Origin of the sequence: Streptococcus sp. SP1 (assembly GCF_030440005.1) — a bacterium.
Lineage (GTDB): Bacteria > Bacillota > Bacilli > Lactobacillales > Streptococcaceae > Streptococcus > Streptococcus parasanguinis.
Genome location: NZ_JAQFJJ010000011.1, coordinates 1 through 92,112 on the forward strand (window position 1 = coordinate 1; position 92,112 = coordinate 92,112).

The following is a 92,112-nucleotide window of genomic DNA, read 5'->3' on the forward strand; positions in this document are numbered from 1 at the left end:
TGTATTAGGCACGCCGCCAGCGTTCATCCTGAGCCAGGATCAAACTCTCATTAAAATAATTGTTTGTCTTAAACTCATTCTGTCACTGACAGATTTATTGTTTTTTATTGTTCAGTTACTACAACTTCAGTTGTAGTGCCCTGCACATTGGTTCGTCTTGTTCAGTTTTCAAAGGTCTTTGTCGCTCTCTCGCGACAACTATATTAGTATATCATGACCTCTCCTTACTGTCAACACTTTTTTTAATTTTTTTTTATTTTTTTGAAAGTTTTTTTACTTTTTTTGTTTACATAAAAAATCAGGAGCAAAGATGCCCCCGATTCCTCTATATTTAATTGATGTTTTCAATCTCTTATTTGATCTCTATTCTTTTACTTCCAATAGACCGATGTCTCCATCTTCTCTACGGTAGATGACATTTGTTGTGTTGTCTTCTGCATCACGATAAATGAAGAAGTCGTGTGCCAATAGATCCATTTGAAGGATCGCTTCATCTATATCCATCGGTTCTAGATCAATTGTTTTTGAGCGAACAACTTTTTCTGTGGTGGTTGCTTCTTCTACAACTGCATCGGTAAACAATTTACCTGCACCAGATTTAACACGATTTTTCTTTTCGATTTTTGTTTTATTCTTACGAATTTGACGTTCAATTTTATCTACAACCAGATCAATTGAACCGTACATATCTTGAGAAACATCTTCTGCACGAAGCGTGATAGATCCAAGCGGAATGGTTACTTCTACTTTTGCGGTCTTTTCACGGTAAACTTTTAAGTTTACTCGAGCATCCAGCTCTTGATCTGCCTGAAAATATTTTTCAATCTTTTCGAGTTTAGAAACGACATAGTCGCGAATGGCTTCTGTTACTTCTAGGTTTTCACCACGGATACTATATTTAATCATATTAGTACCTACTTTCTAAACATTATGTTTTTATTTATATGCATATTATAACGCTTTCATAAAGTTTTTGCAAATCTTTTTTTACCTTGCGATTGAAAATGTCTTTATTTCTTTCACACCTTTTTCAATTAGTAGGCGCTTCATTAATTCGATTGTTTTGCCCGTTGTGTAGATATCATCCAAGATAAGATATTTCTGCTTTTCTGAAACTTCTCCTTTTAATTGAAAGTGTTGAGAGGTTTTTAATCTTTCTTCTCTTGTTTTTTTTGATTGGGCTAAGCTGTCTTCTTTTTGGAAAAGACTGTTGTACTTTATTTCTGCAAAATCTAATATAGTTGATACTTGATTGAATCCTCTCTCCTGCTTTTTTTCATGGCTAATTGGAGTCGGTATTATCGTATAGCTTTTATACTTTTTCAAGGCTTTTTTGATGTCACATGCAAATACCATTCCTAATAAACGATCTCCTTCAAATTTATATCGCTTGAAATAGTCCTTCATTGCTGCATTATATCTATATAATGCTTCATGTTCGACCATATTCCCCTTTTGTATCCAGTATTCGCAATCTTTACATACTTTCTCCTCCTTATCTTTATAACATCTAGGACAATGGATTTCTCCAATTTGTTCGAAGTCTTCTTTGCATTCTTTACAAATCCATTCTTCTTGTTGATTCATAAAAATAAGGTCTGTGAAATGTTCACCAGTTTTCAACTCTTTAGTACAAAGCAAACATTCTTTCAAAATCCAGCCTCCTGATTCATTTCCTTTATTTCTTTGATCGCTTTTTTCATTTCTCGTGTTATGCCATCTGATAGAAAAAGTAGTTTACCTGTTGGTCTTTCTTTACTTCGACCGACCCTTCCTGAAATTTGTACGAGTGCACTTTTAGTAAATAATTTGTGATTACTTTCTAAAACAAAGACATCTACAAACGGAAAGGTCACTCCTCTTTCTAAAATTGTTGTCGAGACTAGCATGGTTATGGCTCTGTTTCTAAACTCTTCTACCATTCGTAGGCGGTCTGTTGTCTGTGAGGATACAAAACCTACTGTTTCTTTGGGAAAGTATTTTTTTAAGTTCTCAGTAAATTGTTGTCCTAATTCTATTTCAGATACAAAGATTAACAATGGGTAGTGAGTCTGTCTTTGTTTCTTGATCAGTTGCAATAGTTCGTAAGGGATTCTTCCTTTTTCTATTTTTTCTCTAATTTTCGGCACCCATTTTATTTCAGGGACCACTAGTGGGTTCCCATGGAATCGTCTTGGAAGGCTATAACGAATGATTTCTTTTTTCTTGACCTTTTTATCTAACTCATCTGTAGAGGTTGCTGTTAAATATAGCGTATTCCCCCCTTTTTTTATCGCATTCTGAGCTGCTTTATATAAGATTGAATTGTCCACATAGGGAAAAGCATCTACCTCATCTATAATAAGGAGATCAAAGGCCTGAAAAAATTTTAGCAATTGGTGGGTTGTTGCGATTACCAAAGGCGTTCTAAAATAGGGTTCCGATTTCCCATGAAGCAAAGAGATGGGGCAGGAAAAATCGTCCTTCATCCTTCCGTACAGTTCGATACAGACATCGATTCTTGGGGTAGCAATACAGACTGCTTGTCCACTCTTGATTGCTGTTGCTACAACCTGGTACATCATTTCCGTTTTCCCAGCTCCTGTCACAGCATGTACCAAGGCATTTCCCCCTTCCTTAACTGCTTGGATGAGACCATCGGATACCTCTTGTTGATAGGAAGTCAAGGTTCCTTTCCAGTTTAACACCTCCTGTCCTTCAAAGTCATGCTGTGCAATAGCATAAAGTTTTTGATCACTCCGGATCCTTCCCAATTGGATACAGGCTCTACAATACAGCACCTCCTTACTCAACTTCCAAAGTTTCTGATCAATCAAACTGCCACATCGAAAGCAATAGTACCTTCCATTCTCTTTTTCTATAGCTGGAAGTTCTTGGGCAATTTCTTTTAGATCATTTGTCATTTGACTCTCTGTTAAGAGTCTTCCATAAGAATCTTCTATCTTCATACTTATTAATTCGCAAAAGTTGGAGAAAATCATTCTTTTTTGTAAAATAAGAATATGGAATATGTTACATTTAAAGAGAACGGTACTGTTCAAGAAGAAATCAAAAAGTCAAAATTCATTTGTCATGTCAAGCGAGTCTCCTCTGAAGAGGAAGCTAGAGATTTTATCAATGCCATCAAAAAAGAACACTATAAGGCTACACATAACTGCTCTGCTTTCATCATTGGAGAACAAAGTAATATCAAACGAACCAGTGACGATGGAGAGCCTAGTGGAACAGCTGGGATACCGATGTTAGGAGTTCTGGAAAATCATCGCATCACTAATAGTTGTGTCGTGGTTACTCGCTATTTCGGAGGTATTAAATTAGGTGCTGGCGGTCTGATTCGTGCTTATGCTGGAAGTGTTGCACAAGCAGTTCGAGAGATTGGACTGGTAGAAATCAAAGAGCAAGTGGTTCTTGGGATCACACTTTCTTATTCCCAATACCAAGAATTTGCTAATTTCTTAAAAGACCATCAATTGGCGGAACAAGATCCAATGTTTACAGATCAGGTGGCGACAACTATTTTTGTGGATAAAGATAACACAAGCTCTATCACAGCAGCTTTAGTCGAATTTTACAATGGCAAAGTCCTTATAGAAGATCAAGGAATTCGTGAGGTTGAAGTACCCCTACTTTCTGTAGAAAATTAATCAAAAATACTATCGGCAACGATAGTTTTTTTTTATCACACCCATAAAATTTCTATATTTTACATTCTTCCCACAAGGGACTATACTTGTTAGTATCAAGAAAACCTAGAACTGAGGTATATTATGGCTATTTATGAAAATATTACAGAATTGATTGGGAACACTCCGATTGTCAAATTGAACCGTCTTGTTCCTGAAGGAGCTGCAGATGTCTATGTCAAACTCGAAGCTTTCAATCCTGGATCATCTGTTAAAGACCGGATTGCATTGAGCATGATTGAAAAAGCTGAAGCGGATGGTTTGATCAAACCAGGTGATACCATTGTCGAAGCAACTAGTGGGAACACAGGAATTGGCTTGTCATGGGTTGGTGCAGCTAAAGGCTATAAAGTTGTGATTGTCATGCCTGAAACCATGAGTGTGGAACGTCGTAAAATCATCCAAGCCTATGGAGCTGAACTCGTTTTGACTCCTGGAAGTGAAGGAATGAAAGGTGCTATCGCTAAAGCTGAAGCAATCGCTGCAGAAAGAAACGGCTTCCTTCCTCTTCAATTTGAAAACCCTGCTAACCCAGAGGTACATGAAAGAACAACAGGACAAGAAATCGTTGATGCCTTTGGAAAAGATGGTTTAGATGCTTTCGTCGCAGGTGTTGGTACTGGTGGTACTGTTTCTGGTATTTCTCATACTTTGAAAAAGAATAATCCTGCTGTCAAAGTCTATGCCGTTGAGGCCAATGAATCTGCTGTCCTTTCTGGCGAAAAACCTGGACCACATAAAATCCAAGGGATTTCAGCAGGCTTTATCCCAAATACCTTAGATACTAACGCATATGATGGTGTTCGTCGCGTATCTTCAGAAGAAGCTTTCGAACTTGCACGAGCTATTGGTGGGGCCGAAGGGTTCTTAGTAGGCATTTCAAGTGCTGCTGCTATCTATGCTGCGATTGAGGTAGCCAAAGAATTAGGAAGTGGTAAAAAAGTTCTTGCTCTTGCACCAGATAATGGGGAACGTTATCTTTCAACTACTCTTTACGAATTTGAATAATTCTTTATATAAAAAACTTCGATAGGGTTTATAAACCTATCGAAGTTTTTTATTTTTTCTCTTGCTTGCTAAAAAATACTTTTCCTTCTTTGACCCAGGTTGACATTTGTTGAGCTAATGGAGCAAAACCACTCTTATGGCGGTCATTTGAAAAACGATGATGCCGAACAGTTCGCTGTGGTGTCTCTTCTAGCGTTCTCAAAGAAAGGCTGGCTTTCTTTGAATATTCATCAACATCGATAACTTGTACAAAGACCTTCTCCCCAATCGAAAGAATGTCATGAATATTACTAACATAGCCACTTCGAATCTCTGAAATATGAATCAAGCTCGTGACACCCGATTCTAATTCAACAAAGGCTCCATAAGGTTGAATGCCTGTAATGGTCCCTTCTAACTTGTCTCCAATTTTCATATCAATCCTCAATCTCGACGGTTTCAATCACGACATCTTCTACCGGCTTATCCATCATACCTGTTTCAACAGCCGCGATCTCATCCAATACGGCAAAAGAAGATTCATCCATCAATTGACCAAATACTGTATGACGTTGATCTAAGTGAGGAGTTCCCCCTTCTGTCGTATAGATTTCAGCAATTTTTTCAGGCCAGCCACCGCGAACCAATTCCTTTTTCGAATATGGAAGATGCTGATTTTGTACAATAAAGAATTGACTTCCGTTCGTATTTGGTCCAGCATTTGCCATTGAAAGGGCTCCACGAATATTGTACAATTCTTTTGAAAATTCGTCTTCGAAGCTGTCACCATAGATGGATTCTCCCCCCATACCTGTACCAGTTGGATCTCCTCCTTGGATCATAAAATCTTTGATAATGCGGTGAAAAATGATGCCATCGTAATAGCCAGATTTGGCAAGAGCTACAAAGTTTGCAACAGTTTTTGGTGCTTGATCCGGGAACAATTTAATTTTCATCTCACCATAATTAGTTTTGATCACAGCGATAGGACCTTCAATCGTAGCAAGTTCTAACTGTGGTAACGTCAATTCTTTTTCAACCATATTTAACTCCTCTAAGGCATAGAATATGCCATTTTCTTCTAAATTCTTGGTGATATAATCAGCTTTTTCTCGTAGCTCTGGAGCAGACTTCCCCATTGCGATACTAATTCCAGCATAATCAAAAAGTTCTAAATCATTCAAACCATCACCGAATACTAGAACATTTTCTGGCTTCAAGTCCAAATGATGGACAACTTGAGAGACTCCCGAAGCCTTTGATCGATCAAAACGAACAACATCAGATGAATGCGGGTGCCATGGAACTAGACGTAACTCCTCTTGTAAGGAAGGCGATAATTCTAAACCATCATTATCTTCATCAAAGGTCCACATTTGGAAAATTTGTTCTTTCAAATGCAGATCCGGATCTACTGGTAAATTCGGATAAATGATATCAATAGCATCACTGATCAAAGGTGTCCGATTGGACAGGGTAGCTTGATGGCTAGCGACCAACCCATAATCAATCTCAGATTCTTTAGCCCAATCCACAAAAGAAGAAACGATTGCTTCATTAATTGGTGATTGGTAGATCACATTTCCTTTGGCATCTTCAATATAAGCTCCATTTAAAGTGACTAAAAAATCCGGCTTCAAATCCATTAGTTCAGGAACAACCCCAAAAATCCCTCTGCCGGTTGCAATCCCTGTTAAAATTCCCTTCTTTTTCAACTGATGAAAAACATCTTTTACAGATTCAGGAATCAAGCCTGTTTCTTTTGCACGTAATGTATCATCAATATCAAAAAAGACGATTTTTACTTTTTTGGCTTTATAACGTAATTTTGCGTCCACTTATCTCCCCCTCTTTTACTTGCTCTATTATAGCATTTTTTGACTTAAAAATCTTCCTGATTCACCAGATGATGACGGAAAGCATAGACGACAGCTTGCGTCCGATCGCTGACTTCTAGTTTCGATAAGATGTTGGAGACATGGGTCTTTACCGTTTTTAAAGAAATAAAGAGTTCATCTGCTATCCGCTGATTTTCATAGCCTTTTGTTAATAGAGCCAGAATATCTCGTTCTCTAGCGGTCAGATCATCATGCAATTCAGCATGGTTCTTTCGTAACTCAACTTTTTGACTGACTTCAGTCTCAATCGCAAACTCTCCCTTTGCAACCTTCCTGATAGCTTGTAAGATCTCAGTTGCTGATGAGGTCTTTAAAATATAACCTTTAGCACCTGCATCTAAGACAGGGTAAATCTTTTCGTTATCTAAATAAGACGTTAAAATGACAATTTTAGCTTCCGGCCACTCTTTTAGGATGGCTAGAGTCGCATCGATTCCATTTAACTCCGGCATCACAATATCCATGATGATGACATCTGGTCTTTCTTTCAGCGCCAACTCCACTCCTTCTTGCCCATTTTGCGCCTCTAAGACTTGCTCAATATCGGTTTGCATGGACAAAAAGCTTTTCAATCCCAATCGGACCATTTCATGGTCGTCTACTAATAATATTTTCATACTGTTTCCTTTTCATTTTTATCTTTTACAAGGAGGGGAACGCGAATATCTATAGCCACTCCCTTTTGAGGACTCGTTCTTATTTTAATGGTTCCCGCCATGTCTTCTACACGTTCTTGAATATTTTTCAACCCATAACTCAATCGTTCTAATTTTTCCTGCTCAAAGCCGATTCCATCATCTACCATCCGTAAATGAAGTTGTTTTCCTTCCTGGTGCAAAAAGACATCCATTTGTTGAGCTCTAGCGTGTTTTAAGGTATTGCTAACAATTTCTTGGACAATCCGAAACAGATGTTCTTCCATATCTTTTGGAATGCTCACGTCATTATGATGGAAGACAACTGTTAGGTTACTCTTTTCCTTCAATTCTCTAAAAATCATCTCCATACCTTCTACCAAACTTTTTCCTTCCAATTCTGTAGGACGAAGATGTAGGAGCAAGACGCGTAAATCATTTTGGGCTGTACCTAGAATATCCGATACACCATTTAGTTGCTGCTGGATCTGACTTTTCTCTAACTCAAGGGCCTGTGCTACCACGCCAGACAAAATCATATTGGCTGCAAACAATTCTTGACTAACCGTATCATGTAGATCACGCGCAATTCTCTTACGCTCGATTTCCACAATTTCTTCCTCATTTCGCATCACACGATTTTCACTTTTTTGTAAATTTTCTTCTAGTCGAAGCAATTTGCTGTCCAATAAATCTAACTGTTGATTCAATTCTTTGGGGGCAATTTGTTTTCGCTGTGAAGCAGTTAGGATCGCTTCTACCTTTTGTTGTACTGCATGAACCGTTACAAATTGCGTGATTTTAATAATTAAGACAACCAAAGCTGTCAATGCAAGCGTCAGACTAAAAACCAAAAATAGGAATGATTGAAGCAAGGAAAGATCTGAGAGAAGTTTGCCCCACCGAAAACCAACAAAATGGAAAATGGTATGACAAATGACCGCAACCACCATTAGGGAATAGAAATACAATAGGAGATAGTCTAATTTCTTCATGCGCGAATCACCTCAACATCCCCAACAATTCCAACTAACACAATTTTTATAGAACGGTGCGATCTCCGATAATGTATCGTTTCAATATCTATGGTTTCATTCCTCATTTTACGGACAGGAAGATCCAAAAACTTTAGATCTCCATAAAGGGTGTTAATTTGTAAATGCAACTCCAAATCAATAGGTAAGATAATTTTTGTATTTCCAAAACCTTTCCGGATGATCACCACATTGTCCCAATTGCAAATGGCTACCTCCTCTAAATGGAGGGTGTCATTCCCAAAGACTCGGATCACATTCAGATCTCGATACCCTCGACTTTGCCTTGAAAAATGTTGTAAATCACCAATCCATCGAGTTTTTTCTTGACGAATTTCCGTATCCTCTTCAACATCAAATACAACTGCTCCATTTTCCTTATACATATAGGGGTAAGCGATCAATAAACCATAAACCACTGCAAATAAAATGGCTGCAATCACAAAAGGATTCAGCATCACGATAAAAAACAAGAGCACACTTAGCGCGATTAATAGAAAATTCGCTTTTTGTTTGCCAAAATAGTAATACAAAAGAAGCAAAAAGAGAACCATCAAGACAACAAATCTGTAAAAATCAATTGATAAAATGGTGATCGCTGCTAATGTTAACAAAATGGCTTCAACGAAAATAAAAATTTGTATTTTCCACATAGTCTACCTCATCTTTTTTATTTTATCAAAATTTTTATCATTTGACTTCCGTCTAGAGTTGGATAATACGGAGAAAGAAAAAACACCCAAAAGATAGAAATCCTTTGGGTGTCCTTGGTATCGGAATGAATGGTTATTAAATAAGTTCTTTCCGATAACGGTTGTCTAGAGGCATTATTTATACATGAATGCCCAATAATAGTTACCGTTGCCATTGATGACTGCTGCTACCGCACCTTCTGTGGCATTTGGATCGAGCATTAATTCTCTCAATCCACTATTATACCATTTCGTTGCAACCGTTGTTGCATTGTCTTCGCGACGAGCTACAAACCCTGTGCTATCGTACTGACGTGAAATAGTATGGGCTTTTGGCAAGGCACGTGAGTTGTAGACATCATCTGACCAAGTCAATTCTTTTAAGCCTTGTGCCTTTCGTAATTCGTTAATCTTAGCAAAAGCTTCTTTCGCTTTATCTAACTCGATATAGTTTGTATTGTCTGTCGCTTCTACACGATAAACGAATTTTACATATCCAAACTCAACATCTTTGTAGTCCTTGTCATCTACTCCACTCTTCAAGTTAGCGATTAAAACATAGTCTTTAGCCCATGGGTTTTCTTTAGATTGCTCAAAGAGTTCTGGGTCCTCGATTTCCCATTCTACTTTGGCATCCCAGCCAGCATTGTCAATAAATTTAGGATTCATTTTCTTAATGACATAGTCCTTAAATTCATCCACATTCTTAAATGGAAGAGCTTGACCCGCTTTAGCTGTTTCTACAAGATTTGTAGAGTAGAGCTTCACGCTTGAGTCACGATCGCTATAAGCATATTCATCATCTTTGGCATCTTCGTGGAATTTTGGATCGATCTCAGGATCTTTCGGATCTGTCATTCCATAAAGTTTCCATTTGTCTCCGTTCCATTTCCAATAAGCAGAGTAACCAGTTGCTTCTGTATCAGATGGAACATAGTAATAGTGAGTCGAACCGTCAAAGTAGTAGTTCTTATCACGACGCAAAGCTGCTGATCCAGGTTTACCAGGAGGATAGACTATCTTAGGTGCTCGTCCATTCGGAGCCCATGGAAGATGTTCTAATCCTTCTGCTGGTGTCTCAACATATGGAGGAATTTGGTTTTCACTAGGCTGATCTGATGATACCAAACCATCATTTCCTGGTACTTCAGGTTGCACCGGTTCTTCTGGTTTTGGTTCACTTGGATTTTCTGGGGTTGGTGCGAAAGGATCAAACTCTCCATCTGCTCCTACAAATGGAGGATTTTCTGGGAAGATCAAGTTCCCGTGATCTTCTGGTGTAGATGGTTCTGATGGGTTGACTGGTTGATCGGGTTTATCGCTTGGATCTGGCTCGTCAGGTGTTGGAGTTGGATCAGGAGTCGGTGTAGGAACTGGATCAGGAGTATCAGGATTTTCCGTCGAATTCTTCACAAATACCCATTTACCATTTTTATAGTAATAATAATCCCCATTATCTAATACATAATAATGGTAGCCATTTTCATATACATAATGAGGGTCATTGGCAAGGTTATTAGTAGAGTTATTCCGATTAGTTAGAGGCTTCCACTCACCATTGCGGTAGATCCGGTAAGTTCCATCACTCATCCGATAATAATGATTACCATTCCAATAAATGTAGTTTTTGTCACGAACTAGATTGTTATAACCATAGTAATTATTCCAGTTATTATAATTGTAGTTATAGTCATTATAGCCATAATAATAGTTCCAACTTGGATATCCATAGCCATAACCATAGGTCCATGAATTATAACCATTATAGCCGTCCCAATTATTGTAACCATAGCCATAATAGTTTGTATTGTAGAAGTTGGTATTCCACCCTCTATTATCTGCAGCTACTTTTGTTGCTATAAATGCTGGAGCAATCACAGCCATTGCTAAAATCGATCGGCTCAGCATTCTATAATTTCTGTCCATTTTAATAATCTCCATTTGGAAGTATATATGAAAGTTACATCAAGCATATGTACATATTCAATAGTCGTTCTTTCCAATTCTATCTTAGCGAGTACTATTTCTTTCCACTAGTTGGTAAGGCCTATTCAAATAATGGATAGAAATTTTCTGAAGAAATAACTCTCTATTAAATTAGTTCCGACCGGCTTTTCAATCTTTGATTTCCTCTCATGCAGATTGTAGCATAGATTCATAATAAAAAGCGAATGATTTGATATTCAATTATTTTTATTCTCAAATTAAATTACATTCACTAGCTTAACTCCATGAAAAAATTGTTTAAATGCTGTATTATTAAGATTTTTATAAAAATCCATATTACCTTTCTGAAAAATCAATATTATAAAACTCAAATATTTTCCCTCTTAGGTGAAATATAAAAATCACGACGTAAAAATAAAAACAGGTAAGAATAGAAGGGCAAACAAAATGTGTTTGAAACTATAAAACGCATAATATCAGGTATCTATATATACTGATATTATGCGTTTTATTATGGAAATATTTATGGACTTATTTTCTCAGATTGAGTTTTTACCTAACTTTTTCTTGCAATCAATTTCCTAATCATCATCTGCTGCACTACTACTTGAACTATCGGTATCCTTTCGATCTGATGAAGACGAACTAGACGTTTCTGAACTTGAAGAAGCTTTCGTACTTGAAGAAGAAGTCACTTTAGGCTCATACACTGTCAATATAATTCTGGTCCGATTAATATCCACTGTATTAGATGCCTCAGGAGTTTGACTCACAATTTGTCCTGCAGAAACAACAACCCCATCAGGAAGATGGTCCGTTTTTCTTAATTCAATATTGGCTTCCTTGATGTCATATATTTCAATCAAATTGCTACGTGCAAAATCATAGGTTGATCCAATATAGTTTGGCATCTCAATAGAGGTCGTTTCTTTCGCCACTTTCAAAACAATCTTGGTCTTTGAATTCAGAGAATATTGTTCTCCTGGTGCTGGCGTTTGTTCAAGAACAGTACCAGCATCATAGTCAAAAGTTTCAACTTCCTCTATACTGATCATCTTACTTGACACTTTATAAGTATTTTTCAGATCATCCTCTGCTTTTGCCCTCGTTTCTCCTACATAATTTGGCATTTCAAAGCTATTTGGTCCCTTTGAAACAATCAAATCAATTCGACTTTGTTCCCTCTTTTGAGCTCCCGCATTTGGATTAGTTCGAATGACATAGCCTTCCGCAACAGTATCACTATATTCTTCCTTTTCTTCACCAACTTGAAGATCTTGACCTTCGATAATCGCTCTGGCCTCAGCAATAGTCTTACCAGAAACATCCGGAACTGTTTTATTGGCTGGACTCATATACAACAAGAAGGTAAAGGCAGCAAGAACTAGCGCGATTGCAACAAACAATACTTTATAACGTGCACGTAAGCGTCTTCTTGGCTTTTTATTTGGTGCCACGACCTGCTGGTTGGATAATGGCCGTTTTGGATCCACCGAACTGATTTCACTGCGCACCTCAGAGATTGGAACTGGAGCGGTCTTTGGAGTCGGACTCACTTTCGGAAGAGTTTTTGTATCAGCCTTTGTTTGATCTTCAAAAACCAGCTTTTTCTCATTTCTCCTCTCATAAGACAGGCAGCTTGAAAGATCTACATACATCTCTGCTACTGACTTATAACGGTCCGTCAGCTTCTTAGCCGTCGCTTTGATCACAACATTTTCTAAAGCTTGCGGAACATTCTTATTTTCTTCACGAATAGAGGGAAGAGGTTTTTGGAAATGTTGCAGTGCAATCGTAACCGCACTATCCCCATCATAAGGAATGTGTCCAGTCAACATCTCATAGAAAATAATTCCCATAGCGTAAATGTCACTTTGAACCGTAGCTTTCGATCCCCGTGCCTGCTCAGGTGACAAATAATGGACTGATCCTAACATAGAGTTGGTCTGGGTCAAGCTTGTCTCTGCAAAGGCCACTGCAATCCCAAAGTCTGAAACTTTTGCAGTCCCATCCGGAGTCAAGAGGACATTCTGTGGTTTTAAATCTCTATGGATAATGCCACGCGTATGGGCTAGACGCATAGCAAGGAGAATCTGTCCCATCAAACGAACCGCTTCTTCATTTGATAAAGGTGCATTTTCTTTGATATAGCGTTTCAAGTCTAAACCTGCAACATATTCCATTGCAAGGTATTGTTGCCCTTCTTCTTCGCCAATGTCTGTAATCCGAACGATATTTGGATGGTCCAGTTCCGCCATTGCTTTTGCTTCCCGCTGAAAACGAGCAACTGCAATGGGATCCGTCTGGTAATTCGTACGCAGTACCTTGACTGCAACTTCTTCACCATCTAAAATCAAATCACGCGCAAGATAAACATCTGCCATCCCGCCGCGCCCAATTTGTTGGATGATTTTATATCGCCCGGCAAAAATTTTGCCGATTTGAATCATGCTGCGTCCTCCTCATTAAAGTGGAGCAATACAACAGTAATATTATCCAAACCTCCAGCATTATTGGCAAAACGAATCAAGGTTTTAGCCTTTTCTTCCAGTGAAACATCACTCAAAACAATATCTCTGATTTCATCTGGACCAAGCATATTGGTTAATCCATCACTATTGATCAAAATATAATCATCTGCTTCAACTGTGACCAAGCCATAATCTGGCTCAAGCTCATCCTTTTGACCAATAGACTGAGTGATGATATTTCGCTGAGGATGATGAGCAGCCTCTTCCTCTGTAATTTGACCAGCACGTAAAAGAGCATTTACAAGAGAATGATCACTTGTCAATTGCCGGTATTCACCGTGGCGAATAAGGCCAATTCGAGAGTCTCCAACATGAGCATAAATCACTTGTCCTTCCACGAAAGCCAAGGCCTCTAGTGTGGTTCCCATACCTTTGTGTTCGTCATCTTGACCTGCTAAATGAATCCGACGATTCACATCCTCTAAATGATTTGCAAACCATTCACGTACTTGATTCACTGTTTCAATTTCAGAAGAAACCCAAGCAGCACCCAGATCTGTGACTGCCATTTCACTAGCAATATTACCGGCACGGTGTCCTCCCATACCGTCAGCGAGAAAAATCATAGATTTCCCAGCCTTATTTTTATATTGATTTGCATAGTCTTGGTTATTTGTCCGTCTTTGACCTACATCGGTTAAGATAGAAATATCCATACTGTCAGTTCCCTCCTGATGTTATAAAATTCTCTTAAAACAACTGATAAAGAAGCCATCACTTTCATACAATTCAGGTGTAATCAGAATACAGTTATTTTCGAGAATATCTTTTCTTTTGTGATCCAATGGGACTTGTTCAAAATTTGGGTGACTTTTTAAAAAACGATCAACCACTTCAAAATTTTCTTTCCCTATAATTGTACACGTACTGTACACTATTATACCACCTTTACGCACACTTTGACAAACACTATCCAGAATTGCTAATTGAATGGCTTGTAAAGAGACAAAATCTACACTCTCTTTATTGTACTTGATATCCGGCTTTCTCCGTATCAGTCCAATCCCAGAACAGGGTGCATCCACCAATACTTTATCGAATGCATCTGGTCCAAATGTTTCAAAAACTCTTGTCGCATCTAACTTCTTTGTCAAAATTTTATCTGCAACATGAAGCCGATTGGCATTTTCTTGAATTAATTTCAGTTTATGATCATACAGATCTAAGGCTGTAACTTTCCCAGTTGTAAGAAAAGAAGCGATGTGAGTCGTCTTTCCACCTGGTGCCGCACAGGCATCTAAAACCCATTCATCGCCTTGTAAATCCAAGGCCGGTGCCACCAATTGACTAGATTCATCTTGAATGGTGATCCGGCCCTCTTTAAACAAGGAGTGCGCCGCAAAATGTCCCTGATCTTTCACGAGGGCAGAAGAAGCAATGAGGGATGCACTTGCTTCTAACTCCTGAGCGAGTTTTTCTTTTTCACTCAGATCAACGACACGAATACTGGATTTATTACGCTGATAGAGACTTTTAAAAATAGCACAAGCACGTTCTTCACCATATTCTTCGATCAATTCTTTAACCAACCATACAGGTAGGGAATACTGCACCGAATAACGTTTGTTCTTTCGCTTGATCGTATCAACAGCTGGTAGCCCCTCGCGGAGAAGCTTTCTAAGAATAGCATTGACAAACTTCTCACTGCCTTCTTTACGGCTTTTTGCTATCCGAACGGCTTCATTGACGATGGCATGATCGGGAATTCGGTCTAAATAGACGAGTTGATACAAACTCATCATTAAGAGATAATAGACCCATGGATCCAATTTTGTCCGATCTTCGATCACGTGAGAGAGATACCATTCGAGCGTTATTTTCCGTGCTACTGTACCGTAAACAACTTCCGTAACAAAGCTTCTATCCTTATCCGAAAGCTGGGAATGTTCTAGCGTTTTTTTCAAGGCAATATTGGAATAAGCCCCGTGTTCAAAGACTTCTTCCAAGACTCGAACGATCTGTTCACGCGCATTCATTTGTTTAACTTCCAAAGCGATCTCCTAATTTCAATTGACGACCCGCGCCATTCAAAAAGTCTGTGATGGACATTTTGGGTTTTCCTGCCGGTTGCACAACTTTGAGGGACAGCGCTCCTTCTCCTGCAGCTACCAGCAACTCTTTTTTGGTCAAACCAATCACTTCTCCAGGATTTCCATTTCCCTCGCATAGCTCTGCTTCGTAGACTTTAAAACGTTGACCATTTAATAACGTATGAGCCACCGGCCAAGGATTCATCCCTCGAATTTGGTTAAAGACTTGGCGGTTGGTTTTGGTCCAGTCCAAAACCTCTTCTTCCGGTAAAATATTCGGTGAAAATGTGACCAAACTTGGATCTTGTGGACTTGGCTTGATCTCCCCTCCCAGGTAAGCTGGCAAAGTATCTAGGAGTAAGTCACGTCCAAGGACAGCCAATTTTTCAAACAAGGTTCCCACATTGTCCTCATCTAAAATTGGTAGAGAACGAGCTACAATCATGTCTCCAGCATCCATTTCCTTGACCATTTCCATAATTGTAACCCCAGCTTCTTCATCACCATTGATAAGAGCATAGTGAATGGGAGCTCCACCTCTATATTTAGGCAATAAAGACGCGTGGACATTCACCGCAAATTGGAAGTTCTCCAACAATTTTGTCGGTAAAAATTGTCCAAAAGCAGCGGTCACAATTCCATCTGCATCTAGGGATAAGAGAGTTTCCATTTCTGGACTACCCGATAATTTCTCCGGCTGAAGAACCGGTAGTTGATGTTCCAAAGCTACCTGCTTCACCGGGGTCATTCGAATCTCCTTTTTGCGACCTACTTTGCGGTCTGGTTGCGTCACAACTGCTAGAATTTCATAACGCGAATCTGCTAACAAGCCCTTTAAAACGGTCGCTGAAAAATCAGGTGTTCCCATAAAAATTAATTTTGTCATTTTTTCTTCCTTACATGAAACTTTGAGGTTCATTATCAATACTCAGACGCAGATCTTTATTCCCTTTTTCTTGGGTAAATTCTAAGATTTGATTCAATACCTGTGTCATACCTTCTTCGAAACGATACTTCACAATAATTTGATAATGATACAAATTATGTGTACGTGCAATTGGTTTAGGAGTTGGTCCTAAGATTTGGACCTGATCGGATAAGCCAGATCGGAGGATTTCCATAACCTGATGTGACTTCTCCATCACAATTTCCTCACTCTTATGCGACAGGGTTAACCCAACTGTGAAGTAATACGGTGTATAGCCCAACTGCCGGCGAATCTGCATTTCATAGGCAAAAAAGCCTTCATAATCTTGGTCTTTAGCAAACCGGATTGCATAATGATTGGGGTTGTAGCTCTGAATGATGACTTCTCCTTCTTTCTCTGCTCGTCCGGCCCTTCCTGCTACCTGAGTCAAAAGCTGAAAGGTTCGCTCTGAGGATCGATAATCCGGTAAATTTAAAGAAGTATCCGCATTCAAAACACCCACTAACGTCACATTTGGAAAATCCAGCCCCTTAGCAATCATTTGCGTCCCTAACAAAATATCCGCTTCTCCATTCCCGAAAGCATCTAATATTGCTGCGTGGCTCCCTTTTTTTCGGGTGGTATCCACATCCATGCGCAAAATTTTAGCCTCAGGAAAGATCTCTTGTAATTCATCATAGGCTTTTTGCGTTCCTGTTCCGTAATAACGAATGGAAGGACTTTGGCAATTTGGACAGTGTCGAGGAATTGCCTTACTATAACCACAATAATGGCAATTCATAGTTTTGGTATCCATATGGAGGGTCAAAGAGATGTCACAATTAGGACAAGTATCCACAGTCCCACACTCGCGACACATAACAAAGCTGGAATAACCACGGCGGTTCAACATCAAGACAATCTGCTCTTTTTTCTGCAAGCGTTCAGCAATAGCTTCCACTAGAACAGGAGTGAAGTTACCAGCTTCATTTTGGCCAATATAATCACGGAAATCAACAACTTTAACTTCTGGAATTTTGGCTGCCGGATTGGCCCGCTGGGTTAGACGAATTAATTCATAAACCCCTTTTGTTGCACGAGCTCGCGATTCTAAACTTGGTGTAGCAGATCCAAGAAGCAAGACTGCTTGATTGTACTGAGCCCTTAAGACTGCGACATCCCTTGCGTGGTAGCGTGGGTTACTATCTTGTTTGTAGGATGCCTCATGCTCCTCATCAATGATGATGGCTCCTATATTTTTTAAAGGAGCAAAAATTGCTGAGCGTGCTCCAACGACTACCTTGGCCTCCCCACGTTCAACTTTCCGCCATTGATCGTACTTTTCACCATTTGATAAGCCCGAGTGTAGAATGGCTACTTCCTGACCAAACCGCGAGATAAAACGGTCTGTCATCTGTGGTGTCAGGGAAATCTCAGGGACCAACATGATAGCCGTTTTCCCCTTATTTAGAACTTCCTGAATAATCTGCAAATAAACTTCCGTTTTCCCACTTCCAGTCACTCCTTCTAATAAAAAAGGATTTGATGTTTTTCCAAACTGAGAAACAACTGTTTCCACAGCTTTTGACTGCTCTGTATTTAAAAGCAGGGCTTGGGACTGTTCTTTTCCTTCATAATAAGCAGCCGCCCGATTCACTTCTCGCTCAGTAATTTCTAACACACCCTGATCAATAAAATAAGCCACTACTTCTCGTGAAAAATCCTGATACAGTCCTGCTAAAGGTTGCTCCTCTTGCTCTAGTAACAGGTGCTCTTTCAATGCTAGCCTTTTTTTAGCTCTCGCTGAAGGTTGAAGTTCTTTTAATCGTTCCTGGTTAATGCGATACCATTTTTCTGTTTTAATTTGTTTCTTATCCTTGGCCTTGTATTCTAATACCAAATCGCCTTTTCTAACCAAGCGCATAACTAGAGCTTGATCAGCTACATCCAAAGAAGAAAAAGCGACTTCATTTTTTTTACCAAAAAGCTTCACTTTGGTTGCTAGATCCAATGACGACTGAGGATACAAAATCTTGTCGTAACTGGAATTGAGGAGAGAGGGAAGCATGGTTTTTAAAATTGTTATCTTATATGAAAAAACACTTTTTCGCAATTGATCTGCCAACCAGAACTGTTCTTTGTTTAAGACAGGTGTGTAGTCTAAGACTTCTACAATCGCCTTCAATTCCTCTGTAGTATCGATAACTTCTAATACTTCGATCACAATTCCTTGAATCAATCGATTGGCTTTACCAAAGGGCACATGGACCCGTATTCCCGCCTCTATCATATCCTCAAACTCTGATGGAATCTGGTAAGAATAGGGTTTATCCGTCTGCATCAATGGGACATCTACGATTACTTTTGCGATCACTTTTTCACCTCCAGCCTCTATTATATGTGCTTTACTTTATCACGGAACCCTTTAAATAGCAAAAAATAAGATTGAGAAGCTCCCAACCTTAAATTTTTTCACCATCTTCTTTTTCTTTGGCAATTTGTTCCTTAATTTTGCGCTCCTCTTCTTCTTTACGAATCCGCTCAGCTTCACTACGTCGGCGAAGAGCTTCACGTTTTGCTTCTGGGTCAGGGTGAACAACCACATTGCCCGACTCGATTTCTTCAAGCGCTTGTAATGTTGATTTCACTGATTTAAATTCTTGAGTTGGAACTGCACCACTTTCCAATTCATGTGCCCGTTTCGCCTCAAGAATGACCAATGAATATTTGGATGGTACTTTGTCAAGCAACGTATCAATAGAAGGTTTTAACATCATATTCCTACACCTATTTTCTAATTATTTATCTCGTCACAATTGTCTGTGTTTTAGGTAACATATCCAGATAATGACCAATAACACGATCTACACGGAAGTGCTCAGCTTCGATCACACGCTTCACACGCTCAGCTGCAAGAGGAACTTCATCATTAACAATCGCGTAGTCATATTCACGCATCATAGCGATTTCTTCTTTGGCTTTCTCAATCCGTTGCGCAATCACTTCTGCACTATCTGTTCCACGTCCCACCAATCGATCTTGCAATTCATCCAAATCAGGTGGCGTTAAGAAGATAAAAACTGCATCGGGTACTTTCTTCTTCACTTGGAGCGCACCTTGAACTTCAATTTCAAGGAATACATCAATTCCTTTGTCCAAGGTTTCATTCACATAAGTCAGAGGAGTTCCATAGTAATTCCCAACGTACTCAGCATATTCTAACATTTGTCCTTGACGGATTAAATCTTCAAATTCTTCACGTGTACGGAAAAAATAGTCGACACCATCCACTTCACCTGGACGTTGCGCACGCGTTGTCATCGATACAGAGTATTGAAACTGATTATCTGAGTTTTCAAAAATTTCTCGTCTGACCGTACCTTTTCCAACCCCCGAAGGGCCAGAAAATACGATTAATAAGCCACGATCCGCCATGATATCTCCTTCAATGTCTTTCTATCTAGTGTAACAAAAATTGACCTAATTTTCAACTGATTTTTTTAAAACAAAAAGCTCGAGATGCTCAATCTCAAGCTTTCTAATTATTTTGCATAATCAACTGCGCGCAATTCTCGAATAACCGTAACTTTAATGTTTCCAGGATATTCAAGATTGGATTCGATCTTCTCACGAATATCATGAGCTAAGATCGTCACTTTATCATCCTTAATTGCCTCAGGACTAACCATAATGCGGATTTCACGACCCGCTTGAAGGGCAAAACTTGTCTTAACTCCTTCAAAACTATTTGCAATTTCTTCAAGATCTTGCAAACGTTTGATGTAACTTTCAAGTGACTCACTTCGTGCTCCAGGTCGGGCTGCACTCAAGGCATCCGCTGCAGCGACAATGACTGCGATAACACTTTCAGGTTCCACATCTCCATGGTGACTGGCAATAGTATTGACAACCACTGGGTGTTCTTTATACTTACGTGCCAATTCTGTCCCAATCTCAACGTGACTTCCTTCCACTTCACGGTCAATCGCTTTACCGATATCATGCAAGAACCCTGCACGTCGTGCCAAAGTAGCATTTTCACCCAACTCACTGGCAATAATACCAGAAAGTTTGGCAACTTCAATGGAGTGACGCAAAACGTTTTGACCATAAGATGTACGGAATTGCAACCGTCCCATGATTTTCATCAAATCTGGATGGAGGTTTGGCGCACCAATTTCATAGGCAGCCGCCTCACCGTATTCACGAATCCGGTTGTCAATTTCCTGACGATTCTTCTCAACCAGCTCTTCAATACGAGCTGGATGGATCCTACCATCTTTGAGAAGGCTCTCCATTGTCATACGGGCAATTTCACGACGAATCGGATCAAACCCTGACAAGGTCACCACCTCTGGCGTATCATCGATAATCACATCGACACCCGTCAAGCTCTCAAAGGTACGAATATTGCGCCCTTCACGACCGATAATCCGACCCTTCATACTATCGTCTGGCAAATGAACCGTTGAATTTGTTTGCTCAGCAACAAAATCACCCGCCATTCGCTGCATGGCTTGGACAAGAATGTCTTTTGCGATTTTATCAGAACGTTCTTTCACTTCCAATTCAGCATCACGAATCCGTGAGGCAATTTCTTTTGAAAGTTGCTCTTCCGTCTGATTCAAAATAATGTCACGCGCTTCTCCTTGACTTAGAGCAGCGACACGTTCCAGTTCCTCTACTTTCTTGTGTTCAAGCTCTTCCAGCTGTTGTTCACGCGTATCAATGTGTTTAGTTCTATCTGTAAGACTTTGCTCTTTGTGTTCAAGAGACTGTTCTTTGCTTGTTAAAATGTCGTCTTTACGATCAAGATTGCTAGCACGTTCTGCCAAACGGCTTTCTAATTGCTTCAATTCTTGTCGTTCTGACTTAAACTCAGCATCGACCTCTTCACGATATTTTCTGGCTTCTTCCTTTGCCTCCAAAAGTGCTTCTTTTTTAAGTGAACTTGACTCATGCTTCGCCTCTTTTAAAATTAAATCGGCTTCACGTTCAGCCTGTCCACGTAAATTCGTTGCTTCTTGTTCAGCATTCAAAAGGGTGAGTTCCGCAGCTTCTTTTGAAGCTTTCATTTTAAGTGCAGTTCCCACATATCCAATGACTAAACCAATGACCGCGGCAAAAACACCTGTAATAACAAAATTCATGCTTTTACCCCAAATCTATTTAATTAGTTGAATTAAAAATTCTTTTACATTTTACCATAAATTACTAAATTTAACAATCTAAAAAAACAAGATTAACCTATTATATTTTTGCTAAATTCTGGTTTCTTTCTTCTAATTCCAACCCTCTTATTCTTTAAAAACTGCTCAGAAAAATTCATCTATTTCTACTTTGTTGAAATTGCTTTTTATGCTATAATCAAGAAAAACAAAGAAGGAATAGAGTATGACAAAAGAAGTAATTGTTGAAAGTTTTGAATTGGACCACACAGCTGTGAAGGCTCCCTATGTACGCTTGATTGGTGAGGAAACTGGACCCAAAGGAGACATCATCTCCAACTTTGATATTCGCTTAGTGCAACCCAATGAAAATGCGATTCCAACTGCAGGGCTCCACACGATCGAGCACCTCCTTGCAATGCTTATTCGCAAACGCATCGATGGTATGATTGATTGTTCACCATTTGGTTGTCGCACCGGTTTTCATATGATCATGTGGGGGCAACATTCTAGTACTGAAATTGCTAAAGTGATCAAAGATTCTTTAGAAGAAATTGCATCTGTCAGTACTTGGGAGAACGTTCCAGGTACAACCATTGAGTCTTGTGGAAATTACAAGGATCACAGTCTCTTCTCAGCTAAAGAATGGTGTCGCTTGATTCTAGATCAAGGAATCTCTGATGATCCATTTGAACGCCATCTTGTTTAATACTCAGAAAAGAGGCTGGGACAAAAGTCCTAGCCTCTCAATTATTTTTGGATTGTCGAGCAAGACGCAGTGGTTGAGTGGGCTCTACTACACTGATTTCATTAGCTTTTACAGCCCTACTCAACTGTGCGGAGGTGGGACAGAAATCGAATTCTAACGAATTACCGATTTCTGTCCCACTCTCTTTTCTATTGTAATCTTTCCCCAAAATGGTATATCTACTCATACATTAATAATCCAGAGCATCTGAATGACCTTTCCCGTTCCCTACAAAATAACCAGTCTTAGCATTGATACTAAAGAGATAGGTTCCATCTGGTTTAAAGAGGTTGTAATAGCCATTACCGTTAATGATATTGACACGCTCTAAAATGTATTGATTGCCAGTGATATGTCCACGTTTACGAGCAATGTTCAATACTTTTTCAAGGATACCATCACCAAATACCCAAGCCGGATTATTGACATCATTGATAGCTGCTTGGTTATACGGCACACGACTCAAGTTCCGCTGTAGTGGAACACCATCGCTTGGAAGACCATAGCCTGAATAACCTGGACTTGCAGTTCCTGCACCACTTGTAGTAGCATTTACAGCTGGAGCTGGAGTTGCATTCGAAGCTTCTGTACCACCTGTTCCTGTCACTGGGGCTGGTGTCGCAACCTGTTGTGAACGTCCCTGCGCTACTGCCTCATTCAATAAGCTATCTAATTTTTCATTGCCTGTCTTTGTTTCTGCAAAGGTCGCATCACTTTTTGCTTTGGCATTTGCATCAAGAACTCCATCTTTGATGACAGGGGAACTAAATTGAGAATTCACTTTTTGAATGGCAGAAACTTGCTTCACAAGGTCTTCATATTTTGTTTTAGCCGTATTATAATCACTGCTTCCTTCTAATTTGTCCAGCAGTTTCTTCAGATTTTCCAAGTCTCCGAATTTATCATTTTTAAGACCACTTTTTGATTTATCTACAAAAAAGGCATCATAGGCTTTGGTAAACTCTTCTAGTTTTTGAGCTTGTGTTTCACTGCTACTTGATTTAGAAGTAGAAGATGACTTGCTAGATGAAGACGATACAACTGTAGTACCACCAGATGTTCCACGACTATGCATCCAGTTATAGGTCACAAAAATGGCCGAACCGACAATCGCAAGACCTAATACAGAGTATAGAACCGTTTTGATTCGTTTACCCGCATTGCTTGGAATTTCCTCAGGAAGCTCCTCTGCTTCTTCAATTGGTTCGGTTGATGTAGGGCCAAATTTAATCTTAGCTGGTAACTCTGTTGAGATAGCATCCATTTCAGGTCTTTGTTCCAAGACCGTTTCCGTTACTTCCGGTGCCTCCACTGCTTCAGCCACTTCCGCAACTGTTTCTGAAGCTGCCAACTCTTCAGCTTTCTCCAATTCTTCTTTGGCCAACATCTTTGTATCATATTTATCCGCTTCGATTTCCGCTCGGTGTTGTTTGATGTATTTATCTAAGACATTATCACCTTCTGTCACACCTGCTTCGATTTCTTCTGCCTTTCGATTGGCCTGCCCGATCGTCATCTCTTTGGCATCTTCAAAATCTAAAATCGATTCCGTTTCTTGCTCTAATGCTTTCTTGTCCTTCTCTGTCATAAGAATCCTTTCTATGCCTTTATCTGCCGTTTTACACGTTCTCCAAAATATTGGTAGAGATCAACTTTCAGAGTCCCATTATAAAGTTTTCTTTTTTTATCTGCTTTACTACCGTATTTAGATTCAAAACTTTCATCACTGGTTAGGATAAATTTACTCCAGGTTTTGAGAGGAGCAAATACTTGTCCCATTTCAGCATACAACTTAGTCACACCTACATCATCGGATAATCGCTCCCCATATGGAGGATTAGAAATAATGACCCCATTGATCTTGTCCGAACGAAGATCCTGAACACGCATTTGTTTAAAAGTGATATCACTGCTAACACCTGCTTTTCGTGCGTTCTCTTTAGCAATATCAATCATTCGCGCATCAATATCTGTCCCCATAATATCCAAAACCAGGTCTCGATTGATTTTTTTACTGGCTTCTGTACGAACTTCTTGTATCAGACGATCGTCAACCCAATTCCACTCCTCAAAAGAGAAGGTACGTCTTAAACCTGGCGCCATGTTGCGTGCAATCATCGCTGCCTCAATACAAAAAGTACCCGAACCACATGTTGGATCAATTAAAGGCTTATCTGGGTACCAGTTTGACAACTGAAGGATAGCAGCTGCCATATTTTCCTTGATTGGTGCACCACCTTTTTCAGTCCGATAACCACGCTTGAAGAGGCTACTGCCTGTAGTATCAATCAAAACGGTAGCTTGATCTTTGAGAATCGATACTTCGATCTTGAACTCTGCCCCATTTTCTATCAAGGGAACCCCTTCTGGTCGAGCATAATGTCTTTGTAACTTTTTAACAACTGCTTTTTTCGAGATTGCCTGAACGCTAGGTTCATTATGAAGTTTTGATTTAACACATTTAGCCTTTGAAATAGGAAAACGTGCACCCAAAGGCAAATAATTTTCCCAATCCAAAGCAAAGACACCTTGAAAGAGTTCTTCAAAAGTTTTAGCTGGAAAACTACCAACAACTATCTTTACTCTATCAGCCGCACGCAACCAGAGATTCGTCTCAATGATTGTCCGAGAATCACCTTGAAACCGTACCCGTCCATTTTCAACCTGGCAATCGTAACCAAGATTTCTTAATTCCCGTCCTACTACTGCTTCTAAACCAGCAGCTGCTGTTGCGATCAATTCAAAATGTTTTTTCATATTATTCCTATCACTTTAAAAAAGGAGGTTGAGATCTCTCTCCACCTCACCAACCTATATGCAATTTTCTATAAGCCATGTTTTGTTCCAGAAATGACTAGGTACCATTTCCTTCGATAATCATCTGTCTACTGTTTCCAGTCAGAATACTATGTTCGTTTCCACGTATTCCATGCCCCGACCAAAGTTTGGGTTGCTAGCTTGAGGGGTTTACCGCGTTCCACTTTTTAGGTTTCCCTAAAAACTACGTCACTGTGGCACTTTCAGAGTTACTAGAACCTATCCAAAGACTTAGCTCTTTCACCCGCCGTAACTTGAACATCAAGTCCCTAGGCTTATGTATTCACCTAGCACAAACACTACAGGCATCACAGCCTGTGCTAGCATGGACTTTCCTCATGAGGGAAGAATCTCTCACGCGATTATCCAAAAATTGCATGATTTCAAAAATTAGAAATCTCGATCTACGATTTGTTTCCCAAAAACTTCTTTTTCTAAACGATTTAGTCGTTTCAAAATATCAAAGTTTGTAGCTGTTGTCACCTGTGGAAATTCTTGTGTTGCTGTGCTAGCAATTGGAGTCTCTTGTGGTGCAGCCTGTGATTTCTTAGCAATTTCTTCACGAAGGCGAGTATTTTCTTCACGTAATTCCTTCACTAGTGCCGCATATGTCTCGTAGTCTTTTATGACATCATCTAAAAATTCATTTACTTCATCTTTACTGTATCCGCGGACTTCTCTTTTAAAATCTTGATCAAAAATATCTTTCGCGGTAAAAATAATACTTGCCATCACTCTCTCCAATCTAGTTTATCAATTCAATTATATAAAAAAATGGTGAGAAAAATCAAGGTATAACACTTAGTTTTCGTAAAAATTTTCAGCAAAATCATTCAAGTCATCAAAACTCAATCTTTTGACATAAAATGTTTCTTTCTCTAACATCATTCTATAAAGATAGTTTAATTTTGTTTCGTTTTCAGGATCATAAAAAATATAAGCTCCTTCTACATTCCCCAACAAAAATTGATTGTATTCCTTCAATTGTCCAGTACTAACATAATGAGGATAGGCATATTTCACAAAATCTACCTGTTTGAAACGTGCTAAAATTTCCTGATTGGCTTCATTCCAATTTTCACCAACATTCTCAAACAAGAAGATCGTCGCCATTTGAAAATCGTAATCCTTTTTTAATTGAAAGGCAACTTCTAGTACCCAAGCCTCAAATCCCAAATTACCAGAAAAAACCAGCCATTTCACTCCTTCTTCAAACAAACGTCGAAGGTCCCTTTCAATGGCTTTTTTAATAATGGTCAACCGAGGGTCTTTGTTAGAAAAGACTCCCACATCAAAATTTTTATAACCCGCAACAAGTATGGTATTCATTTTTTCCTCATTATTCTAATTTATGATATAATAGAGTGATGTAATTGTACCAATAAGGAGAACTATGGTCAACTATCCACATAAAGTAGCCCCCAAAAACACGGTCTCTACTCAAAGGAAGCATCCGATCGATTTTGCGAATCGTGGTATGACATTTGAAAAAATGATCAACGAAAGTAATCAATATTATCTTTCTCGAGGCCTGGCGGTCATTCACAAGAAACCAACTCCAATTCAAATCGTGAAAGTGGATTATCCACGACGCAGTCGTGCAAAGATTGTTGAAGCATACTTTAGACAAGCCTCAACGACGGACTATTCTGGAGTATACAAGGGACGCTATATCGATTTTGAAGCTAAGGAGACACAGCAAAAGCAGTCTATGCCGATGAAAAATTTCCATCAACATCAGATCGATCATATGGAAGCGGTTGTCCTGCAAGGCGGTATCTGTTTCGTTCTATTACATTTTGCAAAACTTAACGATACCTACTTACTCCCTGCTCCTGCATTAATTCGCTTTTACAACATTGATCACGGCAGTAAGTCTATGCCCATCTCCTATATTCAGGAGCATGGCTTTCTAGTGGATAAGAATCGACTACCAAGCGTTCCTTATCTTGATATTATCGAACAGAAACTTCTAGGCGGTATTTAAATGAATAAACAAACAGTCATTCAGTGGTTGAAATATGTTGCCATCGCAGCCATTTCATTCTTTTTACTTTTATTCGTCCTTGGTGGACTGATATTTGGATATTATGCAATGAAGGCCCCAACCTTATCTGAAAAAGATTTGGTTGCAACAACATCAAGTAAGATCTATGACAACCAAAATAACTTAATTGCAGACTTGGGAGCTGAGAAACGAATCAATGTTTCCACTAATGAAATCCCTACTGATTTGGTCAATGCTATCGTAGCGATTGAAGACCACCGTTTCTTCAATCACCGTGGGGTCGATATTATTCGGATCGGCGGTTCCTTCCTTCACAACTTGCGAGGAGGAAGTCAAGGTGGTTCAACCTTGACGCAACAATTGATTAAATTAACTTATTTCTCCACATCGGCCTCTGACCGTACCCTCTCTCGTAAGATCCAAGAAGCTTGGTTGGCAACTCAACTGGAAAAGAAAGCAACCAAACAAGAAATCTTGACCTATTACGTCAATAAAGTATTTATGGCGAATGGGAACTACGGAATGCAGACCGCTGCAAAAAGTTACTACGGGAAAGATCTAAAAGATCTTTCGCTCCCTCAATTGGCACTCCTTGCGGGGATGCCCCAAGCACCAAATCAATACGATCCATACTCCCACCCTGAAGCAGCACAACAACGCCGAAACTTAGTATTAAAAGAAATGCTTGAGATGAAGACCATTTCTAACAAACAATACGAAGCGGCAGTCAATACACCTGTTACAGATGGTCTGCAAAGTCTTAGTTCTTCAAGCAGTTACCCAGCCTATATGGATAACTATCTGAAAGAAGTTATTGAGCAAGTTGAAGAAGAAACAGGTTACAATTTGCTCACAACTGGGATGGATGTTTATACAAATGTTGACACCGAAGCGCAAAAGAAACTTTGGGATATCTACAACACAGATGAATATGTCAACTACCCGGATGATGAATTACAAGTAGCTTCAACAGTTATCGATGTCAATACTGGTAAAGTTGTTGCCCAACTCGGTTCTCGTCACCAATCTAGCAATGTTTCCTTTGGTACCAACCAAGCGGTTGAAACTAATCGCGATTGGGGATCAACTATGAAGCCGATTTCAGACTATGCACCTGCTCTCGAGCATGAGGAATACACTTCTACTGCCGCTACGATCACAGATGCGCCATACAATTTCCCTCATTCATCAACACCGGTTTACAACTGGGACCGTTCTTACTATGGTAGCATTACCATGACCTATGCGATCCAACAATCTCGTAACGTTCCTGCGGTCAAAGCACTTGAAAAAGTTGGCCTTAAAAAAGCTAAGAAATTCCTCAATGGATTAGGGATCGATTACCCAGAAATGGTTTACGCCAACGCTATCTCGAGTAACACTAGCGATTCTAGCAACAAATACGGAGCCAGCAGTGAGAAAATGGCAGCTGCCTATGCTGCTTTTGCCAATGGCGGTACCTATTACAAACCATCCTATGTTAGTCGGGTTGTCTTTAGTGATGGCACAACCAAGGAATTTGAGTCCGAAGGAACTCGTGCAATGAAAGCAACAACTGCCTACATGATGACAGATATGATGAAGACAGTTCTCTTGTCTGGTTCCGGTACAAATGCTGCCATTTCGGGAATCTACCAAGCTGGTAAGACAGGTACATCAAACTATGCTGATAACGAAATCGGTAAATTGACAAAAAATGCTTATTCAAATATTGTAACACCGGATGAATTGTTTGTAGGCTACACTCCTGAATATGCCATGGCAGTATGGACAGGTTATTCCAATCGCTTTACACCAGTATTGGATAATGGAATACAGGTCGCAACGGATGTCTACCGTCAAATGATGCTCTATCTTGCTAATAATAATAACTCTGGTCATACGGATTGGACGCAACCAAGTGGACTGTATCGAAGTGGTTCTTATCTCTACTTAAACAATGGTAAGAACAACTACAATAACTACTACTATGAGCCAAGTTATTCCACTGATCAGTATTCGTATGAAGAACCATCGTCTAGCTCTTCGAACGAAGAAAATCAATCTAAACCATCTGAGCCTTCTTCGCAAGACTCTAACAATCATAACGAATAATAGAATGGAGAAGTCGGGCTTTTGCCCGGCTTTTTTTAAAACAATGGTTAAAAAACCAGAACGAATAAAATCTGATTTATTTAGTTAGACTTCCCAGCTTTTTTATTTTTGAGTATATAAAAAAAAGAGCCTTTCGGCTCTTATTAGAATGTAGACAAACTATTTTAAAGCAAAATAAGTTAAGTGATTCTGCAAAAAACAAAATTGAGTTCCAATATTTAAATCGATTTAAGAAAATACTGAAACTTTCCGCTGTGAGAAAAGTGCTTGAAACGTTATTGTTTCAGGCACTCGGAATTATTGAGACCTTAGACTCAATAATTAGTCATGGAACTTTAAAGAAGTTCGCTGACGTCCGTACTCACCTAAGGAAAGTTTTTAAGATATTTTGTCTTCAATCTGAAAAGAGCCTTTCGGCTCTTTTCTATATCATTATTTTGCTAAAGCTCCCATTGGATCCCACGGTGCTAGGACAATTGGTTCTGCTTCATAGGCTGCTAATTCGTCTGCTGTTAGGAATTCTTTACGAACCACGATTTGATAGGTATATTCATCCATCCAAGCATCAGAAGCCACAAAGTAACCATCTGTACCGACCTTGTCTCCCCATGAATTTTCAACCTTCCATTTACGAGGCTGACCTGCTTCGTCTAAATCAACCCCTGTCAAGACCATAGCGTGTGTCATGAGACTTTCTGCATAGTCCAAGCGACCCGCCTTGTCTTGTGTCAAATGAATGTCCATGCCTGCTTCAAAATCGTAGACATCTGTTGCCAGGATTCCGGCTTTACGGTTGCTGACTTGGCCTACATCTGAACCAAACCAGACAGTTTCTCCTGCTTTCATTTGAGCAATAGCTAATTCTTTCAATCGATCCATTGGAACATTTAGGTAGCGGACTGGACGGCTACCAACCACATTGCCCAGCATATCTACGGTGTAAGATTTTCCATATGGCTTATCTGTAGTTGGGGCATTGATAATGGAGACGTAATCGTCTAATTGAAGGTCTACATATTTTTTGTAGAAGCTTTGTGGAGTTAAGCCACTTTCGGTATGGAATTGGTTGTCCTTATCACGGTATGAAAAGTCAAATTCACGCGGAGGCAATCCTAAAGACATAGCCAAGAAGTTAAAGATTTCTTGCAACAACGCTTGTTTCTTGCTCGCAACTGCCTCACTATCTGCGCCTGAGTGAATCAAGTCACGCAAGATTTGCGCATCTTGACGCAAGAGTTTATTGAGGTAGGTGTTCAATTCCCGGCTATTACTTGAAGAAATCGATTCCGGATAAACTGATTTTGGAACCACTCCGTATTTCTCAAAGAGGGATACCACCATATCCCATTGACCACCATCTTGTTGTGGGGTTTGTAGGAGAAAAGCCACCTTACGGCTGGTCAATTCTTGATCTGCTGTAGCAATCACTTGCTCCAAAAACCAGTTTGATTTTTCATACTTATCCCAAAAGAAAGTATGTGCTTGAGACAATTCAAAATCCTCCAATTGGAAGCTTGAAATCATCTTGTGACGGAAGGTATTTAAAGCCGCAAACATCCAACAACGTCCAGATGCTTTTTGGTTTGTCACCTTATCCTTGGTCAAATCAAGTGAAAAAACTGGTGTATTTTCTACTGCACTCTTGCGCGTTTCAAGCGATGCATGGATCCCATTGTGGGTAACAGCATTTTCAAGAGCCGCATATTTCACATTTGCTTCATAATTAGCATAAAGCTGGTCTGTAAATTCTTTCGTTAATTCTGACATAGCAATCTCCTTTTTTCATTATTTACTATTATAATCCTTTGAGCAGAATCTTCAAGTAAAAATCACCCTATAGAGAGGGATTCTGTTTAGAATAGATGATTTTATCCCCGCAATATCCTTTGCGTTGAATGGCATGAGGGATGGTTTCTACATACTGCATTCCTGCCTTTTCCATGACTTTCCCTGAAGCAGGATTTAAACTGACATAAGTGGCTTTGATTTCTTTAAATCCGACTTTGTTCAATAAGAAATCCAAAACAGCTATGACGGCTTCTGTCATGAATCCCCGCCCCCAGAATTTCTTGCCAAGGATATAACCTAGCTCGCATGATTGACTTTCCTGGTCTTGAGAAACCACACTAATATCTCCAATTACCTGATCCAGTGATGTTTTCAAACAAAGCGCCCATTTATAAGTATCTGGTTTAAGATACTGTTCGATCCATCTTTTGATCGATTCTCTGGTTCTCTCAGTAGATGCATGGGCATCCCAGGTGACATAGTTCAGGGTTTCAGGATCAGAAGCCCAATTTTCAAACATCGCTGGTGCATCCTCCAAAACGAAAGGCCTCAAGTATAAATGCTCTGTCTCTATGACAAGACTTCCAAGATGATTCATAGATTGTCTCCCTTCATTTTTTTATGCAACTTGAACTTTGCAAGTTGGTTACTTTAATCTAGAAGAAAAGGACGGATGAAACCGCCCTTCTTTTTGATGCTTTTCACAATATTGTATGGTGAGAAGACTACGAAATTGAATTCTACGAGTTACCGATTTCTACCTCGTTTTCCTATTTTAAGACTCGGGCTAAAAAGGTCCACTGGACCTTTTTACTCCCAGAAATGATCAAATACTGTGATTGGCAAGTGGCGTTTGTGTTGGCCTTTGTACCACCATTTTTCAATAGTGGCTTGAGCTTCTGGGCTCACTTGTTTGCCTTCTAGGTAATCATCGATTTCATTATAGGTGACACCCAGCGCTACTTCATCTGCTATTCCTGGTTTTTCTTCTTCCAAATCTGCTGTTGGGATTTTCTCATAAAGAGCAGGATCGGCTCCTAAGGCCTTAAGCAATTGTTTTCCTTGGCGTTTATTCAAACGGAAAAGGGGCAAAATATCTGCACCACCATCTCCAAATTTTGTGAAGAAACCAGTAATATTTTCTGCAGCATGGTCCGTCCCAATCACCGCACCGCTACGTGCTCCAGCTAGAACATATTGAGCAATCATACGACTGCGAGCCTTAATATTGCCTTTGTTAAAATCAGAAACCTCTGTTCCAGTCGCTTCTACTGCTCGTACCATTTCGTCAGCAGACTCCTTGATATTCACAACCAGGCTAACATCCGGCTGGATAAAGGCCAATGCTTTTTGTGCATCTGCTTCATCTGCCTGTACCCCATAAGGAAGACGAACGGCAATAAATTGATAGGAGGCATCTCCTGTTTCTGCGCGCATTTCTTCCATGGCCAATTGAGCTAATCGTCCAGCAAGAGTTGAATCTTGTCCTCCTGAGATCCCTAATACAAATGTTTTCAAGAAGGGATGCTTCTTTAGATATCTTTTTAAGAAATCAACCGAGCGGCGAATCTCTTCCTGAGGATCAATGCTAGGCTTGACACCCAATTGTTGGATAATCTCTTCTTGCAAACTCATTTTGCTTCTCCTTCTCCATTGGCCTTATTACGCATTTCCTCGATCAGATCCATCTTATCCTGCCAAATATCTTTGGCCAAGTCAACTGGGTAATGCTGTGGATTGAGGACACGCTTGTATTCATCCCATAATTGATCGTAATTTTTACGAGCATATTCTTGAATTTCTGATAATGTTGGCAATTGATAAACCAATTGACCCTCTTTAAAAATATCCACTAAAAGAGGAATGGCCTCAAAGTTTCGAACTGTTTTATTAATGTAGGTATAAGTTGGATGGAACATTTTAAGTTCTGTCAGTTGTGAAACATCTACTCCATCATAAGTGATGTAGTCTCCTTCTGACTTACCTTTTTCACGGCTCGTAATCCGCCAGACTTGCTTTTTACCTGGAGTAGAAACTTTCTCGGCATTATTGGAAAGCTTGATGGTATTGATCATCTCTCCTTTATCATTTTCAACAGAAACAATTTTGTATACCGCTCCAAGCGCTGGTTGATCGTAAGCTGTAATTAACTTGGTTCCTACACCCCAAACATCAATTTTTGCTTTTTGCATTTTTAAGTTGAGGATGGTATTTTCATCCAAGTCATTAGAAGCGTAGATTTTAGCATTTGTAAACCCAGCCTCATCTAATTGCTGGCGGACCTTTTTAGAAATATAGGCAATATCTCCTGAGTCAATCCGGACGCCTAGGAAATTGATTTTATCTCCCATTTCACGCGCTACCTGAATAGCAGCAGGGACCCCAATACGCAGGGTATCATAAGTATCGACGAGGAAAACACAATCTTTATGGGTTTCCGCATAAGCCCTAAAGGCCTGGTAGTCATTTCCATAAACCTGTACAAGAGAATGGGCATGAGTTCCTAAAACTGGGATTCCAAAGAGCTTACCTGCACGTACATTACTAGTTCCATTGGCACCTCCGATGACTGCCGCACGAGTTCCCCAAATGGCCGCATCCATTTCTTGCGCACGACGGGTTCCAAATTCCATCAAAGGCTCATCTTCAATGACTGAACGAATACGAGCAGCTTTTGTGGCAATCAAGGTTTGAAAGTTGACGATATTCAAGAGAGCTGTTTCCACCAATTGACACTGGGCTAGAGGGCCCTCTACCTGAACAATTGGTTCGTTGGCAAAGACTAAGTCTCCTTCTTGAGCCGAGCGTACCGTCAGTTCCAGCTTGAGATCACGGAGATATTCCAAGAAGGCCCCATGATAACCAAGTGACTCTAAATAGGCAATATCGCTCTCAGAAAAACTCAAGTTTTCCAAGTATCTCACAATTCTCTCTAAGCCAGCAAATACTGCGTAGCCGTTTTTAAAAGGCTGTTGACGAAAATAGACTTCAAATACGGCATGTTTATTGTGGATACCTTGATCAAAATAGACCTGCATCATATTGATTTGGTATAAATCAGTATGCAAAGTTAAACTGTCATCTGGATACATATGTATACCTCTTTTTTATAGATTTGTTCTATGAATTCCTACCATAAAATTAGTACCATTATAGCATATTTCAGCCCTATTGAATACTGAAAGGAAAGCATGAAAAAAATCTGAGACAGGAAGCTCAGATTTTTTTGGATTAAAAGTTTTCTGTGATATATTTATAAACTTCTTGGCCAGCAATCGCACCGTCTCCGACGGCTGTCGTCACTTGACGTAGATCTTTTTGACGAACATCGCCAACCGCAAAAATACCTGGGACTGTGGTTCTCATATGATCATCCGTGATCACCCAGCCATTTTCATCTAAAATACCAAGTTCTGTCGCAAAATCACTGACAGGATCTAAACCGACATAGATAAAGACACCACCGAAGGCTTGCTCTCTAACCTCTCCTGTCTTCACATCTTTTAAAAGGACAGACGTTACTTTTTGTTCACCCTTAATTTCTTCAACAACCGTATTCCAAGCAAAGTGAATTTTATCATTAGCAAAGGCACGATCTTGAAGAACTTTTTGGGCACGAAGCTGGTCTCTTCGGTGAGCAATCGTCACTGTTTTTGCAAACTGAGTCAAAAAGACAGCTTCTTCTACCGCAGAATCGCCGCCACCAACGACCAAGAGATCCTCATCTCTAAAGAAAGCTCCATCACAAACAGCACAGTAGGAAACCCCTCTACTATTCAGCTCCTCTTCACCAGGGACATTCAATGAACGGTGGTTAGACCCTGTTGCAATCACCACGGTTTTAGCTTCAAATTCCCCATCATCTGTGACAATCTTTTTGGTTACTCCGAGGTCTTCGACGCGCTCTACCTGACCAAACAAATGTTCCACGCCAAGATTTTCTAAAGGCTCAAACATTTTTTCAGCCAAATCTGGGCCACTAATATTCGCATAGCCAGGATAGTTTTCGATGTCAGACGTATTGTTCATTTGACCACCTGGAATTCCTCTCTCAATCAATGCGACCTTTAAATTGCTTCGTGCTGCATAAAGGGCAGCAGTCATCCCTGCAGGACCTGCTCCAATAATCACTGTATCAAACATACTAAACCTCTTTCTGTTTTGTTGTAACCATTATAATTCTAACACGGTCTTTTTGCAATTATCGTGCTTGAAAGATAAACAAAATCCCTATGACCGCAAAGGTTAAAATAGGAATCGTCATGATATCAATTAAGAGGATATCATACAAATGGGCTTGTCGTTGCTTGGCTGTTTTATCTTTCTTCTTAAGGGCACGGTAGCCAATCCAAATACAAGAAGCGATCCCAACTAAAATCGTTGTCGTCACTAAACTTTGTAAATATAAGGACAATAATTTATTTAACATCACGACTCCAAATATTTTTACATTTTCAGAAAACAAACCCAGCTAGCATCGCCAGCTGAGTCTTACCTCTCCTCTATTATATCAAACATAGGTCCGTTTGTAACTAGCAAAGAATTCTTTTGTCCGTTCTTCTTTTGGATGTTGCATGATTTCCTCTGGTGTTCCAGATTCAATAATCCGTCCTTTATCCAAAAATAGGACCTTATCTGCTACTTGCGCTACAAAAGACATATCATGGCTGACCAGTACCATGGTTTGTCCTGATTTTGCAGCATTGGCAATGGATTTTTCAACTTCTCCAACCAATTCTGGATCCAAGGCTGAAGTCGGTTCATCCAGCAAAAGAACTTCTGGTTTCATGGCCAAAGCACGGGCCAAAGCCACCCGTTGTTTTTGTCCACCTGAGAGGTGACGAGGATAGTGATTTTCACGATCCGATAAACCGACTTTTGCTAGTTCTTCTCGAGCAATTTTCGTTGCTTCTTGATCGGATAAGCCCTTCACAACAATGAGCCCTTCTTTCACATTTTCGAGAGCTGTTTTTCTACCAAACAAATTAAACTGCTGGAACACCATGGCCAATTTTCTTCTTAAGGTTAAGATTTGATCTTGGCTAATGTGTTCAAAATCAACTTCGAAATCCTCAATCTTAATTCTACCGCTATCTGGTGCTTCCAAATAGTTTAAACTGCGTAAGAAGGTAGATTTACCAGCTCCTGAAGACCCGATTAGGGCCACGACTTCCCCTTTTTGAATTTCCAAACTTAGATTATTTAAAACCTTTTGACCTGAAAATGTCTTTGATAATTCTGAAATATAAATCATTAGATACGGACCTCCTGATCTGGTAAATCAATTGCTACGGGAGTCTCAATATCCAGTCGACGTTCAATGTGACGGCCTAGTATTTCAATGAGAATGTTCACAATCCAGTAAACAATCGATACCGTGATAAAGCGTTCAAAGTACTTCAAATCGCTCCCCCCAATAATCCGTGCTTGGGCAAAAATTTCAACCACACTGGCACTAAAGGCTAGCGAGGTTCCCTTGGTTAAGCCGATGAGAGAGTTGATTAAAGTAGGAGTTGCAACGACTGCTGCATTGGGAATAATAATCCGGCGATAAACTTGACGGTTGGTCATCCCAAGACTACGCGCTGCCTCAATTTCACCAGGATCCACTGATAAAATGGCTGCTCGGATGGTCTCACTCGCATAAGCCGCCTCATTAAAGGCAAGAGCCACAATTGCAAATAACTCAGCTGGAATGGCATTAATATTAAAAGCTGTTCCATAAGACTGATTGATCGCTTTTAAAATAAGAGGAATCCCATAATAGGTCAACATCAACTGAACCAACAAAGGAGTCCCCCGTAAAAAACTGACAAAAACAGCTTGAATCGGGTAAAGAATTCGTACACGATTAATTTTGACCAGAGCAAAAATCATGGCAAAAATAATCCCAAAAAATGCGCCTCCTAGGGCTAATAAAATCGTCACAGGCAATTTCCCTATGACAGCCGGAAATGCATCCAATACGGCTCTCAAACTAAACAGCTTGCTATCTGGAACGTGTTTTAAAAAGTCAGCATACCAGTTGGCAGTTAAAAGATTAGTTGTAAACATTTTTGTTACTTCCTTTCTCGAACATAAACATTCTATCACATTCACTATCGGAATTCCAAAAATTGCTACAGAAATAGAAAAATGATAGACTACTCAAATTTAGTCTATCATAATTTTAGACAAGTTCCTAATAGTTTTTCTTTATGGAGTTCATAAAGAAAATCTATGTTTTCTTCTGAACATTTGAAAGAAGGGGTTAGAAAGTTTGACGTTTGGCCTTTCGTTCGGCCCGACCACGCGCACGGTTTTCAGCTCGCTTAGCTTTTCTCCGCTTTTCATCAACTGCCCATTTGATTTTTTTCTTGTAGCCTGGTTTGATTTTTTTCTTTTTCTTCTTCACCAGACCAATCATTTCGATGTCGAGTTTCTCTTGCTTTTTCTCACGATTGGCCCGTCTGTCCCGATCATAAGTATCTTCAATAACCCCATTTTTCAAGACTTTAGGTACGAAACGAATTCCCATTTTTTCTAGTTCACGGATATCTGAATCATCACTCGGTTGATAAAGAGTAATAGCGACACCTGGTAGACCATTGCGCCCTGTCCGGCCAACACGGTGAACAAAGAAGGAAAGATCTTGTGGAATAGCATCGTTGATGACATGACTCACCCCTTCGATATCAATTCCACGAGCCGCTAAATCTGTGGCCACAATATACTCAAAATCTAGATTTTTAACCTGATTCATGATCCGTTTCCGTTCACGTGGTGGGATATCTCCGTGAATCTTCGCCACTTTCAATCCCTGAGCCACTAAATAGGCATGGAGATCATCTGCTCTCGTTTTGGTATTAACGAAAATCATGGCCAAATAAGGTTGCAAGGTCTTGGTCAATTGGTAAATTTGCTCATTTTTATCCCGACCCTTGGTGGAAACCAGCCAATTATCGATGGTATCTGAAATCACCGTCTTAGTCTTAATTTGCTCCATGACTGGGTTTGAGAGATATTTTTTCAAGAAAGGCTGCAATTTTTGCGGAATGGTGGCTGAAAAAACTAAAAATTGCAGTTGTTGCGGAAGACTTGAAGCAATCTTATCCACAGTAGACAAGAATCCCATGTCCAGTGTCATATCTGCCTCATCCACCACAAAAGTATGGGCCTTATGAATAGCCAGATCACCCGATGCAACCAGATCATAAATCCGGCCTGGAGTTCCAATCACGATATGTGGTTGTTTGACCTGCAGTTTTTCAATCTGACGGCTTTTATCCGTTCCTCCAACATAATTTACAATCCGAATCTCTTTTTCAGAATGACTAGCGATTTGACGAGCAGCTTGGTAAATTTGCGTCGCCAACTCCCGACTAGGAGCCGTGATGACCGCTTCTACTTGTTGGCTGTCTTCATTTAAGGTTTGAAAAATCGGCAAGAGGAAAGTATGGGTTTTCCCAGAACCTGTCTTTGACTCTCCTACCAAATCATTTCCAGCTAGGACAATCGGAATTAGTTTTTCCTGTACTTCGGTTGCTTCTCTAAAATTGATTTCTTTCAGTGCCTCTTGAATATAGGGCTTAAAATTAAACTCTGTAAATTTCATTTTCTCAGTTCCTTTCATGATCTCTATTATTATATCAGAAAAGCTGTCTTCTTGCCTCTCTTATGGGTCATTTTTCCTAACCAGCGAAGTCTCTCTGAGTCAGCAAAAAAACGATGGGCAAGCCCACCGTCGTTTTATAGGTAGAGAAGGACTAGAGTCACGACACTTGTCACCAAGGCAATGCTCCACATAAAGGCATCCACTTTCCATTCTGACCAGTTTTGCCCATTGCCAGAAAGGCCACCCAGTTCTAAATGATGGTGGAAAGGAGTCATTCGGAAAATCCGACGTCCTTCCCCGTAACGTTTCTTGGTCCATTTGAAATAGGTCACTTGTAGCATCACAGAACCTGTTTCAATGACATAGACCAGACCAATCAGGAGCAGCGTCCACTCGACATGCAAAGCCATTGACAAGGCTGCAAGCATCCCTCCAAGAGCTAGACTACCGACATCTCCCATAAAGATTTTAGCCGGCTTGTGGTTGAAGACAAAGAATCCTAGCAAGGCCCCAATCATACTCAAGGTGACAAAGAGAATGTCCCATTTCCCTTGCATATAGGCAATAAAGGAATAGGCACTCAGGCTAATGGCAACGGAGATGCTGGCTAATCCATCGATCCCATCTGTCAAATTGACAGCATTTGAGAAACCAACCAACCAAAATAAAGCAAAGAGAATGTAGAAATGGCCCAAGTAAAGTTCATATCCGAAAACATTCAAAAGGCTTCCTGCACCGTGGCGTTCAGAAAAAATATAGAAGATGATTCCACCAACAAGTTGAAGGGCCAATTTTTGTTTTGGGTTAAGACCTTCATTAATCTTACGAAAAACTTTTAAAAAGTCATCCAAAAATCCAACAATTCCATAAAGAATCAAGATAAATAGAATCAGTTGAACAGGGCGCGTGAAATTTCCAGTCAATACGGTAACGACAAAACTAACTAGAACGGCTGTAATGAGAAATACAACTCCACCCATTGTCGGAGTGCCAGCTTTCGCTTTGTGTTGTTTCACATCTTCGTGCATTTGTTGCCCAGAAATATGAGCACGATGGTAAAATCGAATAAAGGCTGGAATAGCAGCCACTGTTAATAGAAACGATACAAGGATCGTAGCAATATACATCTTAGTCTCCTAATGTTAACGTAATCTTTTTAGTTTTATTGAGTGAGGTGTTCATTTTGACACTTTGTTTAGTTACTTTCTTTCCACTACCTTTATAGGTAATCTCAATTCCAGTCCATTCTCCAAAGATGTCTGCATTTTTCTTAGTCCAACCATACATATCTGGAACCGCATCAAAGTCTTCTGTCAATAACAATACTTGCTGATTGGCTTTGACTTTAGAGCCTACATCCACAGACATCTTGCGGATATTTTTCCCAGTTCCTAGGACAATTGGTTGCACCAAATTGCGACGCAATTCCTCTGAATAAGCACCTGGGCTCAGATTTTGTTTCAGATTCAACTCCTTAGAGAGAGTTTCTACTGAAGGGATTTTGTAGGTCGTTTCTTTGGTCACATCATCCAACGTTGGTGCCTCTGAGGTTAGATGCAAATCGTCTTTTAAAGCAACTGCATCTTCCAAAATAGGATTGACCAGCTCTTCCCAGCTGGTCGCTGAGAATTTCACTTCTGGTTGTTGGACCGTCACATACATAATGAATTCAGGATCTTCTGCAGGTGTCATGGCTACAACCGAGTTGATATAATCATTTTCTCCTTGCAAGTATCCTTGATCTGTCGCCATTTGGGCAGTCCCTGATTTCACCGCAACGATTTGACCTGGTACCTGAATGATGGGTCCATCGCTGTACAAGGTTCCATACTCTGGATCTGTTCCGACGGTGATCATATAGTTCCGTGTCTGTTGTGCAGCTGATCCTGAAACTGGTTTTCCAACAACTTCTTTTTTTGATTTGCGGGCTGTGTCTGATTTTTTATCGTAAATAGCACTAATAAACTTCGGCTCCAACATTTGTCCATCATTAGCGATGGCACTAAAGGCCCGTAACATTTGAGTTTGACTGACGGAAATCCCTTGACCAAAGGCAGACATAGCTTGAGTAACATAGTTATCACCCGGAAGGCTTCCAAAACTCTCATCGCCCATGCCAAAACGGGTAGGGAGACCAAATTTGAAGCGGTGGAGGTAATTCATCCAGACGTTATTTCCCATCTTCTGCTCTAGCTTGGTCATCCCAATATTACTAGAATAGGCAAAGCCCTGTGCGATATTCATATAGCGACCTTCAGCCAGCCCCATATTGACATCCCAGTCACGGATCGTCGCATCTTTTACTTGTAGTTCGTTACTGTAGTATACTTCATTATAGGCTGGGAAAGTTCCATGATCAATCGCCGAAGCTAATAACATGACCTTCATCGTTGAACCCGGTTCATATTGATCTTGATAAAGGATGGTATTCCAGGTTTTCAAGTTTTTCAGATCCAACCCTTGTTTGGTATCCGCATTATAGGATGGACGTTGCGTTGTAGCCAGGATTTCTCCAGTTTTTGCACTCACAAGAGTCGCACTAACATACTTTCCTTTTACTTTTTCTTGGAAAACATCCATTCGCGTCTCAAGGTAGGTTTGTAATTCTGCTGAAATGGTCGTATAGACATCTTTTCCATCTTCTGTTTTGACAGAAACCTTATCTGAACCAGGAACGATATTCCCGTTTCGGTCTTTGTCATAGGTGATAACCCCATTTTGACCAGCGAGAATACGATCGAGGGATTTCTCCATCCCTGATTGCCCCTTCAAGGTTTTATTTCCCTCTTTATCTTCTTGAAGAGAGGCCTGCCCTATAAATTGAGAGGCGAAAACTCCATTTTTATAGCTTCGATTTGGACTAGTTGTAAAGGAAACCCCTTCAATCTTCGCTGCTTCCATGGCCTCACGGATAGCTGTCATATTACTATAAGTAATGCCGTTTCCGTTCGATCCAAAAGAAACCTGTTTCAATTTCTTTTGCGACAATTGCTTAATGACGTAATCCTCATCCATCCCTAAGTACTGCTTAAAGATTTCTGCTACTTTTTTAAATTGGCTCTCTTCTACATAGAGGATTTTTCCGGTTGCTGATTTGTACTTTTTATCAATAACAGCATAAACGTTATAGGTCGTAGCATCTTCAGCAATTACTGCTCCATTTCGGTCATAGATCGTTCCACGTTTTGCAGGAACAATAACCGTCTGCTCATGGACTTTTTTTGCTTGATCCGATAAGGTCACACCGAATTTTTTGTCAGTTCCAATAATCATTGCAAAATTAATCAGAAAGAGAAAAAAGAGGAAAATCGCCAGTACACTGAGATTTTTCCCAACTTGTTTTCGATTCTGATCCGGCAAGCGACGTTTCTTTATCGAATACCTGATTAAAAATTTTTTAAATTTATTCATCACTACTTGCACTCACTGTTTTTCGATTTTCTTTTTGCAGCTTCATTCCTTGGGAGCTAGCCAACTGTGATAAGCGGTCATAACGTGTTAATTCATTGACCTCTTGACGAACATCTGCCAATTCCGTCTTTTTGGCTTCTAGTTCCGTATTCAAATCAGTCAACTCACTCTGTACTTGTAAAATTCGTGTCTGCATAAAGACGATACTAATGGCTAAAATCACAGCTGTTAGGACAATCGACCCATAAAAAGCCTTTTCTACTCTAGAGAAACGGCGAAAGCGGTCTTGCAGTAGCTGTGTTCTTGTTCTCTCATCTCTTGCTGCCATATCAATTCCTCTTACTTGTGTATTTTTCGAGCAACCCGTAATTTTGCTGAATGGGATCGATTATTTCCCTCAAGCTCTTCATCACTTGGCAAAATAGGTTTCCGGTTGACCAACTCCATCTTTGGTTTCAAATCATCTGGAATAAAGGGAAGTCCCTTTGGAACCTCAACCGTCGAAGCTTCTTTAAACAATTGTTTGGTCAATCGATCCTCTAACGAATGAAAGGTAATCACAGAAATACGACCATCGAGGGCCAACAAATCCATGGCTTGCTGAATCGATTCATCTGCAGCTCCCAGTTCATCATTGACTTCGATACGAATGGCTTGGAAAATCTGTTTAGCAGGATGGCCCTTTTTCTTGAGCTCCTTAGCTGGTTTAGCAGATTTAATAATCTCTGCTAATTCAGTCGTTGTTTCAATCGGTTTAATTGCTCGTGCTTGCTCAATTTTCCGCGCAATTTGCTTGGAAAATTTGTCCTCTCCATATTTGAAAAAAATACGGACTAGAGCATGGTAATCGTAGCTATTAACGACTTCATAGGCTGTCAAGGAAGCTTCTTGATTCATCCGCATGTCTAACGGCGCATCTTTCTTGTAAGAAAATCCGCGTTCCCGTTCATCCAACTGAGGACTAGACACACCTAGGTCATAACAGATTCCATCAATTTCAGTCACACCCAATTCGTTTAGACGTTCCTTTAAATGACGAAAGTTATCCTTAATGAAGGTCACCATGCCTTTTTCGATGAATGGAGCTAAACGAATCTTAGCATTCTCAATCGCATGCTGATCTTGGTCAAAGGCATAAAGATGGCCCGATTCATTTAATTTTGTTAACAAATATTCGCTGTGGCCTGCCCCACCCAATGTGGCATCTACATAGATCCCATCTGGCTTAACATCCAGCATATCGATCGTTTCATGAAGCAAAACCGTTACATGATGAAATTCTTTACTCATATCTTTACCATTTTACCATAAATAGGAGCAAGATGCACTCCTGAAGAAAATAACACGAACGAATCCTTTCTGATCTTTTACAATCATACAAAAGATCCCTGAAAAGCTTGATTTTACTTGTTTCCTCTACAATTTATGATACAATATTCATATGAAACTAAGTAAACAGACTCTCATCCCACTTTTATTGGTCGATGCTATCGCTCTCTACTTTTTTCTAACCACTATTGAGGCTTGGATTTTTTGGCTTGCTGCCCTGATCCTAGTTGGCTCACTTTGGTGGCTTAAAAAAGCTATTCACGGACAAAAAACAGAGATGGAAGAAAAGTAATTTCTTCCATCTCTGTTTTTCTTTTGTTTCCTCCAAGAAATTCCTTAAAAGAAGTAACCGAGCTCTGAAATAGTAAAGAGAGTGGGACAGAAATCGGTCATTCGTTAGAATTCGATTTCGTCGTCCCACCTTCGCACAGTTGAGTAGGGCTGTAAAAGCTGATGAAATCAGCGTAGTAGAGCCCACTCAACCACTGCGTCTTGCTCAACAATCCAAAGACAATTGAGAGGCTAGGACTTTTGTCCCAGCCTCCTGCTGTTTATTTATTATGTTTCCAATTGCTGTAGATCCCAAAAAGAATGATCCAGATGGTTGCTCCAATCGCTCCAATGTATGTTGATTCTTGCAAGAAGAGACAAACGAATACAAAGAGGAAGAAAACAATGGTCAATGGATTCAACACTTTATAGGCTGGCATGACAAAACCATCTGGCATAAATTCTTTCGATTTACGGTACTTAAGATGGGCAAGCATGGTCAAAATGTAAATAGCAATGTAGACACCAGAAGAAGATGCCGTAATCAAGGCAAAGGCATCTGAGACACCTGGCAACACATTGATAAAGGCAGAAACAGCAACCACAATCGCAGAAAAAATAATCGCGCGACTTGGAATCCCCATACGAGATAAGCTATTCAGTTTCAAACGATTCATCACTTTACTGTTTGGTGTTTCCTTTGCAATCTGGTACAAGTGACGCCCTGTTGAATAGAGGGTGGAATTCAAGGAAGATGCAGCAGCTGTCAGTACAACAAAATTAATCAATCCTGCTGCCCACTTGATTCCAACCATCTGAAAGACCGTTACAAACGGTGACATATTGACAGGAAGCTGTTGCCAAGGGAAAATAGCCATAATCGCCAACAAAGCTCCTACATAAAAGATTACAATCCGGATTGGAATTTCTTTAATAGCTTTTGGCAATACTTGTCGGGGATTAGCTGTTTCAGAAGTAGTAATTCCAACAAATTCGATTGCTTGGTAAGCAAAGAAGACCATTTGGAAGGCCATGACGAACTTGACCCAACCATTTGGAAACATTTGAAAACCATTGGTAATGTTACTTAAGCTAGCGTGTCCAGCTGGTGTTTCAAAATTCGTCGTCACCATAAAGATTCCTGTTGCGATCAAGGCTAAAATAGTGACAATCTTGATCATTCCAAACCAGAATTCAACCTCTCCAAAAACCTTCACAGCGATCAAGTTTACACAACTTAAAAGCGCTAAAAAGATAATTTGAATCTGCCAGGCTGGCCAATTTGGAAACCAAAGCTGGACATAGTTGGAAACAGCGGTAATCTCTGCCATTCCCAAAAATACCAAGGAGACCCAATAGGACCATCCTGAAAAATAACCCCAACCTTTTCCTATATACTTGGTGATAAAGTTGATAAAGGTGTGTTGATCAGGGTCCATATAGAGCATTTCTCCGATTGCCCGCATCATCAAGTACATGAAGGCGCCAGTCAGCATATAGACTAAAATAATAGAAGGACCTGTCAAAGAAAGGGAACGACCGGCTCCAAGAAAGAGTCCTGTCCCGATGGTTCCTGCAATAGCGATCAGCTGAACATGCCGATTTTGCAGACCACGAACCATCCCATTTTCGGTTTCTTCACCAGGATGATGTTTTTTTGACATATGATTACTCCAATTCTTTTTCTGTACATTTTCAGAAAAGTATACTTCAAATTTTCACACAATCTACTATACCATGTTTTTAAAAATTGGTCAATCTAGTCCAGAATATTCTGAATTTTAAAGATACAAAAGAGTGCTGGAGTCTCTTCCAGCACTCTTTTGCTTATGAATTAGGGTCATCGAGGCTACGGCCATGCAAACCTTTTTCACGTTGCACTTGGCGTAGTTTCTCAGGTGTTACATCATTTCCTTCTTCATCCACAATTTTAATACCTTCAATGTGGTGACGAACCGAACGACGATAACCTTCAATGTATTCTTCACGAAGTTTTGCTTGTTCCACTGTTTCTTCTGGTGTCAAACCTTCTGTTTTTTTCTTTTTAGCAAGCTCATTGATACGAGCGATTTTTTCAGGTGTCATAATAAAACCTACTTTCTACCTGTCATCAGGTCATTATTTTGTGTTCAATTGATTAAAGGCTGCGACAGCATTAGCTTTCGCTACAAGGCCTGCAAGAAGGGCCAAACGGTTGTTTTTAACAGCCTCATCTTCTGCCATCACCATGGTATTGTCAAAGAAAGCATCAATGACTGGGCTAAGAGCAAAGAGTTGAGCCAATTTGTCGCTAGCTGAACCTGTCAATTCAAGCTCTTCAATCGCTTTAGAAAGGGCTTTTTCTTGATCGTTTTCAAAGAGACTGGCATCGACTGCTACTGAAGCATCTGCTTTTTCTGCCAAGTTAAAGGCACGTGAGAGTGATTCAACAGCTGCCTTGTAACCATCAGTCTTCGCAGCTTCTGAAAGAGCTTCAGCTGCTTCCAGCATATCAGCCACGACAAAGTTTGAACCAGCAAGCACAGCGTCTTTGATATCTTTTGGTGTGCGTCCCATCATCTTGTCCACACGCGCCTTGATGAAGTTGAGCACTTCTGTTTGATTGTCATAAGAAAGACTATCAAACGACAGACCGTAAAGGCTGTCAATCAACTCATCCATAGGGATATGCCAACCAAAGGCATCCAAGATACGAACAATCCCTTGTGTTGCACGACGAAGTGCATAAGGGTCATTGGAACCTGATGGAATCAAGCCAACTGAGAAGAAGGAAAGAAGGGTATCCAATTTATCTGCAAGGGCAAGAATGGCACCAACCTTAGTCTCTGGAAGGGCTCCGTCTGCTGAATCAGGAAGGTAGTGCTCACGGATAGCTGTCGCAACCGCAGCATCTTCACCAGCAAGGAGGGCGTATTTTTCACCCATAATTCCTTGCAATTCATCGAACTCTCCGACCATACCCGTCAAGAGGTCAAATTTGTAGATTTCAGCTGCACGAGCGACGGCTGCCGTTTCTTCAGCAGTCAAACCAGCTTGCTCAGCCAAGGAAGCTGCAATGACACCAGCACGGGCCATGTGTTCTGAAAGGGAACCGATTTTTTCATGGAAAGTCACGTGAGCCAATTTAGCAACCTGGTCTTCAATCTTAAGTTTTTGGTCTTCACGCCAGAAGAATTCACCATCTTCAAGACGCGCCACCAAGACTTTTTCATTTCCTCGGATAACATTTTCCAAGTGCTCAGCGTTCCCATTACGGACGGAGATAAAGTTTGGTTTGAGATTACCATCAAGGTCACGTACAACAAAGTACCGTTGGTGCGTTTCCATTGAGGTCACCAAGACTTCTTCTGGAACATCCAAATATTTAGTGTCAAAACTTCCCATAAAGGCAGTTGGGTATTCGACCAAGTTCAAGACTTCGTTCAAAAGTCCTTCTTCGATTTGAACTTGAACACCTTGTTCTGCTTCGATGGCCTTGATTTGCTCACGGATCATGTTTTCACGTTCTTGGCTATCCGCAATCACGTAAACCGTGCGAAGGTCTTCTTCATAAGAATCCGCATTGGTAATTTCCACTTCATGTCCAAGGAAACGGTGGCCACGACTCACACGACCTGACTGGATATCCAAGAAATCAAGGTCAAGCGCTTCGTCGCCCAAAAGAACGATCAAGGTGTGAACTGGGCGAATGTATTCAAAGGTGTTGTTAGCCCAGTGCATGCTAACAGGGAAGGTCAATGAAGCAAGTACTTCTGGAACGCCAGCCAATACTTCTTTAGCAGGTTTTCCAGCTTCATGTTTCGTCACGTAAACGTATTCTTCACCCTTAACTTCACGGAATTCGATGTCATCTACAGTCAAGCCTTTTCCACGGACAAAGCCTTGCGCTGCTTTTGAGAAGTTTCCATCAGCATCCAAGGCGATTTTCTTAGAAGGTCCTTTAAAATCTTCAGTCAAATCCGATTGTTGATCAGCCAAGCCAATGACACGGACGGCCAAACGGCGTGGTGTTGAGAAGGTTTGAATGCTTTCGTATGAAAGACGATTGTCATCCAAGAAGGCTGCCATTTTCTCACCGAGTTGTTTTTCACTTGGTGTGACAACGTAGGCTGGTAACTCTTCAAGTCCAAGTTCTACTAGTAAGTTTTTTGTCATGTTTTTTCTCCGAAAAATATCTTTTTTCCAGTTTGCCTTATGTGATTGGCACGCAAGCAACCGACTGCGTCGTTTCATTACTAAAATCGGAGCCTAAGGTCTCCAATTTTGCCTGGTATCGTTAGTTTCTCTAACGATACCTCTATCACTGCGGCAACTGGTTCTGTAGGATTCCTCTATAACCAAATCCTATTTAATATACTCTCTTTATTCTTCCTCTTCTGCTAGGAGTTGAGCGCGTGTGGCTTCGTCAAGAAGTGGGTAACCGAGTTTCTTACGTTCTGCGACGAAGGTTTTGGCTACGACACGGGCCAAGTTACGGATGCGGGCAATATAACCGGCACGTTCTGTAACGGATACTGCTCCACGAGCGTCAAGCAAGTTGAAGGTATGTGAACATTTCAAAACGTAGTCATAGGCTGGGTGAACAAGGCCTAATTCCAAAGCACGCCCTGCTTCTTTTTCAAATTTTTCAAAGTTTTCAAGAAGCATATCTTGGTCAGAAACTTCAAAGCTGTATTTTGAGTGTTCATATTCTGGTTGAAGGAAGATTTCTCCGTATTTAACGCCTGGAGCCCACTCAATATCGTAAACAGAATCGACTTCTTGGATGTAAGAAGCCAAACGTTCTAATCCGTAAGTGACCTCAGAAGTTACCGGACCAGTTGCCAATCCACCAACTTGTTGGAAGTAGGTGAACTGAGTGATTTCCATACCGTCCAACCAAACTTCCCAACCTAGACCAGCTGAACCAGTTGATGGGTTTTCCCAGTTATCTTCAACGAAACGGATATCGTGTTCCAAAGGATTGATCCCCAATTTTTCCAATGACTCAAGGTAGAGCTCTTGGATGTTTGATGGTGATGGTTTCATCACCACTTGGAATTGATGGTGTTGGTAAAGACGGTTTGGGTTTTCTCCGTAACGCCCATCAGCTGGACGACGAGATGGCTCTACATAAGCCGCATTCCATGGCTCAGGACCAATGGCACGAAGGAAGGTATATGGACTCATTGTCCCCGCACCCTTCTCGTTATCATAAGCCTGCATGAGCATACAACCCTGGTCATTCCAGTATTGTTGCAAAGTCAAAATAATTTCTTGAAAGGTTAATTTCTTAGACATTAAATACTCCTTGATTTAAATGATTTCTTGCGACACGAGTCTGCCTCGTCGATTACACGAAGCAAGACGAGTTAGTACTGCGTCTAGCTCAGGCACCCTAGTGCTGAGCGTGTGGCAGTCCGACTGTAAGGAGTTCTCTGCCACTGACGCAGTGGAAAGTCAATTTTTTGGACATATTTTACTCCTTATTCATAAAGTTTCTTGTAACTCAGAATACAAAAAGAACCGTGTTTTCACTCCTAAGTCTGTGACCTAGGGGCGTCAGAAACGCGGTTCCACCCTAATTTATTACTTCATTTTATCTGTTTGTCTTCAGCTATTTGCTGATAGAAAGCGCCACTTGCCTACTTTGCTCTACTTGGCTTTCACTATCCCAAGTTCGCTAGAAAAACGCCATAAGCCCTTCTTTCTTGTCAGTATTATAGCAAATTTTTAGGTACTTGTAAATAAAAATCCATCTGAAACAAATGTTTCAGATGGATTCTAGGCTAACAAACTATTTTGTTTTTCTTATGGACGTCTTGCAGCTTTTGGTTTTTTACCATGAAGTTTTTTCTTGGCATTTTTCAAGGCTGTCAAAGCATCTTTTACATCTTGTTGGCTTGCTCCTGGATTTGAAAGGATGGTTTGTGCATCCTTGAAAGCCACTAGGTAAGCTTCTTTTTCTTTATTTCCAGCATAGATGAATTTAGCATTCTTTTCTTGGAATTTCAATTCTTCCTTGATGTATTTTTCAAGGCTTGAAAAATCAGTTGCTTTCCCGTTTAATTTTCCTTCCGCACGGCTAAGCTCAGCAAGTGCTTGATTGATTTGTTCTTGTTTCACAGTTGGATCAACTGCAAGCAAGGCCACTGTTTGGAAAGCGCGGTCGTAGTCGCGACGTACTTTTTCTTTGGCATTAGCATAACGACCCGTTTTAGTCGTAGCATCATAAGCTTGCATGGCTTCTTTCAAAGCCGCAACGTTTGAATCTTTCCCATCCAAAGCTTGGCTAGCAGCTTCAAGACTAGCTATTGCTTGGTTGACTTGCTCTTGACTGACCTTGTTGGTCAAGGCTGCTTGGGCAGCTTGCAAGGCTTGATCATAAGCTTCTTTCTTATCCGCACTCGCATTGAAGTATTGAGCTGTCTTTGTAACAACTGCTTGGTTGTTCAAAGCAGCCAAGAGATCCACTTTTGAGATCACTCCAATACGATAATTGTTATTGCGCCCTGCGACAACTGAGATCACTGGTGCTTCCTCAGCTAGTTCATAACCTGTAGGAAGGGTTGCGACCAAGGTATATTGACCAGTTGCGACAGATTTTCCAAAACCATTCTTTCCATATTTTTCAGCAGGCAAGACAAAGTTTCCACCATCTGCCCCTTTCAATACGATCGTAGCTGCTTTTGAAACCGGTTGATCAAAGCTGATGCTAACTGGTGCATATTCTAAAGTATTGGCAAGAAAAGCGATCGTTTGGAAACTATTATCTTCTGTTAAATCAAATTCTTGCGTCAAGCTGCTGACAAATTTCACTTCTGTACGATCATAAGTAAAGATTTCTGCAGTGTAATGACCAAAGTTCAAGAAGTTAATATCTTTTGTCTTGTCAACTGATACATATTGACCATTGCTATCTTTGATTCGGTAAACATACATAGTATCCAAATCTTTGTTCGTTTTAGCATCACGAACAGAAATTTGAACCCGACCACTATTTTGATCCCGAACTAAATCAGCTAGTGAAACATAGTCTACATTCCCCGCAAAGTCCTCTACGTAGTAGTAGATATTCTTCTTATCGATGTTTTCAGGAAGATCGAAGCTACCATCTGCATTGGCCTTGATCACATGGTAATTTTCAAGCGCACGAGTACCATTCTTATCTTCACTGGTTTGGACCATTGTCCCCTGATCATCAAATGGAGTCACATAGACGAGTTTTTCAGTTAAGATACCACCATCGCCAACATCTTTGGCTTTACGTGCTACAAACTGTTGTGCTCCGTCTTTAAAGCGAATATAGCCAGATGTGATCACTGGTTTTTGAGTATCAACCCGAACCTTGAAGGTCGTTGATTGCTCCTCAGCTCCAGGAACCATTGGGGTGTAACGGATGACATAATCATATAGACCATCTGCTACTGCATTCCCATTCGCATCAATACCATTCCAAGCAGTATTATCTAATGTGTAGCTGCGTGGGTTCTTTTGGTCACCGTTGAAGAAGTTCTTACGATGGTCAGATGGAGTTCCTTCCCACAATGGATTTTTATGTTCCGTATCACTTGCTGCATAAACAGTTGCACGAAGGTTTTCAATGTTTCTAAGGGCAACTGTCTTGTATTCGACGAAATCTTTATTTCCATCTTCATTTGGTGAAATGGCAATGCGAACATTTCCGTTTTCATCTAGTTGAAGGGTGTGAGTTCCTTCTGCATTTTCGTCAATACCAAGGACTGTAATCCGACGACCATCTCGTTTTCCTTGAGTGAGAAGGAAGTCATTTTGCTGAGTGACGAGCGCAGAAACATTCGCACTAGAAGAGATATTCAAATCTTTTGGAATATGGTAGTAGAATCCATCTTTTCCTTCGCGAACCAAATCATAGACTGGCTTTTCAACAGCGGGAAGGTTTTGGAATTCTCCCTTGAAGCCCATAAATGGCAAGCTGACCACATCTCCATCATCAGCCGGATCAACAAAGCGAACAAATCCTTCAAGGAAATAGCCGTTCGGCATTTCTTTGCTCAATTCTTCTGTGAATTTACTTGTATCGACTTTCACCGTAACCGTTTCAGAGCTATGAGCTTTCACAGTTACTTCAGGCCAAGCTGTTTCAGTCAATTTACGTGGACGGAGGGTAAATTTACCATCTTTCACTTCATCTGTGTCAGTATTAACCAACATTTTCAAGGTACGATCGGTATCTGAAATATTGTGGACAGTGACATCAAAGGTAAAGCTATCTCCGACATTTCCAAGAGTAACACTTGGGTAGTTGTTTTCACCAGTAACATACAAGTCTGTTGAAACGGCAGCTGCTGTGTCGACAACCCCTGCTCCTTGTTGGCGTGGAGACGTATAGACACCGGTTTCTTTGTTAATATGTGGTTTAGCCGTAGACATAATCAAGGCCTTGACAGTTGCAGAAACTTGTTCTGGAGTCAATTCTGGATGGTTCTTCACAAGGTATTCTTTTACCAAGGCTGCAACACCCGCCACGTGAGGAGAGGCCATACTAGTACCACTCATATCTCCGTAGGTATTGTCATTCAAAGAAGAGAAGATGTTCCCACCAGGTGCTGTGACATCTGGTTTCAACTGACCATCTGTTGTCACTCCCCAGCTTGAGAAATCAGACAATTGATCTGCCTCGGGAGATGGACGATTGGCCATGGTATTGTTAAAGACAACTTTGTAAGATCCAGCTTTAAGAGCTTCTCCATAGCGTTTTGAAATGAAGACAGATGGAATTTTCTTAGCATCTCCATCAATCGACATACCAAGATTAGAACCTTCTACATTATTGTAAACCAGGGCACCTACTGCACCATGATGGAGGGCATTAGCAATTTTTTCTGTAAATGGGATTTCTCCACGTTGGATCAGTGCTAATTTACCAGTAAGATCTAGATCTTTGAAATCTTCTTCTTTCCCAAGTCCAACAGCTACATATTCATATTCTTTACCTTTTTCAAAATCAGTATCTGTTGCAGACTTACTGTAGTCAAACTTACCGTTATCTACATCCGCATTACCTTCCAACCCTTTGACTTCAAAAACTTCTGTCGTAATAATTTTGTTATTGATAGAAGCAACAGAGATAGAGTCCTCTACTGTTGAAGGATTTCCTACCAAACCGTAATCAGGATTTTCTGCAGACGGTCTTGAATATCCATTCCCAAAAGTATTACTATTCCCCGCAGAGATCAAGACAGATACACCTTTAGCACGAGCTCGTTTAATCGCATCAATGATATCCGAACCTGCATTGACCATAGAACCAGTAGAGGATCCAAGACTCATATTGATGGCATCTGCACCAAGGGCTACAGCATCATCAATCGCTTTTACATAAAGAGCAGAACCAGTTGTTTTTTGACGATCCGAAAAGACACGCATAAACATAACTTGCGCTTCTGGTGCCACACCATAGATCTTCTCTCCGTTTCCTGCTTCTTTATCAGGATTCCCCGTTGCGATCCCTGTAACGTGCATCCCGTGAGAATCTCTTTCAGCCTCTTTGATATTGTCAGTACCGTCAAAGTAATCATAGGCATATACGACTTTGTCGTTATACCATTTACCATAATCAATTCCTGCCGCTTTCTTAGCAGCTTCTATTTCTTCTTGATTTTTAAACTTGGCTTTTGAAGAATCTGTAATACGAAGAACCTCGTGGTTCACATCCAAGCCAGAATCGATGACGGCGACAACCATCCCTTCCCCTTTGTAGCCTTGCTTCCAGGTTTGTGGAACAGTAATAATTTCATCACTTTCGATGCTTTGAGGTTTGTCAGTTGCATCATGGCGCTCAGTTGTTTCCGAACTTGTCGGAGTAGCCACTTCTGTAGCTTTTTCTACTGGATTTGATGCTTCTTCCGGTTTTGTTTGTAGAGCAACCGTTGCCTCTTTAGGAACCTCTGCACCTTGTGAATGTTCTACCTCAGTCGGTGCCTGTTGACTGTTTGCTACAAGCTGTGTCCCAGCGCTCGTTTGACCCGCTGTTTGTTCTTCTGCACTCGCTTGTGCAGATCCAAATACCAAAACAGCCCCTAATAAAACTGAGGCTACACCAAATTTGTATTTCCTTAATGAAAAACGCTCTTGTCTATTCATAGAAACTCCCCTTTTATTTTAATAGTAACTATTATAACGCAAAATTATCTGAAAATTCATTCAAAAATGAATTGTAACACAATTGTAATATTTACATACATTACTAACTATTAATTTATTTTTATTCGTTATATTCCGAGCAATAGTAACTAAGTATTATAGTACGTCTGTTTTTTTATTTGAAAACTTTTTCACAACTGAAAAGATAAAAAAACAGAGAACAAAACTGTCCTCGGTTTTTATTGTTAGAAATCATTTTTTAAAAATCTTTGGTGTCTGGATCTGGTGCACCCGCTTCAACCGGAAGATAGCGCAGGAGTTCCACATCATCTGCCGTCAATTCAAAATCAAAGCAATCCAGATTGCTCTCAATCCGCTCAGGCGTAACCGATTTTGGCAGTGGAAGGAAACCTTCTTGTAAACTCCAAGCCAGGGCTAGTTGAGCGACGGTCTTTCCATATTTAGTAGCCATTTCTTTTACTTGTTCATTTTGGAACAATTCTCCTTGCCCAAAAGGTCCCCAAGCCTCTAGTAAAATGCCATGCTTGCGACTCGCTGCGATGGCTTCGCTTTGGTACACCCCAGGTGCTAGACGAATTTGGTTCACAGCCGGAATGATTCGAGCTGTTTCAAGAAGGGCTTCCAAATGATGAGGCAGAAAATTGCTAATACCAATAGCCCGAACCTTGCCAGCAGCTAGCATATCTTCCATTGCTCGCCAAACCTCAGCATTCCGTTGTTTCCAAGCATCATTTTCTCGAAGGGGTTTTGGATTTGGCCAATGAATCAAATAAAGATCCACATAGTCCAAGCCAAGTTTCTCAAGAGACTCTTCCAAAGCAGCTTGAGCATCTTCATAGGTGTGATGAGTATTCCAAAGTTTGGTGGTAATAAACAGGTCTTCGCGCGCAAGACCACTGTCTTTAATAGCACGCCCCACACTCTCTTCATTCTGATAAATCGTAGCTGTATCGATATGGCGATAACCTGCTTTTAAAGCAGCTAACACAGCTTGATAGGCTTCTTTTCCATCCGCTGCTTTCCACGTCCCAAATCCCAATACAGGAATCTTCACCCCATTATTCAAACGATAATGATTCATTTTTTCTTTCCTTTCTTCGATTTCGGTTTCTTAGGCCCTCGAAGCTTGAGCTCTGGCTTAAAAATATTCTTCTTGGTTGGCTCCATCTTCTTGCTATAAAAACTATAGAGTAAAAATGCCCCACCAACGATCACAATAAAGATATTTTTTCTTACAATCCCATAGAGCAAGAAAAAAATTCCCATCAATAAAAAACGTATATCAATTGCCTTCATAAGCTACCTCACATTTCAATTCCCATTATAGCATGAAAAGACAGCATTCACAAAATTGCACTACCATTGATAAACAAAAAGCCCCTACAGACTGTTTAACCCCATGAATACCTCACAAAAACCTCTCTAGGTATGACCTAGAGAGGAAGTATTCTATCTTCGATTCTTGAATCTAGTTAGTCGCCTGGTAACGTTTAACCCCATCGAGATAGGTCGCAACCAGATCCAAATTTTGATCAAGCACGATGAAGTCCGCATCATACCCTTCTCGAATTTGACCACAAACATCATCAATATGGACTGATTTTGCTGGATTGAGGCTGGCCATCATCACTGCTTCGTGAGGGTTAGCAATCCCCCACTCTACAACATTTTTTAATCCATCTTTCAATTTCAAGATTGAGCCAGCTAGATTACCAGTTGATTTCAAGCGAGCCGTCCCTTCAGCGACCACAACTGGGAATTCCCCAAGCATATAGTCCCCATCTTCTAAGCCCCCAGCTGTCATACAGTCAGTAATCAAGGCAACATTTTCTTTCCCTTTTTGTTTCATCAGGATATCACAAGCTAGCGGATCAACGTGATGGCCATCACAGATCAACTCTGCTGTAGTATGAGGCAACTCATACATGGCACCAACCATACCGAGTTCACGGTGCGTCAAACCACGCATACCATTGTAGGCATGCACCCAGACACTCGCACCTGCATCAACCGCTTTTTTAGCTTCTTCAAAAGTAGCATTGGAGTGCCCCAGAGCGACAGTCACCCCTTCTCCTGTAATGGTCCGAACAAATTCTTCTACCCCTTCACGCTCGGGAGCAAGGGCAATCTTATTCAACAGACCATTGGCAGCTTTTTGCCAAGCCCGGAATTCTTCCATACTTGGATCCTTCATATAAGCTGGATTTTGTGCTCCCTTGTATTTTTCTGTGAAATAAGGTCCTTCAAAATAAATACCGCGAATCTTAGCTCCTGTTGCTTCTTTGTATCGTGCACCGATATTTTCAGTTACTGCCAAAAGTTGTTCGTAAGAGGAAGTCAAGGTCGTAGGCAAAAAGCTTGTGACCCCTGTACTCAAGAGACCTTCACTCATGGTATGGAGAGTGCCTTCGATATTGTTATCCATCACATCTACCCCACCAAATCCATGAATATGGGTATCCACGAGGCCAGGCGCAATACTGTACCCTGAATAATCTAGCACATCCACACCTTCTGGTAAGCTTTCCACATGTTTTCCAAACTTGCCATCAACGAGTTCCAAATAGCCTCCGCGGCGAACCCCATGTGGGTAATAAAATTGATCTGCTTTAATATATGTAGACATAAAATCGTCCTTTCCATTGTAGGAACTGTGTTCCATTTATATTCATACATATTATAACGCTTTCACTTTTATTTGTAAATGGTCTAGACCTATTTTTGAATAGAATCTAACAAAAAACAGAGTAAGCTTCCTACTTACTCTGTTTAACGTTCATTAAATTTGCTCGATTTGTACTTTTTCAGCGAGATTCATGGCATGGTCTGCAACACGTGTATAGTGAGAAATGATATCAATAAAGTTCACTCCGGCTTGAGGTGTACATTCACCGTGGTTCAAACGACGAATATGGGTTTTCCGAAGTTTTTTCTCCAACTTTTCAATTGCCTCGTGACGTGCTACCAATTGGTTTGCAAGACTCACATCATTGTTCTCAACGGCTTTCAAAGCATCCTCTACAAATTGATGGGTTTGGTTGTAAATATCTTCCAATTCAGCCAAGGCCGCTTCTGAAAAGACCACTTTCTTACGAATTAAATAATCGGTCAGATTGATCAAGGCTTCCGCGTGATCTCCAATCCGCTCCAAATCCCGTGAGGAATCTAGGATGTTGGTGAGAACTTCACTTTCTCTCGGACTCAAGGCTTCACTCGACAAACGAATCAAGTAGCGAGTCAAATCCTCATCAATGGTATTAATGGCTTCTTCTGTCTTGTGTCCCTTTTCAGCTGTTTTTTCATTTTGATGAACAATATAATCATAAGAGAGATTAAAAGCTTTGTCTGCATATCCACCTAAATGAAGCAACTCTTTTTTCGCATTTCCTAGAGCAATCGAAGGCGCTTGAGTGATCAAGTTTTCATCCAAGTAGAGCGGTTCATATTTGACAACCTCATCCTCACCAGGAATCAGTTTGGTTACGAAGTAAGCCAAAGCTCCAATGAATGGGAATTGAATGATGGTGTTGGTCACATTGAAGGCACCGTGAGAAAAAGCAATCGTCATTTCCGGAGACAAATGCAAGAGGCCTTGGAAGTATTCAATCATGGCTGTAAAAGGTGTTAACAAGATCAAACAAAGGACTGTTCCGATCAAGTTAAAGAGCACATGGGTTGCTGCAACACGCTTAGCAGAAATATTGGCCCCCATAGCTGCAATAATAACCGTCAAGGTCGTTCCGATGTTGTCCCCAAAAAGAATAGGTAAAGAACCGCGAAGATCTAGGAAACCACCTGAATACAAACCTTGTAGAATCCCAATGGTAGCTGAAGAAGCTTGAATCAAAACGGTGATGATGGCTCCCGCTAAAACACCAAGAATTGGATTTTTCCCTAGGGTGATCATATACTGACTAAATTCTGGCAATTCTTTTAAAGGGCTCATTCCCGCACTAATCAGGTTTAAAGCGTAGAAAATTCCTCCAACCCCAAAGAGAATCCGACCAATATTATTAGCCATTCGATTCTTGGTAAAGAAAAGTAAGACCGTTCCAAGAAACATAATTGGAAGGGCATAAGTCCCCAGTTTAAACCCAATAATGAATGAGGTGACCGTGGTCCCAATATTAGCTCCCATGATGATTCCAATGGCTTGGCGCAGGGTCAAGAGACCCGCACTGACCAGACCAACGGTAATCACCGTTACCCCAGTACTAGACTGAATGAGGGCTGTCACGACAATCCCTACTAAGACTCCAAGAAAGGGATTGCTGGTATATTTATCAATATAGTAGCGAAGACGGTCCCCTGCGGCTTGTTGCAGTCCTTCTCCCATGGTTTTAATACTATAGAGAAAGAGACCCAACCCTCCCAAAAAGTTAAACAAAATTTCCTGCCAGTTAATGGACATGATCATTCCTCCAAATATGAGATCAGAAATAAAACTCCTCTCCTATTGTAAAGGATAATTTCCAATCACACAAGAGATTTCTGTAAATTTCTATTATTTTTTGAAACCGTTTTTTTCTTTCTGTTTTATTTTCCTCATTTTAAGAGCCAAAAAAGAGGTTGGAAATTTCCAACCCGAGACTGTAGACAAACTATTCTTTTTTATAAATCTAATAAATTCTATAAAAAGAAATGTTACTCGTTAGAGTGATTCAATCATCTACTGAAACTTTTCGTCGTGAGAAAAGTACCTGAAACTTAATAGTTTCAGGTACTCGGAATTATTGAGACCTTAGGCTCAATAATTAGTCATGGAACTTCGAAGAAGTTCGCTGACGTCCGTACTCACCTAAGGAAAGTTTCTAAGAAGACTTTGTCTTTCAATCTGGACGTGGAAAATTTCCAACCTCTCTAGTCTTTGTTCAAATTGCGCAACATCTCATCGATCTTATTCCCGTATTCGATGGATTCGTCTTTCACAAAAGTAAGATCCGGAATCTTATACAATTTTAGATTCCGACCTAATTCACGCTTGATGGTTCCTGTTGCTTTTTCAAGGCCTGTCTGAGCCTTTTGATTGTCTGAAGCCAAATCACTCATAATTGAATAATACACTTTGGCCATAGACAAATCACCTAGCATTTGAACATCCGTAATGGTAACTCCTTGAACACGCGGGTCACGGACTTTCTTTTGTAAAATCTCGTTGACCTCACGCTTGATTTCCATCCCTACTCGGTCTGTCCGAAAATGACTTGCCATAGGAACTCCTTTCTGCTCTGTGTTTAAAAACTAGGAAATCAGAGGGGAAGCCTCTTTTTTTCCTAGTCAGCTTGCTTATTTTTTAATTTCTTCCATGATGTAGGCTTCGATGGTATCATCTGTCTTGATATCATTGTAACCTTCAATCATCAATCCACCTTCACGACCATTTGTGATCTCTTTGACATCATCTTTGAAGTGCTTCAAGCTTGCTAAAGCACCGTCATAGATCACGACACCGTCACGAATGACACGAACTTTGGAATCACGTGTAACCTTACCGCTAAGGACCATAAATCCACCGATGGTACCCACTTTAGAGACTTTAAAGGTTTCACGAATAACTGCTTCCCCGATCACTTTCTCTTCAAATTCAGGATCCAACATTCCCTTCATCGCATCTTCCATTTCTTCAATCACTTTGTAGATGATTGAGTGAAGACGGATTTCCACCTCGTCAGCTTCAGCTTGTTGACGTGCTTGTGGAGTAGGACGGACGTTAAATCCGATGATGAAAGCATTTGAAGCTTCTGCAAGGGTTACGTCTGATTCGTTGATAGCACCAACCGCTGAGTGAACGATGGTCACTTTCACACCTTCTACTTCAATCTTTTGAAGGGAAGCAGCAAGGGCTTCAACCGAACCTTGTACATCGGCTTTAATGATGACATTAACAGATTTCACTTCCCCAGCCTTCAAGGTATCAAAGAGATTTTCAAGGCTGACGCGGTTGGTTGCTTGACGTTGTTTCATCAGAGCACGTTTGGCACGTTCTTCACCAGCTGCACGCGCAGATTTTTCATCTTCATAAACCGCGAAGTGGTCACCCGCCATTGGAGCTTCGTTCAAACCAGTGATAGAAACAGGAGTAGATGGTCCTGCAACCTTCACACGACGTCCAAGGTCATTGGTCATGGCACGGACACGTCCAAAGGTATTTCCGACAACGATTGGGTCTTGGACATTCAAAGTTCCTTGTTGAACAAGGAGGGTTGCCACCGCACCTTTTCCTTTATCCAAACGCGCTTCGATAACGGTACCGATAGCACGAACAGTTGGATCTGCCTTGAGTTCTTGGATTTCAGCCACAAGAAGGACAGTTTCCAACAACTCATCAATGTTTTGGTTGAACTTGGCTGAGATTTCTACAAATTCAGAATCCCCACCCCAAGCTGTCGACATAACACCGTGTTCCGCCAATTCACCGATGACACGTTCTGGGTTGGCACCTGGTTTATCAATCTTGTTAATAGCCACAATGATTGGAACATTGGCTGCTTTTGAGTGGTTGATGGCTTCAATAGTCTGAGGCATAACCCCGTCATCTGCCGCTACGACCAAGATGGTAATATCGGTAACAGATGCACCACGTGCCCGCATAGAGGTGAAGGCCGCGTGTCCAGGTGTATCCAAGAAGGTAATCTTCTTGCCATTTTCAACGATTTGGTAGGCACCGATGTGCTGGGTGATCCCACCTGCTTCACCTGTCGCCACACGAGAATTACGAAGGGTATCCAAAAGGGTTGTTTTACCATGGTCAACGTGTCCCATGATAGTTACAACTGGTGGACGTTCCACTAACTCATCTTCGTTCAGATAACCATCTTCCACGAAGAAACGTTCAATATCGGCATTATCCACTTCTACCTTTTTCTTGGCTTCAATTCCATAATCGACCATCAAAAGTTCAATGGTATCCCCATCCAGCGATTGATTTTGAGTTGCCATAACTCCCATCATGAAGAGCTTCTTGACGATTTCAGCTGGCTCTCTCTTGATACGTTTTGCGATTTCTGCAACCGTCATTCCATCCGTATACTCAAATTCACTTGGTAATTCATGGAATTTACGCTCTGTTACTGGTTTTGGAGCTTCTGTGCGGTTGTTCTTTCCCTTTTTATTCTTCTTATTGTTATTCCAGTTACTATTTTTTTGATTTCTCACTTGATTTTGACTACTTCGATTCCTTTGTTGTTTTCTTGGACCATCTTCCTCACGATCAAAATCATCGCGTTTCTTATCTGGTCGCGCTTGTTTCTTACGGCGTGTATCTACTTGAGCTGGAGTAGCTACAACAGCTGGCTTCGTATGGCTTTCAACAGTCGGCTCCTGTACAGGTGTTTTCACTTCAGGTACTTCTACCCGTTTCCGGCGCTGTTGACGTTCTTGTTCTGCTTTTGCGGCTTGTTGTTTATACCGATCTTCACTTCCACGCGCATACTCAGCATTTTGTTCTGCTTTCAATGCTGCTGCACGCGCTTTGAAATCAATTTTTGGTGCCACTTGGGGTTGAGCACTACGTCTTTGATCTGGTTTGTTATTGCGACGATCAAAACCTTGATTTCGGTGTTCATTTCGATCTTGTGGTCGTTGATTTCGGTTGTCACCATGACGCTGATTGTCCTTGCGATCACGTTTTGGACGATTGTCTTGTTGTTTTCTACGTTCTGCCTGCTCTTTTGCGCGCGCTTCTCGTTCCGCTTTAAAGTTACGACTCTTTGGTTTAGCAGCTGGTGTTACTGATTTTGTCTCAGTTGTCCCTTCTTTTTTTACAGGCGCTGCTTCTTTTTTCTCTGCGACAGCCGTTGTCTTGGCAACCACTTCTGCTACTTTCTTTTCGACTGTTTCTTTTTTCGCTGAAAAGCTCTTGATCAACTTTTCAGCAACATCAGTATCGACACTAGATGCATGACTCTTGACGTCAAAACCTAATTCTTTCGCACGAGTGACGACTTCCTTACTTTCCTTGCCCAATTCTTTGGCAATTTCGTATAATCTTTTCTTAGACAATTGCTGTCCTCCTCTTCTATTCCATAAGAGACCTCATTTTCTTTGAAAATCCAGCATCTACAACAGCGACGACCTTACGAGCACGTCCAATTGCAGTGCTTAATTCTAGTGTTGAAAACACGGTAGATACTTGAACCTCATAATAGTGACCCTTATCTGTCACCTTTTTTGTCAGGTTACTAGCTGCATCATTTGCCAGAAAAACTAATTTTGCTTTTTCTTCCTGGATTGCTTTGATCACAAGTTCTTCTCCAGAAATGAGTTTTCCTGCTCTTTGCGCCAAGCCCAACAAATTACTTATCTTTTGCTTATTCAAGGCCTAACTCTCTTCTCTTCACCTTATGATCTACATAAGCGATCAATTCATCATAGAAAGCTTCTTCCACTTCCATATTAAAGCTACGATTAAAAACTTTCTTTTTCTTAGCAAGTGCCGCTTCTTCATTGTCTAACTTGATGTAAGCACCTCGACCATTGGCTTTGCCAGTTGGATCGATAAAGACTTGTCCTTCTTTATTTTTGACAATGCGGAGCAAATCGCGCTTATCAATAATTTCATTTGAAACGACAGATTTTCTTAAAGGGATTTTTCTTGTTTTTACCATTTTCCCTCCCTCTCTTAATCGACTTGCTCTTCGTCACTTTCTACTTGGTCTTCAAAAGTTTCTTGAGCTGCTTCCATTTCTTCAAACTCACTAGCAGATTTGATATCGATGCGGTAACCAGTCAAATGAGCCGCCAAACGAACGTTTTGACCACGACGACCGATGGCAAGAGATAGTTTATTATCTGGAACCACAACGAGAGCATGTTTGCTATCTTCATCATCAAAAATAACTTGGTCCACTTCTGCAGGAGCGATCGCATTATAGATGAATTCAGCTGGATCTGGAACCCATTCGATGACATCGATGTTTTCTTCCGTCGGAACCATACGTTCTAATTTTTGATCGTATCGAGCTGGGTGGAATTTGCTGGTAATCTTTTTAATGTTCGATCCACCACGACCAACGATAGTCCCAATCGCATCTACGTTTGGATTATGGCTACGAACCGCAACTTTTGTACGATCTCCAGCTTCACGAGCTACACTCATAATCTCAACAGTTCCATCATATACTTCAGGAATTTCTTGTTCCATCAAACGTTTGATCATTTCAGGGTGGCTCCGGCTAACAAAGACATTGACACCACGTGGATTATCTTCTACCTTGTAGACAAATACTTCAATTCGATCATGAGATTGGAACACTTCTCCTGGAATCTGGTCTTGCTTAGACAATTGTGCTTCGATTGAGCCAAGATTGACATAGATAAAACGATTGTCAAAGCGCTCCACCGTTCCACTCATGATTTCATTTTCATGTTCTTTATAAGTGTTATAGGTGATGGTGCGCGTTTGCTTACGCATTTTTTCCATGATCGTTTGTTTGGCAGATTGAGCTGCTACACGACCAAATTCAGCTGGCGCTTCTTCAAACTTGATCTTGTCCCCCAACTCATAAGCAGAGCTAATGGCCAAGGCATCCTTCAAGCTAATTTCTAAACGGCTATCAAAGACTTCATCCACCACTTCACGAACCGTATAAACACGGAAATCTCCAGTTTTTTCATTGAATTCAATCGCTGCACTTTCTGATTGTCCATAACGACGGCGATAAGCTGAACGCAATGATTCTGTGACTGCTTCGATGATATCTTCTTTTTTGATCCCTTTGTCTTCTTCCAAAATGCGGAAGGCTTCTAGCATTTCTTTACTCATGTTATTCTTGCCTCTTCTATAAAGGCATCCTTTCTTTCATTCTGTTACAATTTTACAGCCAACCTTGCTTTGGACACAAGGTTATAAGGAATATCCACTGTTTTCTTCCGTGTTTTATCCATATACTCAATGGTCAAAACATCCTCTTCAAAACCTACCAAATTCCCCTCAAAGACCTTTTGCTTTTCAACAGCCTTGTACAAGCTGATATTGACGTACTTGCCAACAGCTCCCTCGAGTGCTTCCTTGGTTTTCAATGGTCTCTCCAGGCCAGGACTGGTAACCTCTAAGAGGTACTGTTCTGGAAATGGGTCTGGTTTGATTTGATCCAATAGCGGGCTAATGATTTCTGTCAAATCCGCTGTATCATTCAGTGTGATTCCTTCTGGTTTGTCTACGAAAATGCTTAAGACGTAGTCACCACCCATTTTGCCATATTCAACATCGACCAATTCAAATGGTTCCTTTATAGCTGGCTGAATCACTTCTGTTACTAAGTCAACAATTGTTGCGATGGTTGCCACCTCCTCATAGATAAGAGGCGAAGATATTTCCCCGCCTCTCCTTTTCTATTCATTTAAGATATTATAACACGATTCCACAATGATTGCAAGGAATATGCTAAAACTGTGCTTCTACACGGTAAATGACCTGGCCTTTACTTGAGAACTTCTTCTCATATTCAGTCATGACATTGCCCTCAAAATCACTGGAATGAAGGTCTAACCAAACCCCTTTCAAGATCATACCGTATTGCGAAAAACTCACCAAGCTATATTCAAACAATCCACGATTATCTGTCTTAAAGTGAATCTCCCCATGTTCTGGAAGAATTTGCTTGAAGGTATCTAGGAAGGTCTTGTAAGTCAAACGACGCTTCTCATGACGTTTCTTAGGCCAGGGATCTGAAAAATTCAGATAGAGTTGATCAATCTCTCCATCTTCAAAATAGTTGGTCAAGCTATCCCCGTCTACCCAAAGTAATTTAATGTTAGGAACATCAGCCTCTAAGACCTTATCTAAGGCATAACTCAAGACCGATTTTTGAATATCAATTCCGATGTAGTTGATCTCTGGATTGGCCTTGGCCATCCCAGTAATAAAGGCCCCTTTTCCGCTTCCAACTTCAATATGAATGGGATGATCATTCCCGAAAATCTCATGCCATTTCCCCTTAGCATCTTCTGGATTTAGGACCACATATTGCGGATTCGCTTCTAATAATTCAGTCGCTCCCTTGCGATTTCTAACTCTCATATTTCCTTTCCATATTTCAACCGGAAATTGCGCAGAGCATAGATCTCGCGATTGACATTTTCTAAATCATTATTTTCATAGTATTTAGCAATTTGGCACAAGAAAGAGTATTGACCAAACCAATAGAGTTTATCAAATACTTTTTGATTGTACTTGTAGCCATAATAGCCTAACCAATCGCGCCAATTAGAATCTGGGATATAGTGACTCAAGATATGCGCCACATCCAACATCCGGTCTGTCAAACGAACAGAGTCCCAATCGACTAGATAAATCAAGCCACTCTCTGTCTCAATCCAGTTGCTATGACGAACATCTCCATGGACGATCGTCGCATAATCCTCCCGAAAGGCAGGCACTGTCTTACGTAAATTCTTTACGACTGATTGGATATAGTGATTCTGACGTAGGGCAATTGGCAACCGGTTACTCCAAGAATTGAGCAACTCTAATGGAGATTCCACAGGATAGCCAAGTTTTTTCAATTGGGTCATCAAAGGTCTAGAACGGTGCAATCTCGTTAAAATATTGACGACTTGTTTTTTCGACATCCCATTTGGTGTGAGAATTTCCCCATTCAACCATTCTTGGGCACTCATCACATTTCCATCCGGCAAGCGGCGACTCCATAACAATTGAGGAGCAATCTGTTCTTTTGCTAGACCCGCAAGGATTGGGGTCGTATTCATTTTTACAAAAACGCGCCCGCCATCTGGGTAGGTCCCCATGTAGGCCTTCCCACTCTTCCCAGGAATCGGGGTGAGGCTCAGCTCTTTTTCATTCGAGTCCATCTTTTCCTCCGTAAAAAGTTTCCAATCTATTTTACTAATTTTAACGATTTTCGTCAACCAAGCGCGTCATCTTAAATGGAAGATAAAGCAGGGTTAAAGCAACTGTATAAGCCAATAAGCCCAACAACAGGACTTTATCTAAAATAAAGACTAGGCCAATCCCCCCTTCTATCACCGTTATCATGCTCATGACCAGCTGAATCGTTTTGTTCAACCCTGCCTTTTTACTGCCCTTTTTCATCGGGAAAAGGAGGGTCAACGGTTGGTAATCAAAAGCACTGTAAAGCCCCAGTAATTGAAAAATAACCAAGTAATTGAGCAAGGCTACAAGGGCAATCACTACGAGAGGCTGGGGAATAAAGATGATAGCGAGAATGGAAAGAGCCAAGAGTCGTAGAGTCATAGAGAAAAGATCTCCATTCCGTAGGAAGGAGCGCATATATAAGTAAAGCCAAGTATTCCCATGTGTTTTGGGAAGAAGCCCTAAGAAACCATCCAAGTAAGCTCTTCTTTTGACACTGTTGGTAATGCCCTTCACCGTTGTAAACAAGGCAAAGAAGCGAAGGATCAATTGTTTCCTTGCATTCTCACGAGCAATGGCCAAGGTCCAATTCAAATTTCCATCCTGATAGAATCGCGCTTCCTTCCAGCTAAAAACAGCCCTTTTAGCCACCCCTAAGACAAGGATATAAGCTACAATAGCAAGTTTATCCAGCCCCGTTGCAAGAAGAAGAGGAACAAATAATAGAAGGACAAAACTTTGAATCAAAAACCAAAACACAAATGACTTCTTGGCCTGCCCTTTGATATAACTCTTCACTTCCTCTTCCTTTACTAAAAGGAATAAAGCATCGGGCTTCTCTAAGTAGGTCGCAATGGAGCCAATCGGAACCAAGAGGAGCAAGCCAATCATGAGACTCCAGCGGATCAGGCTTGTATCTTTGGGTAGATCTTTCAAGAATTGGCTGTATTGAACCGCCAGAAATCCTATGAAAACCAGCATAAAGAGGACGAAATGATCATTGAGAACATAGCGGCTATATTTTACACATTGAGTTCGAAACGTTTGTTGCCGTTTTTTCATCAACTCTTTCATGCTGTTTCCTCTTCTGTCAAGGTCATATAGATATCATTTAGACTTGCCTTCTCATCCCCAAAAGTTGAACGCAACTCATCTAAGGTCCCTTGTGCTCGGATCTGACCCTTATGGAGGATTACAAAACCATCACACATCTTTTCAGCCGAATCCAGAACGTGGGTACTCATCAAAATCGATTTTCCTTTTGCTTTCTCATCTGCCAATAACTGAATCAAATCTGCAATCGCAACAGGATCCAATCCCAAAAAGGGTTCATCGACAATATAAAGACTTGGATCCACTGCATAGGCGCAAATAATCATGACCTTTTGCTTCATCCCTTTTGAAAACTGGGTCGGGAACCAATCTAATTTTTCAGCCAAACGAAATCGTTCCAACAAGGGCTGGACGCGCCCCATGACCTGATCCATGTCTAAATCATAGGCCATAGCTACGGTCTCGATATGCTCTCTCAAGGTTAATTCTTCATATAGACTAGGGGTTTCTGGAATATAGCCGATTTTTTTACGATAGTCAGTTGGAGCTTCTGGAAGGCTCAGGCCGTCAATCCGTACTTCCCCAGCATAAGGATGCAGGAGACCAATAATTTCATTAATCGTGGTTGACTTCCCAGCTCCATTTAGTCCAATCAAACCAATCAGTTGGCCATCCGGAACTGAAAAACTCACCTCTTTCAGGACAGGGATGTTGACATAGCCCCCTGTCAACTTGTTGATTTCTAACATATTTTCTCCAATTTCTGGTATAATGTTCTTATATTATAACAAAATTTAGTCTAAATGAGGTGTATTTATGGTTGATGATTGTATTTTTTGTAAGATTATAGCTGGCGACATTCCTTCCTCCAAAGTCTATGAGGACGAGGAAGTCCTCGCATTTTTGGACATCTCTCAGGTTACACCAGGTCATACGTTAGTGGTTCCAAAAAAACACGCTCGCAACCTCTTAGAGATGGACGAAACCGCCACAGCTCAACTATTTGCACGTGTCTCTAAAGTTGCAAAAAAAGTAGAAACAGCTACCCAAGCTAAGGGAATGAATATCATCAGCAACATGGAAGAAGTTTCTGGACAAACCGTTTTTCACACACATGTCCACATTATCCCTCGCTATTCCGATCAAGATGAGCTTGCCATTTCATTTACTGAACACGAGCCTAATTTTGAACAACTAGCAGTTCTCGCAGAAACCATCAAAAACAGTTAAAAAGGAGGCCATATGAAACTAAAAAATCTCTTTTGGTTTGCAACAGGAGCTAGCATTAGCTACCACCTGGTAAAAAACCGCAAAGAAATCAAAACAGAGGTGACTGAATCCAGCCAATTGGTCAAGGGAATTCAAGATAACCTAGCAAAAATCCAACGCAATCTGGATATTATCCAAGACCAAAAGACCAATCTTCAAGAATTGGTAACGGATTTCCAATACAAGACCAAACTGTTTCGTCAACAAGCAACAGCCTCTCTAAAAGAAATTCAAGACATCTGGCAACCAGGTAAAAACGATTGAGAAGACTCAATCGTTTTTTTCTTATTCTGAAGGTACCGCAGGTGTCACACTGCTCGACTCTGTAGCTGCAGGAGCAACTGGTGTCACTGGTGCAACAGAACTTTGAGGTGTCACCACTCCCGTATCCTGGCTCGATGGGACAACCGGTTGTTGATAAAAATCTTGGTATACTGGAGCTTCCTCAGATGCTGGAACTTGGCTATCAACTTGAGAAGAGTTCCCCTTCAAACTATCATCCCCATCCAGCAGATAAGCATTGGTTTTCAATGTTTTTATTTCTTTCATACCCAAAGCTTTGCGGATAATATTTTGAATTTTTAAGATATGTTTTGAAGTCACAATTTGGTAACTTCCGCCATCTGCTAAGGTGGCATCTTCTCCTTTCAGCTGGTACTGATGAATCGTTGAAAGGGCATCTTTATATCCTAACAATTGAAGAAGACTGTTGCTATCAAGTGAAATGTTGGTTTGCATATTGTCACTAACAGACTCAATGATTCCTTTGTAATGACTCAAACTATTGAGGCTTAAAACTTTCTCAACAATCTTTTTGATCACTTCACGCTGGCGTTTTTGACGTCCGTAGTCTCCTTCTGGGTCTTGGTAGCGCATCCGTGAATAAACGAGTGCTTGGTCCCCATTAATCTCCTGACGTCCTGGTGAGATCTTAGCCGTATATTCTGGCTCATTTTCCTCGATCGAGATATCGAAGTCGAATGGATTGTTAACCGTGATGCCACCAACCTTATCCACTAATTGAACCAACCCCTTCATATTGATCATGACATAGCGGTCAATATGGATATTCAAAAGATCTTGAATAGTCTTAATGGCTAATTTGGCACCGCCTTGAGCATAAGCTGAATTCAATTTTGCTTGGACTGTTTCGCCATCTGAAGTAATATTGGTTAGGATATCTCTTTCCAAGCTTGTCATGGTTGTTTCTTTTGTTTGAGGATTGACAGTCACCAAAATCATGGTATCACTATTTCCGGCCCAAGGATCTTCCCGAGAACCACTACCTGTATCAACCCCCATCAAAAGGATAGTCATTGGCTTGTTTTCTGCAATGACATTGGTCTCATTTCCAAAGCCCTTATAAGTCTTACTGAGAGTTCCAGTCGTTTGGTTAAGGATGGTAAGACCATACGCTCCAACCCCAATCACTGTTACCGTCAATAAACTCAAAAACATCAAAATAATCTTTTTAACCATATAGAATCTCTCTCTAATCTATCAGTTTCCCCATAAGGTAAACATCTAAGAATTCTCCTTCAGCTGAACAAGCTCCACGAGCTTGGCAACCTTCGATTTCAAAACCTAATTTTTTATACAGGTGAATCGCCCGTTCATTACGTACTTGGACATTCAAGACTAGTTTGCGAAGAAGACCAGTCGAGTGTGCCCACTCAAGCCCTTCTTCCAGTAAGATCTGTCCAAGTCCTTGATTCCAATAAGCTTTTTGAACCACAATAAAGACATCACCAATATGCTGAATGGACCGTTGAGAAGCTGCAGTAATATTTAACAAAGCCGCCAGTTCCTGATCTAGAAATAGCAAGAGGCAAATCCGGTTATCCGCCATCTCTTGCACCGTTAGAAAATGCTCCATATCTGCTGGAGACATGCCAATCCCAGCTTCATCTAGCGTCATGTAATCTGACTCTTTCCCGACTCGATTTAAGAAATCAACGACAAGAGCCGCGTCTGCACTTTCAGCTTGCCGAATTTCTAATGTCACTTCCTTTTCCTTAGTCATCCGTTTTTCCCACCTGCTCAAAGGATGTTAGTAAAGTCTCTGCACGCGCTCCATGAGCTTCAAAAGCTAACTCTCGCCCCTCTTCCAATTTTCGGATAAAAATTTTTAGATAAGCATCCGAGAGACTCGGCTCAATCAGCTCTCCCCATTCAATAATGGTAGCACCATCTCCAAATAGAAAATCATCTAAATCAATAGAATCTGGATCATTCCCAATCCGGTAAACATCCAAATGGTATAAAGGCAAGCGGCCTTCGTATTCACGAACAATGGTATAGGTCGGGCTTTTAATCATCTGATCAATCCCTAACCCCTTTGCAATTCCCTTTGTAAAGGTCGTTTTCCCTGCCCCTAGATCACCTGATAAGATGATTACGTCTTGCTTTTCTAAGAGTTTTCCTAGCTGTTTTCCTAGAGCGATCAGCTCCATTTCATTGTGACTAATCATTCCTCTATTATATCAAACTTTTTTAAATTCTGCTCTTTCTTTTAAAAAATGTTCGAGTAAAGACTTCTTGTGATGGGGAATCCTAGGGGAAAAAAGCAAGTTTCTCCCATAAACTCCTGTTTGAACACTTTGTTTATCCTTCCAAAAAAGAATGGGAGTCACCCCATTCCTTTTTGAATATTTCCCTGAAAACTAATTCAAGGCCATACTAACGTAGTTTAAAATAAAGAGAACATCTAAAATCCAAATCATGCTGTGCACTTCTTTAGCTTCTCCTTTAACCACTTTCACCAAGCTATAGGTGATAAATCCAGCAGCGATCCCTTGTGTAATCGAGTAGCTGAAGCCCATAAAGATAGAGGTGAAGAAAGCAGGAACTGCTTCTGACATATCTTCCCAATGGATATTTTTCAAGCCACTCAACATCATGATCCCAACAACAATCAAAATTGGTGCTGTTGCAGCGGTCGGTACAATCGCTAACAAAGGGCTAAAGAGACTTGAAATAGCAAAACAGATCGCTACAACCAAGGCTGTCAGACCAGTTCGTCCACCAGCTCCAATACCGGCTGCAGATTCGACATAAGTCGTTACATTTGAAGTTCCTGCAATGGCTCCGACTGAAGTCGCTACTAGGTCTGAATAGAGGGCCTTATCTAATTTCGCTGATTGATGGTTTTCCCCATTTGTCGCAACAATCCCAACTTTTTCACCCGTACCGATTAAAGTTCCAATTGTATCAAAAATATCAGTCAAGGAGAAGGCTAAGATGGCCATTAAGGTCTCAGGTAAACGAGAGGTATTTGAAATCAACGAACCCAATCCTTTCGAACCCAAAGCTTGACCAAAGATCGTGCCCAAATCATTAAAGGCAGCTCCTAGATGGTTACTTGCAAAGTCAATTTTAGTGATATCAACCACATGGATGAGAATTCCAAGCACAGTCGTCACTAAGATAGAAAGGATAATGCCTCCCTTAATCCCTTTGACAACAAAGAAGATGGTAATCGCAAGACCAACAAGAGCCAAGAGGACAGCTGGATTGTTAAAATCAACCAAGCCTGGAACAGCAGATGCATTGGCTGAGATCGTTGCATTCCCCTTATCTGCCCCTTCTCCGACCACTGTATAGGTATGAGGGTCAATCGTGAATTTCAAAAATCCTGCATTCTTAATTCCAACATAGGCCAAGAAAATCCCGATCCCCGCTGAAATAGCAGAGCGAAGAGCGGTCGGAATCGATTCGATGATCATCTTCCGAACATTTGTCAATGTGATAATTAATGAAATCACACCACAAATGAAGACCATTCCCAAAGCTTCCTGCCATGAGTAGCCCATACCAAATACAACGGTAAAGGTAAAGAAAGCGTTTAAGCCCATTCCTGGTGCTTGTGCATAAGGTAAATTGGCATAAAAAGCCATCATCAAGGTCCCGACAACGGATCCAATAATCGTTGCAAGGAAGACCCCTTGAGCTGGCATACCTGTTTGTGACAACATTTGAGGGTTTACGAAGAGGATATAACTCATCGCAAAAAAGGTTGTCAAACCAGCAAGAACCTCTGTCCGAACAGTGGTTCCATGTTCTGAAAGTTTGAAAAACTTATCCATTTCAGAATAAACTCCTTTTTTATCATTCTCGCTCCCAATCAATTTGCGAACGTTATATCTATTCTACCAAAAGATCTTTCGCCTTTCAAGAAATCCCGCTTCTCTTCTCTATTTTTAAGCGGTTTTCCGATTTTTCTGATATAATGGTCTCATTCTCCTCGAAAGGAACCAAAATATGCACAAAAAAATGATCGCTCTAGATCTAGACGGAACTCTCTTGAATTCCGAAAGCAAATTGAGCGACTTTACCATTGATACGATTAAAAAGATTAGTTCCCTTGGCCATAAAATCATTATTACGACAGGTCGTCCCTACCGCATGGCACATACCTATTACAAACAATTGGAGCTAGATACCCCGATGATCAATTTTAATGGCTCCCTAACGCATCTCCCAGAGAAAAAATGGGTGGATGAACAATGCTTGACTTTAGATAAAAAATACCTGCTAGATATGGTCGCCAACCGGGATACCATCCAGGCAGACTTTATCGCTGGCGAATACCGCAATAAATTCTTTATTACCGATCCAAATGAGCACGTTGCAGACCCTAAACTATTCGGTATTGAATCTTTCCAACCAGAAAATCAATTCAACCCCGAACGGGTAACGAGCGACCCAAACTGTATTCTCTTTCAAACGAAAGCGGAAGACAAATATGCTCTGGCAGATGAAATGAATCGGCATTATGACTACAATCTGTCTATCAATACTTGGGGTGGTCCCTTAAATATTCTGGAATGCAATCCAAAAAATGTGACCAAAGCTTCTGCTCTGACCTACCTTCTGGATAAACTCAATATGGATCAGAAGGATTTGATTGCCTTTGGAGACGAGCACAACGATACCGACATGCTAGCTCTAGCCGGTCATGGATACGCTATGAAAAATGCCAGCTCCGTCCTTCTCCCCTATGCAGACTCCATCACTGATTTCACGAATAATGAAGATGGTGTCGCGCGCCAATTAATACAATTATTCTTATAATATTAACAGACATGAGTTACGCCCTCATGTCTTTTTGTCCCCTAAATCCTTAATCGGTTAATCAATACCTCCCTTTTTTCCCATTTTTTTATTGTTCAATAGATAAGTTTGTGATATTATTAATATAGTTATTAAAGAAGCGCTTTCAAAAATTCTAAACCGCTTCTCGTTCACTTAAGGAGGAACAAAATGAAAGCTGTTGTTGTAAATCCAGAAGGTACCGGTGTTGAAATTGTTGCGAACAAAGAAATGCGACCACTTGAAACAGGGGAAGCTCTTGTTCAAATCGAATACTGTGGTGTCTGCCACACTGACTTGCACGTCGCACATGGAGACTTCGGTAAAGTTCCAGGCCGTGTTCTTGGACACGAAGGAATCGGTATTGTTAAAGAAGTTGCTCCAGATGTTAAGAGCCTTAAAGTTGGTGACCGTGTCAGTGTTGCTTGGTTCTTCGAAGGATGTGGAACTTGTGAATACTGTACAACTGGTCGCGAGACTCTTTGTCGGACTGTTAAAAATGCTGGTTACTCTGTTGATGGAGGAATGGCTGAACAATGTATCGTTACTGCAGATTATGCAGTGAAAGTACCTGAAGGATTAGATCCTGCCCAAGCTTCTTCTATTACGTGTGCAGGTGTTACAACTTACAAAGCCATCAAAGAAGCCAAAGCTGAACCAGGACAATGGATCGTTATCTATGGAGCTGGTGGACTAGGAAACTTGGGTGTTCAATATGCTAAGAAAGTCTTCAACGCACATGTCATTGCTGTCGATATCAACAATGATAAACTAGAATTGGCGAAAGAAATTGGTGCAGACTTTGTCATCAACGGTCGCGAAGTTGAAGATGTCCCAGGATTGATCAAAGAAAAAACAAATGGTGGAGCTCACTCTGCTGTCGTAACAGCTGTTTCTAAAGTAGCTTTCAACCAAGCAGTAGATTCTGTTCGTGCAGGTGGCCGCGTTGTCGCAGTTGGTCTTCCTTCTGAAATGATGGACCTCAGCATTGTGAAAACTGTATTAGATGGTATCCAAGTCATTGGTTCTCTTGTAGGAACTCGTAAAGACTTGGAAGAAGCTTTCCAATTTGGGGCAGAAGGCTTGGTAGTCCCTGTCGTTCAAAAACGTCCAGTAGAAGATGCGGTCAAAGTCTTTGACGAAATGGAAGCCGGAACCATTCAAGGACGTATGGTACTTGACTTTACAAACTAAACAACTGAACCTACAGGACTAGCCCAACTGGGCTAGTCTTTTTTAGTGCTCCCAATCACTCTATTTTACAATTTATTATATATTTATTTTTTATTTTTGGAGATATAGATCGATTGTTGGAATCTTTTTATTGAACTATGAAACCTACATATCATTGATTTCTTCTGCCATCATCAACTAATAAACGAGAGCCATTCAATAGCATTCAATTTTTATCTAACGATAACTCAATATAACAAGTTAATATTTTTATACCGAGATTTTGATAGAAAAATTGACTTAAGTGTGAAAACGATTTATAATAAAGTAGCTTAAAGTTTTCTTAAACTGAAAGTCAAACAAATTTTATAAGGAGGAATGTCAATAATGAGTATTGGTATCATTATTGCTAGCCACGGTGAATTTGCAGCTGGAATCCACCAATCCGGCTCGATGATCTTTGGGGATCAAGAGAAAGTTCAAGTGGTTACGTTCATGCCAAGTGAAGGCCCGGATGATCTCTATGCTAAATTTAATGCAGCTGTTGCCGCATTTGATGCAGAAGATGAAGTCTTGGTTTTGGCTGACCTTTGGAGTGGTTCTCCATTTAACCAAGCAAGTCGCGTCATGGGAGAAAATCCAGATCGTAAATTTGCGATCATCACAGGATTGAACCTTCCGATGTTGATTCAAGCTTATACAGAGCGTTTGATGGATGCAAATGCCGGCGTTGATCAAGTCGCTGCAAACATCATCAAGGAAGCAAAAGACGGTGTCAAAGCTCTTCCAGAAGAATTGAATCCTGTTGAAGAAGCTAGTACAGCTGCTGCTGCTCCTGTAGCCCAAGCTGCTATTCCAGAAGGAACAGTTATCGGAGATGGAAAACTCAAGATTAACCTTGCCCGCTTAGATACACGTCTTCTTCATGGACAAGTTGCAACTGCTTGGACACCTGATTCAAAAGCCGATCGGATCATTGTTGCTTCAGATTCTGTTGCCAAAGATGAACTCCGTAAGGAATTGATCAAACAAGCGGCACCAAATGGTGTGAAAGCAAACGTTGTCCCAATTCAAAAATTGATCGACGTTGCAAAAGATCCACGTTTTGGAAATACCCATGCTTTGATCTTATTTGAAACACCTCAAGATGCTCTTCGCGCCATCGAAGGTGGTGTTCCGATTAAAACCCTGAACGTTGGTTCAATGGCCCACTCAACTGGTAAAACCATGGTTAACAATGTGTTGTCAATGGATAAAGATGACGTAGCTACATTTGAAAAAATGCGTGATCTTGGAGTAGAATTTGACGTCCGTAAAGTGCCAAATGACTCTAAGAAAGATTTGTTTGACTTAATTAACAAAGCTAACGTTCAATAATCGATTACTTACGAAAGGATTTTAAACATGTCTATTATTTCTATGGTATTAGTGGTCGTTGTTGCCTTCTTAGCAGGTCTTGAAGGTATCCTTGACCAATTCCAATTCCACCAACCCCTTGTTGCTTGTACCTTAATCGGTTTGGTAACAGGTAATTTGACTGCTGGCATTATGCTTGGTGGTTCACTTCAATTTATTGCACTTGGCTGGGCAAACATTGGTGCCGCAGTTGCGCCCGATGCTGCCCTTGCATCTGTCGCTGCTGCCATCATCATGGTACTTGGGGGAGACTTCAGTGCAAAAGGAATCGCTGTCGCTCAAGGTGTCGCTATTCCACTTGCAGTTGCTGGTCTTTTCTTGACAATGATCGTCCGCACCCTTTCCGTTGGTTTGGTCCACACTGCCGATGCTGCTGCTAAAAAAGGTGATATCAAAGGTGTAGAACGTGCTCACTTTGTGGCCCTTCTTCTTCAAGGTCTTCGTATCGCTATTCCTGCAGCCCTCTTGTTGATGATTCCTGCTGAAACTGTCAAAACTGCTCTTGAAGCAATGCCAAAATGGCTCGCTGATGGAATGCAAATCGGTGGTGGTATGGTTGTAGCCGTTGGTTATGCCATGGTTATCAACATGATGGCTAGCCGTGAAGTATGGCCATTCTTTGCCATCGGTTTTGCACTTGCAGCTGTTAGCCAATTAACTTTGATCGCTCTTGGAGCGATTGGTGTTGCCCTTGCCTTGATCTACCTTACTCTTTCTAAGAAAGGTGGCAATGGAGGTGGCGGAGCCGCTACTTCTAACGATCCAATCGGCGACATTCTCGAAGACTATTAAGAAAGGTGTGACACTATCATGACTGAAAAATTACAATTATCTAAATCAGATCGTCAAAAAGTTTGGTGGCGTTCAACCTTCTTGCAAGGTTCTTGGAACTATGAACGGATGCAAAACTTGGGTTGGGCCTACTCATTGATCCCAGCTATCAAAAAACTTTACACGAAGAAAGAAGACCAAGCGGCTGCTCTTGAACGTCACATGGAATTCTTTAACACTCACCCATACGTTGCTGCTCCTATCATCGGGGTAACACTTGCTCTTGAAGAAGAAAGAGCAAACGGTGCTGCGATTGACGATGCTGCCATCCAAGGGGTTAAAATTGGTATGATGGGTCCTTTGGCGGGTATCGGAGATCCAGTCTTCTGGTTTACAGTACGTCCAATTCTTGGGGCTCTTGGTGCATCACTTGCTGCGTCTGGTAATATCCTTGGTCCACTCATCTTCTTTATCGCATGGAATGCGATTCGTATGGCCTTCTTGTGGTACACGCAAGAACTTGGCTACAAAGCAGGTTCTGAAATTACCAAAGATATGTCTGGTGGGATCTTGCAAGACATCACTAAAGGGGCTTCTATCCTTGGGATGTTCATCCTCGCTGTCTTGGTAGAACGTTGGGTATCTATTAAATTCATCTTTAATGTTTCTTCTGTCAAATTAGACGACAAAGCTTATATCCACTGGGATAAACTTCCTGAAGGTTTCAAAGGAATTCAAGAAGCCTTCGCGCAAGTTGGTTCAGGCCTATCTCAAACACCTGAAAAAGTTACAACTTTCCAACAAAACTTGGATTCATTGATTCCTGGTTTGATGGGATTGCTTCTTACTTTTGCTTGTATGTGGTTGTTGAAGAAAAAAGTATCTCCAATCACTATCATCATCGCTCTCTTTGTAATCGGTGTATTAGCACACGTTGCTGGCTTGATGTAAGCAAAGATCAACTAAAAAGAAGGTTTCGGCCTTCTTTTTATTATGATATAATGGAGTGAACAGCAATACAGGAGGATCTCATGGCTCAATCATTGAATAAAACCGTTGAATTCCATACTACAGGGGTTTCTTACCTTGGAGTGGGGGGAAAGGTTGGAAAAATCCTAGTCGGGAATGCCGCTTTTGAATTTTATGCGGATGCTAATGTTGAAGACTACATCCAAATTCCCTGGCAAGAAATCGAGCGAATCGGAGCCAATGTATCCGGACGTAAAATTAGCCGCCATTTTGAAATCTATACCAGAGAATCAAAATTTCTCTTTGCTTCAAAAGACTCTGGAAAAATTTTAAAGATTGCTCGGGAACATCTGGGAAATGATAAAATTGTCAAACTTCCTACGTTGATCCAAATCATCACGGCTAAAATTAAAAATCTATTTGCAAAATAGGATCTTTTCTTGTATAATAGACGCAAACGGATAAGTAAGTTAAGAGTCTCTTTCAGAAAGTCTGCGGTTGCTGCGAGCAGATAGAAATCTTAATTGAAATTCTACCGTTTAGTTAAAATACAATATTGAATCAAGTGCACACCTGTGAAGTTGGATGGAACCGTGGCTCTGCCACTCCAACACTGTAACAGGTGTGTTTTTTGTTAAAGGAGAAGCTATGTTAGATATTAAACGGATTCGTACAGAATTTGATACAGTTGCTAAAAAATTGGCAACACGTGGAGTAGATGCGGCTATTTTGAATGAAATGAAAGAAATCGATGCCAAACGTCGAGACATCTTAGTCAAAGTAGAAAATCTCAAAGCAGAGCGCAACACCGTATCTGCTGAAATCGCTCAAGCAAAGCGTAACAAGGAAAATGCAGATGATAAGATTGCTGCCATGCAAACCCTCTCTGCTGAAGTCAAAGCATTAGATACAGAATTAGCTGAAATCGATGCGAAATTGACTGAATTCACCACTACCCTTCCAAACATCCCCGCTGACAGTGTTCCTGTTGGAGCAGATGAGGATGACAACGTTGAGGTTCGCCGTTGGGGAACACCTCGCGAATTTGGCTTTGAACCAAAAGCTCACTGGGATTTAGGCGAAGACCTTGATATCCTTGACTGGGAACGCGGGGCTAAAGTTACTGGTGCTCGTTTCCTCTTCTACAAAGGACTTGGAGCTCGCTTAGAACGTGCCATCTACAACTTCATGTTGGACGAACATGGTAAGGAAGGCTACACTGAAGTCATCCCTCCTTACATGGTCAACCATGATTCTATGTTTGGTACTGGTCAGTATCCAAAATTCAAGGAAGATACTTTTGAACTTAGCGATACCAATTATGTCCTCATTCCAACAGCCGAAGTTCCTTTGACAAACTACTACCGCGATGAAATTCTTGATGGGAAAGATCTTCCAATCTACTTCACTGCTATGAGTCCATCTTTTCGTTCAGAAGCTGGTTCAGCCGGTCGTGATACTCGTGGATTGATCCGTTTGCACCAATTCCATAAGGTTGAAATGGTGAAATTTTCCAAACCAGAAGAATCATATGATGAATTGGAAAAAATGGTTGTCAATGCTGAAAATATCCTTCAAAAACTGAACCTTCCATACCGTGTGGTAGCTCTCTCAACGGGAGACATGGGCTTCTCAGCTGCCAAGACTTATGACTTGGAAGTATGGATTCCAGCGCAAAACACCTACCGTGAAATCTCAAGCTGTTCTAATACAGAAGATTTCCAAGCTCGCCGTGCGCAAATCCGCTATCGTGATGAAGCAGATGGCAAGGTAAAACTCCTTCACACTTTGAACGGTTCAGGGTTAGCTGTCGGACGTACCGTCGCTGCTATTCTTGAAAACTACCAAAACGAAGACGGTTCTGTGACCATTCCAGAAGTCCTTCGCCCATACATGGGTGGCGCAGAAGTCATCGCACCAAAATAAAGTTTAAAAAAACTGAGTCTTGCAAATTGCAAGCTCAGTTTTTTAATATTTACGAAAACGTTGGTAGCGTTGCTCCAGAAGCTCTTCGAGAGGTAAAGCTTGTAAAACCTTTAACTCTTCCTGTAATTCCTTCTTCACTTGAGCCAGTAGTTCCCCATTCGAAAATCCATGCTCGGGAATCACCTTATCGACAATTTCCATATTTAACAATTCGTGAGAAGTAATCTTCATCAACTCTGCTGCTTCCATGGCACGGCTTCCATCTTTCCAAAGAATAGAGGCAAAACCTTCTGGACTCAAGACCGCATAGATGGAATTTTCAAGCATCCAGACCTTATCTGCTACAGCAAGAGCCAAGGCACCACCAGAGCCACCTTCTCCGATGATAATCGCGATAATTGGAACTTTTAGATCACTCATTTCCATGAGGTTGCGGGCAATGGCTTCCCCTTGTCCTCGTTCTTCAGCACCAACACCAGGATAAGCACCCGCTGTATTGATAAAGGTCACAACTGGACGACCAAATTTCTCCGCTTGCTTCATGAGGCGCAAAGCTTTTCGATAGCCTTCTGGATGGGGTTGCCCAAAATTACGTTTTAGATTATCCTGAAGATTTTTTCCTTTTTGGATCCCAACGACTGTAACCGTTTGATCGCCTAATCGTCCAATCCCACCAATCACCGCACCATCATCACGGAAGTTTCGATCTCCATGTAATTCGATAAAATCATCAAAAATTCCTTGAGCAAAATCAAGCGCAGTCAATCTTCCTTGGTCACGTGCCTCTTTAATAATCTGTGTTATTTTACTCATGTTTACCTCCATGAAGGGCCAATAATTGTCCAACTGTTGCTCGGATTTGGCTTCTCTCCACGATCAAGTCTACAAATCCATGTTCTTGTAGAAATTCTGCTTTTTGGAAATCATCTGGCAATTGTTCACGTACAGTAGACTCAATCACGCGTCGACCAGCAAAACCAACCAAGGCCTGACTCTCTGCCATGATAATATCACCTTCCATAGCAAATGAAGCCGTTACCCCACCGGTTGTCGGATCTGTCAATACCGTCAAATAGAATAATTTTTCTTTAGAATGACGTTGAACAGCCGCAGAAATTTTTGCCATTTGCATCAAACTCACGATTCCTTCTTGCATCCGAGCACCACCGGAAGCAGTAAAGAGAACAACTGGCAATTCTTCTTTTGTCGCAAATTCAAATAAACGAGTAAGTTTTTCGCCTACTACAGAACCCATTGAAGCCATGATAAAGTTGGAATCCATGATCCCAAGCGCAACTTTTTGCCCTTTAATCAAGGCAGCTCCAGTCAGGACAGCTTCATCCAGTCCTGTCATTTCCCGCACTGCTGCTAATTTCTTCTTATAATTTGGGAAATTCAAAGGATCTGTCGTTTCGATTCCTGTAAACATTTCTTCAAAGCTAGCTGGATCCACTGTCAACGCCAAGCGTTCTTTAGCAGAAATACGGAAGGTATAGCCACAATTCGGGCATACTCGTTCACTACCTAAATCCTTTTGGTAAATGGTATGTTTACAACCTGGGCATTGTGAAAATAGTTCATCAGGAACTTCAGGTTTTGGCTGAGGCTCCTTCCAGGCTGACCTATTCGGATTGATCCGAATATATTTATCTTTTTTAGAAAATAATGCCATTACTTACTCCTTATAATATGCTACAGTATCTGAAGCATTACTATAAAAGCCTGAAACTGTGAAGATGATGTTCATACTTCCCTCACAAGTCCAGGCTTTTTCATCATTCCTTATTATAATTTGGAAGGAATTGTTCCATCAAAAATGCAGTGTCATAATCACCAGCGATCACATGTGAATCTGAAATCAAATCCAACTGGAAACTGCTATTGGTGGTGACACCATCGATTTCCAACTCATAAAGAGCACGCTGCATTTTCATCAGTGCATCAAAGCGATTTTCCCCATGGACAATGATCTTAGCAATCATACTATCATAGTATGGTGGAATCGTATACCCAGGATACACAGCAGAATCCACACGCAAGCCAACCCCACCACTTGGAAGATAGAGATTAGTGATCTTACCAGGGCTAGGTGCAAAGTTGAAGGAAGGATTTTCCGCATTGATCCGGCATTCAATCGCATGGCCTTTAATGACAATATCCTCTTGAGTAACGGATAATTCTTGGCCAGCTGCGATTTTAATCTGTTCCTTAACGATATCAACTCCTGTTACAAATTCCGTGACAGGATGCTCTACTTGCACACGGGTATTCATTTCCATAAAGTAGAACTCACCCTTGCCTTCATCATACAAGAATTCAATCGTTCCAGCATTCTCATACCCAACTGATTCAGCAGCCCGAACAGCAGCAGAACCAATTTGATTACGAAGCGTTTTTCCGATAGCAATTGAAGGGGATTCTTCTAAAACTTTTTGGTTATTTCGTTGAAGAGAGCAATCGCGTTCACCTAAGTGAATGACATGTCCATGCTGATCCGCTAAAATCTGTACTTCAATGTGGCGTGCCGGATAAATCACCCGCTCCATATACATGGCACCATTCCCAAAAGCAGCTTGAGCTTCTGAGGAAGCAGATTCAAAAGCAGCAACCAAATCTTCTGGTTTTTCAACCTTCCGAATTCCCTTGCCACCGCCTCCTGCAGATGCTTTCAACATCACAGGGTAACCAATACGCTCTGCAATCTCGAGGGCTTCTTCAGCAGTATACACTTCACCATCTGATCCAGGAATAACAGGCACTCCTGCTTTGATCATCTGTTTACGAGCATTAATCTTATCCCCCATCAAATCCATGACTTTAGAAGAAGGACCAATAAATTTAATGCCCACTTCCTCACACATGGTCGCAAATTTTGAGTTTTCACTTAAAAATCCAAAACCAGGGTGGATAGCTTCTGCACCAGTTAGAACAGCTGCAGACAAGACAGCACTCATATTCAAATAAGACTCTGTTGATTTAGCAGGTCCAATACAGACTGCTTCATCCGCTAGTAAGGTATGCAAGGCTTCTTTATCAGCAGTAGAATACACTGCAACCGTCTCGATGCCAAGTTCACGAGCCGCACGAATAATGCGTACTGCAATCTCACCACGATTGGCGATTAAGATCTTACGAAACATAGATAGGCCTTTCTTAATTTCCAATTGCAAACGTAAGCGTTCCTGAAGCTGCAAGCTTACCGTCTACCTCTGCTTTCGCTTCAACAACAGCAATGGTTCCACGACGTTTGACAAAAGTAGCTGTCATCACCAGTTGATCTCCTGGAACGACTTGTTTTTTAAACTTCACCTTGTCCATCCCTGCATAAAAGACTAATTTTCCTTTATTTTCAGGTTTTGACAACTCTAGTACACCTGCTGTTTGTGCCAAAGCTTCCATGATGAGAACACCTGGCATAACAGGATATTGTGGAAAATGTCCATTAAAAAATGGTTCATTAATTGTCACGTTTTTAATGGCAACAATCGTATCTTCGCTTGTTTCTAAAACGCGATCCACCAAAAGCATTGGGTAACGATGCGGCAAAGCCTCACGAATAGCATTAATATCAATTGTCATTTGATTCGAACCAATCCTTTTCCAAATTCAACCATTTCTTCATTCGTTACTAAAATTTCAGTGACTACCCCATCTTTTGGTGCTGGGACTTCATTCATCACTTTCATGGCTTCGATAATCAAGAGTGTTTGACCCTTAGTGACCCTATCTCCTACAGATACAAAGGCTGGTTTATCCGGAGCTGGCGACAAGTAAGCCACCCCAACCAATGGACTTTCAACCACATCACCTTCTGCAGCCTGAGCTGGAGCAGCAACTGGTTCAGCCGCTACAGCTGGGGTTGCTGGTGCTTCAACAACAGGGGCTACTACAGGAGTTTGAGGAGTTGCTACCACTTCAAGTGCAGGAGCAACCGGTGTAGCCGCAACTGAACTCGTTTGGTTTTTACTCAAATTCAATTCTTCGCCATTATTTTTATATGAGAATTCACGCAAAGTTGACGCATCAAATTGAGCCAACAAATCTTTGATTTCAGAAATATTCATGAATTAACCCTCCCAACGTTTAAAGGCCAGAACAGCATTGTGTCCTCCAAAACCAAAGGTATTTGAGATAGCGTACTGAATATCCGCTTCTTGACCTTCACCATAAACAACGTTTGCTTCGATATAGTCAGACAATTCTTTAGTACCAGCAGTTTTTGGTACAAAGCTGTGACGAATCGCTTCGATAGTAGCAATCGCTTCAACTGCACCAGCAGCACCTAACAAGTGTCCTGTAAATGATTTAGTAGATGATACAGGAACTTCTTTACCAAGTACAGAAACAATAGCTCCGCTTTCACCTTTTTCATTAGCAGGTGTAGAGGTACCATGTGCATTGACATAATCGACATCCTCAGGTTTGATACCCGCTTCATTGATCGCCAATTTAATCGCTTTAGCCGCACCTGAACCATCTGGGGTTGGTGTTGTCATATGATAAGCATCACAGTTTGATCCGTAACCAACAATCTCAGCCAAGATGTTAGCACCACGTTTTTGAGCATGTTCCAAGCTTTCAATAACGAGAACCCCTGCACCTTCACCCATCACAAAACCATTACGGTCTTTGTCAAATGGGATAGATGAACGTTCTGGGTCTTCCGTTGTTGAAAGGGCCGTAAGAGCATTGAAACCACCGATACCAATCTTAGTAATCGAAGCTTCAGCACCACCTGCCAAAACAACATCATGCATACCAAATTTAATCTCACGGAAAGCTTCACCAATTGCATCATTAGCAGAAGCACAAGCTGTTGTCACGGATTTACATACCCCTTGAGCCCCAATCTTAAGTGCGATGTTTCCAGCACCCATGTTTGAAAGAGCTTTTGGAATAAACATTGGTTGGATTCTCTTCATCCCACGTTCATGCATCCGGATAATTTGATCTTCCAATTCTTGCAAACCACCGATACCAGATGATACAATCACGCCTACACGATCACGGTCTTCTTCTTCCATATTCAAGCCTGAATTTTCAATAGCTTCCATCGCAGCATAGATTGCATACAATGAGTATGTATCCATACGATTTTGATCTTTTTTCACAAAATATTTATCGAATGGGAAATCTTGAATTTCACCAGCATTAAAGACTGGAATTTCAGAAGCATCAAATTTCGTAATGGGCTTGATTCCAATTTTTCCTTCATGAAGGCTATTCCAGAACTCCTCTGGTGTATTTCCGATTGGTGAGGTTACACCGTAACCTGTAACAACAACACGATTTGTAGACATATATATTCTCCTTTTGTCGGATGGATATTTAAGTAAGTGATTTTCGATCAGTGAGCATTCATTATTGCATAGTCATGCCGCCATCAATGGCAATTGTTTGACCAGTTAAATATTCTTGACCTGCCAAGAAAGCCGCAACTTCTGCCACTTCTTCAGCTTGACCAATTCGTTTCATTGGCACTTGAGCTAGCATGGCATCTTTCATTTTCTCTGGAATAGCATCAGTCATATCTGATTCAATGAAACCAGGTGCAATGGCATTCACACGAACGCCACGAGCCGCAACTTCACGCGCTACTGATTTAGTGAAACCAATCAAACCAGCTTTTGAAGCCGCATAGTTCGCTTGACCGATATTCCCCATTAGACCAACAACAGAGGACATGTTGATAATGGCCCCTTGACGAGCTTTAGACATCGGTTTTAAGACAGCTTGAGTCATATTAAAGGCACCTGTCAAGTTGATTTTCAAGACCCGTTCAAAATCTTCTTCAGTCATTTTCAACATCAACTTGTCGTTTGTGATGCCAGCGTTATTGACCAAAACATCAACACTTCCAAGCTTTTCAATTGCTTCAGCTACCATACGTTGCGCATCTTCGCCATTAGAAATATCCCCAGAAATACCAACAACAGTCACACCATAGTCAGCAAACTGCGCAAGCAAGTCCTCAGAAATTTCAGAACGTCCATTTAGGACAACATTAGCACCGAGACTCGCAAATTTATGAGCCACAGCCAATCCAATTCCGCGTGTTGAACCTGTTACAAAAACATTTTTATTTTTAAGTTCCATCTTTACCTCGTTTTAAGCATTCAGAAGTGCATCTAGACTAGCCTGATCTTCGACGTTATGAGTTGGAAGAGTTTTATCAATTTTCTTCAAGAATCCTGACAAGACTTTTCCAGGTCCAATTTCGATGACCTCATCTACACCAAATTCTTGAATCGTAGCAATTGAATCATAGAAACGAACCGGTTCTTTTACTTGACGGGCCAAAAGTGCTTTCACATCTTCTGACTTCATGATAGTAGCTTCTGTATTCCCAACTAAAGGAAGATCAAAATCATTAAATGATACTTTTTCTAGTTCAGCCGCCAATTTTTGACTAGCTGATTTAAGTAAAGCTGTGTGGAATGGACCTGACACATTCAAAGGGATCAAGCGTTTGGCACCTGCTTCCTGCAATAGTTCCACAGCATAGTCCACAGCCGCAACCTCACCACCAATCACAATTTGTGCTGGCGTATTGTAGTTAGCTGGTGTTACTACACCCTTTTCGGATGCTTGTTGACAAATCTCCTCGATCAAACTTGGGTCTGTATTCATAACAGCAACCATTTTCCCACTTCCAGCGGGAGCTGCCGTTTCCATGAATTCACCTCGTTTCGCAACCAAAGCTACTGCATCTTCAAACGAAAGAGCTCCAGCCGCAACCAGGGCAGAATATTCCCCCAAAGAGAGACCGGCAACAATATCAGGAGTGATACCATTTTCTACTAAGAGACGATAAATGGCTACTGACGTTGTCAAAATAGCTGGTTGAGTATAGCGTGTCTGATTCAGTTTTTCTTCGTTAGAATCAATCAATTCACGCAAATCATAACCTAGAATACGACTAGCCGTATCAAATGTCTCTTTAACAACGGGATAAGCCGCATACAAATCGCTCGCCATGCCCAATTTCTGAGCCCCTTGACCAGCAAATAAGAACGCACGTTTTGTCACTATCCTAATCCTTTCGACGTTTTTAGACGTTTACATCTGCCCAACGAGCAGCCTCTCTTTGAATCACCTTGGCTGCACCATAATAGATATCTTCTAGAATTTCAGCACAAGTTTCTTCCTTGCTCACAAGACCAGCAATTTGACCTGCCATTACAGATCCATTGTCAACATCTCCATCAACAACGGCATTGCGAAGGGCACCTGCTCCTAATTCTTCAATTTCTTCTTGAGTCTTCTTACCTGCCAAGAAATCTCTTTCAGCTTGGTTATAGGCAGAAGCCAATTTATTCTTGATCGCACGAACAGGGTGTCCAACAACTGATGCTGAAACTACCGTATCAATATCTTTCGCTTTCAAGATTTTATTCTTAAAGTTCTGGTGAGCGTTAGATTCTTTAGCAACCACGAAACGAGTTCCCACCTGAACAGCTTCAGCGCCTAACATAAAGACAGCTGCAGCACCGGAACCATCAGCGACACCTCCAGCACCAATTACTGGAATAGAAACAGCTTCAACCACTTGACGAACCAAGGTCATGGTCGTCAATTTACCAATGTGACCTCCAGCTTCCATGCCTTCTGCAATCACCGCATCGGCACCCAATTTTTCCATCCGTTTTGCAAGGGCAACAGACGGAACCACTGGAATGACAGTGATCCCTGCTTCATGGAAACGATCCATGTATTTCCCAGGATTTCCAGCGCCAGTTGTAACAACTTTTACACCTTCTTCAATCACCAGGTCAACAATGTCATCCGCAAATGGGGACAAAAGCATGATATTTACACCAAAAGGCTTATCTGTAATAGACTTCACCTTATCAATGTTAGCCTTAACAACTTCTTTTGGAGCGTTTCCACCACCAATGATTCCAAGACCACCGGCATTTGATACCGCTCCGGCCAAGTCACCATCAGCTACCCAAGCCATCCCACCTTGGAAGATTGGATACTTAATATTCAATAGTTCAGTAATTCGTGTTTGCATAATTCCTACCTCATTTTTCGCTTAAGTAATAGTTTGAGTTTGTATGACTGTTTCTTTGAGCCTCAAACTATTACCTAAACAAGAGAGAATATCTTTCGATACTCTCATCTATCATTATTTTGTTTTTTCTTCTACGTAAGCAACAAGATCACCAACTGTAGACAATCCTTCTTCAGTTTCGATTTGGATATCAAATGCATCTTCAATTTCAGAGATTACTTGGAACAAATCCAAAGAATCTGCTTCTAAATCTTCGAAAGTAGATTCAAGAGTTACTTCTGATGGTTCTTTACCAAGTTCTTCAACGATAATTTCTTGTACTTTTTCAAATACTGCCATGATTGGCCTCCTTAAAAATAATAAATAAATTTTTAAAATGTGTTTCCACATGTTTAACTAGATTGTAACAAGAAGTGTGCCCCATGTCAAACCTCCACCGAATCCTGTTAGAAGGATCTTTTGACTTCCATCCATCTTGATTCGATGATTCTCGACACACTCCGATAATAGAATGGGGATACTAGCAGCACTAGTGTTCCCATATTCCATCATATTTGCTGGGATTTTCTCTCTAGAGACACCCAGTTTTTTTGACATCTTATCTAACATTCGGTCATTCGCCTGGTGTAACAGAAAATAGTCAATCTCTTCTGCTTCCATAGAGGCGTCTGCTATAATTTTTTGAATACTTTTCGTTACATCACGAATAGCAAAATCAAAAACTGCTCGTCCGTCCATTGTCAGATATTTTCGATGAGAAACTTCATCTGAATAAGGGGAAGATAGACCCAAATAGCAAGATTCCAAACTATTACCTCTACTCCCGTCCGTATACAGATTCTCAGCTAAAAATGTTTTTTGATCACTAACTTCAAGTAAGACACCCCCAGCTCCATCACCAAAAAGCACAGAGGTGGATCGATCCGACCAGTCCAAGACCTTTGAAAGCGTCTCGCTACCGATCACAATCCCTCTCTGATACATTCCAGATGAAATGTATTTTTCAGCTGTCGATAACGCAAATACAAATCCACTACAAGCCGCTGTCAGATCAAAGGCAAATGCTCGCGAGGCTCCAATATTGGCTTGGACTCGAGCAGCAGTAGAAGGCATTAAGCTATCTGGTGTAATCGTAGCAACAATGATGAAATCAAGATCTTCTGCGGATAATTTAGATTTTTCCAACAGTCTCTTAGCAACCTCTGTTGCAAGATCACTTGTCATTTCCGCTCTTGAAATATGACGACGAAGAATTCCTGTCCGACTGCTAATCCATTCATCACTAGTATCCATGATCTCAGCCAAATCATCATTTGATATGACTTGGTCAGGTGCATAATGAGCAACTTGACTTATTTTAGCAAAGACCATTATTTGATTTCCTCCAAGAAACGATACAAATTCTGTAACCCCTTTTGCATCACTTTCTTCTCTTCAGGACTCATATCTCCAATAATTTGGTTGACCATCCGTTTATGGAATTGCTGATGAAGACGATAAAGGAGACGACCATTTTTCGTTAAACTTAAGTGTACAACCCGGCGATCAACCTCTGATCTTCTTCTTTCGATATACCCTTTGCGTTCAAGATTATTCAAACTTGTCGTGACAGTCCCTAAAGTCACCATCAACTCCCGTGAAATATCACTCGGTGTTGCATTCGGTGTCGAACCAATCACATCAATCGTATGCATTTCCTTTATAGAAACATCTTTGAATCGACTTGCTCTTAGGCTCGACTCCTCAATAACCAAAACATTATTAAAGATGGATGTTAAATAATCGTTAACTAATTGGTAATTCAAAACTCCACCTCCTAAATTACTTTGACAGTCGAATTGTATCAAAAATGAAAATAATTTGCAAGCATTTTTTCAAAAAACACAGAAAAAATACAAATTTATTTTCCTTTAAATTGTGGACGTCGTTTTTCAGAGTAGGCAATAACCCCCTCCTTAAAATCTTCCGTAAAAGCTAGTTTCTTTTGCAATTCCAATTCAAGACCCGCATATTGATCCCAATCTTTCAGGAATGCTTCCCATACCATCTCTTTCATAGCAGCATAAGAATTTGAAGATCCTCTTCTTAATTTTTTAAGCAGTTGATCTACCGTCTTATCGAGTTTATCAGATTCACATACACGGTAAGCTAGGCCATAATCAAATGCCTTTTCAGCGTTCAGGGCTTCACCCGTCATTACTAAATGAGTAGCACGAGACATTCCAATAGATTTTCCTAATAAGAATAAACCACCTGCATCTGGTGCTAAACCAACCCCAACAAAAGCCTGAATGAATTTTGTCCGCTCACTAATAATACAAAAATCAACAGCTACTGCAATGTTTGCTGCTGCCCCTGCGACAGCTCCATCTGCCACCATGATAACTGGCTTAGGCAATTGTTTAATTTTCTTCGAAATAGTATTAACCAATTCCGCAATTAAGACAAGAGACTCGATGTCATCCGCATCAACTGCACGTTTCATTTCGCTCAAATCCCCACCAACTGAAAAGATTTTTCCTTCTGCTGACAGAATAATGAATTTAACTTCCTCATTGGTTTCTGCATCTTCCAAAGCAGCTAAAATTTCTTGACACATTGGAATGTTAAAACCATTTGATACCTCAGGACGATTTAAAGAAATCGTTGCTAGGTCATTTTCAACTGAATACAAAATTGTTTCAAACATCTCAGACTCCTTTTGTTTTAATATTAAATATTTTGATATTAAAACTTATGAATTATAACATATCATACCACAAAAAATAAAATTAGTAAAATATATCTATATGATGTAACAAAATTGTAAAGTTTGAATAGTTTCAACCTTTTGCCTCAGAAGTTACAAATACTATTTCCTATCAGGAAATAAATTGTATCAATAACTGAACTTTGGTATAATGTATTAATGAAAACTATTAAGGAGAAAACATGAAAGTAACAAAATTCGGTGGAAGTTCTCTAGCATCAGCTTCTCAATTAAAAAAAGTACTTGATATCATTAAAGATGATCCAGAAAGAAGGTTTGTAGTTGTATCGGCTCCAGGTAAACGCAATGCAGAAGATACAAAAGTAACAGATGCTCTGATTCGATATTATAAAGAATTTACTTCAGATAAGGATGTTACTCAAACACAACAGTGGATTATAGAGCGTTATCGTGCTATTACGGAAGAATTGGGTCTCAAAGAATCCATTATTCAAGAAATTGCTGAAGATATCTATGATTTGACAAATTTACCCAAAAAAGGAAACCCATTTACATACGATGCATTCCTAGCTGCTGGTGAAAATAACAATGCTAAACTCATTGCTGCTTATTTCAATCAAAATGGCTTAGAATCAAGATATATTCATCCAAAAGAAGCAGGAATTACCGTTACTGCAGAACCTTCCAACGCTCGGATTTTGCCATCTAGTTACGATAAAATTGAAGAACTAAAAGATTCAAGTGAAGTGATTGTCGTTCCAGGATTCTTTGGTGTTACCCAAGATGGGGACATTTGTACATTTTCTCGTGGTGGTTCTGATATTACAGGATCAATCATTGCTGCTGGTGTAAAAGCAGACTTATACGAAAACTTTACGGATGTCAATGGAATATTTGCTGCACACCCTGGTATTATTAAAAATCCCCACTCGATTCCTGAGTTAACCTACAAAGAGATGCGTGAATTAGCCTATGCTGGCTTTTCTGTCTTGCATGATGAGGCTCTCGTACCAGCATACAGAGGTAAAATTCCTCTAGTAATAAAAAATACAAACAATCCAAATCATCCTGGTACAAGAATTGTTTTAGAACATTCTAATGATCATGTAACTGTAGTAGGAATCGCAGGTGATTCAGGTTTCGTAAGTATCAATATGACCAAATACCTCATGAACCGTGAAGTTGGCTTTGGTCGTAAAGTTTTACAAGTACTAGAAGATCTTAACATTAGTTGGGAACACATGCCAACTGGTATCGATGACTTATCTATAATCTTACGTTCACGTGAACTCACTCCAATTAAAGAACAAGAAATTTTAAAACAATTAACTCAGAAACTTGAAGTTGACACAGCTGAGATTGAACATGATCTTTCAATCATTATGATTGTTGGTGAAAAAATGAAAAGTCAAGTTGGGGTTACGGCAACTGCAGCCAAAGCACTATCAGAAAATGAAGTTAATATTCAAATGATTTCACAAGGTTCTAGTGAAGTTTCCATTATGTTCGTTGTAAGTAAAAACCAAGAAGAAAAAGCCATTAAAGCTTTATATAATGCATTTTTCTCAAATAACTAATAAATAGATAAATGTTCCGTTACTTAACAGGTACTTCGGATTGAAGAAAAAATCAATTTTGATTACTTTCTTCAATCTTTTTTTTTACCAGAGAAAGCAAAAAACTCTTAAAAATAGTACTATATCAGCATTCCTAAGAGTTTCCATTATATGGTAAGCAACCTCAAAATAGAAATTTTCTATTGTTTATTGGGATTGTATACATTCTGAAGCTCCAATTGCCTAATAGAGCTTTTTCTAAAAAATAAAAGAGGTAAATAATTGACCTCTTTGAATATACTCCGCCAGTAGGACTCGAACCTACGACATCATGATTAACAGTCATGCGCTACTACCAACTGAGCTATGGCGGAATCAAGCTAAGCGACTTCCTTATCTCACAGGGGGCAACCCCCAACTACTTCCGGCGTTCTAGGGCTTAACTGCTGTGTTCGGCATGGGTACAGGTGTATCTCCTAGGCTATCGTCACTTAACTCTGAATGTTTAAACATTCAAAATTGAATATCTATATTCTAACAAACTAAACCTAACTTTGTCAATATCTTCTGACTCTTTGGATAAGTCCTCGAGCTATTAGTATTAGTCCGCTCCATTGCTCACACAACTTCCA

85 protein-coding genes, 1 tRNA gene, 1 rRNA gene and 1 other RNA gene are annotated in these 92,112 nt (G+C 40.7%); 15 read left to right on the forward strand and 73 right to left on the reverse strand.

Features of this window, described 5'->3' with window-relative positions; translation table 11 throughout:
* Window positions 1-363: 363 nt before the first annotated feature.
* The 3 genes from raiA to PCY07_RS06715 form a co-directional block, all read right to left on the reverse strand.
* Window positions 364-906, reverse strand: a complete 543-nt coding sequence (raiA, locus tag PCY07_RS06705) for a ribosome-associated translation inhibitor RaiA (RefSeq protein WP_003012610.1) — start codon at window positions 904-906, stop codon at window positions 364-366.
* A gap of 81 nt (window positions 907-987) precedes the next feature.
* Complete coding sequence (locus tag PCY07_RS06710) at window positions 988-1,653, reverse strand: ComF family protein (protein ID WP_049487919.1); 666 nt, start codon at window positions 1,651-1,653, stop codon at window positions 988-990.
* Complete coding sequence (locus PCY07_RS06715; protein WP_301355748.1) at window positions 1,650-2,948, reverse strand: DEAD/DEAH box helicase; 1,299 nt, start codon at window positions 2,946-2,948, stop codon at window positions 1,650-1,652. The genes PCY07_RS06710 and PCY07_RS06715 overlap by 4 nt, the downstream gene beginning before the upstream one ends.
* 54 nt (window positions 2,949-3,002) lie before the next feature.
* Here PCY07_RS06715 and PCY07_RS06720 point away from each other — a divergent pair, with 54 nt between their 5' ends.
* Both PCY07_RS06720 and cysK read left to right on the forward strand, forming a co-directional pair.
* A complete protein-coding gene (locus PCY07_RS06720) occupies window positions 3,003-3,644 on the forward strand; it encodes a YigZ family protein (protein ID WP_301355750.1) in 642 nt (213 codons plus the stop codon).
* 123 nt (window positions 3,645-3,767) lie between these two features.
* Window positions 3,768-4,691 carry a cysteine synthase A gene (gene cysK / locus PCY07_RS06725; protein ID WP_003004014.1) on the forward strand — a complete coding sequence of 308 codons (924 nt, stop codon included), beginning with the start codon at window positions 3,768-3,770 and terminating at the stop codon, window positions 4,689-4,691.
* Between the two features lie 49 nt (window positions 4,692-4,740).
* On the opposite strand, the gene PCY07_RS06730 is transcribed toward cysK, so the two are convergent.
* From PCY07_RS06730 to PCY07_RS06795, 14 genes are all read right to left on the reverse strand, one after another.
* Window positions 4,741-5,106: a S1 RNA-binding domain-containing protein gene (locus PCY07_RS06730; protein ID WP_195227760.1), complete on the reverse strand. Its 366-nt coding sequence runs from the start codon at window positions 5,104-5,106 to the stop codon at window positions 4,741-4,743.
* 1 nt (window position 5,107) lies between these two features.
* Window positions 5,108-6,508, reverse strand: coding sequence for a bifunctional Cof-type HAD-IIB family hydrolase/peptidylprolyl isomerase (locus PCY07_RS06735; RefSeq protein ID WP_301355754.1), 1,401 nt, complete (start codon window positions 6,506-6,508; stop codon window positions 5,108-5,110).
* A gap of 44 nt (window positions 6,509-6,552) precedes the next feature.
* Window positions 6,553-7,185, reverse strand: coding sequence for a response regulator transcription factor (locus PCY07_RS06740; protein WP_003018073.1), 633 nt, complete (start codon window positions 7,183-7,185; stop codon window positions 6,553-6,555).
* Window positions 7,182-8,198, reverse strand: a complete 1,017-nt coding sequence (locus tag PCY07_RS06745) for a sensor histidine kinase (protein WP_301355756.1) — start codon at window positions 8,196-8,198, stop codon at window positions 7,182-7,184. The genes PCY07_RS06740 and PCY07_RS06745 overlap by 4 nt, the downstream gene beginning before the upstream one ends.
* The gene (gene liaF, locus PCY07_RS06750; protein ID WP_061455961.1) at window positions 8,195-8,890 is read right to left on the reverse strand and encodes a cell wall-active antibiotics response protein LiaF; all 696 of its coding nucleotides are present in this window, start codon (window positions 8,888-8,890) and stop codon (window positions 8,195-8,197) included. Before liaF ends, PCY07_RS06745 begins: the two co-directional genes overlap by 4 nt.
* Before the next feature lie 174 nt (window positions 8,891-9,064).
* Window positions 9,065-10,855: a CAP domain-containing protein gene (locus PCY07_RS06755; protein ID WP_301355759.1), complete on the reverse strand. Its 1,791-nt coding sequence runs from the start codon at window positions 10,853-10,855 to the stop codon at window positions 9,065-9,067.
* A gap of 602 nt (window positions 10,856-11,457) precedes the next feature.
* Window positions 11,458-13,326: a Stk1 family PASTA domain-containing Ser/Thr kinase gene (gene pknB, locus PCY07_RS06760; RefSeq protein WP_049518216.1), complete on the reverse strand. Its 1,869-nt coding sequence runs from the start codon at window positions 13,324-13,326 to the stop codon at window positions 11,458-11,460.
* Entirely contained in the window at window positions 13,323-14,063 is a 741-nt protein-coding gene (locus PCY07_RS06765; RefSeq protein WP_003018086.1) for a Stp1/IreP family PP2C-type Ser/Thr phosphatase, read from the reverse strand. The genes pknB and PCY07_RS06765 overlap by 4 nt, the downstream gene beginning before the upstream one ends.
* A gap of 21 nt (window positions 14,064-14,084) precedes the next feature.
* On the reverse strand, window positions 14,085-15,398 hold the full coding sequence (rsmB, locus tag PCY07_RS06770; protein WP_049498853.1) for a 16S rRNA (cytosine(967)-C(5))-methyltransferase RsmB: 1,314 nt from the start codon (window positions 15,396-15,398) through the stop codon (window positions 14,085-14,087).
* Complete coding sequence (gene fmt / locus PCY07_RS06775) at window positions 15,388-16,323, reverse strand: methionyl-tRNA formyltransferase (RefSeq protein WP_301355763.1); 936 nt, start codon at window positions 16,321-16,323, stop codon at window positions 15,388-15,390. Before fmt ends, rsmB begins: the two co-directional genes overlap by 11 nt.
* A 10-nt stretch (window positions 16,324-16,333) precedes the next feature.
* Window positions 16,334-18,718 carry a primosomal protein N' gene (locus PCY07_RS06780; RefSeq protein WP_301355764.1) on the reverse strand — a complete coding sequence of 795 codons (2,385 nt, stop codon included), beginning with the start codon at window positions 18,716-18,718 and terminating at the stop codon, window positions 16,334-16,336.
* Between the two features lie 88 nt (window positions 18,719-18,806).
* Window positions 18,807-19,121 (reverse strand): DNA-directed RNA polymerase subunit omega, encoded by a 315-nt coding sequence (gene rpoZ, locus PCY07_RS06785; RefSeq protein ID WP_003018070.1) that lies wholly within the window; start codon window positions 19,119-19,121, stop codon window positions 18,807-18,809.
* A 25-nt stretch (window positions 19,122-19,146) separates the two neighbouring features.
* The gene (gene gmk, locus PCY07_RS06790; RefSeq protein WP_013904759.1) at window positions 19,147-19,779 is read right to left on the reverse strand and encodes a guanylate kinase; all 633 of its coding nucleotides are present in this window, start codon (window positions 19,777-19,779) and stop codon (window positions 19,147-19,149) included.
* A 107-nt stretch (window positions 19,780-19,886) separates the two neighbouring features.
* On the reverse strand, window positions 19,887-21,494 hold the full coding sequence (locus PCY07_RS06795) for a ribonuclease Y (RefSeq protein WP_003018072.1): 1,608 nt from the start codon (window positions 21,492-21,494) through the stop codon (window positions 19,887-19,889).
* 244 nt (window positions 21,495-21,738) lie between these two features.
* Here PCY07_RS06795 and PCY07_RS06800 point away from each other — a divergent pair, with 244 nt between their 5' ends.
* Window positions 21,739-22,221: an S-ribosylhomocysteine lyase gene (locus PCY07_RS06800; RefSeq protein WP_014712735.1), complete on the forward strand. Its 483-nt coding sequence runs from the start codon at window positions 21,739-21,741 to the stop codon at window positions 22,219-22,221.
* Between the two features lie 229 nt (window positions 22,222-22,450).
* On the opposite strand, the gene PCY07_RS06805 is transcribed toward PCY07_RS06800, so the two are convergent.
* The 5 genes from PCY07_RS06805 to PCY07_RS06825 form a co-directional block, all read right to left on the reverse strand.
* Window positions 22,451-23,848, reverse strand: coding sequence for a cell division site-positioning protein MapZ family protein (locus tag PCY07_RS06805; RefSeq protein ID WP_301355767.1), 1,398 nt, complete (start codon window positions 23,846-23,848; stop codon window positions 22,451-22,453).
* An 11-nt stretch (window positions 23,849-23,859) separates the two neighbouring features.
* Window positions 23,860-25,017, reverse strand: coding sequence for a class I SAM-dependent RNA methyltransferase (locus PCY07_RS06810; protein ID WP_003018161.1), 1,158 nt, complete (start codon window positions 25,015-25,017; stop codon window positions 23,860-23,862).
* Between the two features lie 66 nt (window positions 25,018-25,083).
* Window positions 25,084-25,451, reverse strand: an RNA gene (gene rnpB / locus PCY07_RS06815) — RNase P RNA component class B.
* Window positions 25,452-25,467: 16 nt separating this feature from the next.
* Window positions 25,468-25,809, reverse strand: a complete 342-nt coding sequence (gpsB, locus tag PCY07_RS06820; RefSeq protein WP_003018156.1) for a cell division regulator GpsB — start codon at window positions 25,807-25,809, stop codon at window positions 25,468-25,470.
* A gap of 69 nt (window positions 25,810-25,878) precedes the next feature.
* Window positions 25,879-26,406 carry an SLOG family protein gene (locus tag PCY07_RS06825; RefSeq protein WP_049498847.1) on the reverse strand — a complete coding sequence of 176 codons (528 nt, stop codon included), beginning with the start codon at window positions 26,404-26,406 and terminating at the stop codon, window positions 25,879-25,881.
* Window positions 26,407-26,470: 64 nt separating this feature from the next.
* Between PCY07_RS06825 and recU the strand changes: the two genes are divergently transcribed.
* Together recU and pbp1a are read left to right on the forward strand one after the other, a co-directional pair.
* The gene (gene recU, locus PCY07_RS06830) at window positions 26,471-27,064 is read left to right on the forward strand and encodes a Holliday junction resolvase RecU (RefSeq protein WP_003018166.1); all 594 of its coding nucleotides are present in this window, start codon (window positions 26,471-26,473) and stop codon (window positions 27,062-27,064) included.
* Window positions 27,065-29,179: a penicillin-binding protein PBP1A gene (gene pbp1a, locus PCY07_RS06835; RefSeq protein ID WP_301355772.1), complete on the forward strand. Its 2,115-nt coding sequence runs from the start codon at window positions 27,065-27,067 to the stop codon at window positions 29,177-29,179.
* Between the two features lie 432 nt (window positions 29,180-29,611).
* Here pbp1a and pepC read toward each other — a convergent pair whose 3' ends face one another.
* The 32 genes from pepC to PCY07_RS06995 all read right to left on the reverse strand — a co-directional run bounded on the left by pepC (window position 29,612) and on the right by PCY07_RS06995 (window position 67,331).
* Window positions 29,612-30,946, reverse strand: a complete 1,335-nt coding sequence (gene pepC, locus PCY07_RS06840) for an aminopeptidase C (RefSeq protein ID WP_009732326.1) — start codon at window positions 30,944-30,946, stop codon at window positions 29,612-29,614.
* Window positions 30,947-31,013: 67 nt separating this feature from the next.
* On the reverse strand, window positions 31,014-31,565 hold the full coding sequence (locus PCY07_RS06845) for a GNAT family N-acetyltransferase (protein WP_049498844.1): 552 nt from the start codon (window positions 31,563-31,565) through the stop codon (window positions 31,014-31,016).
* Window positions 31,566-31,777: 212 nt separating this feature from the next.
* Window positions 31,778-32,602: an ammonia-dependent NAD(+) synthetase gene (nadE, locus tag PCY07_RS06850; protein ID WP_049498843.1), complete on the reverse strand. Its 825-nt coding sequence runs from the start codon at window positions 32,600-32,602 to the stop codon at window positions 31,778-31,780.
* The gene (locus tag PCY07_RS06855; protein ID WP_049498842.1) at window positions 32,599-34,059 is read right to left on the reverse strand and encodes a nicotinate phosphoribosyltransferase; all 1,461 of its coding nucleotides are present in this window, start codon (window positions 34,057-34,059) and stop codon (window positions 32,599-32,601) included. Before PCY07_RS06855 ends, nadE begins: the two co-directional genes overlap by 4 nt.
* A 139-nt stretch (window positions 34,060-34,198) precedes the next feature.
* Window positions 34,199-35,110: a thioredoxin-disulfide reductase gene (gene trxB, locus PCY07_RS06860; RefSeq protein ID WP_049498841.1), complete on the reverse strand. Its 912-nt coding sequence runs from the start codon at window positions 35,108-35,110 to the stop codon at window positions 34,199-34,201.
* A 58-nt stretch (window positions 35,111-35,168) separates the two neighbouring features.
* The gene (locus tag PCY07_RS06865; RefSeq protein ID WP_003003995.1) at window positions 35,169-35,396 is read right to left on the reverse strand and encodes a DUF4059 family protein; all 228 of its coding nucleotides are present in this window, start codon (window positions 35,394-35,396) and stop codon (window positions 35,169-35,171) included.
* Between the two features lie 81 nt (window positions 35,397-35,477).
* Window positions 35,478-36,221 (reverse strand): amino acid ABC transporter ATP-binding protein, encoded by a 744-nt coding sequence (locus tag PCY07_RS06870; protein ID WP_049498840.1) that lies wholly within the window; start codon window positions 36,219-36,221, stop codon window positions 35,478-35,480.
* Window positions 36,221-37,021 (reverse strand): amino acid ABC transporter permease, encoded by an 801-nt coding sequence (locus tag PCY07_RS06875; protein ID WP_049498839.1) that lies wholly within the window; start codon window positions 37,019-37,021, stop codon window positions 36,221-36,223. The genes PCY07_RS06870 and PCY07_RS06875 overlap by 1 nt, the downstream gene beginning before the upstream one ends.
* A gap of 196 nt (window positions 37,022-37,217) precedes the next feature.
* A complete protein-coding gene (locus PCY07_RS06880) occupies window positions 37,218-38,561 on the reverse strand; it encodes a DEAD/DEAH box helicase (RefSeq protein WP_037608303.1) in 1,344 nt (447 codons plus the stop codon).
* A gap of 134 nt (window positions 38,562-38,695) precedes the next feature.
* On the reverse strand, window positions 38,696-39,688 hold the full coding sequence (gene mraY / locus PCY07_RS06885; RefSeq protein ID WP_003010371.1) for a phospho-N-acetylmuramoyl-pentapeptide-transferase: 993 nt from the start codon (window positions 39,686-39,688) through the stop codon (window positions 38,696-38,698).
* Between the two features lies 1 nt (window position 39,689).
* Window positions 39,690-41,972 (reverse strand): penicillin-binding protein PBP2X, encoded by a 2,283-nt coding sequence (pbp2X, locus tag PCY07_RS06890; RefSeq protein ID WP_049498838.1) that lies wholly within the window; start codon window positions 41,970-41,972, stop codon window positions 39,690-39,692.
* Window positions 41,965-42,300 (reverse strand): cell division protein FtsL, encoded by a 336-nt coding sequence (gene ftsL / locus PCY07_RS06895; RefSeq protein ID WP_003014937.1) that lies wholly within the window; start codon window positions 42,298-42,300, stop codon window positions 41,965-41,967. Before ftsL ends, pbp2X begins: the two co-directional genes overlap by 8 nt.
* Before the next feature lie 11 nt (window positions 42,301-42,311).
* Window positions 42,312-43,262, reverse strand: a complete 951-nt coding sequence (rsmH, locus tag PCY07_RS06900) for a 16S rRNA (cytosine(1402)-N(4))-methyltransferase RsmH (protein WP_049498837.1) — start codon at window positions 43,260-43,262, stop codon at window positions 42,312-42,314.
* Window positions 43,263-43,852: 590 nt separating this feature from the next.
* The gene (locus tag PCY07_RS06905; protein WP_301355783.1) at window positions 43,853-45,235 is read right to left on the reverse strand and encodes an amino acid permease; all 1,383 of its coding nucleotides are present in this window, start codon (window positions 45,233-45,235) and stop codon (window positions 43,853-43,855) included.
* Between the two features lie 163 nt (window positions 45,236-45,398).
* Window positions 45,399-45,656 (reverse strand): DUF896 family protein, encoded by a 258-nt coding sequence (locus PCY07_RS06910; protein ID WP_003010384.1) that lies wholly within the window; start codon window positions 45,654-45,656, stop codon window positions 45,399-45,401.
* A gap of 33 nt (window positions 45,657-45,689) precedes the next feature.
* On the reverse strand, window positions 45,690-47,726 hold the full coding sequence (glyS, locus tag PCY07_RS06915) for a glycine--tRNA ligase subunit beta (RefSeq protein WP_301355785.1): 2,037 nt from the start codon (window positions 47,724-47,726) through the stop codon (window positions 45,690-45,692).
* A gap of 207 nt (window positions 47,727-47,933) precedes the next feature.
* Window positions 47,934-48,851 carry a glycine--tRNA ligase subunit alpha gene (glyQ, locus tag PCY07_RS06920; RefSeq protein WP_151190970.1) on the reverse strand — a complete coding sequence of 306 codons (918 nt, stop codon included), beginning with the start codon at window positions 48,849-48,851 and terminating at the stop codon, window positions 47,934-47,936.
* Between the two features lie 510 nt (window positions 48,852-49,361).
* Window positions 49,362-53,675: a S8 family serine peptidase gene (locus PCY07_RS06925; RefSeq protein WP_301355787.1), complete on the reverse strand. Its 4,314-nt coding sequence runs from the start codon at window positions 53,673-53,675 to the stop codon at window positions 49,362-49,364.
* A 259-nt stretch (window positions 53,676-53,934) separates the two neighbouring features.
* Entirely contained in the window at window positions 53,935-54,777 is an 843-nt protein-coding gene (locus PCY07_RS06930) for an aldo/keto reductase (protein WP_301355789.1), read from the reverse strand.
* Window positions 54,774-54,992 carry a hypothetical protein gene (locus tag PCY07_RS06935; protein WP_003018530.1) on the reverse strand — a complete coding sequence of 73 codons (219 nt, stop codon included), beginning with the start codon at window positions 54,990-54,992 and terminating at the stop codon, window positions 54,774-54,776. The genes PCY07_RS06930 and PCY07_RS06935 overlap by 4 nt, the downstream gene beginning before the upstream one ends.
* A 172-nt stretch (window positions 54,993-55,164) precedes the next feature.
* Window positions 55,165-56,322 carry an N-acetylglucosamine-6-phosphate deacetylase gene (nagA, locus tag PCY07_RS06940; protein ID WP_301355793.1) on the reverse strand — a complete coding sequence of 386 codons (1,158 nt, stop codon included), beginning with the start codon at window positions 56,320-56,322 and terminating at the stop codon, window positions 55,165-55,167.
* A 153-nt stretch (window positions 56,323-56,475) separates the two neighbouring features.
* Window positions 56,476-58,107: a Na/Pi cotransporter family protein gene (locus PCY07_RS06945; protein ID WP_301355794.1), complete on the reverse strand. Its 1,632-nt coding sequence runs from the start codon at window positions 58,105-58,107 to the stop codon at window positions 56,476-56,478.
* 449 nt (window positions 58,108-58,556) lie between these two features.
* Complete coding sequence (gene rbfA / locus PCY07_RS06950) at window positions 58,557-58,907, reverse strand: 30S ribosome-binding factor RbfA (RefSeq protein WP_003003976.1); 351 nt, start codon at window positions 58,905-58,907, stop codon at window positions 58,557-58,559.
* A 75-nt stretch (window positions 58,908-58,982) separates the two neighbouring features.
* Window positions 58,983-61,697, reverse strand: a complete 2,715-nt coding sequence (gene infB / locus PCY07_RS06955) for a translation initiation factor IF-2 (RefSeq protein ID WP_301355796.1) — start codon at window positions 61,695-61,697, stop codon at window positions 58,983-58,985.
* Window positions 61,698-61,713: 16 nt separating this feature from the next.
* On the reverse strand, window positions 61,714-62,013 hold the full coding sequence (locus tag PCY07_RS06960) for a YlxQ-related RNA-binding protein (RefSeq protein WP_003010399.1): 300 nt from the start codon (window positions 62,011-62,013) through the stop codon (window positions 61,714-61,716).
* Window positions 62,006-62,302 (reverse strand): YlxR family protein, encoded by a 297-nt coding sequence (locus tag PCY07_RS06965; protein ID WP_003010401.1) that lies wholly within the window; start codon window positions 62,300-62,302, stop codon window positions 62,006-62,008. Before PCY07_RS06965 ends, PCY07_RS06960 begins: the two co-directional genes overlap by 8 nt.
* 14 nt (window positions 62,303-62,316) lie before the next feature.
* Window positions 62,317-63,459 (reverse strand): transcription termination factor NusA, encoded by a 1,143-nt coding sequence (gene nusA / locus PCY07_RS06970; protein WP_049518462.1) that lies wholly within the window; start codon window positions 63,457-63,459, stop codon window positions 62,317-62,319.
* 44 nt (window positions 63,460-63,503) lie between these two features.
* A complete protein-coding gene (gene rimP / locus PCY07_RS06975; RefSeq protein WP_003018457.1) occupies window positions 63,504-63,983 on the reverse strand; it encodes a ribosome maturation factor RimP in 480 nt (159 codons plus the stop codon).
* Window positions 63,984-64,080: 97 nt separating this feature from the next.
* A complete protein-coding gene (trmB, locus tag PCY07_RS06980; protein WP_301355800.1) occupies window positions 64,081-64,716 on the reverse strand; it encodes a tRNA (guanosine(46)-N7)-methyltransferase TrmB in 636 nt (211 codons plus the stop codon).
* Window positions 64,713-65,507: a cell cycle regulator CcrZ gene (ccrZ, locus tag PCY07_RS06985; RefSeq protein WP_003003852.1), complete on the reverse strand. Its 795-nt coding sequence runs from the start codon at window positions 65,505-65,507 to the stop codon at window positions 64,713-64,715. Before ccrZ ends, trmB begins: the two co-directional genes overlap by 4 nt.
* A gap of 40 nt (window positions 65,508-65,547) precedes the next feature.
* Window positions 65,548-66,603 carry an ABC transporter permease gene (locus tag PCY07_RS06990; RefSeq protein ID WP_301355803.1) on the reverse strand — a complete coding sequence of 352 codons (1,056 nt, stop codon included), beginning with the start codon at window positions 66,601-66,603 and terminating at the stop codon, window positions 65,548-65,550.
* Window positions 66,600-67,331 carry an ABC transporter ATP-binding protein gene (locus PCY07_RS06995; protein WP_013904732.1) on the reverse strand — a complete coding sequence of 244 codons (732 nt, stop codon included), beginning with the start codon at window positions 67,329-67,331 and terminating at the stop codon, window positions 66,600-66,602. The genes PCY07_RS06990 and PCY07_RS06995 overlap by 4 nt, the downstream gene beginning before the upstream one ends.
* A 67-nt stretch (window positions 67,332-67,398) precedes the next feature.
* Between PCY07_RS06995 and PCY07_RS07000 the strand changes: the two genes are divergently transcribed.
* Together PCY07_RS07000 and PCY07_RS07005 are read left to right on the forward strand one after the other, a co-directional pair.
* Window positions 67,399-67,812 (forward strand): HIT family protein, encoded by a 414-nt coding sequence (locus PCY07_RS07000; RefSeq protein WP_003018459.1) that lies wholly within the window; start codon window positions 67,399-67,401, stop codon window positions 67,810-67,812.
* Between the two features lie 12 nt (window positions 67,813-67,824).
* A complete protein-coding gene (locus tag PCY07_RS07005) occupies window positions 67,825-68,115 on the forward strand; it encodes a hypothetical protein (protein WP_003018523.1) in 291 nt (96 codons plus the stop codon).
* A gap of 21 nt (window positions 68,116-68,136) precedes the next feature.
* Here the strand turns inward: PCY07_RS07005 and PCY07_RS07010 are convergent, their stop codons facing one another.
* From PCY07_RS07010 to PCY07_RS07025, 4 genes are all read right to left on the reverse strand, one after another.
* Window positions 68,137-69,330, reverse strand: a complete 1,194-nt coding sequence (locus PCY07_RS07010; RefSeq protein WP_301355805.1) for an LCP family protein — start codon at window positions 69,328-69,330, stop codon at window positions 68,137-68,139.
* Window positions 69,331-69,343: 13 nt separating this feature from the next.
* Window positions 69,344-69,874, reverse strand: coding sequence for a GNAT family protein (locus PCY07_RS07015; protein ID WP_013904730.1), 531 nt, complete (start codon window positions 69,872-69,874; stop codon window positions 69,344-69,346).
* Entirely contained in the window at window positions 69,867-70,322 is a 456-nt protein-coding gene (tsaE, locus tag PCY07_RS07020; protein ID WP_003018467.1) for a tRNA (adenosine(37)-N6)-threonylcarbamoyltransferase complex ATPase subunit type 1 TsaE, read from the reverse strand. The genes PCY07_RS07015 and tsaE overlap by 8 nt, the downstream gene beginning before the upstream one ends.
* Window positions 70,323-70,514: 192 nt before the next feature.
* Window positions 70,515-71,936 carry an NCS2 family permease gene (locus tag PCY07_RS07025; RefSeq protein WP_003018462.1) on the reverse strand — a complete coding sequence of 474 codons (1,422 nt, stop codon included), beginning with the start codon at window positions 71,934-71,936 and terminating at the stop codon, window positions 70,515-70,517.
* Between the two features lie 175 nt (window positions 71,937-72,111).
* Here PCY07_RS07025 and PCY07_RS07030 point away from each other — a divergent pair, with 175 nt between their 5' ends.
* The 7 genes from PCY07_RS07030 (at window position 72,112) to serS (ending at window position 79,197) form a co-directional block, all read left to right on the forward strand.
* Window positions 72,112-72,924 (forward strand): Cof-type HAD-IIB family hydrolase, encoded by an 813-nt coding sequence (locus PCY07_RS07030; protein WP_003018455.1) that lies wholly within the window; start codon window positions 72,112-72,114, stop codon window positions 72,922-72,924.
* A 189-nt stretch (window positions 72,925-73,113) separates the two neighbouring features.
* Window positions 73,114-74,136 (forward strand): alcohol dehydrogenase AdhP, encoded by a 1,023-nt coding sequence (adhP, locus tag PCY07_RS07035; protein ID WP_013904728.1) that lies wholly within the window; start codon window positions 73,114-73,116, stop codon window positions 74,134-74,136.
* A gap of 366 nt (window positions 74,137-74,502) precedes the next feature.
* Window positions 74,503-75,492 (forward strand): PTS sugar transporter subunit IIB, encoded by a 990-nt coding sequence (locus PCY07_RS07040; RefSeq protein ID WP_003010431.1) that lies wholly within the window; start codon window positions 74,503-74,505, stop codon window positions 75,490-75,492.
* 27 nt (window positions 75,493-75,519) lie between these two features.
* The gene (locus PCY07_RS07045) at window positions 75,520-76,323 is read left to right on the forward strand and encodes a PTS mannose/fructose/sorbose transporter subunit IIC (RefSeq protein WP_013904726.1); all 804 of its coding nucleotides are present in this window, start codon (window positions 75,520-75,522) and stop codon (window positions 76,321-76,323) included.
* Window positions 76,324-76,341: 18 nt separating this feature from the next.
* A complete protein-coding gene (locus tag PCY07_RS07050) occupies window positions 76,342-77,253 on the forward strand; it encodes a PTS system mannose/fructose/sorbose family transporter subunit IID (RefSeq protein WP_155200063.1) in 912 nt (303 codons plus the stop codon).
* Between the two features lie 80 nt (window positions 77,254-77,333).
* Entirely contained in the window at window positions 77,334-77,702 is a 369-nt protein-coding gene (locus PCY07_RS07055) for a DUF956 family protein (RefSeq protein ID WP_023920226.1), read from the forward strand.
* A 217-nt stretch (window positions 77,703-77,919) separates the two neighbouring features.
* Window positions 77,920-79,197: a serine--tRNA ligase gene (serS, locus tag PCY07_RS07060; RefSeq protein WP_041818457.1), complete on the forward strand. Its 1,278-nt coding sequence runs from the start codon at window positions 77,920-77,922 to the stop codon at window positions 79,195-79,197.
* 42 nt (window positions 79,198-79,239) lie between these two features.
* On the opposite strand, the gene PCY07_RS07065 is transcribed toward serS, so the two are convergent.
* From PCY07_RS07065 to PCY07_RS07125, 13 genes are all read right to left on the reverse strand, one after another.
* Window positions 79,240-80,010 carry an acetyl-CoA carboxylase carboxyl transferase subunit alpha gene (locus PCY07_RS07065; RefSeq protein WP_021154504.1) on the reverse strand — a complete coding sequence of 257 codons (771 nt, stop codon included), beginning with the start codon at window positions 80,008-80,010 and terminating at the stop codon, window positions 79,240-79,242.
* A complete protein-coding gene (gene accD / locus PCY07_RS07070; protein ID WP_301356661.1) occupies window positions 80,003-80,869 on the reverse strand; it encodes an acetyl-CoA carboxylase, carboxyltransferase subunit beta in 867 nt (288 codons plus the stop codon). The genes PCY07_RS07065 and accD overlap by 8 nt, the downstream gene beginning before the upstream one ends.
* Window positions 80,870-80,972: 103 nt before the next feature.
* A complete protein-coding gene (locus tag PCY07_RS07075) occupies window positions 80,973-82,337 on the reverse strand; it encodes an acetyl-CoA carboxylase biotin carboxylase subunit (protein ID WP_301356662.1) in 1,365 nt (454 codons plus the stop codon).
* Window positions 82,338-82,350: 13 nt separating this feature from the next.
* Complete coding sequence (fabZ, locus tag PCY07_RS07080) at window positions 82,351-82,776, reverse strand: 3-hydroxyacyl-ACP dehydratase FabZ (RefSeq protein ID WP_003004019.1); 426 nt, start codon at window positions 82,774-82,776, stop codon at window positions 82,351-82,353.
* On the reverse strand, window positions 82,773-83,261 hold the full coding sequence (gene accB / locus PCY07_RS07085; RefSeq protein WP_301356663.1) for an acetyl-CoA carboxylase biotin carboxyl carrier protein: 489 nt from the start codon (window positions 83,259-83,261) through the stop codon (window positions 82,773-82,775). Before accB ends, fabZ begins: the two co-directional genes overlap by 4 nt.
* Window positions 83,262-83,264: 3 nt before the next feature.
* On the reverse strand, window positions 83,265-84,497 hold the full coding sequence (gene fabF, locus PCY07_RS07090; protein ID WP_003010454.1) for a beta-ketoacyl-ACP synthase II: 1,233 nt from the start codon (window positions 84,495-84,497) through the stop codon (window positions 83,265-83,267).
* A gap of 61 nt (window positions 84,498-84,558) precedes the next feature.
* Entirely contained in the window at window positions 84,559-85,293 is a 735-nt protein-coding gene (gene fabG / locus PCY07_RS07095; protein WP_003010456.1) for a 3-oxoacyl-[acyl-carrier-protein] reductase, read from the reverse strand.
* Window positions 85,294-85,305: 12 nt separating this feature from the next.
* Window positions 85,306-86,226, reverse strand: a complete 921-nt coding sequence (gene fabD / locus PCY07_RS07100) for an ACP S-malonyltransferase (RefSeq protein ID WP_247920033.1) — start codon at window positions 86,224-86,226, stop codon at window positions 85,306-85,308.
* 22 nt (window positions 86,227-86,248) lie between these two features.
* Window positions 86,249-87,214, reverse strand: coding sequence for an enoyl-[acyl-carrier-protein] reductase FabK (gene fabK, locus PCY07_RS07105; protein WP_013904716.1), 966 nt, complete (start codon window positions 87,212-87,214; stop codon window positions 86,249-86,251).
* 114 nt (window positions 87,215-87,328) lie between these two features.
* Complete coding sequence (locus PCY07_RS07110) at window positions 87,329-87,553, reverse strand: acyl carrier protein (RefSeq protein WP_003003892.1); 225 nt, start codon at window positions 87,551-87,553, stop codon at window positions 87,329-87,331.
* Between the two features lie 57 nt (window positions 87,554-87,610).
* The gene (locus tag PCY07_RS07115) at window positions 87,611-88,585 is read right to left on the reverse strand and encodes a beta-ketoacyl-ACP synthase III (protein ID WP_049499914.1); all 975 of its coding nucleotides are present in this window, start codon (window positions 88,583-88,585) and stop codon (window positions 87,611-87,613) included.
* Window positions 88,585-89,019, reverse strand: coding sequence for a MarR family winged helix-turn-helix transcriptional regulator (locus PCY07_RS07120; protein WP_003003993.1), 435 nt, complete (start codon window positions 89,017-89,019; stop codon window positions 88,585-88,587). Before PCY07_RS07120 ends, PCY07_RS07115 begins: the two co-directional genes overlap by 1 nt.
* A 95-nt stretch (window positions 89,020-89,114) precedes the next feature.
* Window positions 89,115-89,903, reverse strand: coding sequence for an enoyl-CoA hydratase (locus PCY07_RS07125; protein ID WP_014712690.1), 789 nt, complete (start codon window positions 89,901-89,903; stop codon window positions 89,115-89,117).
* A gap of 242 nt (window positions 89,904-90,145) precedes the next feature.
* Here PCY07_RS07125 and PCY07_RS07130 point away from each other — a divergent pair, with 242 nt between their 5' ends.
* Window positions 90,146-91,501, forward strand: coding sequence for an aspartate kinase (locus tag PCY07_RS07130; RefSeq protein ID WP_013904712.1), 1,356 nt, complete (start codon window positions 90,146-90,148; stop codon window positions 91,499-91,501).
* Between the two features lie 279 nt (window positions 91,502-91,780).
* Here PCY07_RS07130 and PCY07_RS07135 read toward each other — a convergent pair.
* Both PCY07_RS07135 and rrf read right to left on the reverse strand, forming a co-directional pair.
* Window positions 91,781-91,854, reverse strand: a tRNA-Asn gene (locus tag PCY07_RS07135).
* A gap of 5 nt (window positions 91,855-91,859) precedes the next feature.
* Window positions 91,860-91,975, reverse strand: a 5S ribosomal RNA gene (rrf, locus tag PCY07_RS07140).
* Window positions 91,976-92,112: the final 137 nt, after the last annotated feature.

What these genes read in the sequence shown, in the direction of transcription:
- raiA (WP_003012610.1), bottom strand. Translation starts at nt 906, where the DNA reads ATGATTAAATATAGTATCCGTGGTGAAAACCTAGAAGTAACAGAAGCC.
- PCY07_RS06715 (WP_301355748.1), bottom strand. Translation starts at nt 2,948, where the DNA reads ATGAAGATAGAAGATTCTTATGGAAGACTCTTAACAGAGAGTCAAATG.
- PCY07_RS06720 (WP_301355750.1), top strand. Translation starts at nt 3,003, where the DNA reads ATGGAATATGTTACATTTAAAGAGAACGGTACTGTTCAAGAAGAAATC.
- cysK (WP_003004014.1), top strand. Translation starts at nt 3,768, where the DNA reads ATGGCTATTTATGAAAATATTACAGAATTGATTGGGAACACTCCGATT.
- PCY07_RS06730 (WP_195227760.1), bottom strand. Translation starts at nt 5,106, where the DNA reads ATGAAAATTGGAGACAAGTTAGAAGGGACCATTACAGGCATTCAACCT.
- PCY07_RS06740 (WP_003018073.1), bottom strand. Translation starts at nt 7,185, where the DNA reads ATGAAAATATTATTAGTAGACGACCATGAAATGGTCCGATTGGGATTG.
- PCY07_RS06745 (WP_301355756.1), bottom strand. Translation starts at nt 8,198, where the DNA reads ATGAAGAAATTAGACTATCTCCTATTGTATTTCTATTCCCTAATGGTG.
- liaF (WP_061455961.1), bottom strand. Translation starts at nt 8,890, where the DNA reads ATGTGGAAAATACAAATTTTTATTTTCGTTGAAGCCATTTTGTTAACA.
- PCY07_RS06755 (WP_301355759.1), bottom strand. Translation starts at nt 10,855, where the DNA reads ATGGACAGAAATTATAGAATGCTGAGCCGATCGATTTTAGCAATGGCT.
- pknB (WP_049518216.1), bottom strand. Translation starts at nt 13,326, where the DNA reads ATGATTCAAATCGGCAAAATTTTTGCCGGGCGATATAAAATCATCCAA.
- PCY07_RS06765 (WP_003018086.1), bottom strand. Translation starts at nt 14,063, where the DNA reads ATGGATATTTCTATCTTAACCGATGTAGGTCAAAGACGGACAAATAAC.
- fmt (WP_301355763.1), bottom strand. Translation starts at nt 16,323, where the DNA reads ATGACAAAATTAATTTTTATGGGAACACCTGATTTTTCAGCGACCGTT.
- rpoZ (WP_003018070.1), bottom strand. Translation starts at nt 19,121, where the DNA reads ATGATGTTAAAACCTTCTATTGATACGTTGCTTGACAAAGTACCATCC.
- gmk (WP_013904759.1), bottom strand. Translation starts at nt 19,779, where the DNA reads ATGGCGGATCGTGGCTTATTAATCGTATTTTCTGGCCCTTCGGGGGTT.
- PCY07_RS06795 (WP_003018072.1), bottom strand. Translation starts at nt 21,494, where the DNA reads ATGAATTTTGTTATTACAGGTGTTTTTGCCGCGGTCATTGGTTTAGTC.
- PCY07_RS06800 (WP_014712735.1), top strand. Translation starts at nt 21,739, where the DNA reads ATGACAAAAGAAGTAATTGTTGAAAGTTTTGAATTGGACCACACAGCT.
- PCY07_RS06805 (WP_301355767.1), bottom strand. Translation starts at nt 23,848, where the DNA reads ATGACAGAGAAGGACAAGAAAGCATTAGAGCAAGAAACGGAATCGATT.
- PCY07_RS06810 (WP_003018161.1), bottom strand. Translation starts at nt 25,017, where the DNA reads ATGAAAAAACATTTTGAATTGATCGCAACAGCAGCTGCTGGTTTAGAA.
- gpsB (WP_003018156.1), bottom strand. Translation starts at nt 25,809, where the DNA reads ATGGCAAGTATTATTTTTACCGCGAAAGATATTTTTGATCAAGATTTT.
- PCY07_RS06825 (WP_049498847.1), bottom strand. Translation starts at nt 26,406, where the DNA reads ATGAATACCATACTTGTTGCGGGTTATAAAAATTTTGATGTGGGAGTC.
- recU (WP_003018166.1), top strand. Translation starts at nt 26,471, where the DNA reads ATGGTCAACTATCCACATAAAGTAGCCCCCAAAAACACGGTCTCTACT.
- pbp1a (WP_301355772.1), top strand. Translation starts at nt 27,065, where the DNA reads ATGAATAAACAAACAGTCATTCAGTGGTTGAAATATGTTGCCATCGCA.
- pepC (WP_009732326.1), bottom strand. Translation starts at nt 30,946, where the DNA reads ATGTCAGAATTAACGAAAGAATTTACAGACCAGCTTTATGCTAATTAT.
- PCY07_RS06845 (WP_049498844.1), bottom strand. Translation starts at nt 31,565, where the DNA reads ATGAATCATCTTGGAAGTCTTGTCATAGAGACAGAGCATTTATACTTG.
- nadE (WP_049498843.1), bottom strand. Translation starts at nt 32,602, where the DNA reads ATGAGTTTGCAAGAAGAGATTATCCAACAATTGGGTGTCAAGCCTAGC.
- PCY07_RS06855 (WP_049498842.1), bottom strand. Translation starts at nt 34,059, where the DNA reads ATGTATCCAGATGACAGTTTAACTTTGCATACTGATTTATACCAAATC.
- trxB (WP_049498841.1), bottom strand. Translation starts at nt 35,110, where the DNA reads ATGTTTGATACAGTGATTATTGGAGCAGGTCCTGCAGGGATGACTGCT.
- PCY07_RS06865 (WP_003003995.1), bottom strand. Translation starts at nt 35,396, where the DNA reads ATGTTAAATAAATTATTGTCCTTATATTTACAAAGTTTAGTGACGACA.
- PCY07_RS06870 (WP_049498840.1), bottom strand. Translation starts at nt 36,221, where the DNA reads ATGATTTATATTTCAGAATTATCAAAGACATTTTCAGGTCAAAAGGTT.
- PCY07_RS06875 (WP_049498839.1), bottom strand. Translation starts at nt 37,021, where the DNA reads ATGTTTACAACTAATCTTTTAACTGCCAACTGGTATGCTGACTTTTTA.
- PCY07_RS06880 (WP_037608303.1), bottom strand. Translation starts at nt 38,561, where the DNA reads ATGAAATTTACAGAGTTTAATTTTAAGCCCTATATTCAAGAGGCACTG.
- mraY (WP_003010371.1), bottom strand. Translation starts at nt 39,688, where the DNA reads ATGTATATTGCTACGATCCTTGTATCGTTTCTATTAACAGTGGCTGCT.
- pbp2X (WP_049498838.1), bottom strand. Translation starts at nt 41,972, where the DNA reads ATGAATAAATTTAAAAAATTTTTAATCAGGTATTCGATAAAGAAACGT.
- ftsL (WP_003014937.1), bottom strand. Translation starts at nt 42,300, where the DNA reads ATGGCAGCAAGAGATGAGAGAACAAGAACACAGCTACTGCAAGACCGC.
- rsmH (WP_049498837.1), bottom strand. Translation starts at nt 43,262, where the DNA reads ATGAGTAAAGAATTTCATCATGTAACGGTTTTGCTTCATGAAACGATC.
- PCY07_RS06905 (WP_301355783.1), bottom strand. Translation starts at nt 45,235, where the DNA reads ATGTCAAAAAAACATCATCCTGGTGAAGAAACCGAAAATGGGATGGTT.
- PCY07_RS06910 (WP_003010384.1), bottom strand. Translation starts at nt 45,656, where the DNA reads ATGACACCTGAAAAAATCGCTCGTATCAATGAGCTTGCTAAAAAGAAA.
- glyS (WP_301355785.1), bottom strand. Translation starts at nt 47,726, where the DNA reads ATGACAAAAAACTTACTAGTAGAACTTGGACTTGAAGAGTTACCAGCC.
- glyQ (WP_151190970.1), bottom strand. Translation starts at nt 48,851, where the DNA reads ATGTCTAAGAAATTAACCTTTCAAGAAATTATTTTGACTTTGCAACAA.
- PCY07_RS06925 (WP_301355787.1), bottom strand. Translation starts at nt 53,675, where the DNA reads ATGAATAGACAAGAGCGTTTTTCATTAAGGAAATACAAATTTGGTGTA.
- PCY07_RS06930 (WP_301355789.1), bottom strand. Translation starts at nt 54,777, where the DNA reads ATGAATCATTATCGTTTGAATAATGGGGTGAAGATTCCTGTATTGGGA.
- PCY07_RS06935 (WP_003018530.1), bottom strand. Translation starts at nt 54,992, where the DNA reads ATGAAGGCAATTGATATACGTTTTTTATTGATGGGAATTTTTTTCTTG.
- nagA (WP_301355793.1), bottom strand. Translation starts at nt 56,322, where the DNA reads ATGTCTACATATATTAAAGCAGATCAATTTTATTACCCACATGGGGTT.
- PCY07_RS06945 (WP_301355794.1), bottom strand. Translation starts at nt 58,107, where the DNA reads ATGTCCATTAACTGGCAGGAAATTTTGTTTAACTTTTTGGGAGGGTTG.
- rbfA (WP_003003976.1), bottom strand. Translation starts at nt 58,907, where the DNA reads ATGGCAAGTCATTTTCGGACAGACCGAGTAGGGATGGAAATCAAGCGT.
- PCY07_RS06965 (WP_003010401.1), bottom strand. Translation starts at nt 62,302, where the DNA reads ATGGTAAAAACAAGAAAAATCCCTTTAAGAAAATCTGTCGTTTCAAAT.
- nusA (WP_049518462.1), bottom strand. Translation starts at nt 63,459, where the DNA reads ATGAGTAAAGAAATGCTAGAAGCCTTCCGCATTTTGGAAGAAGACAAA.
- trmB (WP_301355800.1), bottom strand. Translation starts at nt 64,716, where the DNA reads ATGAGAGTTAGAAATCGCAAGGGAGCGACTGAATTATTAGAAGCGAAT.
- ccrZ (WP_003003852.1), bottom strand. Translation starts at nt 65,507, where the DNA reads ATGGACTCGAATGAAAAAGAGCTGAGCCTCACCCCGATTCCTGGGAAG.
- PCY07_RS06990 (WP_301355803.1), bottom strand. Translation starts at nt 66,603, where the DNA reads ATGAAAGAGTTGATGAAAAAACGGCAACAAACGTTTCGAACTCAATGT.
- PCY07_RS06995 (WP_013904732.1), bottom strand. Translation starts at nt 67,331, where the DNA reads ATGTTAGAAATCAACAAGTTGACAGGGGGCTATGTCAACATCCCTGTC.
- PCY07_RS07000 (WP_003018459.1), top strand. Translation starts at nt 67,399, where the DNA reads ATGGTTGATGATTGTATTTTTTGTAAGATTATAGCTGGCGACATTCCT.
- PCY07_RS07005 (WP_003018523.1), top strand. Translation starts at nt 67,825, where the DNA reads ATGAAACTAAAAAATCTCTTTTGGTTTGCAACAGGAGCTAGCATTAGC.
- PCY07_RS07010 (WP_301355805.1), bottom strand. Translation starts at nt 69,330, where the DNA reads ATGGTTAAAAAGATTATTTTGATGTTTTTGAGTTTATTGACGGTAACA.
- PCY07_RS07015 (WP_013904730.1), bottom strand. Translation starts at nt 69,874, where the DNA reads ATGACTAAGGAAAAGGAAGTGACATTAGAAATTCGGCAAGCTGAAAGT.
- tsaE (WP_003018467.1), bottom strand. Translation starts at nt 70,322, where the DNA reads ATGATTAGTCACAATGAAATGGAGCTGATCGCTCTAGGAAAACAGCTA.
- PCY07_RS07025 (WP_003018462.1), bottom strand. Translation starts at nt 71,936, where the DNA reads ATGGATAAGTTTTTCAAACTTTCAGAACATGGAACCACTGTTCGGACA.
- PCY07_RS07030 (WP_003018455.1), top strand. Translation starts at nt 72,112, where the DNA reads ATGCACAAAAAAATGATCGCTCTAGATCTAGACGGAACTCTCTTGAAT.
- adhP (WP_013904728.1), top strand. Translation starts at nt 73,114, where the DNA reads ATGAAAGCTGTTGTTGTAAATCCAGAAGGTACCGGTGTTGAAATTGTT.
- PCY07_RS07040 (WP_003010431.1), top strand. Translation starts at nt 74,503, where the DNA reads ATGAGTATTGGTATCATTATTGCTAGCCACGGTGAATTTGCAGCTGGA.
- PCY07_RS07045 (WP_013904726.1), top strand. Translation starts at nt 75,520, where the DNA reads ATGTCTATTATTTCTATGGTATTAGTGGTCGTTGTTGCCTTCTTAGCA.
- PCY07_RS07050 (WP_155200063.1), top strand. Translation starts at nt 76,342, where the DNA reads ATGACTGAAAAATTACAATTATCTAAATCAGATCGTCAAAAAGTTTGG.
- PCY07_RS07055 (WP_023920226.1), top strand. Translation starts at nt 77,334, where the DNA reads ATGGCTCAATCATTGAATAAAACCGTTGAATTCCATACTACAGGGGTT.
- serS (WP_041818457.1), top strand. Translation starts at nt 77,920, where the DNA reads ATGTTAGATATTAAACGGATTCGTACAGAATTTGATACAGTTGCTAAA.
- PCY07_RS07065 (WP_021154504.1), bottom strand. Translation starts at nt 80,010, where the DNA reads ATGAGTAAAATAACACAGATTATTAAAGAGGCACGTGACCAAGGAAGA.
- accD (WP_301356661.1), bottom strand. Translation starts at nt 80,869, where the DNA reads ATGGCATTATTTTCTAAAAAAGATAAATATATTCGGATCAATCCGAAT.
- PCY07_RS07075 (WP_301356662.1), bottom strand. Translation starts at nt 82,337, where the DNA reads ATGTTTCGTAAGATCTTAATCGCCAATCGTGGTGAGATTGCAGTACGC.
- fabZ (WP_003004019.1), bottom strand. Translation starts at nt 82,776, where the DNA reads ATGACAATTGATATTAATGCTATTCGTGAGGCTTTGCCGCATCGTTAC.
- accB (WP_301356663.1), bottom strand. Translation starts at nt 83,261, where the DNA reads ATGAATATTTCTGAAATCAAAGATTTGTTGGCTCAATTTGATGCGTCA.
- fabF (WP_003010454.1), bottom strand. Translation starts at nt 84,497, where the DNA reads ATGTCTACAAATCGTGTTGTTGTTACAGGTTACGGTGTAACCTCACCA.
- fabG (WP_003010456.1), bottom strand. Translation starts at nt 85,293, where the DNA reads ATGGAACTTAAAAATAAAAATGTTTTTGTAACAGGTTCAACACGCGGA.
- fabK (WP_013904716.1), bottom strand. Translation starts at nt 87,214, where the DNA reads ATGCAAACACGAATTACTGAACTATTGAATATTAAGTATCCAATCTTC.
- PCY07_RS07110 (WP_003003892.1), bottom strand. Translation starts at nt 87,553, where the DNA reads ATGGCAGTATTTGAAAAAGTACAAGAAATTATCGTTGAAGAACTTGGT.
- PCY07_RS07115 (WP_049499914.1), bottom strand. Translation starts at nt 88,585, where the DNA reads ATGGTCTTTGCTAAAATAAGTCAAGTTGCTCATTATGCACCTGACCAA.
- PCY07_RS07125 (WP_014712690.1), bottom strand. Translation starts at nt 89,903, where the DNA reads ATGTTTGAAACAATTTTGTATTCAGTTGAAAATGACCTAGCAACGATT.
- PCY07_RS07130 (WP_013904712.1), top strand. Translation starts at nt 90,146, where the DNA reads ATGAAAGTAACAAAATTCGGTGGAAGTTCTCTAGCATCAGCTTCTCAA.